At 30.4% G+C, this 115,343-nt stretch carries 85 protein-coding genes (1 of these 85 running past the window's edge); 37 read left to right on the top strand and 48 right to left on the bottom strand.

The window, feature by feature from the left end:
• The 5 genes in view from F7018_RS08255 to F7018_RS08235 are tightly spaced (at most 59 nt apart) and all read right to left on the bottom strand, a layout consistent with a single transcriptional unit that may run on beyond the window.
• Positions 1-2,707, bottom strand: the 5' portion of a protein-coding gene (locus F7018_RS08255) for an alpha-amylase family glycosyl hydrolase (protein WP_150899570.1). Its footprint begins 401 nt before the window's first position; 2,707 of the gene's 3,108 nt are visible here — the first part of the coding sequence; its start codon is at positions 2,705-2,707; its stop codon lies beyond the left edge, outside the window.
• 59 nt (positions 2,708-2,766) lie between these two features.
• A complete protein-coding gene (locus F7018_RS08250; RefSeq protein WP_150899569.1) occupies positions 2,767-4,440 on the bottom strand; it encodes a SusE domain-containing protein in 1,674 nt (557 codons plus the stop codon).
• A 30-nt stretch (positions 4,441-4,470) separates the two neighbouring features.
• The gene (locus tag F7018_RS08245) at positions 4,471-5,592 is read right to left on the bottom strand and encodes a SusE domain-containing protein (RefSeq protein ID WP_246175100.1); all 1,122 of its coding nucleotides are present in this window, start codon (positions 5,590-5,592) and stop codon (positions 4,471-4,473) included.
• Between the two features lie 18 nt (positions 5,593-5,610).
• Positions 5,611-7,221 (bottom strand): RagB/SusD family nutrient uptake outer membrane protein, encoded by a 1,611-nt coding sequence (locus F7018_RS08240; RefSeq protein ID WP_150899568.1) that lies wholly within the window; start codon positions 7,219-7,221, stop codon positions 5,611-5,613.
• Positions 7,222-7,231: 10 nt separating this feature from the next.
• On the bottom strand, positions 7,232-10,150 hold the full coding sequence (locus F7018_RS08235; RefSeq protein WP_150899567.1) for a SusC/RagA family TonB-linked outer membrane protein: 2,919 nt from the start codon (positions 10,148-10,150) through the stop codon (positions 7,232-7,234).
• A gap of 197 nt (positions 10,151-10,347) precedes the next feature.
• Here F7018_RS08235 and F7018_RS08230 point away from each other — a divergent pair, with 197 nt between their 5' ends.
• The 18 genes from F7018_RS08230 to F7018_RS08145 all read left to right on the top strand — a co-directional run bounded on the left by F7018_RS08230 (position 10,348) and on the right by F7018_RS08145 (position 38,891).
• On the top strand, positions 10,348-11,364 hold the full coding sequence (locus tag F7018_RS08230) for a LacI family DNA-binding transcriptional regulator (protein ID WP_150899566.1): 1,017 nt from the start codon (positions 10,348-10,350) through the stop codon (positions 11,362-11,364).
• 135 nt (positions 11,365-11,499) lie between these two features.
• Positions 11,500-12,876 carry an MFS transporter gene (locus tag F7018_RS08225; RefSeq protein WP_150899565.1) on the top strand — a complete coding sequence of 459 codons (1,377 nt, stop codon included), beginning with the start codon at positions 11,500-11,502 and terminating at the stop codon, positions 12,874-12,876.
• 2 nt (positions 12,877-12,878) lie between these two features.
• Positions 12,879-13,532, top strand: coding sequence for a beta-phosphoglucomutase (gene pgmB / locus F7018_RS08220; RefSeq protein ID WP_150899564.1), 654 nt, complete (start codon positions 12,879-12,881; stop codon positions 13,530-13,532).
• Between the two features lie 44 nt (positions 13,533-13,576).
• Positions 13,577-15,883: a glycoside hydrolase family 65 protein gene (locus F7018_RS08215; RefSeq protein ID WP_150899563.1), complete on the top strand. Its 2,307-nt coding sequence runs from the start codon at positions 13,577-13,579 to the stop codon at positions 15,881-15,883.
• 46 nt (positions 15,884-15,929) lie between these two features.
• Positions 15,930-17,861 carry a glycoside hydrolase family 13 protein gene (locus F7018_RS08210; RefSeq protein WP_150899562.1) on the top strand — a complete coding sequence of 644 codons (1,932 nt, stop codon included), beginning with the start codon at positions 15,930-15,932 and terminating at the stop codon, positions 17,859-17,861.
• Positions 17,862-17,867: 6 nt separating this feature from the next.
• The gene (locus F7018_RS08205; protein ID WP_246175098.1) at positions 17,868-21,350 is read left to right on the top strand and encodes a TIM-barrel domain-containing protein; all 3,483 of its coding nucleotides are present in this window, start codon (positions 17,868-17,870) and stop codon (positions 21,348-21,350) included.
• A 3-nt stretch (positions 21,351-21,353) separates the two neighbouring features.
• Positions 21,354-23,015 carry an alpha-amylase family glycosyl hydrolase gene (locus F7018_RS08200; RefSeq protein ID WP_150899561.1) on the top strand — a complete coding sequence of 554 codons (1,662 nt, stop codon included), beginning with the start codon at positions 21,354-21,356 and terminating at the stop codon, positions 23,013-23,015.
• A 2-nt stretch (positions 23,016-23,017) separates the two neighbouring features.
• A complete protein-coding gene (locus tag F7018_RS08195; protein WP_150899560.1) occupies positions 23,018-25,126 on the top strand; it encodes a glycoside hydrolase family 97 protein in 2,109 nt (702 codons plus the stop codon).
• A 3-nt stretch (positions 25,127-25,129) separates the two neighbouring features.
• Positions 25,130-26,566: an alpha-amylase family glycosyl hydrolase gene (locus F7018_RS08190; protein WP_150899559.1), complete on the top strand. Its 1,437-nt coding sequence runs from the start codon at positions 25,130-25,132 to the stop codon at positions 26,564-26,566.
• Between the two features lie 314 nt (positions 26,567-26,880).
• Positions 26,881-27,294, top strand: a complete 414-nt coding sequence (locus F7018_RS08185) for a response regulator (RefSeq protein ID WP_150899558.1) — start codon at positions 26,881-26,883, stop codon at positions 27,292-27,294.
• Positions 27,295-27,297: 3 nt separating this feature from the next.
• Positions 27,298-27,837, top strand: coding sequence for a heme NO-binding domain-containing protein (locus F7018_RS08180; RefSeq protein ID WP_150899557.1), 540 nt, complete (start codon positions 27,298-27,300; stop codon positions 27,835-27,837).
• A 279-nt stretch (positions 27,838-28,116) separates the two neighbouring features.
• Positions 28,117-30,213, top strand: coding sequence for a PAS domain S-box protein (locus F7018_RS08175; RefSeq protein ID WP_150899556.1), 2,097 nt, complete (start codon positions 28,117-28,119; stop codon positions 30,211-30,213).
• 6 nt (positions 30,214-30,219) lie between these two features.
• Positions 30,220-31,359 carry an FIST signal transduction protein gene (locus F7018_RS08170; protein ID WP_150899555.1) on the top strand — a complete coding sequence of 380 codons (1,140 nt, stop codon included), beginning with the start codon at positions 30,220-30,222 and terminating at the stop codon, positions 31,357-31,359.
• Positions 31,359-32,405 carry a sensor histidine kinase gene (locus tag F7018_RS08165; RefSeq protein ID WP_150899554.1) on the top strand — a complete coding sequence of 349 codons (1,047 nt, stop codon included), beginning with the start codon at positions 31,359-31,361 and terminating at the stop codon, positions 32,403-32,405. Before F7018_RS08170 ends, F7018_RS08165 begins: the two co-directional genes overlap by 1 nt.
• A 3-nt stretch (positions 32,406-32,408) precedes the next feature.
• Entirely contained in the window at positions 32,409-32,726 is a 318-nt protein-coding gene (locus tag F7018_RS08160; RefSeq protein ID WP_150899553.1) for an Hpt domain-containing protein, read from the top strand.
• Positions 32,727-32,731: 5 nt separating this feature from the next.
• On the top strand, positions 32,732-33,448 hold the full coding sequence (locus F7018_RS08155) for a LytR/AlgR family response regulator transcription factor (protein WP_150899552.1): 717 nt from the start codon (positions 32,732-32,734) through the stop codon (positions 33,446-33,448).
• 115 nt (positions 33,449-33,563) lie between these two features.
• Positions 33,564-36,152, top strand: a complete 2,589-nt coding sequence (locus F7018_RS08150) for a DUF6923 family protein (RefSeq protein ID WP_150899551.1) — start codon at positions 33,564-33,566, stop codon at positions 36,150-36,152.
• A 288-nt stretch (positions 36,153-36,440) separates the two neighbouring features.
• On the top strand, positions 36,441-38,891 hold the full coding sequence (locus tag F7018_RS08145; protein ID WP_150899550.1) for a DUF4114 domain-containing protein: 2,451 nt from the start codon (positions 36,441-36,443) through the stop codon (positions 38,889-38,891).
• Positions 38,892-38,938: 47 nt separating this feature from the next.
• Here the strand turns inward: F7018_RS08145 and F7018_RS08140 are convergent, their stop codons facing one another.
• Entirely contained in the window at positions 38,939-40,987 is a 2,049-nt protein-coding gene (locus F7018_RS08140; protein WP_246175096.1) for a tetratricopeptide repeat protein, read from the bottom strand.
• Between the two features lie 168 nt (positions 40,988-41,155).
• Between F7018_RS08140 and F7018_RS08135 the strand changes: the two genes are divergently transcribed.
• The 3 genes from F7018_RS08135 (at position 41,156) to F7018_RS08125 (ending at position 44,022) form a co-directional block, all read left to right on the top strand.
• On the top strand, positions 41,156-41,428 hold the full coding sequence (locus tag F7018_RS08135) for an STAS domain-containing protein (protein WP_150899548.1): 273 nt from the start codon (positions 41,156-41,158) through the stop codon (positions 41,426-41,428).
• Between the two features lie 19 nt (positions 41,429-41,447).
• Positions 41,448-42,713: an oligosaccharide flippase family protein gene (locus F7018_RS08130; RefSeq protein ID WP_150899547.1), complete on the top strand. Its 1,266-nt coding sequence runs from the start codon at positions 41,448-41,450 to the stop codon at positions 42,711-42,713.
• A gap of 103 nt (positions 42,714-42,816) precedes the next feature.
• Positions 42,817-44,022 (top strand): glycosyltransferase, encoded by a 1,206-nt coding sequence (locus F7018_RS08125; RefSeq protein WP_150899546.1) that lies wholly within the window; start codon positions 42,817-42,819, stop codon positions 44,020-44,022.
• A gap of 14 nt (positions 44,023-44,036) precedes the next feature.
• Here the strand turns inward: F7018_RS08125 and F7018_RS08120 are convergent, their stop codons facing one another.
• The 3 genes from F7018_RS08120 to F7018_RS08110 all read right to left on the bottom strand — a co-directional run bounded on the left by F7018_RS08120 (position 44,037) and on the right by F7018_RS08110 (position 49,848).
• Positions 44,037-45,551 (bottom strand): DUF4434 domain-containing protein, encoded by a 1,515-nt coding sequence (locus F7018_RS08120; protein ID WP_150899545.1) that lies wholly within the window; start codon positions 45,549-45,551, stop codon positions 44,037-44,039.
• The gene (locus tag F7018_RS08115; protein WP_246175094.1) at positions 45,545-46,687 is read right to left on the bottom strand and encodes a hypothetical protein; all 1,143 of its coding nucleotides are present in this window, start codon (positions 46,685-46,687) and stop codon (positions 45,545-45,547) included. Before F7018_RS08115 ends, F7018_RS08120 begins: the two co-directional genes overlap by 7 nt.
• 71 nt (positions 46,688-46,758) lie before the next feature.
• Entirely contained in the window at positions 46,759-49,848 is a 3,090-nt protein-coding gene (locus F7018_RS08110; RefSeq protein WP_150899544.1) for a hypothetical protein, read from the bottom strand.
• A 178-nt stretch (positions 49,849-50,026) separates the two neighbouring features.
• On the opposite strand from F7018_RS08110, the gene F7018_RS08105 reads away from it, so the two are divergent.
• From F7018_RS08105 to manA, 3 genes are read left to right on the top strand one after another with little or no spacing between them, the layout of a single operon-like run.
• A complete protein-coding gene (locus F7018_RS08105; protein ID WP_150899543.1) occupies positions 50,027-51,235 on the top strand; it encodes a response regulator in 1,209 nt (402 codons plus the stop codon).
• Between the two features lie 13 nt (positions 51,236-51,248).
• Positions 51,249-51,677, top strand: coding sequence for a glycosyltransferase (locus F7018_RS08100; RefSeq protein ID WP_150899542.1), 429 nt, complete (start codon positions 51,249-51,251; stop codon positions 51,675-51,677).
• A gap of 26 nt (positions 51,678-51,703) precedes the next feature.
• The gene (manA, locus tag F7018_RS08095; RefSeq protein WP_150899541.1) at positions 51,704-52,900 is read left to right on the top strand and encodes a mannose-6-phosphate isomerase, class I; all 1,197 of its coding nucleotides are present in this window, start codon (positions 51,704-51,706) and stop codon (positions 52,898-52,900) included.
• Between the two features lie 101 nt (positions 52,901-53,001).
• On the opposite strand, the gene F7018_RS08090 is transcribed toward manA, so the two are convergent.
• From F7018_RS08090 to F7018_RS08070, 5 genes are all read right to left on the bottom strand, one after another.
• On the bottom strand, positions 53,002-53,496 hold the full coding sequence (locus F7018_RS08090; RefSeq protein WP_150899540.1) for a hypothetical protein: 495 nt from the start codon (positions 53,494-53,496) through the stop codon (positions 53,002-53,004).
• A gap of 10 nt (positions 53,497-53,506) precedes the next feature.
• The gene (locus F7018_RS08085) at positions 53,507-54,493 is read right to left on the bottom strand and encodes a hypothetical protein (protein WP_150899539.1); all 987 of its coding nucleotides are present in this window, start codon (positions 54,491-54,493) and stop codon (positions 53,507-53,509) included.
• A 148-nt stretch (positions 54,494-54,641) separates the two neighbouring features.
• Positions 54,642-56,000, bottom strand: a complete 1,359-nt coding sequence (locus tag F7018_RS08080) for a di-heme oxidoreductase family protein (RefSeq protein ID WP_150899538.1) — start codon at positions 55,998-56,000, stop codon at positions 54,642-54,644.
• Between the two features lie 52 nt (positions 56,001-56,052).
• Positions 56,053-57,105 carry an imelysin family protein gene (locus F7018_RS08075; protein ID WP_150899537.1) on the bottom strand — a complete coding sequence of 351 codons (1,053 nt, stop codon included), beginning with the start codon at positions 57,103-57,105 and terminating at the stop codon, positions 56,053-56,055.
• An 18-nt stretch (positions 57,106-57,123) separates the two neighbouring features.
• Complete coding sequence (locus tag F7018_RS08070) at positions 57,124-58,458, bottom strand: porin (RefSeq protein WP_150899536.1); 1,335 nt, start codon at positions 58,456-58,458, stop codon at positions 57,124-57,126.
• 230 nt (positions 58,459-58,688) lie between these two features.
• On the opposite strand from F7018_RS08070, the gene F7018_RS08065 reads away from it, so the two are divergent.
• Positions 58,689-59,675 (top strand): sensor histidine kinase, encoded by a 987-nt coding sequence (locus F7018_RS08065; protein WP_150899535.1) that lies wholly within the window; start codon positions 58,689-58,691, stop codon positions 59,673-59,675.
• Complete coding sequence (locus tag F7018_RS08060) at positions 59,665-60,369, top strand: LytR/AlgR family response regulator transcription factor (RefSeq protein ID WP_150899534.1); 705 nt, start codon at positions 59,665-59,667, stop codon at positions 60,367-60,369. Before F7018_RS08065 ends, F7018_RS08060 begins: the two co-directional genes overlap by 11 nt.
• A 205-nt stretch (positions 60,370-60,574) precedes the next feature.
• On the opposite strand, the gene F7018_RS08055 is transcribed toward F7018_RS08060, so the two are convergent.
• From F7018_RS08055 to F7018_RS07930, 26 genes are all read right to left on the bottom strand, one after another.
• Complete coding sequence (locus tag F7018_RS08055) at positions 60,575-62,062, bottom strand: NACHT domain-containing protein (RefSeq protein WP_150899533.1); 1,488 nt, start codon at positions 62,060-62,062, stop codon at positions 60,575-60,577.
• Complete coding sequence (locus F7018_RS08050) at positions 62,059-62,922, bottom strand: pentapeptide repeat-containing protein (RefSeq protein ID WP_150899532.1); 864 nt, start codon at positions 62,920-62,922, stop codon at positions 62,059-62,061. Before F7018_RS08050 ends, F7018_RS08055 begins: the two co-directional genes overlap by 4 nt.
• A gap of 116 nt (positions 62,923-63,038) precedes the next feature.
• A complete protein-coding gene (locus tag F7018_RS08045; protein ID WP_150899531.1) occupies positions 63,039-63,695 on the bottom strand; it encodes an HNH endonuclease in 657 nt (218 codons plus the stop codon).
• Positions 63,688-65,031 (bottom strand): ATP-binding protein, encoded by a 1,344-nt coding sequence (locus F7018_RS08040; protein WP_150899530.1) that lies wholly within the window; start codon positions 65,029-65,031, stop codon positions 63,688-63,690. The genes F7018_RS08045 and F7018_RS08040 overlap by 8 nt, the downstream gene beginning before the upstream one ends.
• A gap of 556 nt (positions 65,032-65,587) precedes the next feature.
• On the bottom strand, positions 65,588-66,373 hold the full coding sequence (locus tag F7018_RS08035) for a DUF6882 domain-containing protein (protein ID WP_246175092.1): 786 nt from the start codon (positions 66,371-66,373) through the stop codon (positions 65,588-65,590).
• Between the two features lie 113 nt (positions 66,374-66,486).
• On the bottom strand, positions 66,487-67,242 hold the full coding sequence (locus F7018_RS08030; RefSeq protein ID WP_150899529.1) for a hypothetical protein: 756 nt from the start codon (positions 67,240-67,242) through the stop codon (positions 66,487-66,489).
• A 351-nt stretch (positions 67,243-67,593) separates the two neighbouring features.
• Positions 67,594-68,076, bottom strand: a complete 483-nt coding sequence (locus F7018_RS08025; protein ID WP_150899528.1) for an SMI1/KNR4 family protein — start codon at positions 68,074-68,076, stop codon at positions 67,594-67,596.
• An 80-nt stretch (positions 68,077-68,156) separates the two neighbouring features.
• Entirely contained in the window at positions 68,157-69,815 is a 1,659-nt protein-coding gene (locus F7018_RS08020; protein WP_150899527.1) for a HEAT repeat domain-containing protein, read from the bottom strand.
• A 274-nt stretch (positions 69,816-70,089) separates the two neighbouring features.
• Complete coding sequence (locus F7018_RS08015) at positions 70,090-70,758, bottom strand: hypothetical protein (protein WP_150899526.1); 669 nt, start codon at positions 70,756-70,758, stop codon at positions 70,090-70,092.
• A gap of 150 nt (positions 70,759-70,908) precedes the next feature.
• Positions 70,909-71,349: a hypothetical protein gene (locus tag F7018_RS08010; RefSeq protein ID WP_150899525.1), complete on the bottom strand. Its 441-nt coding sequence runs from the start codon at positions 71,347-71,349 to the stop codon at positions 70,909-70,911.
• A gap of 174 nt (positions 71,350-71,523) precedes the next feature.
• The gene (locus F7018_RS08005) at positions 71,524-72,000 is read right to left on the bottom strand and encodes an MlaD family protein (RefSeq protein WP_150899524.1); all 477 of its coding nucleotides are present in this window, start codon (positions 71,998-72,000) and stop codon (positions 71,524-71,526) included.
• Between the two features lie 40 nt (positions 72,001-72,040).
• Positions 72,041-72,988, bottom strand: coding sequence for a hypothetical protein (locus tag F7018_RS08000; RefSeq protein WP_150899523.1), 948 nt, complete (start codon positions 72,986-72,988; stop codon positions 72,041-72,043).
• 296 nt (positions 72,989-73,284) lie between these two features.
• Positions 73,285-73,749 (bottom strand): DUF7674 family protein, encoded by a 465-nt coding sequence (locus F7018_RS07995; RefSeq protein ID WP_150899522.1) that lies wholly within the window; start codon positions 73,747-73,749, stop codon positions 73,285-73,287.
• Positions 73,750-73,869: 120 nt separating this feature from the next.
• The gene (locus F7018_RS07990; RefSeq protein WP_150899521.1) at positions 73,870-74,499 is read right to left on the bottom strand and encodes a tetratricopeptide repeat protein; all 630 of its coding nucleotides are present in this window, start codon (positions 74,497-74,499) and stop codon (positions 73,870-73,872) included.
• A 158-nt stretch (positions 74,500-74,657) separates the two neighbouring features.
• Positions 74,658-75,845, bottom strand: coding sequence for an immunity 26/phosphotriesterase HocA family protein (locus F7018_RS07985; RefSeq protein ID WP_150899520.1), 1,188 nt, complete (start codon positions 75,843-75,845; stop codon positions 74,658-74,660).
• A 113-nt stretch (positions 75,846-75,958) separates the two neighbouring features.
• Positions 75,959-76,291 (bottom strand): hypothetical protein, encoded by a 333-nt coding sequence (locus tag F7018_RS07980; RefSeq protein WP_150899519.1) that lies wholly within the window; start codon positions 76,289-76,291, stop codon positions 75,959-75,961.
• A gap of 42 nt (positions 76,292-76,333) precedes the next feature.
• The gene (locus F7018_RS07975; protein ID WP_150899518.1) at positions 76,334-76,969 is read right to left on the bottom strand and encodes a hypothetical protein; all 636 of its coding nucleotides are present in this window, start codon (positions 76,967-76,969) and stop codon (positions 76,334-76,336) included.
• 801 nt (positions 76,970-77,770) lie between these two features.
• Positions 77,771-78,484: a tetratricopeptide repeat protein gene (locus F7018_RS07970; RefSeq protein WP_150899517.1), complete on the bottom strand. Its 714-nt coding sequence runs from the start codon at positions 78,482-78,484 to the stop codon at positions 77,771-77,773.
• Positions 78,485-78,805: 321 nt separating this feature from the next.
• Positions 78,806-79,219 (bottom strand): hypothetical protein, encoded by a 414-nt coding sequence (locus tag F7018_RS07965; RefSeq protein ID WP_150899516.1) that lies wholly within the window; start codon positions 79,217-79,219, stop codon positions 78,806-78,808.
• A 195-nt stretch (positions 79,220-79,414) separates the two neighbouring features.
• Positions 79,415-80,173 (bottom strand): DUF3667 domain-containing protein, encoded by a 759-nt coding sequence (locus F7018_RS07960; protein ID WP_150899515.1) that lies wholly within the window; start codon positions 80,171-80,173, stop codon positions 79,415-79,417.
• 74 nt (positions 80,174-80,247) lie between these two features.
• The gene (locus F7018_RS07955; protein ID WP_150899514.1) at positions 80,248-80,961 is read right to left on the bottom strand and encodes a DUF2927 domain-containing protein; all 714 of its coding nucleotides are present in this window, start codon (positions 80,959-80,961) and stop codon (positions 80,248-80,250) included.
• A gap of 387 nt (positions 80,962-81,348) precedes the next feature.
• Positions 81,349-81,597 carry a hypothetical protein gene (locus tag F7018_RS07950; RefSeq protein ID WP_150899513.1) on the bottom strand — a complete coding sequence of 83 codons (249 nt, stop codon included), beginning with the start codon at positions 81,595-81,597 and terminating at the stop codon, positions 81,349-81,351.
• Between the two features lie 38 nt (positions 81,598-81,635).
• A complete protein-coding gene (locus tag F7018_RS07945; protein WP_150899512.1) occupies positions 81,636-82,115 on the bottom strand; it encodes a hypothetical protein in 480 nt (159 codons plus the stop codon).
• A 367-nt stretch (positions 82,116-82,482) separates the two neighbouring features.
• Positions 82,483-82,785, bottom strand: coding sequence for a hypothetical protein (locus F7018_RS07940; protein WP_150899511.1), 303 nt, complete (start codon positions 82,783-82,785; stop codon positions 82,483-82,485).
• A 129-nt stretch (positions 82,786-82,914) separates the two neighbouring features.
• The gene (locus tag F7018_RS07935) at positions 82,915-85,107 is read right to left on the bottom strand and encodes an Ig-like domain-containing protein (protein WP_150899510.1); all 2,193 of its coding nucleotides are present in this window, start codon (positions 85,105-85,107) and stop codon (positions 82,915-82,917) included.
• Between the two features lie 120 nt (positions 85,108-85,227).
• Positions 85,228-86,034, bottom strand: coding sequence for a helix-turn-helix domain-containing protein (locus F7018_RS07930; protein ID WP_150899509.1), 807 nt, complete (start codon positions 86,032-86,034; stop codon positions 85,228-85,230).
• A gap of 331 nt (positions 86,035-86,365) precedes the next feature.
• On the opposite strand from F7018_RS07930, the gene F7018_RS07925 reads away from it, so the two are divergent.
• From F7018_RS07925 to F7018_RS07905, 5 genes are all read left to right on the top strand, one after another.
• Positions 86,366-87,406: a helix-turn-helix domain-containing protein gene (locus F7018_RS07925; RefSeq protein ID WP_150899508.1), complete on the top strand. Its 1,041-nt coding sequence runs from the start codon at positions 86,366-86,368 to the stop codon at positions 87,404-87,406.
• An 82-nt stretch (positions 87,407-87,488) separates the two neighbouring features.
• A complete protein-coding gene (locus F7018_RS07920; protein ID WP_150899507.1) occupies positions 87,489-89,867 on the top strand; it encodes a TonB-dependent receptor in 2,379 nt (792 codons plus the stop codon).
• 4 nt (positions 89,868-89,871) lie between these two features.
• Positions 89,872-90,696, top strand: coding sequence for a DUF4249 domain-containing protein (locus F7018_RS07915; protein ID WP_150899506.1), 825 nt, complete (start codon positions 89,872-89,874; stop codon positions 90,694-90,696).
• A gap of 8 nt (positions 90,697-90,704) precedes the next feature.
• Positions 90,705-91,910: a hypothetical protein gene (locus F7018_RS07910; protein ID WP_150899505.1), complete on the top strand. Its 1,206-nt coding sequence runs from the start codon at positions 90,705-90,707 to the stop codon at positions 91,908-91,910.
• 171 nt (positions 91,911-92,081) lie between these two features.
• Positions 92,082-94,001 (top strand): hypothetical protein, encoded by a 1,920-nt coding sequence (locus F7018_RS07905; protein ID WP_150899504.1) that lies wholly within the window; start codon positions 92,082-92,084, stop codon positions 93,999-94,001.
• Between the two features lie 60 nt (positions 94,002-94,061).
• Here the strand turns inward: F7018_RS07905 and F7018_RS07900 are convergent, their stop codons facing one another.
• The 3 genes from F7018_RS07900 to F7018_RS07890 form a co-directional block, all read right to left on the bottom strand.
• Positions 94,062-94,259, bottom strand: coding sequence for a tautomerase family protein (locus F7018_RS07900; protein WP_150899503.1), 198 nt, complete (start codon positions 94,257-94,259; stop codon positions 94,062-94,064).
• A 43-nt stretch (positions 94,260-94,302) separates the two neighbouring features.
• The gene (locus F7018_RS07895; RefSeq protein WP_150899502.1) at positions 94,303-94,719 is read right to left on the bottom strand and encodes a DoxX family protein; all 417 of its coding nucleotides are present in this window, start codon (positions 94,717-94,719) and stop codon (positions 94,303-94,305) included.
• 107 nt (positions 94,720-94,826) lie between these two features.
• Positions 94,827-95,387, bottom strand: a complete 561-nt coding sequence (locus tag F7018_RS07890; protein WP_150899501.1) for a Crp/Fnr family transcriptional regulator — start codon at positions 95,385-95,387, stop codon at positions 94,827-94,829.
• A gap of 211 nt (positions 95,388-95,598) precedes the next feature.
• Between F7018_RS07890 and F7018_RS07885 the strand changes: the two genes are divergently transcribed.
• Positions 95,599-97,581 carry a GTP-binding protein gene (locus tag F7018_RS07885; RefSeq protein ID WP_150899500.1) on the top strand — a complete coding sequence of 661 codons (1,983 nt, stop codon included), beginning with the start codon at positions 95,599-95,601 and terminating at the stop codon, positions 97,579-97,581.
• Between the two features lie 26 nt (positions 97,582-97,607).
• Here the strand turns inward: F7018_RS07885 and F7018_RS07880 are convergent, their stop codons facing one another.
• Together F7018_RS07880 and F7018_RS07875 are read right to left on the bottom strand one after the other, a co-directional pair.
• The gene (locus tag F7018_RS07880) at positions 97,608-98,297 is read right to left on the bottom strand and encodes a response regulator transcription factor (RefSeq protein ID WP_150899499.1); all 690 of its coding nucleotides are present in this window, start codon (positions 98,295-98,297) and stop codon (positions 97,608-97,610) included.
• Positions 98,290-99,552, bottom strand: coding sequence for a sensor histidine kinase (locus F7018_RS07875; RefSeq protein ID WP_150899498.1), 1,263 nt, complete (start codon positions 99,550-99,552; stop codon positions 98,290-98,292). Before F7018_RS07875 ends, F7018_RS07880 begins: the two co-directional genes overlap by 8 nt.
• A 163-nt stretch (positions 99,553-99,715) precedes the next feature.
• On the opposite strand from F7018_RS07875, the gene F7018_RS07870 reads away from it, so the two are divergent.
• The 3 genes from F7018_RS07870 (at position 99,716) to F7018_RS07860 (ending at position 102,672) form a co-directional block, all read left to right on the top strand.
• Complete coding sequence (locus tag F7018_RS07870; protein WP_150899497.1) at positions 99,716-100,237, top strand: hypothetical protein; 522 nt, start codon at positions 99,716-99,718, stop codon at positions 100,235-100,237.
• A gap of 92 nt (positions 100,238-100,329) precedes the next feature.
• Positions 100,330-101,349 carry a hypothetical protein gene (locus F7018_RS07865; protein WP_150899496.1) on the top strand — a complete coding sequence of 340 codons (1,020 nt, stop codon included), beginning with the start codon at positions 100,330-100,332 and terminating at the stop codon, positions 101,347-101,349.
• A gap of 99 nt (positions 101,350-101,448) precedes the next feature.
• The gene (locus tag F7018_RS07860; protein ID WP_150899495.1) at positions 101,449-102,672 is read left to right on the top strand and encodes a MalY/PatB family protein; all 1,224 of its coding nucleotides are present in this window, start codon (positions 101,449-101,451) and stop codon (positions 102,670-102,672) included.
• 76 nt (positions 102,673-102,748) lie between these two features.
• Here the strand turns inward: F7018_RS07860 and F7018_RS07855 are convergent, their stop codons facing one another.
• Genes F7018_RS07855 through F7018_RS07845 form a run of 3 tightly spaced genes read right to left on the bottom strand, consistent with a single transcriptional unit; the run spans position 102,749 to position 106,918 of the window.
• On the bottom strand, positions 102,749-105,418 hold the full coding sequence (locus F7018_RS07855; protein ID WP_150899494.1) for a TonB-dependent receptor: 2,670 nt from the start codon (positions 105,416-105,418) through the stop codon (positions 102,749-102,751).
• A 19-nt stretch (positions 105,419-105,437) separates the two neighbouring features.
• Positions 105,438-106,343, bottom strand: coding sequence for a FecR family protein (locus F7018_RS07850; RefSeq protein ID WP_150899493.1), 906 nt, complete (start codon positions 106,341-106,343; stop codon positions 105,438-105,440).
• Positions 106,344-106,396: 53 nt separating this feature from the next.
• Positions 106,397-106,918, bottom strand: a complete 522-nt coding sequence (locus F7018_RS07845) for an RNA polymerase sigma factor (protein WP_150899492.1) — start codon at positions 106,916-106,918, stop codon at positions 106,397-106,399.
• Positions 106,919-107,036: 118 nt separating this feature from the next.
• Between F7018_RS07845 and F7018_RS07840 the strand changes: the two genes are divergently transcribed.
• Together F7018_RS07840 and F7018_RS07835 are read left to right on the top strand one after the other, a co-directional pair.
• Positions 107,037-108,884 (top strand): tetratricopeptide repeat protein, encoded by a 1,848-nt coding sequence (locus tag F7018_RS07840; RefSeq protein ID WP_150899491.1) that lies wholly within the window; start codon positions 107,037-107,039, stop codon positions 108,882-108,884.
• A 978-nt stretch (positions 108,885-109,862) separates the two neighbouring features.
• Positions 109,863-115,343: choice-of-anchor tandem repeat GloVer-containing protein (locus tag F7018_RS07835; protein WP_175578688.1), on the top strand; the 5,481-nt coding region annotated here is incomplete at its 3' end.

Raw genomic sequence — 115,343 nt, 5'->3', positions numbered from 1 at the left:
CAACAGTATTACTTTCCTTTGCAATTTTAGAAACAACCGTAATATCTTCTGGTTCAGTAATAACTGAATTAAAACATATTTTATAATTAGGTTGCCCATCTACAGTAATGCAAACTTCATAAGTTGCAGCTGAAAGATTTTCAAAAGTATGTGTTGTAGTAAATGTTTTAGTTAAAGAAACTGAATTACCAGTAAGTGTTGCTGTGTAGTTTAAATTCTTCTGAGCAGAAATTATAATACTACCATTGTTACTAGTTCTACAGGTTTCACTTAAAACTTGTAAAGAAAAGTTGTTTGCAGGTAAGGTAAATATTTCACAACCAAAAACATCTACTTTAGCTCCTGCAGGAGTATTTGGACAGTTATCATCACTATTTAAAACACCATCACCATCAGTATCATTATTCGCAAATAAACTAGAAGGATTATTACCAAAGATTTTAAATTCTCCTGGCGCCAGTGAAATTAACCCATTAACATCAGTAATAGTTGTTTTTAAGTTGTTATTTAAAAACTCATACCAATCACCAGTTTCTTGAAATTTTGGATTTATTGATTGTGTTGTAACTCCAAAATTACCAATAATAGTAACATATTTAACTTCATTACCTGTAGCAGAACCTTGTGTTAAATGGATAGTTTTTAAACCTGTAGTTTCGGAAACGTCTAAAGTAAAATCTCCAGTTTTAAAAATAGGTTCTCCATTTTTTAATTTGATTAAATCTTTCCAAGTATCATAAATAGCTTTTCTATTAGGCTCGTTTTCATAATTCCAAAGAATAGGTTTGTTACCAGTTCTACCATTTTCTTCAATACTTATGTCATAACCTAATTCACCAAATTGCCAAATCATTTTAGGACCTGGTATGGTAAAATAAAACGCACCAGCTAATTTCATTCTTTCTAATGCTGTTGCTAAATTCTTAACACTATAACTTCCGTTCGAATTACCAAACTGTAAGTTTTTATACATTAAGCGTTCCTCATCATGACTTTCCATATAAGAAATGTTAGCAGGAGTAGTCCAGTTTCTTTTGCGGTAATCTATCCAAGAAAAATCTGATTTTCCACTATCATGATATCCTAATGTAGCTTCATTATATTGATGATTTAAATTGCTCCAAAACATAATACCTTTTCCTTCGTTTAAACGATAATTAACCCATTCGGTTTCTTCTTGATTTGTTCCTAAATGTTCGAAAATAACATAGAAATCAGCATCTTTTTCCCATTGGTAATCGGCATATTCTTTTAAGACAGCAACTCTGTCTGCTTGATATGCATTAGTACAAGAATCGTTACCATCTGAACAATTTTGAGTAAAACCTTTGGTCAAATCCCAACGGAATCCATCAATTTTAAATTCGTCAATCCAGTATTGAGAGGTTCTTTTTACATAATCTTTTGTAGCTTGTTTGCTATGATTAAAGTCATTGAAAACATTGAATGAATGTTTTGCAGAAACATTAAAGAAAGGACTATCTGCTGCTGGTTGACCTCCGTAACCACCGTTACTTGTATTCCACATTCTGAAATATGGGTTTTGCCCTGTAGCATGGTTATAAACTACATCTAAAATGACAGCAATTCCACGTTTATGACACTCATCAATAAATTGCTTAAACGCTTCTTTTGTTCCATAATATTTATCCAATGCCATATGAAAGGAAGGATTATATCCCCATGATTCATTTCCATCAAATTCACTAACAGGCATTAATTCGATTACATTAACTCCTAAATTTTGGATGTAATCTAAACGGTTTTTTACAGCATCAAAACTATGTAATTGATCAAAATCTCTTATTAGTAGTTCGTAGATTACTAAATCTGTTCTAGCTGGTTTTGTAAAGTTGGTAATTTGCCAATTATAAGCAGCTTCTCCTGTTTTGAATAAGGATACAGCATGTTCTGTTTTTCCTGTTGGATATGCTGGTAAATTCGGATAAGTTGTAGCATTTATACTAGAATCATTATTCTGATCTAATATTGTGGTAGAGTAGGGGTCAGCTATTCTTAAATCACCATCTACTAAGTATTGATAGGTGATATTTGTTTGAGGAGTTAAGTTTGTTACTTCAATCCAAAAACGGTCTTTAGCACTGTCTTTTTTTAATAGGTAGTTTACATCGTCTCTTTGCCAATTATTAAAGCTTCCAATAAGATTTACAAACTTTTTTTGCGGAGCATATAGTACAAAAGTAGCTTTAGTGTTGTCATTAGGATCTAAGTTTAGCCCATCTTTCATTCCACTAGGTAATGTTGCTTCAGTTACAGTTGGGTCTGGTGTTGCAGCACCAACTTCAGCATACATATCTTGCGATTTTTTATCTCCAGAACCATCTTTTGCTTTTACTAAAAAACCTATTTTACCAATACCAGTTCTGTTGTAAAATGTAGTTGGTTTTAATGTAATTGAATATGTTCCGTTGTTATTGTTTGTTAGTTTTTGAGCTTCATTAGAGTTTGTCCAAGTACCATTATTTGGAGCATCCATTGAATTTAAATCATTTGTATCGTATGACCAGCTCCATAAATATAAATCAGTAACACCCCATGTTGCAGGATTTATATTTGAAAAAGTAATTGTTATATCATCTGTTTCATTAAACGTATTTGGATTTATAGCAAAATCAATGTTTTGTTGTTGAGAAAACAAATTTATTGATGCTATAAATGTAAAAAGGGATAGTAGGATTTTTTTCATTGTAATTTGGTAGAAAAAGAAAAGGCTGGTTTAGTTTGTAAACCAGCCTTTTCAAAAAATTATTCAACAGTTACTGTACCTTTGTTAAAATCTACAGTAATTTTATATGTACCATTTCCTGGTGATTTAACATTGCTTTCACCATCTCTAACAATCATTCCTGGATATTTAGAGCTTTCACCCCAATCGTTATTCCAAGATCCTTGCATTGGTAAAAATTTAAATTCATCAGTAGCAGTTAATACTTGATTAATTTCAAAAACTCCTTCTGAAACTTTTGTAAATGGAGCAGCAGTAGTGTTATCCCATCCATTAATAGATCCTACTAAATGTAATGCGGCAGGAACAGTTACTAATGAATATGATAAGTCATTGAAATCTACAGTTACCATATAAGTACCAGCATCAGCAACTTTTATATTTTGTTCATCGTCTTGGATGATTTTTCCTGAAGAATTTTTGTTTTCTCCCCAATCACCATCCCAAGACCCTGAAGTTGGTAACATTTTAAATTCATCACCTGCAGAAAAAGTTTGGATTCTTGTGAATACTCCATTTCCTGAAGTGTTGAATTGCTGTGTAGCATCTGCATTATTCCATCCATTATGAGCTCCAACCATGTATAAGTTATCTATTTTAGAAAGCTTAAAACTTAATGTGTTAAAATCGATAATAACGATATAGTTTCCTGCATCAGTAACTTTAATGTTTTGTTCACCATCTTGTACTATTTTACCAGCATTAGTTGGGTCTTCTCCCCAGTCTCCATCCCAAGATCCTGAAGTTGGTAGCATTTTAAACTCATCATTTGCATTGAACATTTGTACTCTTGAAAATACACCGTTTCCATCATTATAAAACTTTTGAGTAGCATCAGCATTATTCCATCCATTGTGGGAACCTACCATAAATAAGTTATCTGGTACAGCACCTTTATATGGAGTTAATGAAATAGTAATCATTTCAGATGTTCTAGATAAATCTCCTGAAGCTGTTTTAGCAACTGCTTTTATTCTGAAATCAAAATTAGCAGCAGTATTAGCAACTCCACCAGCAGCAATTACAGCATCATTTAAAGCTTCATGAGAAATTTCAAAAGATTTATTTTCTGTTGATCCAATATTGCTAACGGTAGCAAAATTAGTTCCTCCAAGTGCCATTTCTACTTCATAAGTAATTTTAACACTACTATTATCAGCTGCTTCTGGGTCGTCCCAGTTAATTGTTAATGCAGTTAAACTAGGGTCCGCATCAGATAATACTTTAGTAAAAGAATTATCAGGACTAGTTATTACAGGAACTTTTACAGCAAATTTAGATACTTGTAATAAAATAGTATTAGAGGTTTCACTTCCTGCTTTTAATCTGATATAAACACCAGTTTCTGTAAATGATTTAATATTTGCGTTGCTTAAAACAGTATTGAATTCAGATACTGTCATTGAAAAACTATTTTTGTCTGTAGTTCCTAAAAGTACAGGACTAGCAAAAGTATCTTCTAAAGCCATTTCTACCATGTATTCTGAACTTCCTGTAACTTCATCAATCCAAGTAATAGTAAAGGCAGGGTTGTCAGGTAAAGAAAAGTTTAAAAACACATTTGAAATTCCAGGAGTGTTTAATACAAATTTAGCTTCTGGAGTAACAATATTTAAACTTTCTTCTGTATCACAAGAGCTGAATATTAGCGTAAAAGCTATTAATATCAGACTTAATTTATGTAAATATTTCATTTTTATTGTGATTATGTTAAAATCTATTTTTTATAAGTTTAATGGAACAAGGATGTATTCTCCTGTTAAATCATTAAACCAAACATCGTAATCATCTTCAACCACTACAGGAATATCTGCTCCTCCATTAGTGGCAGTTCCTGAAAATGAAGTATTACTTCCCCAAGAAGCTCCAGCTCCAGTTACAAATTTTAAATTACCAGGAGTTAAATGAACGTTGCTAACATTCCAAATATGTCCATCAAAAGTTAATGCAGTTAATGGAGTAGAGGCTGTTACAGCAGAACCTTGTAAAGCTAATGAAGCAGGGCTAGTTACTCCTGATGCATCATATGATTTAAAAGAATATTTCTTGCTAGCAAAGTTGATTGTAAACGTATAAAAACCAGCTGTTATACCATTGTTATTAGCAGGGAATGTACCTGGATCGGTACCTCCGCCTGGATTTACTTCAATTGTTCCAGAATATTCTCCACCTGCTAATACACCATCGTTTGTACCCCATTGAGGTTGCCATAAACCTTTTGTTTCAAGAATCTTAAATTCACCTGCTCCAAAATAAGCTGTATAAGTGTATTCGTTTTCATCGTTAGGGTTACGGAATAGTGCTGGATTATTATTATTGTTATTCCAATCTGCAGCAGTTGCATTTCCTACTAAATAATAATCTTTAAACACATAGTTAAAGTATGGATAAACCATTAAATTAATAGTGTTAGAATTTATAGGATTTCCATTTTGAGTTCCTAGTGAAGAAACGACTCTTACATATATAGTATTCCACTCAAAAGGATTTAAACCTGCATTTCCTGCAGCAGAATTTAATTCAGCCATAGAAAAAGTTACATCGTTTTTCCCCGTTAATGTTGTAGCAGTTACAGGAGATGTAAAAGCTTCATCACTAGAGAATTGTATGGCATAATTAATAGCTGTTTGTTGTCCATAATTGGCATTAGTCCAATTCAAAGTTAACGCTGGAGTAGTAGTGTTAACAGGATCTAATGTGATTTTATTTATACTAACATCGGCTAAAACTGATGCAGTTCCATCGGATACTGTAAATATATCTGAAGTATCATCACAAGCATTAAATACACTAAGTGTAACTAATGCAATGACTAAACTTGTTAGTTTTAAAAATTTATTTTTCATAATTAATGTTTTCAAATATTAGTATCCAGTATTTTGAGTTAAGTTAGGATTTGAAGCTAAACTACTGCTAGGAATAGGATACACATTCATGTGGTTAGGGATAGAAATACCATTACTAGCATTTCCTTTCCATGCCCAATTATAGTTTCCTCCTGTAAATTTTCCAAAACGAATTAAATCTTGTCTTCTGTGAGCTTCCCAATGTAATTCACGAGCTCTTTCGTCTAAAATAAAATCTAAAGTTAATTCAGCAGCGGTAATTGTTTGTGGGTTGTTTGCACGTGTTCTTAACTGATTAACATAGTTAACAGCATCTGTATTTGTACCTCCATTACCACCTCTTAATACCGCTTCTGCATACATTAAATATACATCTGCAAGTCTAAATAATGGGAAATCGGTATCTACAAACGTTTGATTACTACCTTGAACCCCAGTTGAAGTACGGTTAGAATATTTAGCAATAATATATCCTTGATCTTGATCTGATATATCATTAATATTTACATCTCTTTGTGCTGTAATTAATGTGTTTCTTGTATCGTTATTAAAAACACCACTGTTAAATAAGTCGGCAAATTGCTTTCTTACTCTTAAAGCACCTCCCCATCCGCCGGCACCAACACCTAACGAAACTCCGTTTGCTTCAATACTACCAACTTCTCCATTAACCATAACAGTTGTTGGACCAAAGTTTTGAGTTGTAATTCCATCAGAAATTAAAGGGAAAATAATTTCATTTCTTGCAGGATTAGTATTGTTATCTGCCATGAAATTGTTTAGGTAATTAGGAGCTAAGGTATAACCACCATTAATTAATTTATTAAGGTTTGTTAAACATTCAGTATATTTATTTTGAGCAATATATACTTCTGCATTTAAGTACATTTTAGCTAATATCATCCATGCGACACCTTTGTCAGCACGCCCATATTCGTTTGCCATTGGGTCCATTAAATCAGCTTCAATAGCATTTAATTCACTTTCTATAAAAGTAAAAAGAGTAGTTCTATCTGCTTGTGGTGGATTAAAATTAACAACAGGGTCAGTTTCAACTACCATTGGAGCCTTTCCAAATAAATCCATTAAATGATAGTAAGATAGTGCTCTTAATAATCTAGCCTCAGCACGAAAAGTTTTAATCTCTGCTCTTGTCGCAGTTGAAACATTTCTAGAATCTAATTTAGCATCCGTAGTTTCTCTTAAAAAACCATTAGCAAAAGAAACAGAAAGGGTAGCTCTACCAAAGAAACCAAGGAATAAAGGGTTTTGAGCTGTCCATATGTTACGTTGAATTTCTCTTGTACCAGGATCGTTTTCGTATGACCAAATCATTTGATCGGCAGATAAAGTTTGTAAGTATACTAATACACGACCATATTGACTTGTACCTGCATCTAAACCTTCTACATTAGAACTTCCAGCACCATCTACACCAGTTAAAGATAAGTTAGCATAAATACCTGCTAAAACTTCTTTATAGGCACTTTCGTTTTTAAATAATTCTTCACCTAATACAGTTTGATCGTCTTGTGGTGTAATATTTAAATCTTTAGTACACGAAGAAACAACCAAAGCTATACTTACTAAGAAAGCTATGAACTTTATTGATTGAATATATTTTTTCATTTTTTTAGTATTAAAATTTAATATTAGTACCGATAAGGAAGTTTCTAGGTCTTGGATAAATAGTATTATCAATTCCTCCAAATACTTCAGGGTCTAAACCACTATAGTTTGTAATGGTAAATACATTTTGCATTCCAGCCCAAATACGAATACTATTTTTAGAAAACTTTTTAATAGGTCTATCAAATGTATAACCAATAGTTATATTATCCATTCTTAAGAAGGATGCATTTTCTATGAAAATATCAGAGTTTAAAACATCTGAAGTATTTACAAAATCAGTTGCTAAAACTGAAGTAGGTATATTACCTAGTACTGCATTATCTTGTAAAAATGCATATTGAGCCCTTGCTGAATTTACGTTATTATAAACATAATTACCAATGCTAGCCCTTAAGTTAAAAGATAAATCAAAATTCTTATAGTTAAAATTAGATTGGAAACCTAAAAGTAAATCAGCATCTGGACTTTCTTTTAAATAACGATCGTTATCATTTATAATTCCATCACCATTTAGGTCAGCGTAAGCTCCTTCAATAGGTTTTCCAGCATTGTTATATAGTTGTTTAAACACGTAAAAAGAATTTGGAGCAAATCCTTCTCTTAAAAGTTGGATAGTATTTCCCGTTCCACCAGCAGTACCTCCAGTTCTAATATCACTATTATTAGCTAAAGCAGTAATTTTTCTATCAAGATATGTAACATTAGAAGTAAAATTCCAATTAATATCTTCAGTTTTTAAAATATCACCATTAAGAGTAAATTCGATACCTTTAATGTCTAAATCTCCAACATTTTGTACAACTCGATTACTAAAGTTGGTACCATCAGGTAAATTAGTTCTAAATAATAAATCCGTTGACTTTTTATTAAAATAGTTTAAGGAACCGTCAAATCTATTATTAAATAACCCATAATCAATACCAAATTCTAATGTAGCTGTTTCTTCCCATTTTAAGTTAGGGTTTATAACTGATGGAATTGTTGCTTTGATAACATTATTTCCAAATTGGAATTGAGAATTCTGGTTTCCGAAACGATATCTATTTAAATAAACATCATTTACTCCTGGTAAGTTTTGTTGTCCTGTTAAACCATAACTAACTCTTAATTTTAAGTTAGATAATATTTTTGAATTTTTTAAGAAGTTTTCTTCACTTACTTTCCAAGCTAAAGCAGCACCCCCAAAGTCTCCCCATCGATTATCATTACTAAAACGTGAAGTTCCATCTCTACGATAGTTTAAAGTAAGTAAATATTTATCTAAAAAGTCAACTTTCACCCTACCAAAGAAACCAATGTTTACAACATTAGGGTCAGCAAAAGTAGTGGCAAAAGAATCAGGGTTTGATGTGTTTCCAGAGTCACCACCAAAGTTTTTGAATTTTTGATAAGAATAACCTGCTGTAACGTCTAAGTTTACCTTTTCTAATTCTTTAGTATAATTTAAATAACCATCTAATAATTGGTTACTTCTTTCAGAGTACCCTGAAGAGTTAATACCAGCAAAACGTAATGTTTCATCGGCATTTCCAATATCATATGGGTTTGTATATGTTGTTTGCCCTTCAGCTTTATCAAAACCAACATTAATAACTGCTCTTAAATCAGGAAAAAAGTGAAGTTTATAATCAAGGTTTAAGTTTCCAAAGTGTCTAAATACTTTACCTCTACTATTAGCTAATAATAATGCAGCAACAGGGTTTTGAGTACCGTTTAAAACTAAGTTTCCGTTTCTGTGTTGGTAAAAACCACCAAAAGGAGAACTAGCATCATATACTGGTTGTGTAGGATCGTAACGCAATGCGGCTCCAATTTGACCAGCATCACCAAATCTACTATCCTCGAAGTTTCTGTTGTAATTTAAGTTAATTTTTAAGTGATCATCTAATAAAGAAGGATTCATCGATAACGATATAGTTTTTCTATCAAAATTAGAAGTTAGTATGTTACCTTCCTGACTAGCGAAACCTAGAGATAACCTTGTAGGGATAGCTCCAAAGATTTGACCTTTAGCTGTTAGGTTGGTTAAAGAAGAACCTGTAGTTCTAAAAATTTCGTTTTGCCAATTAGTATTAGCATTACCCAATAAACTAGCATCTTGAGGTCTTCTTTGTTGAATTAAGTTTCTAAATGCATCAGCAGAAAAAACATTAATTCTATCTCTAATTTCACCATAAGTAAATTGATAATCTAAATCTAAAGTGAAATCTCTCTTACCTTTTTTAGTTGTAATAATGATTACACCATTAGAGGCACGAGAACCATAAATAGCAGTAGCAGAAGCATCTTTTAATACAGAGAATGATTCAATATCATTTGGGTTTATATTCGCTAAAACACCACGAGAACCAGCTACGCTATTTTCTTCAATAGGTAAACCATCAATTACTATTAAAGGAGCATTAGAAGCTGAAATAGAAGAACCTCCACGAATGGTAATTTGAGAACCAGAACCTGGCGCACCACTTGTTTTAATTTCTACACCAGAAACACGTCCGCTTAATAAATTTTCTGGAGTTACAACATTACCTTTTGTAAAGTCTTTTGCTGTAATAGCTTCTACAGAACCTGTAGCATCTTTTACAGTAGTGGTACCGTAACCAACTACAACAACTTCATCTAAGTTTTGGTTGTCGTTTTCTAACGAAACATTGATTAAGGTTTGATCACCTACTAAAACTTCTTTTGTTTTTAAACCTATAAATGAATAGATTAGAACATCTGTAGGTTTAACATTTTGAATACTATAATTACCATCAAAGTCGGTTTCAATACCTTTAATTGTCCCCTTTATGATAATACTTACACCGGGTAAAGGTTCACCCGTGTCTTTTTCTGTAACTTTACCTGTAACAGTTTGTTGGGCAAACATTGTTATAGAGGAAAGTAGTAGAATTCCACTGAACAATAATTTTAAATTTTTCATGTATAAATTATTAAATAATAACTGTAAATTTGATTAATAAGCAATCAATAATTTAAATTCCACTCCGTGAAGGTAGTCATTAAAATGTCTTTCTAAGTACTATTAATGCTGCGAAAACGTTTTCGTGTTAATAACTTTTTTACTTTAACTTAACATATCGATAATATTAACCGAAAAATTTATCAGTTTTGTAAAATATGAAGCCAAAAATTACCATAAAGATAATAGCAAAAGAGTTAGGTGTATCAGTTTCAACAGTTTCTAAAGCTTTGAGAGACAGTTATGAAATTAGTAAAGAGACGAAAGATCGTATAAAAGCATATGCCGATTACTATAACTATAGACCTAATAATTTAGCATTACAATTAAGAAATCAGAAAACAAAAGTTATTGGTATTATATTACCCAAAATTGTACATCACTTCTTTTCAACAGTGATTAAAGGTATTGAAGACGAGGCGAATAAAAGAGGGTATAATATCATGGTTTGCTTTTCTAATAATAATGAGAAGAAAGAAGCAGAAACCATAGATGTTTTAACTAATGGAAGTGTTGATGGTTTATTAGTCTCAATAGCGAAAGAAACGCTAGAAAATAATACCTTTTCACATTTTAAAAGATTAACAGAAAATGAAGTTCCTTTAGTATTGTTTGATAGAACGCACGCGTCTATAAATTGTGATAAAGTAATAGTTGATGATATAGGGGCAGGATATAAAGCAACTAAACATTTATTAGATTTAGGTTGTAAAAAAATAGCAATTATAACTACTCCTGAGCATGTAACGGTAGGTTTGCATAGAGAGCAAGGTTATGAAAAAGCACTAAAGGAACAAGGAGAAGTTATTGATAGGGATTTAATTGTTGAAGTAGATGAAGAGAATGATATTTATACTCAAATTAAAGAATTGTTTAAGTATGAGGTAGATGCTGTATTTGCTGTAAACGAAATTTATGCAGCTATCGCTATACGAATAGCAAAAGAAAAAGGTTTGAGAGTTCCTGAAGATATTTCAATAGTCGGATTTACAGATGGTTTAATATCAGAATATTCATCACCATCTATTACTACAGTAGTTCAACATGGATTTACAATGGGGAAACAAGCAGCGGAAATGTTAATAGATAGGATAGAAAATGGAGATGATAAAAAAAGGTTTCAAACAAAAGTGATTTCCAGCAACTTGAAGATTAGAGAATCTACGAAATCGTAATAGTAACTTTTTTTCATAGTTAACAATCTAAGTTATATCTTTATCACGACAAAAAGACTTATCAATAATTTTTATTCCACAAATAAATAGATAAGTCATAGCGCTTATCGTAGTATAAACTAATTAATTACGATAATGAAAAAGCGTAAATTAAGTTTCTGGGAAATTTGGAACATGAGTTTCGGTTTCTTAGGGATTCAGTTCGGTTTTGCCTTACAAGGAGGCTTTATGTCTCGAATATTTCAAACTCTTGGTGCTGCTAAGGATGACATTCCTATGCTTTGGATTGCCGCTCCATTAACAGGACTATTAGTTCAACCAATTATTGGATATCTAAGTGATAGAACTTGGAGTATGAAATGGGGAAGAAGGCGTCCTTATTTTTTAATAGGAGCTATTTTAAGTTCCCTAGCATTATTTTTAGTGCCGCATTCTCCAGCTTTATGGATTGCTGCTGGTTTCTTATGGATTTTAGATGCTTCAATTAATGTATCTATGGAGCCATTTAGAGCTTTAGTGGCAGATAAGTTGCCAGAATCTCAGCGTTCTTATGGGTTTGTTGTACAAACATTAATTATAGGTATTGGAACTTGGGTAGCAAGTAATTTACCGTGGATGGTTTCACAATTTGGAGTAAGTGATTCTGCTGCTTCAGGAGTGGTGCCAATGTCGGTAAAAGTAGCCTTTGCAATTGGAGCTTTTGTTTTCTTAGTAAGTATTCTTTACACAGTTTTTACTACTTCAGAGTATCCTCCAGAGGATATGGAAGCTTTTGAAAAAGAAAAAGCTAAGAAGAATCAATTTATTCCAGATATTTTAAATAATGTTGGAAGTATGCCTTCAACGATGAAGAGGTTAGGTGTAATACAATTTTTTAGTTGGTTTGCTTTTTTTACTATGTGGAGTATGGCTAACCCTGCACTTACAGAGCACGTATTTAAAACGCCCGCACCAATTGAAACGAATTATGATATGGCTGTAGCAGCACAAGCAGAAGCATTTAATGTAGCAAATACAGCATTTCAAAAATCATCAAACTTGGTGGGGTCATATATGGGGACATATGGATTATCATCAATGGCTTTTGCATTATTATTAGTGTTATATACATCAAAAAGAAGAATTAATAGAAAGTATGTTCACATGGTTTCTTTAATCCTTGGGGGATTAGGTTTCTTAATGATGAAGTTTATACCATCGCCAGAATATTTAACAATCTCGTTTGTTTTAATAGGGTTTTCTTGGGGAAGTATCTTGTCAATGCCATATGCAATGTTGTCAAGTTCCGTTGATCCTAAAAAGATGGGAGTAATTATGGGGATATTCAATATGTTTATTGTAATACCTCAGATTGTTGCTGCTTTAGGAGGAGTTAATTTTATTTCTGGTTTATTAGGCGAAGAAGCTATTAATGCAATGACAGTAGCTGGGGTAAGTTTACTATTAGCTGGTTTAGCAAACTTCTTAATAACAAACCCTAAAGCAATTACTTACCAAACAGTAGAAGAATAAAAATGAAGAAAGGATTTATTTTCGATTTAGACGGTGTTATTGTTGACACCGCAAAATATCATTTTCTAGCTTGGAAAAAATTAGCAAATGATATAGGAATAGATTTTACCGAAACTCAAAACGAACAATTAAAAGGAGTAAGTAGAGTAAGATCTTTAGAAAAAATATTGTCTTGGGGAAATAAAACAATTCCAGAAGACGAATTTATGGAACTCATGGCAAAAAAAAATAATGATTATTTGAGTTATATAGCCAAGATGGATGAAAGTGAGATTTTGCCAGATGTTCCTAAAGTATTGAATTACTTAAAAAAAGAAGACCAGCCAATATCGCTGGGGTCAGCAAGTAAAAATGCTAGACAAATTTTAAAAAAGGTGAATTTAATTTCAGATTTCAATGCTATTGTTGATGGTAATGATGTATCAAAAGCAAAACCAGATCCAGAAGTATTTTTAAATGCTGCGAAATCGTTAGAAATGATTCCGCAAAACTGTATTGTTTTTGAAGATTCTTTAGCGGGAGTTCAAGCTGCTAACAATGCAAACATGATATCAATAGGTATTGGAGATAAAGATGTTTTAAAAGAAGCAGATTATGTTTTTAGTGATTTTACTGAGATAAGCATCGTCTTTTTAAAAGAGTTAATAGAGAAATAGAAAACAAAACTTAAGTAGAGTTTTAAAAAATAGAATGATTTAAAATGAATCAAGATTATATCAAATCCAACGAATGGAGTATTATAGAAGAGGGATTTAATGCAGAACGTGTAAAATCATCAGAAAGCCTTTTCAGTATTGGAAATGGGGCTATGGGGCAACGCGCCAATTTTGAAGAAACATATACAGGAGACACTTTTCAAGGAAGTTATATCGCAGGGGTTTATTACCCAGATAAAACAAGAGTTGGATGGTGGAAGAATGGTTATCCAGAGTATTTTGCAAAAGTTTTAAATGCTCCAAACTGGATAGGAATTAACGTAAAAGTAAATGACGAACAAGTAGATTTAAATACCTGTTCAAAAATTACAGAATTCAGAAGAGAGTTGAATATGAAGGAAGGTTGGTTATCAAGAACCTTCAAAGCGACTTTACAAAATGGAATAGAGATTTCTGTAGAAGCAAAACGTTTTTTAAGTTTAGAGTTAGATGAAGTAGGTGCTATTAAGTATACAATAACACCATTAAATTCTAATGCCACAATTAGTTTTGAGCCATATTTAGATAGTGGAATTACTAATGAAGATACAAACTGGGATGCGAAATTCTGGAACACTCTAAATGTATCAACAGAAGGAAATCAAGCATTTATAGAGGCGCATACAATGAAAACTGAGTTCCATACTTGTACATTCATGGAGTCTCAATTAGAATTGAATGGAAAACAACTAAGTATTCAGCCAGAAGTAGTAAAATCTGAAAAGAAAGTTTCTTTTAATTATACAGCAGAGGTTAAGGAGAAAGAAAGTTATACCATATTTAAGTTTGCTGGATACACTGCTGATAGAAATCATGATAAAAGCGAGTTAGTTTTAGCTGCAAAATCAGTTTTAATAAAAGCTACGTCATTAGGATTTAATGACTTGCTAGAACTACAGAAAAACTCTTGGGCAAAGATTTGGGAAACTGCAGATATAACGATCTCTGGTGATGTAAAAGCTCAACAAGGAATTAGATTTAATATTTTTCAATTAAATCAAACTTATTTAGGTACTGATCCTTTATTGAATATAGGACCTAAAGGATTTACAGGAGAAAAATATGGTGGAAGTACTTATTGGGATACCGAAGCATATTGTATACCATTTTACATGGCTACAAAAGATGAAAAAGTAGCAAGAAACTTGTTAGAATATCGTTACCATCATTTAGATAGAGCCATAGAAAATGCAGAAAAACTTGGATTTACCAATGGAGCTGCATTGTACCCAATGGTAACAATGAATGGAGAAGAATGTCATAACGAGTGGGAAATTACTTTTGAAGAGATTCATAGAAATGGAGCTATAGCATTTGCTATTTACAATTATTTCAGGTATACAGGAGATTATTCATATATACCAGAAAAAGGATTAGAAGTACTTATTGGAATTGCGCGTTTTTGGCAGCAAAGAGCTACATTCTCAACTGCAAAAGATAAGTATGTAATTCTTGGAGTAACAGGTCCAAATGAGTACGAAAACAATGTAAACAATAACTGGTATACAAATTATACTGCCAAATGGTGTATAGAATATGCTTTAGAAAGCATTGCTAAAGTAGCTAAGGACTATGCTAAAGATTACGAGCGAATTTTAGAAAAAACTCAAATAACTAATGAAGAGTTAGCAGCTTGGAAAAAAGTAGCAGAAAATATGTATTTCCCGTATTCGGAAAAGCATGACGTATTCTTACAACAAGATGGATTTTTAGATAAAGAATTGGTGTCAGTGGCAGATTTAGATAAGTCGCAAAGACCAATTAACCAAAAATGGAGTTGGGATCGAATATTAAGATCACCATATATTAAGCAAGCAGATATATTACAAGGTTTCTATTTCTTTGAAGATCATTTTTCAAAAGAACAATTAGAGAAACACTTCGATTTTTATGAACCATTTACAGTTCACGAAAGCTCATTGTCGCCTTGTGTACATAGTATTCAAGCAGCTAAATTAGATAGAATGGATCAAGCATATGAATTCTATTTACGTACTTCTCGTTTAGATTTAGATGACTATAACAAAGAAGTAGAAGAAGGACTACATATTACTTCAATGGCGGGAACTTGGATGAGTATTGTTGAAGGTTTTGGAGGAATGAGAATTAAAGAAAATAAACTTTCATTCGAACCAAAGATTCCTAAGCAATGGGATGGATACTCTTTTAAAGTTAACTTTAGAAATCAAATATTAAAAGTATCTGTAAATCACGAAAAGACTGAATTTGAATTAGAAGGAACTGAAGAATTAGAAGTTTTATTCGAATCAAAAAGCATAAAAATATCCCCTAATAGTATGATTACTGTGTAATCAAAATTAATCCCTCACAGATGAATTTCTGTGAGGTTTTATTCTTATGAAAAAAATAGGTTTATATATTATTTTATTAGTTTTTATTTCATGTAACTCTGAAAAAAAAGAAGGTGAAATAAAAGAAACTCAGGTAGCTGTTTCAAATACTTTTTTAGAACGTGTAGAGCCTCCAAACTGGTGGGTGGGTTTTACAAATGATACACTTCAGTTACTAGTGAAAGAAGAAAATATAGGAAATTCAAAACCTGCAATTTCTTACAAAGGAATAACTATAAACAAGATTCATAAGGCAAAAAGTAACAACTATTTATTCATCGATTTAACGATTAATAAAAACACTAAACCAGGAAAGTTTGATATCGTTTTTACTTTAAACGATAACTCAAAAAAAACACATACGTACGAATTAAAGCCAAGAAAAAAATCAGCAGATGAGTATATCGGTTTTAATAGTTCAGATGCAATTTACTTAATAACTCCCGATCGTTTTGCAAATGGAAACTCAAAGAATGATAGTTTTCAAAGTCTTAAAGAAACTGGTGTCGATAGAAATGATGATTATAAACGACATGGAGGAGATTTAGAAGGAATTATAAATCATTTAGATTATATAGAAAACTTAGGTTTTACGGCTATTTGGCCAACTCCAGTTTTAATAAATGATATGCCGAATGCTTCTTATCATGGTTATGCTATGACCGATTATTATAAAGTAGATCCTCGATTTGGAACTTTAGATGATTATAAAAAATTATCATCAGAATTGTCTAAAAGAGGAATGAAATTAATAATGGATCAGGTAGCTAATCATTGTGGATTAGAGCATTGGTGGATGAAAGACTTACCTTTTGATAATTGGGTTAATTATCAATCACACTATGAAAAAAATAAAGAAAATTGGTCATGGAAAACTGTAAAGCACTCAAATCATAAAAGAACAACAAATCAAGATTTATATGCTTCAGAAATAGATGCGAAAGAAAATACTGAAGGTTGGTTTGTTTCCGATATGCCAGATTTAAACCAACGAAATCCTTTTATGGCTAGCTATATTATCCAAAATTCAATTTGGTGGATAGAAACCTTAGGTTTAGGAGGAATTCGACAAGACACCTATCCTTATCCAGATAAAAAGTTTATGGCAAATTGGGTAAATGCTATTATGAATGAATATCCGAATTTTTCAATTGTAGGAGAAGAGTGGAGTTATAATCCATTGTTAATAGGATACTGGCAGAAAGGAAAAAAGAATAGAGATGGTTATCAATCAAATTTAAAGTCTACTATGGATTTTGCAATGCAAAAAAATGTTGTAGATGCATTAAATGAACCAGAAAAATGGAATAAAGGACTAGTTAAAATATATGAAGGTTTAGCCAACGACTTTCATTATAAAACACCAAAAGACATTTTAATTTTTCCAGATAACCATGATAAAAGTAGAATTTACACGCAGCTTAAAGAGGATGTTGTAAATACAAAAATGGCATTAGCTACTTATTCAGTTTTACCAAGAATATTACAAGTATATTACGGAACTGAGATTTTAATGGACGATACTGCTAAACCTGGAGATCATGGGTTAATTCGAACAGATTTTCCAGGAGGCTGGGAAGGCGATAAAATAAATGCATTTACAAAAAACGGTTTGTCTAAAGAGCAAATAGAAATGCAAAGTTTTGTTTCAAAACTATTAACTTATCGTAAGAAGAGTAAAGCAATTCAAGAAGGAAAAACAGTGCATTTTGCTCCAAAAGAAGGAGTATATGTCTTATTTAGAAAATATGAAGATGAAGTAGTAGTGTTGATTTTAAATAAGAACGATAAGCCTTATGTATTAGACTTGAATCGCTTTAAAGAAATGAATCTTAAAGGAAAAACGTTTAAAAATATAATTACAAACAAAACTACTGTATGGCAAGATAGTCTTCTTTTAAATAAAAAAGGAAGCTTGTTATTAACTACAAAACAATAAAACTAAGTGAAAAAACTTTTAAGTATATTATTTTTATTTATAGGTTACAATTTATTAGCACAGGTAACTATTACAATTGATGAATTACCAAGTGGAACTTCAAAAGATACTCCAATATTTATTTCTGGAAATTTTGAAGGTTGGTCTGGAGGAAAAAAAGAATATCAACTAGATAATAAAGAGGGAGTTTATAGCATAACACTTCCACATCAATCAAAAAATATTTTATTCAAGTTTACGCAAGGTTCATGGAAAACTGCAGAATCGGCAGCTGATGGAACAAGTATAGATAATAGATCATATAAGTTCAATAAAGCAAATGATACTTTAAAAATCAAAATAGCAGGTTGGTCTCATTTAACAAGTTCAGAGAAAAGTTCAACAGCTTCTAAAAACGTAACAGTTATATCAGAAGAATTTGAGATTCCAGAATTAAATAGAAAAAGAACAATCCGACTGTATTTACCACCAGGTTATACAAAATCGAAAAAATCTTATCCAGTAGTGTATATGCACGATGGACAAAATCTTTTTGATAAACAAACCTCTTTCTCAGGAGAATGGGAAGTTGACGAAGCGCTAAATAAATTGTATGAGGATAAAAATTTACAGCTTATAGTTGTAGGAATTGACAATGGAGGTTCTAAACGATTAGATGAATACTCGCCATGGAAGAATAATAGATATGGAGGAGGAGAAGGAGAGGCTTACTTAGAATTTATTGTAAACATATTAAAACCATATATAGATAGCAAGTACAGAACTTTAAAGAATAAATCAAATACAGGAATTATTGGTAGTTCTATGGGAGGATTAATTTCTCACTATGCAGGATTAAAATACCCAAAAGTATTTGGTAAAATAGGAGTGTATTCACCTTCTTTTTGGTTTGCTCCAGAAGTTGTAGGATTTTCAAAAAATCGAGGGAATCTATCAGATACAAAAATGTATTTTTTAGCAGGAGGAAAAGAAGGTGGAAATACAGCTTTTAATGAAATAAGTAAGACAGTAAGAGATATGAATTTGATGGTAGATGTTCTTAAAGAACAGAATTTTCCATCAGAAAATATAAAAGTAAAGGTTGTTCCAGAAGGAAAGCATAATGAAGAATTATGGAAAACTAATTTTGAAGAAACTATTCTATGGCTATTTAAAAATGAAATAGAAGAAAGAAAATTCGATTCTGTACAATTTGTAAAAGATGAATTAGAAATAAAGGTTTCTGATGGTTCGTATTTGATTAAATTTTTAAATTCTCAAATAGTAGAAACAACCTTTGTTCCTAAAGATCAAAAAGAAGCTAAAAAAGCATCACATGCAGTGGTTATTAATTCAGTATATAAAAATGTTAAGTTTAAAGAAGGTAAAGAAAAAATAGAGTTCAGTACAAAAGATGTTTCTGTAGTTATTCAAAAAAGACCATTTAATATTTCGTATTGGTACAAAGGAAAAGAGTTAGTTTCAGAGAAAAATGGTTATCAAAGAAATGACGATTTTGAAACGCTACAATTTAACTTACAACCAAGCGAAGTTTTATATGGAGGAGGAGCTAGAGCCTTAGGGATGAATAGAAGAGGGAATCGTTTACGTTTGTACAATAGAGCGCATTATGGTTATGAAGAGAAATCGAAACTAATGAACTATACGATGCCATTAGTATACTCTTCAAATCTGTATGCAATTCATTTTGATAATGCACCAATTGGTTATTTAGATTTAGATAGTAAGAAAAATAATACATTGACTTATGAAACTATTTCTGGACGAAAAACCTATCAGGTAATTGTAGGAGATTCTTGGTTGAATTTAATAGATAATTATACTGATTTAACGGGGAAACAACCAATGTTACCACGTTGGGCGCTAGGAAATTTTTCAAGTCGATTTGGATATCATTCACAAAAAGAAACAGAAAATACCATAGCGAAATTTAAATCAGAAAAAATACCTGTAGATGCAGTAATCCTTGATTTATATTGGTTTGGTAAAGATATTCAAGGAACAATGGGGAATTTAGAGGTTTATAAAGACTCTTTCCCAGACATGAAAAAGATGGTTTCAGATTTTAAAAAAGAAGGAGTTAAAACAGTTTTAATAACTGAGCCATTTATAGTGTCAACATCAAAAAAATGGAAAGATGCTGTAGCCAATAATGTATTAGCAAAAGATTCTATAGGAAATCCCGCTACTTACGATTTCTATTTTGGAAATACAGGAATAGTAGATATTTACAGTAAACAAGGAAAAGAATGGTTTTGGAATATTTATAAAGATATTAAATCATTAGGAATACAAGGTTTTTGGGGAGATTTAGGAGAACCAGAAGTACATCCAACTTGGGTACAACATGCAACAGGAAGTGCAGATGAAGTACATAATATTTACGGACATGATTGGGCACGATTAATCTTTGAGGGTTACCAAAAAGAATATCCAAATGAAAGACCATTTATATTAATGAGAGCAGGGTATTCAGGATCACAACGATTTGGAATGGTGCCATGGTCTGGAGATGTAAATAGAACTTGGGGAGGATTACATAGTCAGCCAGAAATAGCATTACAAATGGGAATGCAAGGTTTAGGGTATATGCATTCAGATTTAGGAGGTTTTGCAGGAGCAAATTTAAATGACGAATTATATACTAGGTGGTTACAATATGGAGTGTTTCAGCCAATATACAGACCACATGCCCAAGAAGAGGTGGCCAGTGAACCAGTATTTAGAGAACCAAAAACAAAAGCATTAGCAAAAAAATCGATAGAATTAAGATATCAGTTATTGCCTTATAACTATCACTTAGTTTTTGAAAATAACCAATATGGAAAACCATTAATGAGACCACTGTTTTTTGAAGAAAAAGAAAACAAAGTTTTACAAGGAAAATCAACTACCTATTTATGGGGGAATGATTTTTTAGTAACACCAATCATGAAATCAAAAATTAGAGAGCAAGAGGTGTATTTTCCAAAAAAGAATGTTTGGTTTGACTTTTATACAGATGAAAAAATTACAGGAGGTAAGGCACAAAAAGTGCAGGTAAAGGAAACATCAATACCTACCTATGTAAGAGCAGGAGCTTTTATTCCGATGACAGAAACAATTCAAAATACAGAAGAGTATAATCAGAATAAGATAAATGTTCATTATTATCATGATCCCTCAGTAGAAAAAAGTAAAAGAGAGCTATATAATGATGATGGAAGAACAGTAAAAGCTTTTGAAAAAGGAAAATTTGAATTGATCACTTTTGAAAGTCAATCAAACAAAAAAGGTTTAGAGATTAAATTAAGTTCAAAAAAAGGAAAAGAATATGCTATTTCTGAAAAAGAAATTAATTTAATAATTCACAATATTGATGCTAAGCCTACAAGAATTAAAGTAGGGAAAAAGAAAGAAAAAATAGACTGGAATGCTAAAACAAAAGTTTTAAGAATACCAGTTACTTGGAAAACAACAACTTCAAAAAACATAAAAATAAAGTTTTAAAAAATGAGGAAACTAGCAATTGTAATTCTTCTAGTGGTAAGTATGGTAGCTTGTAAAACAAAAGTGCAGGAACCAATAAAAAAAGAACAAAAAACACCTTTTGTATGGAATGGAGCAAACTTATATTTTTTATTAACCGATAGGTTTAATAATGGTGATACAGCCAATGACGTTAATTTTGATAGAACAAAAGAACCAGGGAAGTTAAGAGGTTTTGAAGGAGGAGACATCAAAGGAATTACCCAAAAAATAAAAGAAGGTTACTTTACCAAGTTAGGAATCAATGCTATTTGGATGACTCCAATAGTTGAGCAAATACATGGAGGAACAGATGAAGGAACAGGAGTAACTTATGGTTTTCATGGATATTGGACAAAAGATTGGACAAAAATAGACCCTAATTATGGAACCAAAGAAGATTTAAAAGAGTTAGTAGAAATAGCACATAAAAACGGAATTAGAATTTTGTTAGATGCTGTAATAAATCATACAGGTCCAGTAACGGAAAAAGATCCAGTATGGCCATCAGAATGGGTAAGAACAGAACCACAGTGTGTATATAATAATTATAAAAATACAGTAACATGTACATTAGTTAAGAATTTACCAGATATAAAAACAGAGAGCAATGAAAATGTAGAATTACCACCACAACTTCTAGAAAAATGGAAGCAAGAAGGTAGATATGAAGAAGAAGTAAAAGAATTAGATGAGTTTTTTGCTAGAACAGGTTACCCAAGAGCACCAAGATTTTATATTATAAAATGGTTAACAGACTATATTACAGAATATGGAATAGATGGGTATAGAGTAGATACAGTAAAGCATACAGAAGAAAATGTATGGCAAGAATTTAAAAAAGAATGTGATTATGCATTTGAAAAATGGAAAAAAGATCACCCAGAGAAAGTGTTAGATAAAACGCCATTTTATTTAGTAGGAGAAGTATATGGATATGGAATAAGTGGAGAAAAGAACTATGATTTTGGCGATAAAAAAGTAAACTATTTTGATAAAGCATTTAATAGTTTAATCAATTTTGAATTTAAATGGAATGCAAAACAATTGAGTTATGAAGACTCGAATGTGAAGTACGATAGTATTTTAAATAAAAAATTAAAAGGTTATGGAACTTTAAATTATGTTAGTTCACATGATGACGGTCAGCCATTTGATCCAAAGAGAGAAAAGCCATTTGAAACAGCAAATAGATTATTATTAGGATTAGGAACATCACAAGTTTATTATGGTGATGAGTCAGCACGTTCTTTAGTTATAGAAGGAACAGAAGGAGATGCAACGTTACGTTCATTTATGAATTGGGAGGAAATAACGAATAATAAACAAACGCAAAAAATATTAGAATACTGGCAAAAGTTAGGACAGTTTCGTAAAAATCATCCGGCAGTAGGAGCGGGAAAACATCAGATGATAACTAAAGAACCTTATGTTTTTTCTAGAGTTTATAAAGAAGGAGATTATACAGATAAAGTCGTGGTTGGATTAAACTTAGTTAATGAAACCAATGAGATTGTGGTTTCTCCAATATTTAAAGATGGAGATAAACTGAAAGATACTTTTTCAAATCTTACTTACGAAGTAAAAGAAGGGAAAATAGCGGTAAAAGGAAGTCAGCCAGTAGTTTTATTAGAAAAGATAAATTAAAGATGAAAAAACTAGCCTTATTAGCAGTTACAGCACTCTTATTTTCATGTAGTAAGAGTAAAAAAGATATAGAAATAACTTCACCAGATGCACAATTAAAAGTAGAGTTTGGTTTAGATAAGAGTAAATCTTCATACTATATCGTTAAAAGAAAAAACGAAATAGTAATAGATACATCGTATTTAGGATTTGAGTTTAAAAATGCAAAAGCATTAAAAGAAAACTTAAAAGTATTAAATACAATAACAAGTACTTTTAATGAAACTTGGCAAATGCCTTGGGGAGAGCAAGAAGAAGTTGTAAATAATTACAATGAATTAAAAGTAGATTTAGAAGAAGACGGTTCAAAACGTAAGTTCTCAGTAGTATTTAAAGTTTATAATGATGGAATAGGCTTCAGATACGAGTTCCCAAAACAAGAAGGATTATCAGAAGTTTTAATAACAGATGAACATACAGAATTTAATTTAACGGAAGATTATAAAACTTTTTGGATTCCAGGAGATTGGGATAGCTATGAGCATTTATACAATACAACACCATTGTCGAAAATAGATGCATTAGCAAAAGCAAACCACGGAAATTTAGCACAAACGCAAATACCACATAATGCTGTTAATACACCAGTAACTATGGTTGGTAAAAACGGATTACATTTAAGTTTTCATGAGGCTGCATTAGTAGACTACTCAGGGATGACATTAGGAGTAGATGAAAAAGAATTAAAGCTGAAGAGTATTTTGGTAGGTTCAAAAAACAATGATTATAAAGTAAAAAGAACACTACCGTTTAATACACCTTGGCGTACAATTCAAATAACAGATAATGCTCCAGATTTAATAGCATCTAATTTGATAGTTAATTTAAATGAACCAAATAAATTAGGAGATGTTTCTTGGTTTAAACCAATGAAGTATACAGGAGTTTGGTGGGAAATGCATTTAGGTAAATCGTCTTGGGATTACGGAATGACTAAAGATGAAAATGGAAAATGGGTAGATACAGGTAAAGCTCATGGACGACATGGAGCGACGACAGAAAATGTGAAGAGATTTATTGACTTTTCAGCAAAGAATAATATCAAAGGAGTATTAGTAGAAGGTTGGAATACAGGTTGGGAAAATTGGATAGGATTTGAAGATAGAGAAGGAGTTTTTGATTTTGTAACGCCATATCCAGATTATGATATTGAAGAAATAGTTCGTTATGGAAAAGAAAAAGGAGTAGATATTATAATGCACCATGAAACTTCAGCAGCAACAGCTACTTATACAAAGCAACAAGATACTGCTTTTGCATTAATGAAAAAGTACGGAATGCATGCAGTAAAAACAGGTTATGTAGGTAAAATATTACCAAAAGGAGAGTATCATCATGGACAAAAAATGGTAAATCATTACAATAATACTGTAGAGAAAGCGGCAAAATATCAAATAGCAATTAATGCACATGAGCCAATTAAAGCTACTGGATTAAGAAGAACATATCCAAATACAATATCGAGAGAAGGATTGAGAGGACAAGAGTTCAACGCTTGGGCTTCTGATGGTGGAAATCCACCAGAGCACTTACCAATAGTTGTATTTACAAGAATGTTAGCAGGACCAATAGATTTTACACCAGGGATTTTCAATATAAAGTTTGATGAGTTTAAAAAAGATAATCAGGTAAATACCACTTTAGCACAGCAATTGGCTTTATATGTTGTTATTTATAGTCCAGTACAAATGGCGGCAGATTTAGTAGAACATTATGAAGCAAATCCAAAAGCCTTACAATTTATAAAAGAGGTAGGAGTAGATTGGAAACAAACGAAAGTTTTAAATGGAGAGGTAGGAGAATATGTAACGATCGCAAGAGAGGAAAGAAATACCAATAATTGGTTTTTAGGAGCAATTACAAACGAAAAATCAAGAGAGATACCATTAGATTTTAATTTTTTAGAAGAAGGAACTTATAAAGTAACCATTTATAAAGATGGTAAAAATGCGCATTGGAACAACAATCCATTAGATTTAGAAATAGAAACAATAGAAGTAACCAATAAAACTAAAATGAACATAAAATTAGCTTCAGGTGGGGGTGTAGCTATGAGTATTATTAAACAATAAAGAATGAAAAAAACAATTAGTATTTTTTTAGTAGCAGCAATGTTGTTTGCTTGTAAAACAGAAAAAAAAGAAGTAGCTAAAAAAGAGGTAAAAGAAACAAAAGAAGTTTCAATAGCTCCAGTTACAAATGAAATGATGGAGAATGCTATTATATACGAGGCAAATATTCGTCAATATTCAAAAGAAGGGACATTTGAGCAGTTTACAAAAGACATTCCTCAGTTAAAGGAATTAGGAGTGAAAATTATTTGGTTAATGCCAGTTTTCCCAATTTCACAAACAAAAAGAAAGGCAACAGGAGGAGATTTTGCATCCAAATTAACCGATCCAAAAGAACAAGCAAAAGCATTAGGAAGTTATTATGCAGTATCAGATTTTACTAAGATAAATCCTGAGTTTGGAACTATAGAGGACTTTAGAAAATTAGTGAAAACAGCACACGATAATAATATGTATGTTATATTAGACTGGGTGCCAAATCATACAGGATGGGATCATACATGGTTGAAAACAAATCCAGAATTTTATACTAAAAATGATAAAGGAGAAATTACAGATCCTTTAAATGAAGATGGAACACCAGTAGGTTGGGCAGATGTAGCTGATTTAAATTACGATAACAAAGAGTTACGTAAAGAGATGGTAAAAGACATGCAATACTGGATTACAAAAGAAGGAGTAGATGGATTCCGTTGTGATGTTGCAGGATCAGTACCTACTGATTTTTGGCAAGAGGCAATTCCACAATTAAGAGCTAAAAAAGACATTTTTATGTTAGCAGAAGCTTGGGAACCAGAATTAATGAAAGAAGGTTTGTTTGATATGGGATATGGATGGGATACACACCATAGAATGAATCATATTGCAAAAGGAGAAGAAAGTGTAAAAGATTGGAATAAAAGAATGGTACAAATAGATACTTTGTATGAAAAAGATGATATTCTAATGAACTTTGTAACCAATCATGACGAAAACTCTTGGAATGGTACAATTAAAGAAAGAATGGGAGATGCTGCTGAACTTTTTACAGCATTAACCTATGTAGCTCCAGGAATGCCATTAATATACTCAGGTCAAGAATATGGATTAGACCACAGATTAAAGTTTTTTGAAAAAGATTCTATTCCACATACAAAAGGAAAAGAGTGGAGCTTATTAAAAAAGTTAGGAGAGCTTAAAACAACTAATGTAGCTTTAAATGGAGGAAAAGTTGCAGCGTCATATGAATTATTTGATACAACTAAAGAAGCTTTAATATTCTCAAGAAAAAAAGATAATAAAGAAGTGGTATTTATAGGAAACCTATCAAAGCAACCAATTAAAGAAAGTATTCAATATGAAGGGAGTTTTGTTGATTATATGTCGGGAGAAGAAGTTCAGTTAAGCGGAGAAGAAATCTCATTAGAACCATGGGAATACAAAATATTAATAAAGAAATAATAAACATAAAAAAACCAAGCTCAATGCTTGGTTTTTTATTTTATATCAAGAATAAGTTAATTTTTAATAATGTCGGTTAAATATTAAACTAACTAATTTTAGAAGTTATATTTTAACATTTAATAATGTATACACAAACTTAAGGTAATATTAATTCATTAAAATTTTTTTAAAGAACCGTTAAAGGAAACAGAATTTTGTTTACCGACACTTTTTTACCGTTTATCGACACTTATTTTAATTTAGACGCAATCTATCTTTAATTTTTGATAATTAAACTTAAATTGGACCCATAATTTATTTGTAATAATTCGATGGCAAAAATATTAGATGTACTATTAATTGAGGATAATATGATAGAAATAATGAAAATGAATAGAACAGTTTCATTATTAGAACTAAAACATAATATCACAGAAGCTAAAACGGCCGAGGAAGCTTTGGTCATTTTAGAAACAAAAAAGAATTTACCAGATCTAATCTTATTAGATTTAAATATGCCTAAAATAAATGGTATAGAATTTTTATCAATCTTAAAAAAAGATGAAGATCTAAGGCACATACCAACGGTGATTTTAACAACATCAGATAACCAAAAAGACATTCACGAATGTTATAGAATAGGTGTATCTGGTTATATGTTAAAGCCATTAAAGTATGATGATTATGTGGAAAAAATAAAAGCAACCCTAGCATATTGGTCAATAAACGAACTAAAGAATAGTTAACAATTGAAAGGGATAGTTTTTACAGAGTTTTTGGACCTTGTAGAAAGTAAGTTTGGATTAGAAATGGTTGATAAAATTATATCACAATCTGAATTGGAATCTGGAGGTGCCTATACTTCAATTGGAACATATCGTTTTTCAGAGATGCTTCAATTGTTAGGAAATCTGAGTAATAATACTGGGATTTCAACAGACAATTTACTTTTGGTATATGGAGAGCATTTTTTTAGCGTCTTAGAAGAAAGTTATCCAGGGCTTTTAAACACTTATACTGATCCAATAGAACTATTGGCATCAATTGAGAATCATATTCATGTAGAGGTGCGTAAAATATACCCAAAAGCAGAACTTCCTACATTTATTGTAGAAGAAAAAACGAAGAGCTCGTTAATTTTAATCTATAAGTCGAGTAGAGCAATGCATCACTTTGGCTTAGGTTTAATGAACAAAACGTTTGAATATTTTAACAGTACGGCTACTATTGTGTTAGAGAGAACAAAGAAAGATGGTAGTGAAGTAAAGTTTATTATTAATAAAAATTAAAGTTATTTCGAAAATAGAAGTAAATAAATAATCAGGTCGTTGGAGGTGTTTTAATACCTCGTAATTTAATTTAGAGCCATAAATGGTTGGTTTTGAGTGAAAAAACTTGTGTTAAAATTTTTAAAAATCAAAAAAAAATGTTAGATTTGGTACAGACGCTAATAAACTATACTGAATTTAATATCTGATAGAATGTAACATTTAGCACTTTTAAAAATACTTAGCTATTGTTTTTTTTAAAGGATAAAAATTAAGAAGGGTTTTTAAAAAGAAAAATAAATGAGTCCCCCAACGACAGATCTATTGCAGCGCGCTTTAACGAGAGAAAAAGCGGCCAGAAAAGCTGCAGAAAAAATCTTAGAAGACAAATCAAGAGAACTGTACTTGATGTCTGAAGAGTTAAAGGCCGCGAATGCTAAGCTCGAAAATTTACTGAACGAGAAATCTTCTCAATTAGAAGGGGTTTTCGAAAACTTCATCGATGCATACCTTATAATGGATTTAAAAGGAAATGTGCTTCGGATGAATGATGCTGCAGTTGATATTTTTGGATATGATATAGAAAAAGAAAAACTAAACGTAGTTAACTTAATATATCCAGAAGATGCAGTATATGCATTTAAATCTTTTACGGAGTTAAAGGATAAAGGTACTTTTTCAAATTACACTGCGAGAATTTTTAGTAAAGACAAGCAAGTAAAATGGGTGCAAATTAATGCAAGTTTAGTGTATGATAAAGATAATAAACCTGTTGCTGCACAAGGAATTATCAGAAACATAACAGAAACTAAACGTACTTCAGCATTAATAGAAGAACAAAAGAAGGAACTTGATATCATTGTAGAAAACTCACCGTTTGGAATTGTACTTACAGAAGGTACAAGTATTCTTAGAACCAATGAATCTTTTCAAAAAGCATTAGGATATACAAAAGAAGAATTCTCTAAACTTGTTGTAGCCGATATTTCTTTTAAAGAAGACTATCCAGAGTCTAAAAAATTAATAGATAAAATGAACTCTGGAGAGATTGATAATTTTGTATTAAACAAAAGATATAAAAGAAAAAACGGATCAGTTTTATGGGCGAAAACTAATGTAAATGCAGTTAGAAATAGTCAAGAGGAAATCAAATTTCAAGTTGCTATTATAGAAGATATTACTCATGAGAGAGAAAGAACGTTAATTATAGATATGATTAATGATTTGGCAAAATCTATCCTTGGGAAAAATAATATTTTTGAGATAGCATGGGAAATGACTCAGAAAATTGCGGAATATTTAGGTACAGACGATTGCGTTATTTATTTAGTAAATAGAGAAGACAATACGCTAGAAAAAATAGCATCCTATGGAGCAAAAGTAAGTGAGGCTAAAGAAATTATAGATAAATTTTCCTTACCTATTTGTAAAGGTATAGTAGGGCACGTAGCAAATTCAGGAAAAGCAGAGATTATCAAAGATACTTCTAAAGACGATCGCTATGTTATTGACGGACAAAAAAGATTTTCTGAAATATCAGTGCCAATTATTAGCGAAGGAAAGGTAATAGGAGTTATAGATTCTGAGCATCCTGATAAAAACTTTTTTAGAAAAGATCATCTTGATACTTTAGAACACATAGCAAGTTTAGTTTCAATGCAATTAAAGAGTGCTATGAATATTAGAGAGCGTGAAAAGGCTGAAAAGAAAAATATTCAATTACTTAATAAACTAGAAAAGAGTAATAATGAGTTAAACGAATATGCTCATATAGTTTCTCATGACTTAAAATCACCTCTAAGAAGTGTACATGCACTTACTTCTTGGATAAAAGCTGATAATGAAGGGAAATTAGACGAAATGACACTTCAAAATTTCGAATTAATAGAAAATACTCTTGAAAAAATGGAGGGTTTAATTTCAGATATCTTAAACTACTCAAGTGTAGATTCTGTTACTACAGAAACACAAGATGTAGATTTGAATGTGGTTTTAAGCGATTTAAAAGAAATGCTCTATATACCAGAAAATACTACTATAAACGTACAAAATGACTTGCCAACAGTAAAAGGAGATAAAACGAAATTTCAACAATTATTTCAGAATCTGATTAGTAACGCTATAAAGTTTGGAAATAAAGAAAAAGGAATTATAGATATTGGCTTTAAAGAAGAAACTTCATTTTATGAATTCTATGTAAAAGATAATGGAATAGGAATAGAGAAAAAATTCCATGATCGCATATTTAAAATTTTCCATTCATTAAATAAAAGTAAAGAATCTACAGGTATAGGGCTTTCGATAGTTAAGAAAATAGTTGACTTATATGAAGGAACAATCTGGTTAGATAGTGAAGTAGACAAAGGAACTACCTTTTATTTTACCATTAAAAAATAACAAGATATGAAGACTGTACAATTAAAAAAAACGAAGAATACTGATTGGGAATACATAAGTGAAAAAGTTTCGTTAAAAGAGCCTTTAGTATTGGTATTTGGAAATAGATATTTATTAGAAGATGAAAAAATTTATGATGAAGTAAAAGGATTATTTGACGATGGACATATTGTTTTTGGATCTACGTCGGGAGATATCACGTCAAAATATGTAGATGATGAAAGTGTAACAATTACTGCAATAGAATTTGAAAAAAGTACATATGTTATAAAAACGGCCAATGTATTAAATGACGATTCTAACAAGAAGAGTTTTGTAACAGGAGAAAACTTAATTAAACAGTTCTCAAGTGAAGGTTTAAAACATGTATTTATTGTTTCAGAAGGAAGCTTTATAAATGGAAGTCAGTTAGCAAGAGGAATGAATGCAGCTACAGATAATGAATTGCTAATTACAGGAGCTTTATGTGGAGATGCAGCACGTTTTGAAAAAACAATTGCTTCTTATAATGAACAGCCTAAAAAAGGTGAAATAGTAGCTATAGGATTATATGGAGAAACCTTAGATGTAAGTTTTTCAATTAATGGAGGTTGGACTCCTTTTGGTCCCGAACGAATTGTAACAAAATCTGATGCTAATATTTTATACGAATTAGATGATTTACCAGCCTTAGATTTATATAAAAAATACTTGGGAGATAAATCAAAAGAACTGCCAGGAGCAGCTTTATTATACCCCTTAAAAGTAAAATCGACAAACGATAAGCAATCAATAGTAAGAACTATTTTAAATATAGATGAAGAAAAGAACTCAATGATTTTAGCTGGAGATATTTTAGAAGGTTCAAGAGTTCAATTGATGATGACAAATGTAGATAGTATTGTAAATGCTTCTGAAAAAGCAGCTTCAGATGCTTTAAAATTAAGAAAAACCGATCCAGAATTAGCCATTTTGGTGAGTTGTATTGGAAGAAAATTAGTTTTAGATCAAAGAGTAGAGGAGGAAGTAGAAGAAGTGTTAGAAGTAGTAGGAAAAGACACAACTATTTGTGGCCTGTATTCATATGGAGAAATTGCTCCTTTTAGAAATGAAACGAACTGCCAATTGCATAATCAAACAATGACAATTACGTTAATTAGTGAATAATGAACCCGTTAATAAAAAGACAGTTGCGAAAATACCTAAGCCCTTCTTTACAAGAGAATGAAGAGGTAAAGAGTCTTGTTGAAGCGGTAAGTAAATCCTATAATACTTCTGAAGAGCAGTTTAGTATGTTGCAACGAGCAACAGCCATAAGTTCCGAAGAACTTTATCAAGCAAATGAGCGACTTAGAAAAGAGTCGAAATCTCAAAAAGAAGTTATTGAAAAACTGAAAAATGTGATAAGTACATTAAACTCTTATGATTTAACAGAAGAGAATGATGAAATATCTGAATTAGATTCTTCAAAATTAGTAGATGTTATTGATAATCAGACTAAAGAAATACTTCAGATAAATAAACAACGAGATAGGTTGTTAGAAAACTTAGAACGTAGAAATAAAGAACTAAATGAGTATACACATTTAGTAACGCACGATTTAAAATCGCCATTACAAAGTATAGATGCTCTTACATTTTGGTTACGAGATGATTATAAAGAAGCGTTAGGAGAAGATGGAAGAGAAAAAATTAATTTAATTAGAGAAAATGTAGAAAAAATGGATGAGTTGGTTAAAGGAATAGCCAAATATTCAACCATTGGAAAACTAATTAAAGATACCTATGAAGTAGACCTGAATAAAATTGTAAATAAAGTATTAAAGAAAGTATCAATACCTCAAAATATTACAGTAAGTATCCCTGAAATATTACCAATAGTAAAGGGAGACAATTTTAGACTTGAAGAATTGTTTTATAGTATTATAGATAATGCAGTTAAGTTTAACGATAAGGAAGAAGGGGAGATAATAATTAATTTTACAGATACAAAAGATTTTTGGGAATTTAGTATTAAGGATAATGGAAAAGGAATGGAAGAGCAATACTTTGAAAAAATATTCTTAGCCTTTCAAAAACTAGAGAACGATTATAAATCGGCAGGGATAGGATTATCCATAGTGAAAAAAATTATTGAACAGTACGAGGGTGAAATATGGATTGAGTCCGAACTAACAAAAGGAACAACATTTTATTTTACATTAAAAAAATAGATTATGGAACAACCAAACTTATCATACATAGATCAATTAGCTCGAGGAGATGAGTCTGTAAAAAATACATTGATAGATGTTATTAAATCAGAGTTTCCTGGAGAAAAGCAAGAATATATAGAAAGCTTCGAAAAAAAAGAATATAAAAAGATTGAAGAAAATGTTCATAAAATTAAACATAAAATTAGTATTTTAGGATTAACTAAGAGTTATGAAGAAGCTAATAAGTATGAACATAATCTTAGAGAGGATAATATAGAAGGAGCTGAAGGATTTGATAAAATTTTACAAACAATTTCTGAATATTTGAAAACTATTTAAACTTTATGAACAGTATTATTATTGATGATGAAAAACTAGCAAGGTCAATTATAAAAGCACTTTGTAATGAAAAGGAAGGTATAACCGTTGTTGAGGAATTTCCTAATGCAATTCAAGCCATTAAGTATTTAAATGAGAATAAAGTGGACCTTATCTTTTTAGATATTCATATGCCTGATTTTACGGGATTTGATTTTGTAAAAACATTAAAGAATCCTCCTTTAATTATTCTGTCTACTTCAGATCCACAATTTGCAATTGAAGCTTTTCAATATGATTGTATTGTAGATTATTTATTAAAACCTATTGATGCAGAACGTTTTGATAAAGCTATAGAAAAAGCAAAGAGTAAAAAGAGTATAGAAGCAGCCCAAGTCAAAGAATCTTCTTCTTCAAAAGAGCAAGAAATCAATAATGATTTTTATGTAAATATTGATAGACGTTTAATAAAAATTGATTTACCAAGTATTTATCTTGTTGAAGCAAAAGGAGATTATATCAATATAAAAACAGAAGAAAAAGATTATGTAGTGCATTCTACTCTTAAAAAAATAGAAGAAAAACTCCCAGAATCATTGTTCTTAAAAATACACAGGTCGTACATCATCAATGTTAAAAAGATAATTGATATAGAGGATAATAGTGTTTTAATAAAGAAAAACGTTATTCCTGTTAGTCGATCAAAAAGACCTGAATTAATGAAGCGTTTAGATTTATTATAGTTTTTTATCTAAGGAATTTTGCATTTCGTCTACACTTAAGCTACAACTTAACGAGCTTTTAAAGAGGAGAGTTAATAGTTAATTATTTTTAATAGAGATTTTACACTATTATATTATGATTAAAACTATTACTCTTTTAAAAAAGCTATTGTGCATATTTATTGCATTTTTTAGTTTAAGTATTGTTTCCCAAAACACGCCATTCAATTGTGTTTACAATGCTTACTTATTTCAATTTAATGACGTCTATTCAATAGATTTAGCATCAGGGAATTCTTACCTAGTAGCTGAAGATGTTACTCCAGGTAGTATTAATGCAGCGGCTTACAATCCGCAAGATGGATTTATATGGGGATCATTAAGTACACCTTCAAAAACAATTGTTCGAATTGGGAATGATTTTAAAGTAACTACCTATTACATCGATGAATTACCTACAAGTGGAAGATACATTGGAGGAATTAATCCAGACGGTGTATATTATCTTAAAGGAGGTGGAACAACTTATTATAAAATAGATTTAGATCCAGATTCAGCCAACTATGGACAACATTTAGCAACAGAAACTTTATCGGCAAACATCAATATCCATGATTGGGCTTTTAATGCAGTAGATGGTAACTTATATACTGTAGAAAAAAAGACAAACAAATTATATAGAGTAGATCCTTCTAATGGTGTTGTACAATCTTTAGGAGAAGTACCAATTATGTCAGGATTGAATTATACGTATGGAGCAGTATATTTTGATGCTTCTGGTCGATTTTATGTGTCTGCAAACCAAACAGGTACTATTTACGTAATACAAGCAGTTCAAGATTTAACTGGTTCTAATGCAATAGATTCTAATTTATTCGCTTTTGGACCTTCTAGTTCAAGTAATGATGGAGCACGATGTCCAACAGCACCAGTGCCACAAGAAATTTGTGATAATGGAATTGATGATGATGGAGATGGTTTAGTTGATTGTGATGATCCATCATGTTCTGGTTATGGAAATTGTAGTGTAATATTGGCTCCAACTTCAGGAGGGAACGAAGGAGGTTTGGAAAGTAATAATAGATTATCAGAACAAATTAACAAACGTAATTACAATAGAGCAAAAGTTAATTACAAGTTTGATAGAAGCAAAGCAGCAAGAGTAACTAAATCTTTAGATTACAAAAAGAAAGGTGGAGCAATAGAATTAAAAGACTTTATTCCTTTAGATGTAATTAAGGAAGATGAAGTAGTAGAATCATCACCAACAGATTTAATAGCTATTACCAATGCAACGGATATCTACGCTGTTGATTATGTAGAACAAGGAACCCCAGTAGCTTCAATACTAGCTTTAAAAACAGAGAACGGAGTATATGAACATACAAAATATATTTGCGATCGTTTACTAGGAGCAGAGTTAATATCAGTATCAACCATAGAAATCGAAGGACATCAGTTTATAAAATCATTAATTAAAAACGCAGACAATACTATAGAATTCTCATTAAGTTTATCTGCAAAAATGGTTAATAACGATGCCAATTTTGAAATAGAAAGTCATTGGAATTTAGATAAGTATGAAAGCAATGTAGGATTTTATAATTTCCAAATATGGTCAAATTCACTAGATGACTTATATCTTTTAGCAAATGAAGTAGTTAGTTTATTAAATGCAGAGAAACCTATATCTGGTTATAAAACATCAAAACCACCTACAGTATTTGTAAGAAAAGGAAAGTATAATAACGGGTCTTTAGATTTACAAATCATAAACAGAAATAGAAGTGGTGAAGTAGAATTTGATGCAGGGTATAGAGAAACAGAAACAAGTAGTTTGAAAAAATCAAATTCAACTATAAATCTAGAGCAAAATTATATAACCAATTTAAAAGTAGCTACAGGAAATTTATTTGACATAGGTTTCAGACTTGGAGACGGTATTGCTACACCAGATGATTTATTTATGTCAGATGGACCATGGGGTGTAGATGCTTCAGGAGCAAATACAGTAGTGTCAAATTATGCAATAGCACCAAATGATTATACTTTTGAAGCAAAAGATTTTCCAGTTGAAAGAAATGTAGCATTAACAGCAACAACAAGTACATTTATAGCAGCATATAGAGCATTAACTCCACGTTTTATGCCAGTTGATTTATCGGACTACAACGGATTTAAACTAAAAGCAAAAGGAACAGGAAAGTTAGAAATTACTTTTGTTAAGAAAAGTATTACTTCTTTTGAAGACCAATATAAAACTACTATAGCGTTATCTGATTCTTTTAAAGATTACGTGATACCTTTTACAAGTTTTGTTTCTAAAAAAGGAGGAGAGTTAGTATTAGATGATATTGCAACTATAGTTTTTAAAATGGTTTCAGAAGACGGTTCAGTAACAACCAAAGAAATGAATTTAACCAATATTCGTTTTTCTAAAATAGATTTTACTGAATTAATTGAATATGAAGGCGGATTAGTAACTGCTGTACCAAATCCAGTAACATTAAGTACAAGCTTATATTTTAAAGCACAAGAACAAGAAGATCTAGAATTTGTAGTGTATAATCAATTAGGGAAGCTAGTGTATAAAGCTAATTACAAAGCAGAAGTTGGAATTAATAAAATTGATTTCAATCGTCAATCTTTACATACAGGATTGTATTTCTGCAAAATAATAGGCAAAAAAAATACATTTAAGCCAGTTAAATTATTAGTGCATTAGAAATGGTGCACTAATAATTTTAAGATGTTTAACACTCGTTAAAATTATAAACATACTAAATAAAATATCCGCTTAACTAAGCGGATATTTTTTTATAGAAATTTTTTAGAAAAGTATACATAATGATAATTGACTTAAAAAGTAATTTAGTATCGACGAATGGTATTAAAAAGCCCTAATCTATAGTAATTTGTATTTAAACTACTCTTAAGTTCTACATAGCGAAGATTTAAAAAAACAGCCTAATAAGTGCCTAATTTTACAGTATAACATTAAAACTTAAGCACTATGAAGAAAATATTACTTACATTATTAATACTAATAACGACGGCAAATATCTACGCACAAAACTACCAATACTTAGGTGAGTTTACATCAAATGGAACACCTCTTTACTTAGAGAGTCCAGGAGATAATGTATCAGTAGAAACATTAGAAATGATTAGTAACTCAATTCCTGAAAGTTACCCAGTACCAGATTACAATCCACATTATATTTCTTCTGGTTATGATACAGATTTAAAATTAACTGAAGAGGCTGATATTTATGTAACTTTTGTTAGTGAAGGAGCAGGATACAGAAATGTGTTAGGGTTTTATACATATGATGTAAACAATCCATCACCAACACCACCAGCTGCAGAAGATATCACGATCATTTTTCCAAATGCATCTGCATTAGGTAGTGGAGGTGGACTTCAAGTAGGAGACAAAGTAAAAATAGGAACATTTCCAGCAGGAACAGGTATTGGTTGGGTATTATTAGCAAATGCATGGAGTGCTAACTACAGTACAGTTATGAACGGACATTGGAAAGTATATTCTAATCCAGATTATAACCCTGAAGCAGATGAAAATTTAAGACACCATAACGTATTATTAAATGATCCAGATAATGAAAGAATCATCTTAGGTTTTGAAGATATTAGAAGAGATTATGGTTCTTGTGATAACGATTTTAACGATGCAGTTTTTTATGTAACAGCAAATCCATATTCAGCAATTACGTCAACAAATTTTGCAGACGTATCTAGTGCAACAGATGTAACATCAGCACATGATGGAGGATTAGAAAGTAATGGAAAGTTAGCAAGTTTAATTGCTAAAAGAAACTTCAAACGTGAAAAAAATGGTAATCTTTTAAACAAAAAAGCATTACAAAAAAGATATAAAAAGAAACAATTGTTACTTGCAAAAGGAGCAAATCCATCAAGTATTGAGGCTTTCTTACCAGAAACTGGAATGTATGGATCTGAAAAAGCATATGTGTCAACTCCAACAGATTTATTAGGAATTACTAATGCTAAAGAAGTATTTTCAGTAGACTTATATACAGGAGAGGAAAGAATATCAGCAGTATTAGCTACAGCAACAAAAGGAAAAGTATATGATCACTCAAAAGAAATATGTGATAGATTAAATAACTCGGTTTTAGAAGATATTAGAACAGTAAAAGTTAGAGGTCATCAAATAATAAGTTCAAAAATAAAAAGGGCTACAGGTGAAGTAGAGTATACATTAGGATTTTCTGTGAAGTTAGGAGATGCAGCGAATGAATTATATAGTTTTTGGAATATTGAACAGTATCCTAATGGCGATTATTATAATTTTCAAGTATGGGGTAGCTCTTTTTCACAAGTATTTACATTGAGTAACCATATCTTAGATACATTCACAAATATTAAGCCTTTAGTTAGTACATCGTTAGAAGATGTTGTACCACCAGTATTTGTTAGTTCTGGATACTATAAAAATGGAAACTTACATTTAAACATAGTTAACAAAGTTAAAGCAAGTTCTATGAATTTTGAAGCAGTATTATCTAAAACAGAAGTGGCAGATAAAACAAACATGTCAGAAGTAATTAGCTTGAAAGGTACTTGGAAAGATGAAGTAGTTATTCCTACAGGTCAATTATTTGATGTTGGATTTTCATTAAGTACAAACTTATCACAGCAGCAAGATGCTTTATATTTAGCAGACGGTCCTTGGGGAATTGATTATTTAGAAGAAAATGTAAATGTAAGCTCTTTCATTGTAGAAAATAATGATGAAGATTACGACGAAAATATTTATCAAATAGAAAGAGAGCCTTCAGTAAGCGGGCAAGTAAAAGGAACCATTAACTTGTTTAGACATGTGTTACCAGGAGATCAAACATTAGATGTATCAGAGTATGAGTCTATTCAATTTAAAATCCAAAATACAAAGTCAGTTGAAGTAATCTTAGTACAAGAAGGATTAACAGATTGGGATAACCGTTTAAGAATTAAAATTCCAGCAAACGAATTTGAAAAAGAATACAGCATTTCATTTAATGATTTTCTTGACAAAAGCGGAAAGTCAGGAGATATTACAGATGTAAAAACAATTGTATTCTCATTACAAGGAGATTATAGTACTTATGTTCCATTTGAAATGAATGTAAATGATGTAGCGTTCGGATTAAAAGCCGAGCAAATAGTAGAAGAAGTAGTTGAATTTAATAACAAGGTTTTAGCATTACCAAATCCAATAAACAATTCAGGTAATATCTATTTCACATCAGAAATTAATGAAGAAGTAAAGTTAAATATATATAATTACTTAGGCCAATTGGTTTATAAAACAAATTACACTACAAAAGTAGGAGAGAATTTAATTCCAATAGGAAGAAAAGATTTAATGTCAGGAATGTATATCTGTAGAATTGAAAGCGATTCTAAAAAGTATAGCACATTAAAATTACTCATTAATTAAAAATGAGATATTAGTTCCAAAGTAGTTTAAGTTTTGAAGAGCAAAAGTTAATTCTTTTGCTCTTTTTTCTTGAATATAGGTTTCTTTAAGAGTAACCATTTAAAACGAACTCCAATTTCTGTAAAACGAAATCCCGAAGCAGTTGCAGAGGCAATATTACTTTGAGAAGCAAATATATTTACCAAACTACGATCTGATATTTTGTAACCCAGTTTAGCCTGAACTCTATAAGTACTTTGTTTTGCATCATTTTCTATAAACTGAAAACCGGTAGCAGCTGTTAACTCATAAAACCATTCCTCACTTTTAATAGCAACTTCATTTCGTATAATGTTTACAAAAACTTCATAAGCATTAAACTTACTTGGACTAAAATATATAGCAGGAACTTGATTCTTGAACGATATATTTTGAAAATTGAAACCAGCTTTTATAGAAGGTTTATTCATAATATTATAATACAAAGAGGCAAAAAGTAAATTCCTAGCATTGTCATCGCTTTGAGTTGTGTAAAAGTACTGAGAGAATAATCCAACATTAAAGTTTGTGTTTAAACTATAGTTAGCATAAAAATTATTTAGAACAATTTCTCTATTGATAAGCTCCGCATTAAAATTTTGAATTTCTCTTTTATAACCTACTTTTAAGTTTTGAAGTTTAAAAGGTTTATAGTTAAAAGAAACATCACTTAAAATCTGATTAAAGCTCTTTGTTTCTGCTTTTGAAGAAGTAATCCCTACACTTCCGCTAAAATTTAAATTACCTAATAAATCATAAGAAATCCCTACTAAAAAGTTATTTGAAGTAGCTTTAATATTACTAACGGTATTTTTTGTGGTTCTAAAGTTATAGTTCCCCAAAACTTTGAACCTTGTAGACAAAGGAAATTCAATTTTTGCAGTGTATGAATAGGCCTCATTATCACCATTATCAAAAGAATAAGAAGCTTTGTTGTCTATAAAAGGAGTAAAACTTTCATCTAACTTTTTAATAAAATTACTAGCATCTTTTTGATTTTTATAAAAAACTAAAGTATTCTCTGCACTTTTATAAGCGTTGTCGTAATTACCTAGTGCTTTTAAAGCATTAGCTTTTCCTAGGTTTCCATCAAAAGAAGAGCTATCATTCTCTAAAATCAGATTGTAATCAGCAACACTTTTTTTAAAATCGCTTCTATAAATATTAAGAGTTGCTCTTAAAGATAGTACCCAGTTTTCATTAGGATATTCTTTGACTAGATTATTGATTAAGCTTTCAGCATCTTTAAATTTTTTGTTCCAAATTAAAGCTTGAACATAACGCTCTTTTGTTTGTTGAATTATAGTAGGAGAAGAGGAATCTGATAATAAATCATAAGCTTTTTTACTAGTATTTAAAGCATCAGGCTCTTTTCCATTTAAGTGAGAAACTAATGCCAAACCATTTAAAGCAGCTAGTTTACTTTCTTCTTTTTTTTCTAAGAGAGTATAAATTTCTTCTGCTTTATCTAATTCATTTGCAATTAGGTAAAGGTTTGCTAGGTTGAATAAAGTTTGTTGATCGTTATTAAAAAAAGTTAAGTTTTTCTTTAAAATACTTTCAGCTTTAGGATAGTCTTGTAATTGTTGTTGCTGATAAGCATATCCTAAGTAAATAAACTTTTTAGAAGTTAAAGCATTCGGATTCCCTGGAGAAACCTCTAAAGCTTTATTTATGTATACAATAGCATCTTCATATTCTTTTAAGTTGGATAAGGTATTTGCATAACCTAGTAATGCAGAAAAGCTTTTAGAATCTTCATCAATTAATTTTTTATAATAGGATTTTGCATCTGAAAAACTTTTGTCCCAAAGTAAAGATTCAGCATAATTTAACTTTACTTCAAAATCATTTTCATAATCTTTTAATAAGTTGATAAATATGTTTTTAGCTTTTTTAGCATCGCCATTTAAACCAACGGCTCTACCATAACAAAGTCTTGCGGTTTTATTGGTAGGATAGTCTTCTAAAATTTCTTTAAAAAAAGTTTCGGCTTGTTTATATTTTCCAGTTTCTAAGTAAGTAAAACCTTCTTTCATATTTTGTGAAACCACAGAAATACTGATTAAAAGAAGCATGATGTAGGGGACTTTTTTTAAAATCATAACCTTTTTTTAATAAATGCGCTTTAAGCATTTGTTATTGACCATTCATCGAAAGGAAATTGCCTTTCAACGATAATTACATTTTTTTTTAAATATAAGAAAGATATTTGTTTCACTATTAACCAATTAAACTTTTTTATTATGGCTTTACAAATTTTAGAAAGAAAAGGGGTTTATTACTTAAATGGAAGAATTAACTGTTCTACCGTTAGATCTTTTATAATTTATTTCGAACATTACATATCGAAGAGTAAAAGCGTAACCATAAACATGGATAAAGTAAAAGAGATTGATATGGCTGGTATGGATGCAATAAAAACATTAATGGCTATTGCATTAAAAAAGCGAAAAAAATTCCTAACAGTTGGATACAAAGGTGCATTCAAACATCTTAACAATTTTGGTATATCATAGTAATATAAATTGAAAAAGAATGTTGATTGTATTATCAAAAAAAGTAAAAATAAAAATTTCCCAAGAGCATTTATTTATGATAAGTGCTCTTTTTGTAAATGGAGGAAATTATCTATATAATTTATTATTAGGTAGAATATTAGGCCCTGAAATGTTTGCAGATGCAGCAATTATGATCACTTTTTTACTAGTGCTTTCATTTATAGCTATGACATTTCAATTGGTAACAGCCAAGTTTGCTATCGTTTTTGAAGGAGATGCTTTTAATACATTTATATCAAATGTTTATAAGAGTGCCTGTTTTACAGGGATCATTTTTGGAGCACTCATCGTGATTTTTTCACCAGAATTACAAGCTTTTTTCAAAACTAAAACAAGCAATATGTTTGTTGTGTTTGGAATAGGAGTGCCTTTTTATTTTATGATGAGTATAAATAGGGGAGTTTTTCAAGGAAAAAAATTATTCAATTCTTTAGCAATAACTTATCAATCAGAAATGATAAGTAGGTTGTTAATTACTCTAGGGTTATTATATATACTCAATATAGAATCGTCTATCATAATTGCATTAGGAATTTTATGTTCGTTTGTTTTTGGATTATTTCCTTATAAATTAAAGAATATATCTTTTTTCAAATCTGTAAGTTTAGATGATTCACAGAAGAAGTTAGTACGTAACTTTTTTATTATCACAGCTTTTTATGAACTAACACAAATCATTATTAACAATAGCGATATATTACTCGTTAAACATTATTTTGAAGCTTATGAAGCAGGTTTATATGCATCGTTAGCATTAATTGGTAGAGTAGTATATTTTATTGCTTGGATGTTTGTAATGATGTTATTACCAACGGTAGTTCAATTAAAAAAAGAAGGAAAGTCTACTCATACAGTTTTATTAAAATATGTGGGATATATTTCAGTAATTTCTGCAGCAATAATATTTGCTTGTTTTTTATTCCCAACTGCAATTATTCAGATATTATTTGGGGGTGATTATTTAAGTGTAACACCACTATTATGGAAGTATGCACTAGCCACGGGTATTTTTGCATTGTCCAATATATTTGCGTACTACTATTTATCGTTAGAAAAATATATTCCAGTAGTATTGTCAGGTATTTTTGGAATGCTACAAATAGTATTAGTAGTCCTTTTTCATAAAGACTTAGCCCAGGTGGTACATGTACAGATTATAGCTATGTTTTTACTACTATTTGTACAGCTATTTTTCTTCTTTTTGGAGAATAGAAAAGGATTCCTAAATCAACAGAATATCTAAGCTTTTATTCCTTTTATCTACACTTAATGGTATTTAAACTGGTTATGCCATTATTTCTAATATTTAAAAGCCAAATTTATATAATAACTTAAAACTAAATTAGATGAAATTAGCCATTGTAACTTCGTACCCGCCAAGTAAAGTAACTTTAAATGAGTATGCTTATCATTTAGTTAAAAGTTTTCGTCAGAAAGAGAAAATAACAGAGTTGATTTTATTGGTAGATGAGACTCCGAAAGAGAAAGATTTAAATTTTACAGAAAAAGGATGTAAAATAACAGTAAAAGAATGCTGGAAATTTAATAGTTATAGAAATATATTCTCGGTTGTAAAAGCAATTAACAAGACAAAGCCAGATGCTATTTTATTCAATCTTCAGTTTATGAAGTTTGGAGATAAAAAAGTAGCAGCAGCTTTAGGATTAATGTTACCTTGGATATGTAAAATGAAGAAAATACCAACTATAGTTTTGTTGCATAATATTTTGGAACAAGTAGATTTGGAAAGTGCTGGTTTTACTTCAAACAAAATTTTACAAAAAACCTATAATCTTATAGGTAAAACGCTAACAAAATTAATTTTGAAGGCCGATACAGTTGCAGTTACGATGAAAAAATATGTAGATATTTTAGACTCAAAATATGGAACTAACAATGTGATGAATATACCACATGGAACTTTTGAAGTAGCTAAAAAACCTTCTTATGAATTACCAGAAGGGCCTATGAAAATTATGAGTTTTGGAAAATTCGGAACTTATAAAAAAGTAGAGAATATGATAGAAGCAGTGGTGAAAGTAAGAAAAGCTACAGGTTTAGACTTAGAAATAGTAATAGCAGGAACAGATAATCCTAATGTACCAGGTTATTTAGACGGAGTAAAGGAACAATATAAACATATACCACAGTTAACTTTTACAGGTTATGTAGAAGAAGAAGATGTTGAAGGTATTTTTAATGATAGTGCCGTGGTAGTATTCCCATATACATCTACTACGGGAAGTTCTGGAGTGTTACACCAAGCAGGTAGTTATGGTAAAGCTGTTGTAATGCCAGATTTGGGAGATTTAGCTTCTTTAGTAAAAGATGAAGGTTATTTGGGAGAGTTTTTTGCTCCTGAAAGTGTTGTGAGTTTAGCCGATGCAATCAAAACAATAGTTACCAATGATTTATACAGAGTTGCTTTAGGAAAAGCTAATTACAAAGCAGCTACTGCTTTTCCTATGGAAAGGATAACAGACATGTATATGAAAGAATTTGAGTCTATTATGGCTAAAAAAGAAGTATACGTTAGAGATTTAATTGTTTAAAAGGATAACATATGTTATTCTGATATATGCGCGAAAGATGGCTTTTTTTGGCCATCTTTATTTATGAAACCAAATTTCTTTTGAGGATATACTCTCCAAGGACGCCTTCCAACTACCGAAGCAGGGATTTTATTAAAGTCATACAAAGTCCATGAAATAAACGGAATTTTATATTTTTTCAAGACCTCTTGCATTTTTTTATAATATAGTGCTTGTTTCTTTTCAGAGCCTGCAAATGGTCTCCAAAATCCACCGTAAGAAGAAACTCCAAACTCTCCAAGTACTATAGGTTTGTTCTTGATTTTTTCTTTTAAGTTTAAAAACTCATTTTCAAAGTTATTCAACTCTTTGTAATAATGAAACGAAATAAAATCGATTTTGTCTTGTAAAATAGGAGCACTATCGGCATCAGACCACCCAATGGTAATCGGATGTTTTGTATCTATAGATTTTATAAGTGTAATCATGCTTTTAAGCCACGCAATCACATTTTCCTTACCTCTGGACTTAAAATCTAAATTAGGCTCGTTTTTAACGTCCCAAGCCATAATTGCTTTATGGTCTTTAAATGTTGAAACAATCTTTTCGGCATGTCTATGGTTTAAAGTCCAATCTAAAGTACTGTAGTCTCCATAAAAATCAAATAAGGTAACTATGACATCAATACCAGCTTTTTCAGCATTGTCCAATACTTGTTTCAGTTTATCGAGCTTTTCATATTTAACTTTTGCCTTGCCAAAATCGTCATACTGAACAAAAATTCTAATAGTGTTTAACCCAGCATCCTTTATAATTTTAAAATCCTTTTTTATGATTTCAATGTCAAACTTTTTACCGAACATATCCCAAGGTGTTGCTTGTGGGTAATAGTTAATACCTTTTATGTTAGCATATTTTAAAGACGTATCACTTTTAGGTTCGTTATAGGTACTTGTATTTTCTTTTACCAAATGACGAATCCTCCAAAAACCATCTTCTAACAATAAAATCATTTTATAACTTGATACTTCTGTAATTTCAGAAATCAACTTTTTATTATGGTAAATTTTCTTGTACTCAACTACATTTTCATCTTTTAAAACAATTAATTGTCCGTCTTCACTAAAAAACAGAATATCAGGATGATGTTCAACTGTAGTAGATTCTATTGAAATATTATTCTTTGTGTTTTGTTCAATAAAACTGAATAAGTTCTTTCTAGCATTATCAGTATAATAATCGTCAATACCAACTGTTTTATTCGATTTATAAGCTACATGTCGTACATACCAGGCATCTAAATAATCATTTTCAACTTCACCAAGTGTTTGAGGATCTACATAACGTCCCTCATTTCCATCAGACTTCCATATGGTTTTAGGTAAATATTGATCTAGTTTTCTTACTTCGGTATGTAGAAGTTTACTTCTATCAGCACCCGTATTTAGATAAGTAAAAGCCGAACTGATAAGAAATATCAAAACAGAAACACTAAGTGTATACGATAATACAATAATGCCTCTCATAATATTTTTGTCAATTTTTACCATAGCTTTTTATCTTTAAAATTTTGAGTAATACCTGCCGACTTTATCTTTAAGTTATAGGTTCCATTTTTAAATATATTTTCGTTTAAATGGAAGCGAACATAACCTTCTCGAGATTCCTTTAAATATTCGTCTAGAATTGTATCACCTCTGTAAATTTCTAAACGTACTTCTAAACCATCTGGAATCATTTGGTTCATAAAGCTTTTTATAGGGCCAATTGTTATGGTTCTATTATTTTCAGAAAAGACAACATCAAAATCGTGTATAATTTTTTTATACCTAATTTTTAATACATTGCTTTCAGAAATACCAATTACATAGGCTTTTATCGACCAACTTTCTTCATGATCTGGATGAATCATTTGAGCGGTAGCAATTCCTCTAATTGTAGTTCCTGTTGTTTTTAAAATATTTCCTTCAGAATTGGTTATAAAAAATTCAACAAAGCTACCATCACTAACAACATTACCATGTTTGTCTTTTAAAATAGAAGTAGTAAAAGTGGTAATTTGATTCCCATCGGCATATTCATGATGTCTTTCTGCAAAAATTTCAAAGTTTACAGATATAGCTGGCATAATGCTTAAATTATATTCTTTTGAATCTAAGTTTAAGCAGTTTGAAGATAATAACATTCTCCCACTTTTTATAGGAGAATAAATGTTTTTATAAGCGATTAAGTTTTTAGTATAAACTTGTTCTTTTCTTTCCGAAGCTAAAAATTGATGCTGTATAGTTACTTTAGTGTTGTTTTTAATAGGATTGTCTAAAACATCGGTAGGAATGGTAACCATCATAGCGTAATCTTTTCCTCCAGCTTCAATACTTGGAGGACCAAGGTAAGTTTCTAAACTTACAGGTTGTTGCTTACGAGTTATCATAAACTTTCCTGAAAGCTTTGTACTATCAGTTAAAAGTTTCCAGTTAACAGTGCCAATTTTATTGCTAATATATTCAGGAAAGATATATTGGGTTTGATTATTTTCTGTTTTAGAAGACGTTAATAGAGTACTACCATAACTATTAGAACAGTATAACTTAATAGAATCATTTTCAATACCAGAAAAACTTAAAGAAACTTTACTACCTGCTTTAAATTCTTTTGAAGTAGTTAATAATGTTATTGGCCCATTCACTTTTTTTACACTTTCGTTAAAGGAAAGTATAAGAATACTGAGTAGTAAAAAGTATATGTTTTTTATAGGCATCATTTAGGAGCTCCAATATAAATATTCATTTCAATTTTAACAAAACTAAAAACAGGATGATCAATTTTTTGAAGTTCCTTAACTGTATGTTTTTCAATTCTATTAGGTACTATTTCGTCAGAAATACTATTGTTTGGTAATCCATTTACATAACAAAAGTCCATATCGGTACTAATGATATCAACTTCAGAATCATCAACTAAATTATATTTAAAATATTGTTTTCGTTGTTGTCTAATACCAGCGTCTACAAACATTTGATCTACCCATACAATGTCTTTGTTTTCATTGTAGTAAGTAATAATGAGCTGAGGTATTGTTATCTCTTGGATACCACTGTTAAATAAACTTCCACTAACTTTTTGACCTTCAATAAAAAGATCACTTAGCACCACATTTTTAAATAAATCAGAACCCGAAACATTTCCAGCAGCTTGTATGTTAAACTTAGTAGGTTGTTCTTCCAATTCAATAGGAGTAAACTCGTCTGGATTAAATGTTTTAGGAATAGAATCCTGTATTTTTGTCCAAGCAATTCCTTCAAAATCTATTCTAAATGAAGTAATTTCTTTAGGCATCAATTTATGTTTCATATGATATTTAGCATCATATATAGCAAGCTCTTTATTATCATCGTTATATAAAGTTCCTTTTAAAACAACATCGGCAGGAACATTATCAATGTTTTGTACTTCACCAATTATTGAATACTGATCTTTATACTTCACCAATTTAGCTTCAATAATTTCTAATACAGGTTGTTTTAAAACATCTTCGTGATGTGTTTGTTCTGTAGTAATCCTTTTTCTTCCCTGATTAAAATAAGCAGTTTTATTATTAGAATATAATTGATCAGGAGGTAAGTCTAAATCTATAGGTTCAGGTTTTAAATACCATTTCCCATTTTCTTTTACCGCGGTTTTGTAATCAGTCAGGCTAACCTTTTCCAAAGGAGTAATCCATTTGGTGTCTACTTTTAAGGTAGCTAAGCTGTCAGTACTTTTAATAACAGTAGATTCTAAGGCATCTAATTTAGCATAAGAACTTAATAAACCATCAGTAACAGAAATTTCTAACATGTATTGGTCTAGAGCTACATTACTTTTAGGACTAATAAGTTTATGTGCTTTTATAAATCGTTTAAAGTCTAAATGATCATAATAGGCAGCAACGACATTTTGAGGAGAACGTTGCGAATCGTTTTTCATATGAAATATATAATAACCATAAACGAATATGATTATTAAAATAACTGCCCAAACGTGGGATACTCGTAGAAGATTGTTTGAAAATTTAGTATAATCATTTTTAAATTTTAAATAGTCAGAACGAATGTACTTTCTTGGATTTATATACCTAGAAAAAAACAATCTAGTATTAAGAAATAGCGCTATAATAAAGGTTAAAAAAGGCACAGTACCCCATAATATTTTTTGCCAAGTACCTACGTCTTCTTTAGGAAGTATAGACGACATTGGTGGAATGTTTAAACGCTCCCAAACCATAATACCGTTTTCTAACTGAGGTAAACGTTGCCAACCGCAGAAATATAAAATAGGGTCGTAAAATTTATCGTTAGAAAAAATGTATTTCAAGTTATATTTAGCAGGAGTTGTTAAGAACTGTTGTAAAGATCCAATCCCAGCGACTCCTTTAAATTTTGAGTTTTCTAAACGTTCAATTGGTCTAGTAGTCAATTCGGGTAAACGTCTTGCAGAATGGTAATTCCCATCTACAGTCAAGGCTTTAGTTTGTGCGCCAAGCCAAGCCATTTGATCGCCAAAACCTAAGGTTAAATAACGCCATTGATCGTGCTGATCTTGCGTTAAAAAGTTAACAATAGGTAGCATTTTAATCTTTTGCGGTTGTGAAGGTCTAAAGTAACCTAAACTCATGGTGAAAACTACAGTTCCTATAAATAAACTGGCTAGAAATCCGCCAATGACTCTATGATAAAGAGGACCGTATTTTTTTTGAATGAGTTCTTTTAAATCACCTTCAACAAATCGGTATGTAAACTCTCCAAGAAGCGGTATAGACATTATAGATGCCCATAAAGTAAATCTATCTAGCGTAAGAATATTAAAAGCATTATCACCTAACATCATTTTAGGAAGTGGGGTAGTTCCTCCAGTACCTAATATCGTTAGCATGGTAATTGAAATTCCAAAGAATAAATATCGCTTACTGTAATAACGATAAAATATATAAGGCAAAATAAAAAGTAATATTCCCCAAGGAATGGTAAAAAATACTAGTCCAGAAGAAGTTACTTCTAAAAAGTTATCTCTTGAACCATGTGGAATTGGCACTTGAGTTATTGGATTTTTCTTAGAGTTAATCCAATAAGGTAATAAACAACAAATAATAGTCATTAACGAAAGAAAACCAAAACCAATAATTCGTTTAAAGAGTTTTAAAAATACTTGTAAAAAGAGTTTAAAGGTTATCTCTTTTGAGGTTTCTACTTGTTCTCTACACGCATCCATTACGACCATACCTATCAAAGGAAAAATGAAAAAAACCATTCCGAAAATAGGGGTAACATGATGCGAAGTAACCGTAACTGAAATTAAAGATAAACAAGTAAATAAATATTTATATCGACCCGTTTTTAACCACTGGTAAATTTCGGGCATTGCATGCATTAGAATGGAAATTCCCATAATGCTGGGCAACTGTCCGAAAATATGAAGTGTTTCCACAAAAGAAGATGAAAACATGGCTAAAATACAAGCGTATCCAGCTGCTTTTTTGCTTGAAGTAATTAAGTAAGAAAATCGATAGGTTCCTGTAGCAAATAATATAACTCCAATGATGGCGAGTGTAAAAAGCCCAAACTTTAATCCACCAATATAGGATAAGGCAGCCATGGTTTGATGAACCAAAGGAGGGTAACTCATTACAGTAAAACCAGTATACCATTTATAGTTCCAAGGTTCAAACCAACTATTGGCATAATGTTCAGCAAAAAATAAATGAATTAGAGCATCGTAAGTAGTTTCTAAAGTAAAGAAAATAGCAGTACCATGGAACGCTACTCCAAGCAGTATGGCGATAATTAAAAATTTATTAGAAGTACCTCTCATTTAGCGGGTTAATCATTTGCAATTATGTAAATATAAATGAATTAAATAAGCTTTATTTTTTATTCATCTATAGTAAAGAACCATTCATCTAAGGAAAACGTCCTTTTAAGTAAAAATAAACTTTTTTTATTGCAATCAAAGCTATTTTTGACTATAACCATCAAACAACCTATTATATATGAAGATTTTAGCTATAGATGATCAAAGATTAGTACTAATTCCTTTAGAAAATAGATTAAAGGAACTAGGATATGAAATTCAAACAGAAACTAGCGCAGTAAGGGGGATAGAATTATTTGATTCATTTAAGCCAGATTTAGTAATTGTTGATATGAACATGCCTACTATTTCTGGATTGGGAGTTATAAAACATATTAGAAAGAGTAAAGAGTCTGACGTTCCAGTAATGGTATTATCTGGAAATACTGATGATGATGTAATAACAGAAGGTTTTGATTTAGGAATTAACGATTACATGAAAAAGCCTTTAAGTTTAAATGAGGTTTGTGCAAGAGTTAAAAGATTAATAGGAGTACCAGAAAAAGGAGCTGATAAAAAAGTATTTAACGATACCATTATTCAGCAAAGATGTGTAGGGGTAGTAATTCCTTGTTATAACGAAGAAGAAAGATTATTAAGTAAAGAGTTTATCAACTTTATAGATAAACATACGGGATACTTATTATGTTTTGTCAATGATGGTAGTACCGACAAAACATTAGATGTATTAAATAATCTTAGAAAAGGAAGAGAAGATTTTATTAGCGTTTACGACTGTGAAAAGAATGGGGGGAAAGCAGAAGCTGTACGATTGGGAATGTTGCATTTGGCAGAAGATGAAGGTTTAGATTATATAGGTTTCTTAGATGCAGATTTATCTACAGACTTATCTGATTTTGACGATTTAGTAACCACGATAGAAAATTCAGACTTTAAAATTGTTAGCGGTTCTAGAATTAGTAGAATGGGAGCTAACATCACAAAGCAATCAGCAAGACAAATTATAAGTTTAACGATAAACTACATTATAAGAAAGATATTATCAATGAACTTTAAAGATACTCAGTGTGGAGCAAAAATATTTCACAGAGATGTAATCAATATAGCGTTCGATAAAAAATTTATTACCAAATGGTTATTTGATGTAGAAATCTTTTTAAGAGTAAAGAGGTACTACAAAATAGATAAAGCCAGAGAAATGATGTGTGAGCAACCATTAAAAAGATGGGTACATGCAGATGGTTCTAAATTATCAATGAGAGATTCAATTAGAATTATAGGGCAATTAGGGCAAATAGCTTGGTCCTATAGAAAAAAAAACATAAAAAATACGAAAAACGTCACGCAGCCTAAGTTTAGCATTAAGTCGTTTTTCTTTAATCCATAAATCCGTAGAATATATGAAAGTAGGAATCCTGATATTATTTTGTAATAGCGAAAAAGAAATTATTGAGTATGAAATGGCAAAGTTATTTAATGTAAAAAGTGATTCCGAAATATGTTTTATAAACAATGGAAGTAAAGACAATACGCTAAAAGCCTTAAAGGTAATTAGAGATGATGCGAAAATTGACATATCAATTTTAGATATTAAAAAGAATAAAGGTATCAATGCAGCTGTTAAAGCTGGTGCTAGGTATTTATTTAGCAGAACAGATATTGATTATATAGTTTATATGAGACCTAACATGCTAAGCTATTTTAAAGCATTGAAAACTCAAATTAAACTAGGAACTGATTTATTTAAGAATAGAAAGAAAAGTAGAATTTTAAGAGACATCTTCTCAATAGATGAAATTCTGAGCTTTAAAAAGCATATAGTGTTATGATAAGTAATACATCACAATCGTTTAACATGTTTGCCCTTAAGGGAAAAGTACAAAACTATGCATGGGGAGGAAAAAAGTATATTTCAACATTATTGAATAATAAAATCTCCAATGTAAAAACCGCTGAATATTGGCTAGGCGCTCATATCAAAGCACCTTCGGTAATTAAAACATCGCAAGGAAACTTATCATTAAGGGAGTATTTAAAAGCAAACTTAAAAAAGTGCTTGAGCAAAAAAACGGTGGATACCTATGGGAAACTACCTTTCTTATTCAAAGTATTGGATGTAAATAAGATGTTGTCAATTCAGGTACATCCTAGTAAAATTGAAGCAGAAAAAGGATTTAAATACGAAAATGAATTAGGCATACCATTAACGGCGCCTCATAGAAATTATAAAGACGATAACCATAAGCCAGAAATTATGGTTGCATTAAGCGAATTTTGGTTGTTGCACGGTTTTTTATCAGAAGAAAAACTGATGAAAGTTTTAAAAGCAACACCTGAGTTTACCGATTTAGTTAGCATTTTTGAAAATCAAGGATATTTTGGTTTGTATAAGAATGTGATGGAAAAGTCAAAAGAGGAAACAAATACAATGTTAGCTCCTTTAATTGACAGGATAATGCCTTTGTATAAGGAAAACAAATTAGAAAAAAGTTCGCCAGATTATTGGGCTGCTAAGGCAGTAGCGACTTCGACTGATAAGAACGATTTAGACAGAGGGATTTTTTCAATCTATTTTTTCAACATTGTTAAGGCAAATGAAGGAGAAGCGATTTATCAGAAAGCAGGAATGCCGCATGCCTATTTAGAAGGGCAAAACATTGAACTGATGGCAAACTCTGATAATGTTTTAAGAGGTGGATTGACCCAAAAACACGTGGATGTTCCAGAACTTTTAAAGCATGTACTTTTTGAAGAAACAATTCCAAATATATTATTGGGAGACTTGCAGGAAGATGGTTTAGAGCGTGTGTATACTACAGAAGCAAAAGATTTTGAACTGAGTAAGATCAATCTTTCTAAGGGAGAGATTTATAAGTCGGAAGCTAAAACAGTAGAGATTTTAATTGTGATTGGTGGAGAAGTGGATGTTTTAGAAGAAAAATCGTCATTATATCTTAAAAAAGGAGAGTCTGTATTTTTTAAAGCAGGCAGTAAATACAAAATAAAAACAACAGACACTGCGGTAATTTACAAAGCAAAAGTACCTCAGTAAAAATACTATTACAGTTGAATTTAATTAGAAAACAAAAGAAGCAGCAGTAGTAAAAAAGACAGTGAACGAATGATCACTGTCTTTTGATTTTTAACAAACTATTATTCTTTTCTAATAGGAGAAAGTCTGTGTGTTGGAATTTGAACGGTGAAAGAAGGTTTCCTTTCAGCCATATGACAACTGGTACAATTGGTACGCATCATTTCAAAGTTTTTATTAAACGTTTCTTTATTCTTAGCAGTAATTGATTTTTTAACTTCAGGAATTACATAGTTTAAAAAGTTCTCAGCTGAAGCAGCTCGTTTGGGTCTGCGTATAAGACCTAGTTTTATAGCTTTATTAATTTTGTTTAGCTGGTAGTTGGCATAGTCCCAATTTTCATCCTGACCTGCCCAGTACAATTCTTGATATCGGTATCCGACTTCAACCATAGCCTTGTCGAAGCCTCTAAATTGCGATTCAATGGTTTTTAGTTTTTCTTGATCAGTACCTTTAATCCACTGACCTTGCACTGGTTTATAAGTTTCTTTAGTATTACAAGAGGTCAAAACCGACGTTGTAACTAGGAATAAAAAGATTTTTAATAAATGTTTCATTAGTTGTTGTTTATAAGCTGTTTAAGTATTGTTTTACGACATCGTATCCTTCAACATCTAAGGTATTTGTACCAATCCAAGGCATTTCACCAGAAGCAATTACACCGCTGATTTTTCCTTTTTTTGAAGGAATTCTCGTTTGAGAAAGGGGAGTAGTATACCTGAAATCATATCCTTTTTTTGCTGCTTTTGGAAAACCTGCTGGATTATGACAGTGGGCACAGTTCATTTCAAAATAAGCTCTTCCTCTTTCTGCAATAGTATATGACGGATTAAAATAATCGGGTAATGTTGGTATTTGCGTATGATTGAAATTATCCATTAACCCTGCATCCTGAAAATGTTGTAATTGATTTATAGCTGTATTGTTTCTGGTAACCTCAATATTCATATTACTTAATGTAGGTCCTAAAGGTGCTACTGTTGAGGTTTTTTGGTGACAAGTAGTACAGTTCTGCTCTGTGGGTACTTGATATTTTACTGTTTTACTATTACCATTTGCATCAATCCACGATACGTTTTTACTTACTCCATTAAGGTTTAAAACAGCTTCCGTTTGAGCATCATTCCAAACATAGGTGGCAACATTCCACATGTCAGCTTCTTTGATTAAAAGTCTGGTTTCTATTACTTTTTTTCCTAAGCTAGGCTTACGTTTGTCTTTGTAGTAATAGAATGTTTTAACTAAGATGGTACCGTTAGGAAAATTAGGAATTCCATTGTCTACTTTAGTAATTTTAGTTCCTGCAGGAAGCTTTATCAAGCGTTGCTTTTCTGAGTAGTTAACAAATAATGAAGAAGACAATTCGATTAAATGATAATCTGTAGTAGGAGTTAAATCTACTATAGTACCTTGGTAGATATTATAATCGGATAGTTTCTGACCAAAGGTTACTGTATCAGGAGCTGGAATATATCCAGGATCACTTGAACAGGATGTCACCAATGAGATAAGACTGAAAAAAACGAATACTTTTACAAATAGATACTTTAACATGGTTTTTATTTTTTAGCTAAATACCTACTTGAGTTTTGGGATTTCAAAAAAAATCAATGAGTTGCTTTAATTTTTCAGTAAATAAAAGAAAGAGGCCACAAATAAACGTGAACCTCTTCCAAATCTAAATAAAAATAAAAAGTTACGATTAAAGCGAGTTAATGAATGCTAATAACTCATCTCTATCTTTTTTAGTTAATTGTTTAAATGCTTCTTTTGACTGTTTTGCTTCTCCATCATGCCAAAGTATGGCTTCGGTAATGTTTCGAGCTCTACCGTCATGTAAAAAGTTCGTATGTCCGTTAACTACTTGAGTTAAACCAATTCCCCATAAAGGGCGTGTTTTCCATTCTTTTCCGTTTGCCAAGAAATCCCCACGGTTATCAGCCAAACCATCACCCATATCGTGTAACAACATATCTGTATATGGCCATATAGTTTGATTTGCCAAGGCACTTATGGATGCTGTTTGTGTTTGCTGTTTAGGCGTATGACACGAAGCACAGTTGATTTGATTAAAAATAGTAGCACCTCTTTGTACCTTTTCGTCGGTTATATTTCTAGCGGCTGGTACTGCTAAAGTTTGACAATACACAGTAACTTGATTTAAAACTTCTGGAGTTATTTCAGGATCATCGGCAAAGCCATCTTTTGGAATGTCTTTTGAAAAGATTTCATTGGTAATTCCCATATCTTCATGATAAGCTGCTGCCGATTGTATTCTTAGGTTAGAAGTATTGGCTTTCCAACCAAATCGCCCTAATTCTTTAGCGCCTGTTTCTGGATTGATCACATAGTTTGCTTTTCCAGATATACCATCACCATCCACATCATTTTCATCGGCTAAGGCTAGTATGTCGTTTTCAGGTATGGCTTCTAAGAGTCCTAAACCAAATACAGGAGGCGCAATACGAGCAGAAATTTTAATTCCTGATGGTATAGGCATGTACGGGTTTTCGTAGCTAAATGTAGGCTTTCTCAGCGTTACTACAGTTCCGTCTGCTAAAACTTCGTTGTGTTCTTGCCAAGTTACTTTATAATCCATTTCAGGTACAAAACCAATCACACTTTGGTTTTGAGCTTGTGTTCCATAGTTAGGAACGGCTATAGGTCCCGTTGCAGGATCGTTGCCTAAAGAGATTCTGTAAAGTAATCCGCTAACTGCATTTACGTTTGTTGGAAAAGCAGCACGACCGTCTCTTGGGTGACAAGCAACACAATTGGTATTGTTGAATCGAGGTCCTAAACCAGGGTTTATTGGCGAACCAGCGGTAACAAATGTATTTTCAAATTCTGCATCTCCAGCTAGGTGTAAATCTAAATTTAACCCAGTAAGATTGGCTGCTGGATTCTCAAAAGCGAAGGATGTTGAAGAAAAGATTGTTGTTTCTCCTCCTGCCAATTCCCTCTCAGTCAAATCCGTTAAAGGAGTATATTCATTAGTAGCGGGTTCATCAGAACAGCTAATAATAAGCGTTATACATGTAATTAATAATAATTTTTTCACTTGTTTTTGTTAGTTTTTGTGAAAAGAGGAGCAATGAATCTCCTCTTTTTTATTAATTCAATGAATTCATAAAAGGCTTTAACTCATTTTCAGTTGTATTGAATAATGTGTTTACCTTCATTTGTGCATTTTGTACTGCCGATCTGTTGTTGATTATAGCATCTGTAAAAGTTCCAGGAATGGCGTTGATGGCATCAATTGCATCTGTTATTTGTGTTTTAATCGTAGTGTCTAAAGCGCTATTAGAAGCAGCAACTACAGTAGATAAACCTCCTAAGTAGATGTTTTGAATACTTTTCATATTGTTTACAAAATCTGCCTTAGAGTTGTGCGCAAAACGCGACTCTTCTTGGTCTGGAGCAGCATTACCTGAGTTTCCGTTTAATGGAACTTCAATTTTTGCATTCGCAACTTCATCAGCAATAATAGAAACCCCGTCTGTAATTTCTTGTAATACATTTTTTTGTGATGCATAGTTAGTTGATGGTAAGCTTAAGAATTGTGCTGAAAAATTACCAGAAGTAGCAATCCATCCGTCGTATAAAGCTTGGGTATTGTTCTGTAAGTCTTTAGTAGCTGCTTTTAAGTATTCAATTTCTCTCGTTGTAAAGTCTGCTGCAGTTTTATTTCCATCTATTCCCCATAATAAGTATTCAATGGTATGAAAACCTTTGGCGTTGTTATTCTGACTCGCTAAAAATGCATCAGTAATAGGATCGGTACCTCCTAAAACAGTATTTAAAAATGTTAAATCTAATGGCCAAGAATCTATAGCTGGGTCAATTCCTTCCGTATCTACTGGACCGTATAAGAAACCTTCCGATTGCTCCCAAGGCTCTCTTGCATCTCTCCACGATTGTCTTAAACTTTCTAAACCAGTAGCATTTGCAACGGTAAATGTTTGTGCTAACGTTACCATGGCTTGCGCTTTATTGTTTAAATTGTTATACGTAGTAATAATTACATTGTTAGTAATGTTTGTTATTTCCGTAGCATAGTCTTTTTGATTGTTAAAAGCATTACTCGTATTATCGCTGCTACATGAGGCAAATAGCCCAAGTGCGATTAATAAAATGGATGTTTTTTTTACAAATTGTGTGTTCATTTCGCGTTTTTTTAATGTTTAAAAAGTGAATCCAATACCTGTTGAAAATATTTTGTCTATTTGGTTGTTGGATAGTTGATTCCCCGTAACAGGATCAATATTTTTAGCCCCCAGTTTTCTTTCTGAATAATGTGCTTTGATAATAATCTTAGGATGTACAAACCAGTTGAATCCTCCTGTAATTACATTTCGTTCCCATCTTGGATTGTCAGTAATTCCGTTGGCAACTGTTTGCATAGTATCGTAGTAGTCATATCGTACAAATGGGTATAACATCATTTGACTGGTTTGTTTGGTAAAAAATGGTAAGATGTCGTATCCAACTTCAGCAGCAAATCCTAAAGCATTTTTTCCTACTGGAGTTCTTCTAACGCCAAGGTTGTTGGATAGGTTTGAGTTAAAAAAACTTACAATTTCTGAGTTTCCTAAGTTCCCCCAAATAGCAGTAGTAGCAATTCGTAGCGGATGTTCGTTATACGAGAAATGTCCTTCTAGCATGGTTAAGAAAGCATCAACATCAATGTCGGTTTTAGGTCTGTTACCACTGGTGTTTCCGTAATAGGTAGAAAAACCAACAAAGGTATTTTTGTGTTTTCCAAACTTATAGTCTAAACGAGTAGAGATGGCAAAGTTCTCGGCATTCATCATTTCAAAACGTGTTTGGTGACCGTCTCTAATAAAGTTTTGTGAGTTGAATCCAGTACCGTCCAATCCGTTTACCAAGGCAACATGGTATCGTAGTTTTCCTTTAAAGAAAGAACCGTATACATCTATACCAGTTTCGTACCACCCTAAAGGCAATAACTGATTTTCCATTTCGGGTCTGTACGATGTAAAGTATTCGTCTGGAGTATCTAAGTTTTGTGCCAATCCGAACTGTACTTTAAAGCGTCCGACCTTAACGTTTAGGTTTTCGTTGATGTTGAAGTTGATATACACCTGTTCTAGCTTGACTTCACCACCTGATTCTACTTCGTGTTCAAATTCTCCACCTTCTTCAAAGGTTTCTAGTTCTAAAGTGCTACCCGTTCCTCCGTGTTCAAACTCTATCTCAGTTTTTAAAGCAATTTTTGGTGTAAAATGATAATCTAAGTATACGTTTAAACGCTCTGGATCTACTTTGTTCTTTTCATTGGGATTGGTATCGAAGTTATTGTTGTAGTAGTTAATTGCTCCATAACCGCGTAGCTTAAAGTTCTGCCATCGTAACAAACTTTTTGAGCTTTTAGTAATTCCTTCTTCTCTTAATTCTTTTTTTATTTGTTGTTTTAAACTGTCAATGTTTATCTCTTGTGCATTTGCGGATAGTGTAAGTGCTAACGACACAAAAAGGATGTTTTTTAGAAACCTCATTTAGTTTTTATTTAGACTTGTTTTAATTAAGTGCAAATAACGAGAGGTTGAAAAGACTGAGAAAAAAGATTCAATAACTGTGAGCGCTAATTCTGTAGAACTCGGTTTTTTATCAGTAAAGTGATGAATAGCTGCTTAATTTAAGTTAACTTTAATTTCGCTGAATTTTTCGGCTGTTTCGCTGAAATTAGAATGTAGACTGATGGTTTTAAAGTACTTTTGATAAAGAAATGAGGTTTTTTACTAAAAATATGTTGGCATGGGCAGGTTATAGTTTGTTACTATACCTTTTGTTTTCTTTTATAATAGAAACTGAAAACCCTTTAAAGCATACGGCTATTTTCTTTACAATTCAGTTAGCTGCTTTTTGTATGAATACCAAGCTGTTGTTTCCTTTTTTACTAGATGTTAAAGAGTATGTGCTTTTTATACTGTCTAATCTAGTTTTAATCATTTTAGCAGCCTTTATCAATACGCTTTTAGAGGAAGGAGCGGAGGAAGTTTTTGGTGGTGGTTACGATATTTTTGAAACCCTCATGGCACATTCTGTACCTGCTTTTATAGGTGTTTTTGTGGCGTTAATCCTCCATAACTATCATCAGGAGTTGAAAAGAGAAGAGAAAGAGAAGAAGAGAATTTTAGCGGAAAAGAATTTCTTAATACAGCAAATCAATCCACACTTTTTGTTCAATACCTTGAATAATATCTATTCGTTAACTATAGATAACAATCCTAAAGGACCTGAAGCCATTTTGCAATTGTCGAAAATGTTAGATTATTCTTTGTATGGTAACAAGGATGAGTATGTGTCTTTAAGGAGTGAGGTAACTTATATTACCAACTTTATCGATTTATTTAAGTTAAAAGACGATCGTATTCACAGGATTACATTTATACACGATCAAGTTGATGAGCGAAGTAGCATTGCACCCATGTTATTATTGCCTTTTGTTGAAAATGCCTTTAAGCATGGGAATATTGAAGATGTAGACAAGGGGTATGTACATATTGAAGTTTCGTCTAACGAAAGTGAAATTAATTTTAGCTGTGTGAGTTCTTTTGTTGAAGGAAAAACAGTGGATAAAGTAGGAGGGATTGGTATTAAGAATGTAACGAGGCGATTGATGTTATTGTATCCTCAAAAACATTCATTACAAATAACCAACGAGAACCAAGTGTATAAAGTGAGTTTAAAAATACAAACAGATGGTATTTAATTGTGTCATAATAGATGATGAGCAGCCTGCAAGGAGATTGCTCGAAAATTATTGTACTAAAATTAAAGGGATGCAGGTAGTAGGAAGTTATAAATCTCCTTTGGAAGCCCTTGATACGTTAAACGAGAATAGAATTGATATTTTATTCTTAGATATTCAGATGCCCGATATTTCTGGAATCGATTTTATAAAACTCTTAAAACCCAATCATACCAAAGTTATTTTTACCACTGCCTATAGAGACTATGCTTTGGAAGGTTTTGAATTAAACGCGATTGATTATTTACTAAAACCCATAGAGTTCCATCGCTTTGTACGTGCTGTTGAAAAGGTAAAAGAACTGTATCAGAAAAGAGAAGTGCTGGAAACAAACGCTCAAACTACTGATGAAACCTTATTGATTCGCTCTGGTAAAAAACAATATAGAGTGCCTATTGCTGAGATACTGTATATTAAATCTGAAAGTGAATATGTAAAGTATGTAACTCAAAACCATGGGAAGTTATTGGTACATGGGGCCTTAAAAGATGTGTTAAACGATTTGTCTCCCACCACTTTTTATAGAATTCATAGATCCTATATTGTAAACCTAGCGCATATAACTTATGTAGAGGGCAGCAGAGTACATATTAACGGGGAACTGTTTCCGATAAGCGAAACCTATAAATTAGACTTTTTAAAGGTTTGGAAGTAGGGATAGGATATGAATAAAAAAATAAAAAGGCAGCTGTTGGGCTGCCTTTTATAGTTTTTCTTGTTTATGTATAATGAGGTTGTATATGAAAAGTAACGGGTTTTTTAAGCACTAACTTTTTCTGTTTATAACTGACTTTTTATATTATTTATTCTTTTTTTAGTACTTAAACCGTTATTTTTTATTACGCTGTTAGGCATAGTTTTTACATTGAAAATAGTTCTCCTAACTCATTATCATCTTCCATTTTTACCATTCGGTAAAATTCATTCAATAGAGAATTTCGACTGATAGACTTATTATTGGTTTTAAAATTAAACTTAATAAATTCATCAACAATCATTTCCAAATGCCCATTAGAGTAACTAAAATTGTAGTCTTCCATTACAGGTATTAAAAAGCCTTTGAGAAACGCTTGTTTATCCAATTCATAAAGAAAATTTAATAAACTTGGGCTCAATTGAATTTGATTATTTTTTAATATTTTTCCATAAAACGATTGCTTTGTGTTATTGGGTAACCTTGAGATAAAAAGAGATGCTAAATATTCTAAAAGTAATATGTGAGGAAATGAATAATAATCAGTACTAAGAACCAATATATTTACTGTGATGGTCAAATCATAAATTAGTTTTTCATTCTCAAATTCAATTTTCTGATTTCTTTTAATTAATTCTAATTCAGTTATTAAATTGTCCTTAGTGAACATATGTTTAGATGTAATCAAAGCCCTAAATGCAAGCAATATAGAAACATACTCTAACTCATCTTTATTAAGACCAGATAATTTATTTCGTACATAACCCAATTTGCTTATTGAATCATGTTTCGAAAACAAGGTATCAATGATATTCCTAAAAAATATTGATTTGTTTTTAGGAATATTTAACTCATTTTGACTAACAATATAGTTGATATATATAGAAAGAAATAATGGTGTACTAAGATACTGTTCGAAATTTGAATCTTGCCTTATGGAATTATAAAAAATTTCTTTTTTATGATTTGAGAGTTCTAGTCTCTCGATGTAAAGAGAAACATCATTAACATTCAAAGGTGCTATTTCATAAATTCGAAATTGATCAAGACTTTCCACATTTGTTCCTGGTCTGGATGTAATAATAAATTTGTTCTTACTGTATTTAGTAATGAATTTTTGAATTTGTTCTATTGTATCTCTTCCTTGTGTATAATTTATCTCGTCAAAACCGTCAAATAGGAAAAGAAATTTACCGCTATTAAAGAGTTTTTTTATTTCATTACTATAGTTTTCACTAAGTATGTCACAGACAAATTTTTCGAAATTGTTTTTTTCAGAGACAAAATTTCGTAATTCTAAGTATATAGGAATTATATTACTGTTATCAATTGATTTTAGTAGAATATATTTTAATAAAGTTGTTTTTCCACTTCCAGCTTTGCCTAAGATTACAGTTTTGTGAAAATTATCAATTATTTCAATAGGGTTCTTTATTCTTATAAAATTATTGTCACCTTTTAAAGTTAGAGGAAGATAATTGGAATAAAAATCTATTGGTTCATTTCTAAATAATAAATTTTTAGTCAGCCTAAATCTTTCATAAGAATTGACTAGGTGTATTTTTATATCTTGTTCGAGTGCTCTTTTTGAAGAACTGTCTAAATAATTCGAGAATACTCGTTCGATTATTTTATTTAAAGTATAATCTATCATTCTTGTGGTACTTCTGGATTATTATTAAGAAAACCTTCTGGGATATTTCTAGGTGCTAAGAAACTGTCATTTGTCTTGTTTATAAGTTCTTGCCAATTTTTTATGTTTTTGATATCACATCTTTCAAATATTGAATTTGTGATATTAGTTGAGTGAACATCTGTTCTCAGTAGCACACATTCTATAAACTTTGTTCTTGATAAATTAGAGATTTTAAAATTCACATCTTCAAATTTACATTTGTTGAATTGCGAATCTATTATCTCTGCAAGCTCTAGATTGGAATTCATAAAATCTGTATCATCGATATTAGTTTTATTTAATATAGCAGAATACAAATTCGCACTTTGAAGTTTAGCATTACTTAACTCAGAATTCTCTAGATTCAATTTTAAGGATTTTGTGTTGTTTAGATTAGCATTATTTAATTTGCAATTGCTAAAATTTGCGTTACTCAAATCAGCGTTCTCGAGATTGACACCAGTTAAATTAGAACCACTTAGATTTAAGTTAGATAAATTTGCATTATTTAAATCAGCATTAATTAGTGTTCCATCTTGAAGCCAGCCTTTTTCACGTAACTCTTTGACAGCTCTGGAACTTAATCCTTTTTCCTCACTACCCAATTCTCTTATTAAACGTAGTTTTAAACTTTTTTCTTCTTTTTGTTCATATAGGTAGTTTATGAGCAATATTGTTACAGAAATACTTATAAATTCAGCGCTTAAGTTTGCATAGAAATTCTTTACTAAGAGAGAAAAAGGCCAAGTATCCGGATATTTATGAAAAAAGACAAAGGATAATCCTAAAATAAGGAATACGTATCCTATAATCTTAATAGTGTCTATTTTTTTTAACATTCATTGATGGTTTTATGTCGTATTCAAATTATGCCTAACGGCTCTGTATAAAGTTTGTTGTGTGTTTTCAAGCTAAAAGCTAGCAATAAGGTTTATACTTTGTAGTAAGGCGTTTTTTAACCTGTACTAATAAAGTATTGTCTTAACTTAGTCATTAACATCATTTGTTTTGTATAATTCTTTTCAGCCATTATCGCATTCATCAGGTCAAATAGTTCGGATTGAGATAGCAATATAGGTTCTATTCCAAATTTATGAGATTTACGATTTAATTTACATACTAGCATAGTTTGACTTCCTTTAGAAGATAAATCAATGTAAAAATCTCCACATTTAAATATATGCTCTTCATAATTATCAAAATGGGGATGAACGATTATAAATGCATTCGATGAGCGAGGATAATGTTTGTACTCCTCTTTTCTTTTAATTGGATTAATTTCTGTATTCCCAACCTCTTGTTCTCTCTTTATAGTATTGCAATCAACACAAATTGTACAAAGGTTCTTCGGCTCAAAAATAAAGTTTCTGACTTTTGACTTTGGAACTATATGTTCAACATTTGCATTATTTGCTGATTGAATAGATACATCACTTTTGCAATATGAACATTTTCCATCTAAATCTCTGTAATGGTTTCGAATATGTGAGCGTAAGTCTAATAGACTTTCATCAGCCCAGTCCTTATGAGTAAATTTATCATCCTCTAATTTTGACCGTATTAATTTAGTTTGCTCTGAATTGAATACGACTGGTGCATTAATATCAGGCATATTTAACTTTTAGTTCAGTTATTAAATCATATAGTGAAAATAATGGGTCAGTCTTCTCTAAATTTTTCATTTGATTATGAATAATATTATAATTACTAATATCTTCTTCATCAAATTTCTTTGATTTACCTACTTTAGAAATTATTGAAAAAGCTAAACGACTCAAATATTCATTTTTAAAACCAGGTGAATTAAAAATCTTTGCAAGTTGATAATCTGCAGAGTGGTCTATGAATTCGGATGCATTTTTTGTAATTCCAGTTTCCATATCAATTATGAAGCTATTAACTTCGGAAAGTTTTGAAATAATTTGAGGTGAATGAGTTGCAATTATAAAATGACAGTTTCTATAAGTGCTAAATGTTTTTGTCAAAATTTGAATATATCTTTCTTGCCATTGTGGATGAAGACATAGCTCAGGTTCGTCAATACATATAAGTGAGTTGTCTTTAATTTTACTTGCTATACCTAAAATTCCAATTATTATACTTTGTTCCCCTGAACTTGCATTTTTCATCGAGAATGTACGTCCACCTTCTTTTGATTGCAAACGAACATTTCTAAGTCGCAAAAATCCAGATAGTATCAAAAATAAAACATCATCATTTAAGTAATCGTATCTAAAATTTTTATCTAATCCATCCTTATCGATAGTTATAAAAAAATAGGTTTTAAGGTCATCTTTTTTAATTCTTTCGGCTACAATTTTTAAATGTCTTAATTTGTCATAATTTAGAGTTTCATCATCGTTAAAAAAATAACTTTTATTAAATCTTCTATACGAAGAAAACCTTCTGGTCTCAAAAATTTCTTCTAAGTTTTCGGTTGTCAAAATTTCATCAAGCATTTTGTGAAGAGTATTTGAATGAAATCTTATTTCAATTGTATCGTTATAACCTAAATAATCTAAGACTTTCGAAATTTCTATAGCTTGTTTTGGTTCGTTAAGAATACTATTTATTAATGAAGCAATAATTTTTGACAAATATGCAATTCCAAAATTAGCACTTGGTAAATCTCTTAAACCTAAATAGGTATAACCATTAATATTTTGATGTAATTTTGATAGAGGAAACTTATCAAAAGGACTTGTAGAAACAGCAATAACTTCGCGTGGAAAAAATGATTTTATAGATTTTCTATTGAAATCAAACAGTCTATCATTTCTCATATTCTCATATTGATGATAGAATTCATTTGTCAATGCTTCTAAGAAAGAGCTTTTGCCAGTTCCGTTTTTGCCAACAAGAATGCTAAAGACATTTTCATTCGGCTCTATGACTTGTTGATTTATAAGTTGGTAAGTTTTTCCCTTAAAATAATATTTTTCTATCATTGTTTGCTTTAAATGCCTTACAACTTGTTAATATGCAAAACATTGTTCCTATTATTTATCCAATTTGGCTGGCTATCCGGAACTTTTGTTCCTTTTATCCAGCTCAAAATATTTACTAAATTTTTTGAGTTTTCGAATGTAACCTAAAAAAAGAAGCTGACTTTACGGAAAACCTTACTTTAAGTAGGGTTTTTCCTTATTTTTTTATCAGGAGAAATCCTTAGTAAATGTTTGGTAAGAATGTAGTGTGTTGTAAATGAGGTTTTTTATTTTTTTCTATCAGCGAAGCTCGCTGAAGGTTCTGCAAAGTTTTTATTGTATCAGCGAAGCTCGCTGAAGGTTTCGCAGAGTTTTTATTGCGTCAGCGAAGCTCGCTGGAGGTTTCGTAAAGTTTTTATTGCATCAGCGAAGCTCGCTGAAGGTTTCGCAGAGTTTCTATTGTGTCAGCGAAGCTCGCTGATGATTTAGCAAGAATTATAAGTGGTATTGTTAAAGAATAGGTGAGTAGTGGGCGAGAATAAGCAATTACTTATAGTTATTGTTGTAGTTTATGTTTTTATTCACCTAAATTAAATTCCTTTATTTCAAAATAGCACTTTTCACAGACCAATTTAATCTTTGAAAATTCCATTGATTCATCATTCCAACCGTTTGTTCTAAGTCGTTCTTTTTCGCATTCAGAACACCAAGCTTGAAAATCATCTTCCTCATCCAATTCCATTCCACGAAAAGTTTCAAAAGCTTCTTCAAATCCAGTTTTGATTTTAGTGTTCAGATGTTGGCAGATAAATGCCTTTCGTAATTTTCCGTGAATTCCACAGTTAATTAATTCGTTATCTATTTTCTCAACCTCTTCTTTTGAGATTTGGTCTGTGAGTAAAAAGTATATTTCTAAATGGTCTGAAATTACTCGATAAGCTCCAATCCCACCAAGTATGTCAAAAGCAATAGAAGTCAATTCCCAACCTGTATATTTATCTCCGTCAAAATGAGCATTGGTCAGATTTTTATATTTCTTCTTTTCTCCGTACGCCTTAACTTTTAAAGTTTTGAATTTTTTTGGTTCAACAGAATGTTCATTTGCCCAAGCCCACATCCAAGTATTTGTCTTTTGAGAAAAAGTTCCAACAGGAATGTATTTGAAATAAATTTCTTTGTTGTCTGAATACAGTTTTAACGTTTCGCTAGCTTGATTATAGAACCAATTAGCATAATTGTCAAGGTCATATTCAGCTTTGAATTCGTTTTGAAATTCAGTTAGCTTTTGACAAATTTTGTTCGCATATTTTTCGTATTTCAGAGTTCTAAATATCAATTCTGTTCGTTTTTTTATATTAATCACAACGGTTTCTTATAGCCGTCAGTTAAAGTTTTAAAATTACTTATTTTCGGTTTGGTACAGACTTTAGTAATTCCGAGTGGATTCCGACGTGGTTGATTCTGCCTTAATTGTGGTTATATATTGTTGTGAGTACGTGCATTTTTTTCAAATTGATTCAATATTTCAATGCTCTTATTTAATCTATTTAAATCAAATTCTGGAAAAAAGCGGTTGAAATCCAATAATCTCTGTTTTGACAATTTATCTCTGTTTAAAGCACAGGTCAACAATATTTCCTGCAATGACCATAAACTACTTTCATAGTCCGATTTATTCTTTTTTAGTTCAAGAGTTTCGTTAAAATACTCATTTGCTCTAATCAGTGCTTTGTCATTTATGAATGGCGCTTCTAAAACAAATTCTTTTTCTGTTATTTTGATTATGTCGTTTTCAACATAAATTACCTCTTTATAAACAGAGTAATATTGTTGCGTCCAATTATTTTCATCGTATTGAGTATCCCAGTAAAAGAACATTTTAATAGGCTCAATAATTAATTTTCCTTGATTATATGATTTATAGTATGGACCAAACTCATTTCGAATAATTTTTCCTGTCTTAAGGTCATAAATCTGTTCTGAACCACTACCAGATTTTTTCTTACTTAGATATTCAATTCTATTTCTATAAGTGGCTAAAATTTCATATTTCTCATGACTATCTGATACAACATTGACCCTAGTGGTGTCACAAAATATAATACTGTCATTCCTAGAGTAGATTCCAAAATCAGGCCAGTTTTGATCAGGGCAATTAAAAAATGGTTTGATTTCCTTTTTACAAGAATAAATTAAAGCAACTATTAATAAAAGTAAGATTGTCTTTTTCATTTTCGGTATTATCCACAACTTGTTTATATGCGGAACTTTTAGGTGTTTTTATAAAACTCAAAATATTCACAATTTTTTTAGTTTTCGAATATAGTATAAAAAAAGAATATGGTTTTCCTAAGTTTTTTCTATTAGCGAAGTTCGCTGGAGGTTTCGCAGAGCTTTTATTGTATCAGCGAAGCTCGCTGGTGGTTTCGTAGAGTTTTTATTGCATCAGCGAAGCTCGCTGATGATTTCGCAAGAATTATAAGTGGTATTGTTAAAGAATAGGAGAGCATTAGGTTTAAAATAGCCTAAGAAGAGTTAAGGAAGAAGTTTGTTTAGGTACTTTGGTTGGTTGTTGTTAGTGTTTTATTCTTCTAATGGATAACATTTGTCAAGAAATTCATCTAAAGAATTAGCTAATAGACAAAATCCAAAGTCACCATTATCCACGTGAAAAATTTTGCCATTGTGAAATCCTCCTATTGATACATATATTTGACTTCCACTATAAGTTTCTATTAAAGGAAATAATTTATCAGATTCCACATAGTCGGTATTTACTTCAAAATCATTTTGAAATTGCTCTAAGTAATTTCGGTACTCCCATCTTTCTTTAATTGAATTTAATGATTCTACTTTTTGAAGTCCATCATCGGTTTTCCATCCATCGTTATAAGTTAAATCAAAAAAACATTCAGCTTGATTCTCAAATTGTATTTCTGAATCAGCATAATTCTTGAAGAAAATCTTGATATCATTTGGTAAATTAAATCCAGTAAATTTCTCAATATCTGCTATATCAGAATCCGTAAATGGTTTTGGGTTTTTAAATTCTATTTTAGTTTTCATTTAATTTCTGGTTCAGTAGGTTGTTAACGTCAACGGTAACATATAAGATAGTAATGGATTTTATACACTGTTAGGAGATGTTATTTATCCCATTCTTTTAATAATTCATCCACTAATACTCTGACATTTTCTTCATCACTATTTTTATAAGATTCAATGTATTTTTTTGCTTTATTTCCTTTTATTTTTGATAAAACTATTAAATACGTTTGAGCATTATAATCGCTATTGATTCTTTCTTTTTCACAAACTTCAATGATTTTATCTATGGAAGATTTATCTTTTAGATTCGCTAAACCCATAGCGGCATCTCTTTTAACTGCAAAATCTGTTTTTTCGTTTAATAATAGTTTCAAGAATATTTCTTTATGTTCTTCTTTTGGAAAATTTGATAAATATTTAATAGAGCTTCTTTCCCAATGTAGACTTTGTTCGGTTTTATATATCTCATTATATATTGTTTGAAGTGTGTCTATTTTGTTTTCAATAAGTATTTCAGTTATGGAAACCACTCTTTGCTCTGGTTTAGCTAACATACTTATTAGTTTATCCAAAATTATTTTTGTGTTATTTCCCTTTAAGGCATCTACAGTCCAATATCTAACGGAAGAATCAGAATTATCTAAATAAGTAGTGAGAATTTCTTCAGATATTTTATCATTTCTACCCGTTAGAACTTTAATTAAATATTTTTGAATTTCAATATTTTCTGTTTCTAATAAAGCTTTTTGAACATCTTTAAGTATTTCATCTGAAAATAAAAGTGGCTGTTTATTAATGTTAAAATAATAATTTTTGGGAATTTTATTTAAAGTAACTAATTCTAGCCAATATTTAACATTTGCTATATTTTTTGATTCAAAAAAAGCATCTAAAAAATCTTCAGATACAGGGTTCTCATTTTGTGATATTTCTTTTAAATAATTTACATCTTCAATTGTTGGACTATTTGCCAATGCTTGAATTGCAATACTTCTAGTTTTCGTGCTATCTAATAGAGGAATAAATGTTTCTTTTAGATTTCCTATTTGAAGCTCTTTTACAGAATATATTGCGTAACCTTTAATGTTGTAATTCCAATTTTTTACTGCATCAAGAAGTAACTCTTCTGTTTTTTTGTTCTTTCCAGTTATTGATAGTATTTGTGCCGATAAAATTTTTGATTTAAAATCATCACTATTGATTCTTGCATAAGCTGTATTTTTTAAAGAATCCTTATCTAGTTTAAAGTATAATGGAATCATATGGCTGTTTCCAAAATTTTCATTTTCAATAAGAAAATCAAAAAGTTCGGTAGTGTGCTTTGTTTTTAAATGCATTAGTGCCATTCCAGACCAAATTAGATTGCCTTTTTTTTTCTCCGTTTTTATTTTTTCTAAAAGACTTTTCTCATAATTTACGTCTCCTGCACCTGCAATTACTAAATATGAAAGTAATCTTTGATTTGGGTTTTCAGAATTAAACAATGTCTGAATATTGTTTTTATAAACATTAGTTTCCTTAAACTTCGTAAGAGGATATTGTAATATGCTTTGATTCTTTAAACTTGCAGTTAGTTGAGTTATATCACTGTGAGGTGTTAGCAAAGTCGAGTACTTTCTAAACATATCATTCAATTCAGTTTCACTAAAATTAGTTTTGGTTGCATTCTGGAAGTCTTTTTTGAAATCATCAATATTTTGACCAAGTGACATTACTGATGTAAAAAAAGTAACTAATATTATTATGTATTTCTTCATTTCGTTTTAATGTGTTATAACTCGTTTATATACGGAATTTTGTTCCTGTTATTAACCTAATATGTCTGGCTATACATAATTTTTAGGTGTTTTAATAAAACTCAAAATATTTACAATTTTTTTAGTTTTCGAATATAGCATAAAAAAGAATATGGTTTTCTTAAGTTCATTCTATCAGCGAAGCTCGTTGAAGGTTTCGCAAGAATTATAACTAGTATTGTTAAAGAATAGGCGAGAATAAGCAATTACTTGTAGTTATTGTTAGCCATAGTTTTTATTTTCCGATAATTAACTTTCCTTCGTCAAACCAACAATAATAACCCATTTTCCAAATTTCAAAATAAGGAGCAAATAAATCAAATTCCAACTTGTCTTGATAGCTCGGATACTGAAAATAATGTGAAAGGTTATAGTCACAATTAATTGAATAATATGCTTCATCCAATATTTTAATAATTGAATCAAAATCAGTATTGTCTATAAACCAGTCTGATATTGAATCATAAATTATTGCATTAGTATCATTTTCATTAGTTCTTTTGTCAGATTCAGTTATTTCAATAGTTTTTATTTCCGCCATTGTATCGATAAACTCCTGGTCGGTAACTATTTCAGAGAATAGTTTTAAATTCTCTATATATTTTTCTCCGTTTAATATTAGTAATTCCTTATTTTCACTCGGATTTGGGCAAAAATAACCTGGTGATTTTCCCTCTTTCGATAATTCGTTAAATCTTTCTTCAGTTGCACTATATATTTTAATTAATCTCTCAAAATATAAATTCCCGTTTATGATAGGTCTAAAAACTTTTTCAAGCCCATTTCCATCAGGCATAAAATATTGAAAATACCCATAAAATTGACAACTCAAATCATTTGAGTCAATATCAATATCTTCATTAATAATTTGTCCTAAATACTTTGCATATTCTTGCTTTGTCATTTTTCGTTTTTCAATATTATGGTTAATGTTGATGTATAAGATTAGCTGCTTGTTTAAAGCACTAAAATAAGTAAATAGATCATAGACATAAGGTTAGTTTAGAGTTTTGTAAGTATGCCAAAACCAGCAATTAATTTTATACGGTGTTAGCTACAATTGTTTTGTTAATCCAATTTTACCTAAATGACCTTTTCTGTTTTTTTCGTCAAACCCAAATATAAAATTTACTTTGTTTTCAAGTTGTATTGAAATTTGGTCTGAAAAAGTTAATTCTTGATTGAATTCCCATTTTATTTTTTCCTTAAATAAAATTTTAAGAAACTGATTGAATTTTATTCCGTTAAGTTTCCTTTTAGTTTTATCAAAAAACAAGAATGATTTGTAAGGAGAAATAGTCCACATATAAAAAAGATTCTCTTTAAAATGAAGTTGAAAATCTCCTTCAGATACAATTGTGGAGTCATTGTTTTTTTGAGAAATAAAAAGTGTTGATTTTATTTTAGTTTCTATTTCCTTAAAACTATTTCCAATAAAAATTTTATATCCATTTATCTCAATATAATCTTGGGTTAGTATATGATTAACATTCATTTTTTTAAATTGTAGCTAACTTGTTTATATGAGGAACTTTGTTCCTAGTATGTATCTAATTTGGTTTGCTATGTGGAATTTTTAATAAAATAGGTCCGTTTATTTTTAGCAATTTTATAACATGCAATATAAATAAAGAAGATGTTATAGTTCCTTAAAAACTCCTTTTACTTTTTATTTATGCTGTTTTTCAAGATTATCATTAAGTCTGCGTAACTCAATCAAAATTGAATCTTGTTTTTGTTTGCTTGTTAAACTCTTTAGGAAATCTCCAACTTTAATTGCTAAAGAATCTTCTAAGTTTGTTGGTTCAATTTTTGAAAGTTTGATATTGTCTCCATTTTTCAAGTTCTCAGAACTTTCTCCTAATTTGACGAAGATTCCTTTAGAGCCAAGTAAATTGATGCTTTCAATTGCAAATTTAGAATCAACTGGAATTTTAATGTCAGATTTTAATTTACATTTTATATCAATTGTTCCTTCTGAGGTTAAATTCAAGTCTTCTACTTTTCCAATTTCAAATCCGTTTAGGGTTATGTTTGCTTCAGTAGTTAGTCCATCAACATTTTCTGCATTCAATATTATTTCAGTTCGCTTATTTGTACAAGACATAAGGAAAATGAGGATTGCTACAATTGAGTAATATTTCATTTTGTTATTTATAAATACTTATGACCATTTTTGTTGGTAGTTATTTTATTACGTTCATATTAGTTAAATAGATTTTGTTCTCTTTTAGAAAACCGATATTAGAGCCAAAACTGGTAATGTAATTTCGTTTGTTCAACTCTTGGTTTTCCTCGTTTTTGAACTCAACCTTATTTATTTTCTTTAATTTATTTCCTTTTACCTCAAATAAAATAAAATTATCCTCATAATATCCATCTGCCATAAGCACTTTATTACCAGAAATATTTAAAGAACTTGAACCTCGAATATCAGTATTCCAAAACTTAATTTGTTTTGAGTTATTAAGTTTGACAAGAGGAAATTCTGCGTAATAGTAAAACCAAGTGTTGTTATCAGAATCTATATTCATAGCATAACAATCTGCCATATAGTCAAGTCCATTAGTTGGTTTGAATTCCCAAATTTTTTGTCCGTTTTTATTCCAACATATTAGTCCAGGTGTTCCAATTGGCTCGTTCCATCCGTAATTTCCAAATATTCCCTCATCAAAATACGAAGCCCATATATTTCCATCGTTATCAATTTGGATATCTTGAATTCCGTCTCCAGCAATAAAGTCTCTTAATAATTTTCCTTTAAGGTTATAAACCCGAGCATTTTTGTCTATTTCATTTTCATTTTTGAATCTGCTGCGTCCACAGACAAGCAGAATCTCTTTCGTTGGCAAGAAATTCACATAATGAAAATTGTAATATTCATCTTTTATTAAAGTTTTAAAAATTTCATTTCCTTTTAAATCAAAACGAATAAATGTATAGTTTTTAGGTTTGTCAGATTTTATAAATGCAAACATTCCATTTTCAGTTTTGTATTGAGATACAGAATGAATTATTAAGACATTTATTCCTTTCTGATCGACTGAAACAGACATAATCTCATCTTCATTCTCAAGTTTTTCTGAAAGGCTAATTATCGGTTGAATTTTAAGTGTTTTTGTTCCAAATATCATCTGGCTATTTTCAGCTTTTTTATTTTTTTTATTTTGGCAAGAAACCAAAATGATTAGAATCAATATTGATTTGATGAATCTTATACTTTTCGATCTTTTAATAAAACTCAGAATATTCACAATTTTTTTAGTTCTCGAATATAGTATAAAAAAGAATAAGTTTTTCTATCAGCGAAGCTCGCTGATGATTTCATAAGAATTATAAGTAGTATCGTTAAAGAATAGGTGAGAATAAGCAATTATTTATAATTATTGTTGTAGGGAGTTTATTTACTTTTAATTAAAATCTTTTGGTTTTAATTAGTCTTTTTCCAGTCCAAACCTTCCCAGCTATCTATCAAGTTCTTCCAAGCTTTTAATGAGTTTGTTTTTAACCATTTATCAAAGGATTTATAATAGTCAATTTCAGAACCTCCTATGTTTTGAATTCCTTCAAATAACCCAACTACAATCAAATTCTTAACATAATCGTCTCCAAAAATCATTAATTCTTCAACATTCTTGAAGAAGGTCTCAAAATTTTCAGTTTGCCCTAATTTTTTCTTATCAACGATAAATCTGGAAATGTCTGCAATGTCAATGTAAGCCAATCGATCACTAGGATCTTCATAGTCAAACTTCACTTCCTTATTATAGAAATCAGTCAATTCATTCCAATCAGATATAAGTTTTTGGAAGACCTGTTCGACTTCCGATTCTTGAAATATGATATCTATTTTTTTTATTTTCATATTGCACACAATGTTCAGGCTAAGGAACATTTTTGGTTTTTTAAGCGTAAGTTAGTTAAAAAGGACAAGTTTTAGTTTGTCTATGTGATTTAGACCCTTGGAAAAATCCGCCAACAATGTTTTTTTGCTCAGTTCTTTGTTGATACCAGTTTATTTTCTTTTTACTAACCTGTCAAGCCAATTAATTCGTTTATTTACAAGTCCAAGATGTTGATGATATCTCAATCCTGATGTTTCTTTATTCGCATTTTGTTCTGCAATTTCAGCATATTTTGTAGATGATTCTTTCAGTCCTTTTTTTTCATATACTATTGAAAGTATTGAAGCAGTTTTATACTTCTCAATTGGAAAAATTATATCATCAAATCTTTCTAAAATTATTGTTTCAACAAAATCAAACTCCTCAAGCTTATTGTTCTTTATAATTAGTTCAGAGTATTCTAAATATGATTGAGTTTTTACATTCGGAAAATTTTTTTCAAAATCAATTGATTTTCTGTAAAATTCTATAGCCTTTTCAATTTCATTCTGTTTAAGATAAATATCTCCTAATGAATTTAGTGCAGAGCTTATTTGAGATTTTTCTTCAGAATATTCATTCAACATTTTATTCAATAAAGACTCGGCAATATCCAATAGTTTAAGATTATTAGTTTCAATTAATTCGATAGCTTGAATTTTTAAATATTGAGCTCTATTGTATTTTCTGGCTCTTTTAAGTCTATTAAAAAACTCTTCCTTATCTTTTTCACTCCAAGATTTTTTTCTGTACCACTCCATTAAGATTGGTTTTTTATTGTTGCCAATAGTTTTGTGTATGGTTTGTTGCGTGTTTAAATGTACAAAATTAGAGTTAAAGACTAGCTTTATAGAAAGATCACTTATCTTTAGTTTAGTAAGAAATAGCAATTAACTATACACTTTGTTACTACACGTTTTTATTTTTTTAAATTTTCATAATATGTTCCATTCGGATCTAGATTGAAGAATTCAAAAATGTCTTTTTTAGCGTTTTCGTTTTTTGGATTTCTCAAGTCAGCTTCTAATTCATAAAATTCAGCCTCCCAATATGGTTGATTAGAATTTGTTTTGATACAATTATCTAATGTTTCTTTGTTAAAATTTACAGTTGCCCCAATCGATTCCATTCTATAAGGATTTGACTTTAATATTTTCTCCCAACTTTTGGCATTTTTATCTGGATTTTCAATCGCTAAATACTTATTGTATTTCTTTGATGTGGTTTCTTTATATATAAGTCCATATTGTAAATAAATAGTGTCAAAATCTCCATAATGAATGCTTTTGGAATAAGAAATAGGAAAATCATATTCTAATTCTGATAAAGGTAGGTTTCCAATTACCTCATAATCTCCATAAAACAAAACATTGTCCATAATATATTGAGCAGGAATTGATTTTTTTGTTTTCAGTTGTTCTAAATCGATTTCTTTAGTTGGGGCTATAAAATGGTAAACTTTAATGACAAGAGGTTGAGTCATAAGGTTCATTATTCCATAATTTTTATTAGCCTTAAACTTTGAATCCTTTCTTAAGGGTCTCAAATCGTAAATCAGTCGTCCAAATCCATAATTTCTTCTATCAACTTTGAAAGCAAAGAAATCACCTTCTTTTAGTTTTATCCTTTTTCTTTTTTTTGAAGAGAATTGTTCAATTGATTTCAAATCTTCAGGGGTAGAGTCTTTAATATAATCAGCAAGCCAACTTTTTAAGTCCTCAATATTTTTAAACTTTATGTTCTCAAAATGGGTTGAATAAAATGTATTTTGAGTGGTGTGATTTCCAATCGTTATTCCATTAATTCCAAAATTAAAATAAGTACCTATTGGTGTTTTTGACTCTAATGTTGAGGAAGTAAGTTTTTTGGGTTTCCCTTTATGAGTTTTTGGAAGTAGAAATTCTCTGTTTTTAGTTTCCTCATTGTATTGAATTTCGGAGTATATTAATTCAGTTGAAATTACTTGCTTTTTAATTGTGTTTTTGTCAAAGTATAAAATTGAACTCGGTCGACTTGAATCTCCTTTAAGGATGACTTTTTCCCAATTGTTTGCAACTAATTCTAAGCCTAAGTATTTACGTTGTTTATTGTTTAATTCAAAAGTCATATGGTTTTCTCGAATGTGTGATAACTTGTTTATATGCGAAACTTTTATGTGTCTTGAGTGTTTGTTGTTGAATACGTTTTAATATACTTTTATATAGAGGGCAGGATATTTTCTTAAGCTAAAGGTTTATATTTATTAAAAATAGAGTCAAATTGTTCTGTGTCAATTAGATGGTTTATTAGTTTTTCAATTTCAAATCTGTTGATTCGTTCGACAAGAACCATATCACTTGCCCAAAAATATTGACCATGTAAACATTCTCCAGTCTTTTTATGTTTCTGTCTTAGAAACTCTATGTTTTCGTAGGTAAATAATGTAGCAACATACCTACTGTTATCATTAAATGTAACAATTACGTCAGAGATGTCATTCGTTTCTTTAACTCCACCGATGATTGGTTCTTTTTCTTCACTTTCAATCCATATGTTTTTTATTGGTATCTGCATTTAATTGAGTATAACGTTTAGTGTAATTGTGGTTATACATTATTACCACAGGTTTTTTTCTTTCGGTGTTGATTGATATTCTCTATTCGCACTTTCTAATATTTTTTTCTCAAATAATTTAGGAAAATACTTCATAAGTATTTTTGATTTAAGCTGTGTAAATTTACTAGCTTTTTGATCTGATATTTTCCATAAGTTTTGAGCATCTTTCTCAGTTAGAATTTTTTCAATCCCTTTTTTAGAATCAATTTTTATAAATGGAAATTCAGGTTGATTTTCTCCACAAAGTGTTATTTGTTTTCCTAATTTCGTACTGATTACAGTCATAAAATCCGTTACCTTTTTCAGTTCTATTTCTGAGTGTATATCGCACGGGTTAATATCAAACTCAATTTGGTCGATAAGAAAGAAGTAGCACTTGACAATAATTTCATCCAAATCAATTGTTGCAGATTTGGTTTCCAGTTCGCCAGTTTCGTCCGCAAACATTATTTTCACATATTCAAAATCAATTTTGTCTGTCAAATTATCTTCATAAACTCCAAAAGTCAATTTGTAATCAGAGTTTAATAAGTCAACCACTTTTTTCCAATCCGAAATTGTTGCGTTTTGAACATAGATATCCCTTAAGGCTCCATCCTTTTCAAATATCCATTCTATGTTTTTCCAGTTTCTCAATGTAGCTTCTAAATGTATGGTAACTTATGTATGTGTGCAATTTTTAAGAGTTTTCGAATATAGCAAAAAAAGATTATGGTTTTCTTAAGTTTTTCTTTCAGTAAAGCTCACTGATGATTTTACAAGGGGTATAACTAGTATTGTTAAAGAATAAGTGAGTAATGGGACTAAAATAACCTAAAAAAAGGTAGATAAGGAGTTTGTAGAGGCGCTTTGGATGTTTGTATAAGATTAGTTGTGTGGTTTAAGCGTTTAATTTAGTAAATATAAACTGAATAGAAAATCCGAGTGGATTTTCGTAAGTAGGCTAGTACTAGTAATGAATTATACACGTTGTTGTAGCCAGTTATAAACTTGTTATAAATGTTAAAATGAAAATAAAATTATACTCCTAATTGTCAAAATTAATAGAAGAATATTCAGGAGAAAATATATAGTTAAAGTAGAATGAATTAATCTTTCTAAATATTTCAGTTTTTTGTTTGGTATAAAAGCAATTATTAATCCTAGAATTACACTTATAAAAATAAATCCGATATAAAAATTAATCAATTGTGATATTAAGGATGGACCTTCCGTATTTCCAGGATATTTAATATTTGTGTTTCCTGCAACGATATAAAGTACTATATTCAGAATTGTTATTCCGATAGATAAGACTAATTTTATCTTGTTCTTTTGTGGTTTTCCTTCGTTTTGGGGTGCAAGAATATCTGCCATAAGTTTATTTTATTTGGAGTGAGTAATTTTCAGAAGTAGTAGAGAACAAGCAATTGCTTGTAGTCATTGTTGCCAGTAGTTTTATCCCTTAATTGTTATATTGTTTTCTTTAGCTTTTCTTTCAATCAATTCTGATTTTCCTAATTCTTCCAATTTAGCACTTATAAATTCAAATAACTTTTGACTGTCTTTTTGAAATTCAGAATCGGTTTCTATATATATTTTATGAGCTATGAATAAATTGTCCAATGCATTTTCATAATCTTCATTAATCAATTGCATTTTTGCCAAACCAAAGTAGCCTTCTGGGTCATTTGGATAAAGAAATTTTAATTCAGCATAATTTTTTATAGAGTTTTCGTCATCTTTTAGATTAGAATAACAAACAGCTATGTTTAATAAAGCTACATTACCTTCAGGGAATATTTCTAGTGATTTTTTATAATATTTTATAGCACTTTTGTAATCTTCCTGCCTTCTATATGAAATTGCTAGATGGTCAATTGCGTAAACAAAATTTGGGTCGAATTTAATAGAAGATTTAAATTCTTTTATTGCTTTCTTAAATTTTCCAGATTCTAAATATTCATTTCCTTTATCGAAGTATTTATTAGCTTCCAAATTACCCGATAAACCGTAAAATTTAGTTTTCTTATTTTCAATTATCAACCTCCTTACATTATAACAATAGCTTGGAAGTATGTCATATGCCGCTTTTATTGTTCCCCTGATGCCTTGTACCGTTGCTATTTGCTTTCTTTCCTCTAAAGTTCCCTTCATCATTACATCTGCCATTGATTTTACAATACTTCCCCTGATACTATCCTGAAGAATTTTTATATCGTCTATAGCATCTAGGTATTTACAAGTATTTATAGCAATCTTTTCAGGTATAGTTTGTCCTTGAAGTGTAGAAAAAATTAAAATATTAATATTAATGTTTTGTTCATTTAGTCTTTTTATAAATTAGTAGCAACGGTCTCGTATAGCCGTAGCCGTCAGTTATGGATTTTAAATTATTGTTTTTTGGTTAAGGACTGTATTTAATAATTCCGAGAGGATTCGAACATAGTTGATTCCGTCGTAATTACGTTTATACGTTTTTGCAAACAGTTTTTATTCTGTTTTTTTCATTTCCATTTTAATTCCACTTTCGTCTAAGTGAAATATTATTTTACCATTAATTTCTTTGATTAATATGCCCATTATAGAATACCTATCCTTTTCATTTCCGATTTTTAGGTATTGACTTTTTTGTTCAAGTTTCCATTTAGTTCCATCAGTCATTTCTGTTATCATTCCAAATAATTGAGATTTTGATGTTGTGGTAAGTTTAAAATTTCCGTTTTGCTTAAAAGCAAAAGTTGCGTTTTCAAATCCATTTATCAAAGGAACAAATTGAGGGTTTGTTGGTTTTTTAATCAGTTTTGCTACTTTCCATTTTCCATATACGTCTTTTTCAGTTAAAGTCTGTCCGAATACAGATGAACTTAAAGAAACTAAAAATAATAAAGTCAAAAATTTTCTCATAGGTGATTTTAATTGTTTGCAATTTGTTTATAAGCGGAATTTTTAGGTGTTTTAATAAAACTTAAAATATTCACAATTTTTTAGTTTTCGAATATAGTATAAAAAAGAATATGGTTTTCTTAAGTTTTTTATCTGCGAATCTAGCTGAAGGTTTCGCGAGAAGTATAATTTGTATTGTAATAGGAGGGGAGCATTTTATTCTCTAATAATAATTTCAATAATTCCAAATATCAAAAAGAAAAACGTAGTTCCAATAACATATAAAATATAAGTAATAGAAGTAAACAGTATTTTCGAAAATGTTTTTTTGGTTTCAAAAAATTGATTAAAAGTCCAAAACACAAATAATATTGCAATAAAAAACGGAACAGCTTGCGTGTAATATCCGTCAATTTTAAGTATAAAAAAGATTATCTCAAAAGCTAAATAAATTAGTGTTTGTTGTCCAGTTATGTAACAGTTTAAAATTAAATGCTCAAAGAAGTTATATTTTTGATTGATAAAAGAAATATATGATGCAAATGAAAAAAAGGGTAGAAGGAATAAAGAAGAATATCCAAAATTATTAGACAACCAATTTAAAATATTAGCGGTTATTGATTTTTCTAAATTATTATCACTTAATGCTCTTGTTGCTCCTGAAAATGCATTTCCTAAAAATGTTTTTTCATCTATTAAGAATGTTGTCAGTACATATAATGTAGACGTTAATAAAATAAAGGCTATCGGTTTAAAATGTTTTTTTCTTTTTCCATTTAAAAATTCTCTAATACTATATCCTGGTCTAATTGATAATTCTTTAATTGAGAAAAGTATTCCATGATTTACTTGAAAAACAGTGTTCAATATTTCATTAATTAAGTAGTTGTAATTAATTCTATCGGTACTAGATTTTTGCCCACAGTTATTGCAGAAGTTACCACTAAATTCTTGATCACAATTCTTACAAATCATTCAAGTCTTTTTTAATTTTGAGAGAGTTTTTTATATTACTGAAGCTTATGTGTATACGGAACTTTTAAGTGTTTTTATTCATTTCTTAAGATTTCCTTTAAAACTTTATCAACTTGAGTTTCAGTAAGTCCAACGCTCATGTCTGGATGATACAATAATCTGATTAAATCTCTATCGATTAAAGCATATTTATTTGTAGTTGTCCATTCTGATTGAAAAATGCTCTCTGGATACTTTTTTGAATCTCTAGCTAATCCAAGTGATTGTGTTAACTCTTCACGTAAAAGATGTTTCTGTTCAACTAGATTAGCTCTATAAATATCGACATACATTTTTCCTTTTATTAATTGATTTTGACTATTCCTAGAAACAGAAAATAGTCCCCAATTAGATTCAACCAAATTAACCTGACTTGGATATAACTGAGCATATTCATACCCACTTCCAAAGAAAATATAATAATTAGATTGAGAAGAATCGTTTACAATATTTATTTTAAAACCATCAGTAACCAATTCATTGATTTCTTTTATTATTTTTTCTAATTCAGTTATTAACTCCTTGTTTTTTTCTCCTCCAATAAATATATTAAGATCTGAATTCCACTTTCGAGTTATTTTACTTGCATTCCCAAATTCAAAACCTAAAGCCACCTCTTTAAAATACTCAATAACATTAATTTCGTGTTCGCTAAATTCTGATTCAGGTAATACTATATTTTCATCATTTATAGAGCATGATGCTAAAGTTATTAGTATAAAAAGAAGTAATAATAGTTTGTTTTTCATAACATAATTGATTTTAAATTGCACTTAGTTTAAGTATATGCTTAACTTTTTTGTGTTTTATAAAACTTAAAATATTCACTAAATTTTTGAGATTTCGAATATAGTATAAAAATGGATATGATTTTCTCAAGCTTTTTATGTCAGAGAAGTTTACTGATGATTTTTGGAAGTAGTATTACCCGTATTTTTAAAGGATAGGAAAGTGCAGGATGATTGGGGTAAATGGATTAAGAAAAGACAGGTAATAAATTTGTGCAGTAGCTTTCGTTGTTTTTAAATATTGCTAAAGGAATGGATAGTTTATGAGTAGTAGCATTTTTTTTATTCATGAACCTTATGTTTTTAACTGAAATTACTATTACTTATTAATCTTATTGTATATTGTTTTTATAATCCCAATAATTTAGGAGAAGATGCATCAGTTTTTAATTTTTCTAAAATCAGCTTTTCTAATAGTAGGAACGAATTGATATACTCGTTTTTATATTGACTTACGTAGTTATCGTTTCCTGCCCATCTTGAATTTTCAATACTTTCTTCTTCAATATCGATTCCTTCTAATACCTGTAATTTTTGAATTCTTGGAAATTGTTTTTCTAGAGATTTGTAGAATTCAATAGCTGTTTGTTTTTTCATTTTTTTAATAGTGATTAGTATATCTTTATAAATTGTAGCTATTGTTGTGCATAGTTCTTTATTTCTTCAATCTGTTTTTGGAACTCTTTTAACTCAATAATTCTCTCTTCTATTTCTACTTGTTTAGTTGTTTTTTTCCAAAATGGATAAAACAAAAAAGTAGAAGTTCCTAAAGTTTTATATTTCCCTGTATCTATTTCAATTTCAGTTTTAATACTAAAACAAGTATTTCCTTTGTAAAGTTTAGTAACTCTTTTACGTTTAGTGAGTACATCAAAGAATTCAGAAATCCCTTTATAAATATCATCATACTCGGGATTCAAATGCTTATGGTTTGCCCCATGTCCTAAAATTATTTCTTTGTCATCACAAGATATCCATATGTCATACTCAGAAACAGAAAGGTGTGTTTCAGTATATCCATCAGCACAATTATCAACATGAATACTTAATTTATCTCCGAAACATTTTTGTAGTAAAGAATGAGTTTTTTCAAAAATTATTTGATGATTTTTCATTTTTGAATTGTCTACGTTTTATTATTATTGAATTCGTATCAATAAAAACTTACCTAATCCAAGTTTTAAAGTAAGTTCATTTTTTATATTGTTAGTACCTAGATTATATTCCTTATAATTTATTCATATTTTAATCCTCTTGTAACCTTGTAATAAAACGCATTTTTGTTCCTATATCTTTCGTATTCAGATTGACTTACTAAAAACTTAAACTTTCCTTGTGAATAGATTTTGCCTTTATATTTAATTGATTTCATGAGCATTTTTATTCCTTCTTTTACGATTAATTTATTGGGTAAAGCTTGATACTTATAGCGTACTATACTATCATCATCATTTATAATTAACTCACCAGTACTTCCATTTATTACTTCGTATTTCCCTTTTTTAAGAACAAGATAAGTTTTTGTCCAGTCTTGTATTTTAAAGGTCTAGTATCACACATCCATTGTTTCCATTTATTTACGATGATTGTATTATCATCCTTTCCTTTAATAAAATCTGATATTCCAAAGTGATATTTTCCGTAATTAATTTCATCTATTTGTCCTTCAACAATTAAATCTGCTTTTGAAGTAACAATTGAATATGGCAAAACCTTTTTGTCAAATTCATTATTATTTGTGAGTGATGTAAATAATAATAAAGTGATAAGTATTCTCATAATCATAGCTAATTTGTTTTAAACATCCAATTTAGCAAATACAAATTGAATAGGAAAGATGAAAGTTTAAATTTAGCAGATTAGGTGAAGTACTAATAAAAAAGGCAGCTAAATACTAGCTGCCTTCTCTGTTGCTTAATTGAATAAGTCTTTTAAATATACGGGGTACTCTTTATAATTAATTACATGATATACAGATTCTACAAAATCTGAAGATTTATAATAAGGATTGTTGTTTTTAATAACCTTGCTTACATAGTCTTCATAAGTAGCAATGTTATCATAACGAGTCAGCTCTACTTGTTTTATTTGCCAAAATGTGTTTTCACTATAGTTATAAAAATCTAAGTTCTTTAAGGCTTCTGGTAACGTAGGTATGATAACTTCATTACTGTTTTTTTGACTATCGTATACAAAAGTCCAACTATAATCGTAGGTAGCACCTATAGAGGTTTTGTTTTTTAACCACAGTCTACCAACATTATGTGAGGCTCCATTGCTAGTAATTTTAACTGTATTTCCAGTAATAGTGTTGTATTTTACATTCCAATTAGGCTTTTCAAAATTAGCTAAGGGAGTTCCTTTTCTTTCTGTAATATAATTTCTAGAAACCAAACGGTGTCTGTACATGTCAAAGTCGGTATTTAAAGGATAGTTGTTTGGTTTATTTGTTCCCAAAGTGCTACTCCCTAGTTTGGCGTTAAATATTTGGTGATACACATTGTTTGTATAATCATTCTGATTTTCAAAGCCTTGGATGGTTAATACAGGTCTAAGGTCTGCACCCGGTAAATAATCCTTTAAAGTAAATTGTTTTACACTTATGTTTTGGTTATCAAAATCGGTACTATTTACTTTAAATCCGTTGTTTACAGGACTGTTTACAAACTGATAAGTATAACTGTTTGCAGGATCAGCAATATTATACGAATAGAAATACATACGGTTTGTTTTATTAGGAGCTAAATAGTCTACCTTAAACTGCGTATTTCCTAGTTTTCTACCTTTATAATCGATTCCTTCAGAATAAATATTGTGATTTGCTGTAAAATTCTTCAATTCATAAGTTTCTTCAGAATCTTTTGTATATGGATTTTTAGAAGGTACTTCCATAATACCAGGAGCATTTATAGTTAAATTCTGAATGGTAGAAATTCTGTTAGCTCCATTAGTTAACACATCGAAAAAAGTTAGCATAAACTCATCTGTTGCACTAAATGCTTCTGTAGAGTTTAAGGTTACTTCTGTAGTACCAGCTTCTATTTTAACTGTGTTGATAGGGCTTCCGTCAGGTTTTGAAGCAAACACCCAAGACTTTGCAATATTTGAAGCAAAATAATCCGCAGGTATTTTAAGAGTTATGAGTGCCTGAATGTGTTCTATCTTGGTATTGATAACGAGTTCACTTGTATTATCTAAAGCGTCTTTTGCTATAAATTTAAAGACTCCATTTCCTGTAGCATAAGTATTTGGATCAAAATCAAAAGAGTTGATAGTTCCGTTGTCAAAATATTGAATACGTTTGTTGTTGTACAGTACTTCAAAGGATGCGATTTGAGAAAATTCATCGACAACTTTCGGCGAAAATTGAATAACCTCAGAGATTACTTTTCCTTCGTTAATTGCTGTAATGGTAATCTTAGGCCCTGAATTATCAGAGGTAAAATTAATTAGTTTTTTAGATACATTGTTATTAGAATCGGTCGCAATAATTTCTATAGTATGCTTACCATCGGTTACATTGGTAGTATGTAAGTTAACTTTATACTTTCCATCTGTTATGTTGGCAATCGGTGTATTGTCAAAAAGCACTGCTACATTATTAATACCGTTATCATCACTTACTTTAAAGGTTAGCGTATTTGTACCCTTAATAATAGATGCTTCTTTAATAGAAACTTCTGTAATAGAAGGTAAATCATTGTCTATAATAAACGGAATAGCATCTGAAATAGCTGTATTTCCAGCGGCATCATGAGCTTTGATTTTTAATGTATGATCTCCCGATTCGTAATTTGAAACATTAATATCAAACTCAAAAGGTGCTTTGGTAGTATTGGTAACTTTAATATCGTCGATAAAAATTTCTACATTGCTTACTTCTACATTATCGGTAATCGTGGCATCAATTTCAATAGTATTACTAATAACTATTGGGTTCTTAATTTTATCATTACTAATATCATTTACTGTAAATGATTTGATTACAGGGGGCGTGGTGTCATTCTCAACTAAATTCCCCGTACTATCGCTACTACACGATTGTATTATTAGGAACAAAACGAATGAACAAATAATAGCGGTAAGCTTTTTCTTTTTACTAATCATAGATGTTTAACTTTTTTTTGTTTTTACTTAGTTAAATAGGGGGAATGCTATCCTTTTACTTAAATTTTTGTCCAGCAAAATTCTAAAAAAAAGAAAATGAAAAATTGTATAAAACGGACATTATTTAAAAATGTATGGGAATTTTTTATCGCCAACTTTTGATAGTTTATTGAAGAATGATGTTGGGTTTGTATTAGTAAGTTCTTGGAATTCATGGTTAAAATGAGCAGAATCATAATATTCATTTAATAGAGAAACTTCTGTTAATGAATTGTCCTTGTTTTTCATAGCGATGGCATTTCTAAAGCGTTGTATTTTTTTGAATGCTGAAGGAGAACATCCCAAGTAAGTATGAAATAAACGATTAACTGTTCTTTGCGATACATGTGCTTTAGCCGCCAAGTCTTTGATTTTAATAGACAAATCACTTTTTAAAATGCTAATTATTTGCTCAATAGTGCTTAAATCCTTCTTCTGCAATTGCGATAAGAGAAAGTCTTCGAGCACTTTAATTCTTTTTTCTTTAGGGTGACTGTACAGTTTTAGAGAAAAGCGAGTCCAAATGTTATTGTCCACAAATTGGAAAGGTTTTCCTGCAATTTGTTCAAAGTTTTGTTTGAAAAAATAGTTCAATCCAGTGGGCGTGAAATTGATACAAATTTCATCCACAGCATCTAAATAAAATAAATGGACAGGATGTAAATATTTTCCTAGTGCAACGACAGATTGTACGTTATTTGGATCTTGACTTACCGTTATTTTATAATCATTGTAGCTTACGGTTGCTTTTGATAGAAAAACAATAGCACTATTGTTGTGGGGGAACGCAAGGTAATTTATAGGTTTAAAATTTTCTTTTTTAAGGAGCGTGAACTCAGAAATATATTTTTTTAGAATTTCTGATTCTGGTTTACAAACATTATACATGTTTAATTCTTTTATAGCTTAGGTGAATATGGTATACACCATAATTTGTTTTTTGTAGAAGGGAAAAAACGAAAGCTAAATAGAATTAATCATCCTTAAAATTGATAAACCTTTCAATATATTTTTTGAAAGAATGCATAGCAATTGGGGGTTAATATAAAAGAAAACAAAGGTGATTTTTAAAATATTGATAAAATGTTAAGCTTAGTATAAAAGTTGGTTTTTAACAGTTAAAATTTAGAAATAAACCTAGATGGAAAGAGTAGTTATCTGTGGGATAATCTCTTTTAAATTTATGCAAGAATATTTTTTTAAAACGTAAATTGCGCCAATGGGAAGTTTTAGTACACTAATAAATACGATAACTATAGGAGCATCATTTATGATAGGACTACTATTTTTATCGGCACATTTTAAAAATAAAAAAGGAAACATATTTCTTGGGTTGTTTTTATGGAGCTTGTCTTATATGCAACTAACAGAGATTGAAGGTGATAATTTTTTGAGTAAGCTCGAAACAACTTTCGAAGTGGTATTATTTATCCTAGTGTTTTTATTTCTCTATCTAATTAAAACCGTTAATAAGCCATTTAAAAAATGGTATTGGCTTTTATTTGTTCCCGGTATTTTAATGAATATATTATTGCTCTTTGGAAATTATGATAAAGAGAATAATGAAATGGAAGTATTTAAGATCTTTTATGTATTCAATTTAGCATTGGTAATCTACGTATTTAAGATATTGAAAGATCATAAGAAAAAGGTAAATAATTATTATTCTAATATTGAACAAAAAACACTTACATGGTTAAAGAGTTTAATCTACTTTATACTATTGTTGCATGCTACTTTTATTTTAGAAAACTTAATTCCAATAAATAATAGCATTCCTTCAATTATCATATTTGCTATGGTATATTGGATTGGATACAATGGTTTTTCTCAACCAGAAATACTTAATGATGTTGTAGATATTACCAAGGATAAAGTAAAAGAGATTAAACAAGAAGATACTTTAGTTGAAAGTCAAAAGGAATACGATTATTTAAAAGAAACCATCCAAGAAAAAAGATTGTATGCAAAGCAAAATATCACTTTAAGAGATTTGGCATTGAGTTTAGAAATGAAGGAAAATAGAATCTCTACACTCATCAAATTGCATTCAAAAACTACTTTTTATCACTTTATAAACCATTTTAGAGTGGAAGAGTTTAAAAAAAGCATGAAATCTACCAAATCCAAGCAATTATCGGTTTTTGGACTAGCTCAAGAGGTTGGATTCTCTTCAAAGTCAACTTTTTATAGTGCTTTTAAAGCTGTAGAAGGCATGACTCCTAAGCAGTACGAACAAACACTAAAAGAGTTCGATTAAGCTTAAACGAACCCATACGAACCCCGTTTTAAGAATATATTAAGACATCACTGCGTTCTTTTGCAAAATAAAATGAACGTACATGAAACACACTTTTTTAAACTTAATAATCCTTCTTTATTTGTCGGTGGGATATGCTCAAGAAAAGTTTACCGTAAGCGGTACTCTTAAAGATCATGCAAATGGAGAAACACTATTAGGAGCAACCGTATTATTACAAGGAACTAGTATAGGAACCATAACCAATGAGTATGGGTTTTACTCGATAACAGCTCCCAAAGGAACCTATGTATTAGAAGTATCTTATTTAGGATATAAAACAGTCTCTAAAAAAATAGTATTGAATCAGAATATTAAATTCAATACAGAACTAGAAGAAGATGCAGGACAATTAGATGAAGTTGTTATCAACTCAGGAGAAACAAAACGTGTTAATTTAAGAACACCACAAATGAGTGTGGCAAAATTATCGGCAAAAGCCATCAAAAAAATACCAGCTGTATTAGGAGAAGTAGACGTTATTAAATCTATACAGTTATTACCAGGTGTAACCAATTCGGGAGAAGGAGCCTCTGGTTTTAATGTAAGAGGAGGAGCTGAAGATCAAAATTTGGTATTGTTAGATGAAGCAATCATTTATAATTCATCGCATTTATTTGGCTTTTTTTCAGTTTTTAATGCCGATGCTGTAAAAGATATCAAGTTATACAAAGGAGGAATTCCTGCTCGATTTGGAGGAAGAGTATCTTCTGTGTTAGATATTCGTCAGAAAGACGGTAATAGTAAAAATATAAAACTGTCTGGGGGAATCGGTTTTATATCGAGCAGATTAACTGTTGAAGGACCTACTATTAAAGATAGAGGGTCGTTTTTAATATCAGGTAGAGGATCATATGCACACTTGTTTTTAAAACTTTCTGAAGAGTTTAAAAACAACACGACTAAGTTTTACGATATCAACTTTAAAACTAATTATAAGATTAACGATAATAACAAGCTGTATTTATCAGGATATTTTGGAAATGATGATATTGGTTTCGGAAGCTCTTTTAAAAACTCTTATGGAAATTTAACTGGAAACTTACGTTGGAATCATTTATTTAACGATAAGCTATTTTCTAACCTATCATTAATCTACAGTAAGTACAACTATAATTTACAAATAAACGCATCAGGAATAGATTGGAAGTCGGATATTAAAAATTACAATCTAAAGTATGATGTCGGATATTATTTGAACAATAACTATAAATTCAAGTTTGGTGTCAGTGGTATTTACTACGATTTCAATCCAGGACGATTGAATCCATTAACACCGTCATCGGGAGTAAATCCGCGAAAATTAGACAATAAGTTTGCTTTAGAAACGGGTGTTTATGCGAGTTTAGAACATAAGATTTCGGATAAGTTAACTGCTCAATATGGAATACGATATAGTAATTTTATGAGACTAGGAGATCAAACTTTACGTGAATATGCAAACAATACACCAGTAGTTTATAATCAAGCCTTAGGAATTTATGAAAGAGCCAATAGTATAGGAGAAATTGCTTACAAAAAAGGTCAAGTAATTGAATCATTTGGAAACTTCGAACCTAGGTTAGCATTGTCGTATAAATTAAATGAAAAATCGTCGGTAAAAGCGAGCTATAATAAAACAGCACAGTATTTACATTTAATATCCAACACAACATCAGCAACTCCGTTAGATGTTTGGGCGCCAAGTGGAAAGTTTTTAAAGCCACAATTGGCAGATCAATACGCAGTAGGATACTTTAGAAATATTAATGATAATGAGTATTCACTAGAAGCTGAGGCCTATTATAAAACTGTAAAAAATAGAGTAGACTATATCAATGGAGCTGATTTAATTGCTCAAAATAATATAGAAACTGAAATCTTAACAGGTAAATCTAGATCGTATGGTTTGGAATTATTGTTCAGAAAAAACAAAGGAAATTTTACAGGTTGGGTAGCTTATACACTGTCAAAAGCTGAACAAAAAACAGAAGGTGGAAAAGCTGGAGGCTTAGGAATTAATAATGGAAACTGGTATAAGACTGCTTACGATAGAACGCATGATGTGTCAATAACAGGAAACTACAAGCTTAATGATAAATGGAGCTTTGGTGCTAATTTTGCTTTCCAAACGGGGCGTCCTGTAACATATCCTAACGGACAATTCATTTATAACGGAATTTCAACAGCAACCTATTCAAGTAGAAATGCGAGCAGATTACCAGCTTACCATAGATTAGATATTTCAGCAACATTAACTCCAAGAAAAAATAAAAATAGAAGATGGAAAGGAGAATGGGTATTCGGTATCTATAATTTATACAATCGTAGAAACGCTGCATCAATAGCTTTTGGTCAAAACTTAGATACAGGAGCAAATGAGGCGACTCGAACTTCTATTTTCGGAATTATGCCAGCGGTGAGTTATAACTTTAAATTTTAAGAAAATGAAAAAAATATATAAGCAAATAAGCATGTTTCTAATTCTAATATGCTTTCATGTATCCTGTACTGAAGTTATAAACGTTACAGTACCCAATGCAGGACCAAGATTAGTGGTAGAAGCTTCTATAAATTGGACCAAAGGAACTTTAGGTGAAAATCAAACCATAATATTAAGAACATCAACAGCCTTTTTTGATACAAATAAGGATGTGCCAGCAACAGGAGCTCAGGTAAAAGTAATTAATACCAACAGTAATGCTGAGTTTGTGTTTAGTGATCAAGGAAATGGAAGGTATACTACGAATTCTTTTGTACCAGTAGTTAATGATACTTATAAATTAGAAATTATCTATAATTCTAAGACTTATGAAGCTACAGAAACGTTAATGTCAGTTGTTGATATTAAAAAGGTAGAGCAGACAACAGACAAGGGAGATAGTACCACAGATAAAGAAGTAACTATTTATTTTGATGATCCTGAAAATGAAGAGAATCATTATTTGGGAGAATTTTTAACAGCTACTGAGCCTGTACCCGTATTGGATCCTATTAGCGATAGTTTTACTAATGGGAATCAAAACTTTATGGAATATGAGAATAAAGATTTTGTTGTTGGAAGCACCTTAAATATAAGTTTATACGGAATATCTAAGCAGTATTATAATTATATAAACCTTTTAGTACAACAGTCTAGTTCTGGAGGACCATTTACATCTACACCAGCACAGTTAAAAGGAAATTGTAAAAATATCACCGATTCAAATGAGGAAGTACTAGGATATTTTAGGTTAGGAGAAGTAGCAAAAGTAAATTATGTAATACAATAAAAATAGTAATGAAAAATTCAATAAAAATAAGTCAGTTGTTATTGTTCGTAGCAATACTGATACAAAGTTGTGCGATTAATAAAGAAAAAGAAGTATCGAAAAACGAACCGATAAAAAGAGTTTTTAATACTGAGTTAGGTATAGAAGTAATTCCTAGTAGTTTAGGGAAAGCCTATCAAAAACACTTTGACAGATATACCAAGGTAATGGCACCTAATGGAAAACCAATTCATATTGTAATTCAAGATGATGTAACCGATGAGCAAGCGGTGAGATGTAGAGGTATTTTAGAGCATTATTTAAAAGACTATCCTGGTTCTAAATTTGGAGAAAATAAAGGTGAAATAGCTAATAAGATGACTGAAAATAACGCGGTATTAGCTTTAATGAATGGACAAGATGATGGAACAAATGATGTAAAAGTAAATGCGCAACCATTGTATAAAAACGAAATACAAGTAGAAGGACATCCATGGTATGTAAATCAGAATTATAAGCACAGGGATGCTGCTTATGAAGAGATATTACACTTTGTACATGATAATGGAATTGGGGTAGACGGAAAGAATAATACATTGCCAGGTGCTGCCCCAGAATTTCAAAAGGAAATTAGAGCTGCTCAAGTAAATGGATTAGAGAAGAAACTATGGGCAAATGACGAAAGAATGAAAGGATGGTTAGAAGAAATTAGTGCAGAAAATAGTTTGTCGCAAGAGTATTTAGCATCAGTAATTGATACTTATTATGGTTTATGGGGAGCGTTTAAGAAAAGAGAAGGAGGAATGTGGGGATTCTATGCTCCAAAAGAAAGAAAGGATTTAAAAGAGAAAGACCCTGTAGCCTATGAGTTGATGAAAAATAGCTTCTTCCATCCATATTTAACCTATAATGCAAGAATAGATAAGGGATTTGAAGGGAACTTTTCTCTAAAATTTAATGAAGGAATACCTTATACACATCATTCACAGTATTTGAAAGATATTACGCTATTAGGTACTAATAATACTAATGTTGTGGTAAATGAATTAGATAATGACATCACAGGAAATAAAGGAATTAATACAGTTCTGTTTTCAGGTAATTATGAAGATTATGAGGTAATTGATGAAGATGGAGAAATTACAGTGATTGATATAACATCATCAAGAGATGGTAAAAATACCTTAAGAAGTGTTGAGAAATTGCAGTTTTTAAATAAGACAATAAAACTTTAAAAGCTTTAAAAGAAATATAAGTATAGGATTTTATAAAGTTCTATAGCAACAATTAATTTTTTTAGTTTCATTAATTATAAAAGTGTTGTTAACTGCTAATTATATGTATTTTTAATGCGCAGTTAGTAGTAGTTGGCAGTTTAACAGCACAAAATATTCAGTTTATATAATATGAAAAAAGTAATTATTCTCTTATTTATTTTTAGTATCCAATCTTCTATAGCTCAGGAAGTAATAACTACGAAAGCTAAAATAAAAGGAAAAGTAATCAACTCTAATACTGGGATGCTGATAGTAAAAACAAAGAAAGAAGTTTTAGCAGTCAATCCTGAAAGTAAGAAAGTAGCATGGGAAAATAAGGAGTTGAAGAAGGTAGATATGGATTCGTATAAAGAAATTCCTTTTACACCTATCATTATTTTTGAAAAAGATCCTTTAATAAGCTCTAAACTATTATCCAATGCATTTGGAACAAAAGGTGTTTCTAGAATTATCTTAAATAGTATCAATGGTAAAATACTTTTTAACTCAGAAAAACACGGATTTAAAGCAGTAAATAAAACATTATTAATACCAGAGCAGGATGCTATTTTGGTTAATGGATTAAAAAAGAAGAAAGTAGTATTGGCTCTTTACAATTACGATAATGGAAAACTTATTTGGGAAAATGATTTAACTAAAAGTGGTTTTTTCAAGGCAGTTAAAGAAGCTTTTCTAGACACTGAAAAAATAATGTTAGATAAGCATGGTGATATTTTTTGGTTACATAATAAACAGCTCCTAAAAATAAATAAGCTTACTGGAGAAATAGTATTTCACCAAAAGGATGTGAATACTATAGAGATGAATAGAGAAAAAGATGGAGTCTTTGTGTTTACAGATAAGATAGCTTTAAAAAAGCTAAACGAAGAAACTGCAATTTTTGCTAAACATACCAATTCTATGGAACCTGTATGGGAAACCCCTATAAAAGTTGTAGGTAACATAAAGAATACGATTGTTGATAATGAAAAAATGGTGGTTATTACATCTAAAGGATTTAATGTAATAGATAGTTTAGGCCAAAAGCAATGGGAAAAACCTGAGCTATTACCCTTAATAAGAAAGATAGTTCCAATAGAAAAAGGATATTTAGTAGTTCAAGAAAAGGAATTGAATTTTGTTAACACAAAAGGGAAAAAGCAGTGGAAAAAGTCTGTAAGAATTTCATTAATGCCTAATGAAAATCCAATACATTTATTTAATGAAGGAGAAAAAGTGTTATACATAACACCTTCTAAGGCAAATATTATTGATTTATTTACTGGGAAAGCTTTGGATAAAGAAATCGCCTTAAACGATGAAGGATTTATTGTAAGAAACTTAAGGTTGAAAAAGCATTTTTTTAGAATTTGGTACGACCAAAAAAAGCAACAGTTTCCTGTGTATAACGAAAATGAGTTGTACGTGTTTAATATCAATGATTCTTTACCAAAATCATCATTCAAGTTTAATTTTAAAGGACAAATTCCAGATTTAGATATTCGTGAAAAAGGATATTTTATGCATTGCGATAATAAGTTTTACCTGTTCGATTTTAAAGGGAACTTAATTTACGAAAGAGAATATCCATCAAATCAGCACCGATCATTTTTTGAAAAAGCTTTTGGATTTGTACAAGATGGTCTAGGTGTGTATACAGCAGCTATTGGTTTTGTTGGAAGTCAATTAAACCAAACATTTAAAAACGTATTAGTTACAAAAGACCTAGGTTTTTTGAGTACGATGGCTTCTGATGTATATGGAACCTATCAATCTTACGAAGGAACATTAGGAAAATTAACGAAATTGAATGTTATGGACTTCAATTCGAGTTTAATGCAAATATTTAGTCGTTATAAAAAAGGGCAAGAGAATAACAACAGTTTATTGGTAACTGTAGCTAATGATAAGGATGATACCAAAAAAATAATACGATTGTTTGTTGATAGTGGAGATGAAAAACTAGTAACCAAGTTAAACGAAGATCAGGATGATTTTATCATAGATCAGATTGAAAATAGAATCTTCTTCTTTACTAAAAAAACAATAACCATAGAAAAGCTAAACTAAGAAGTAGAGGAAGTAATGTGTTAGTATAATCATAGCTCAAGCCATTACTTCCTACTAACTTTACTCCTTTTTACTACCTAAGTACTGTTTCCCATTATAGCCCCAATTCCCCATAGGAACTTCATCAATAACTATATGAGTGGTTTCTGGTTTCTTATTTAAAATATCTACAACCAATTGGGTAGCTCCTTCAATTAAAAGTCTTTTTTGTTTTTGAGTTACATTTTCGTCGGTGATTCTAAAATTAATATATGGCATGTTTTTATGAATTAAGATTAATATGTTGTAATTGAAATAATAATTAGTCCCATTTAGAACTTGTAGAAATAGCGTGTTTACCAGCTCCTAAGAATATAATAGAGGTAGCTCCAAATAGAAATAAGGCTTGTAGTTCTATAGCCCAACCACCATATTTATTCAGAGCAAAAATATCAGAAGCATGTGCCATTAAAATGGCAATAAGCATATTGAAAGCTAGAATAAAACTAGCAAGTCTAGCTCTAAAACCAATAAGAATAAGAATGGGGGCAACGATTTCTCCAATAAAAACTAAATAAGCAATGAATTCAGGTAATCCTATTCCACTTAATAAACTTTTGATAAAAGAATAGTTAGTACTCGTGTTGGCGATACCATGAAAAAGAATAAGTAATCCTATACTAAGTCTTTGAATGAAAATACCTATTTCCTTGTTTTGAATTTTTTCTAAGATGTTCATGTTTTAAAATTTTGTGAATTAATATCAGTACAAAATTCAATGAAAACAGAGATGTCTAATAGGAGGTAAATCACGATTAATGAGTGATAAACATCACATTAAAACAATTATGATTTTAACCTACTTAAGGTTTCTCTTGAAACACCTAGATAGGCAGCGATTAGTTTTTTAGGAACTCGTTGAAAAAGTTTAGGGTATTGTTTTAAAAGTAATTCGTAACGTTCTTTAGTCGAGTTTTTTAAGAGAGATAATATTCTATTTTGTAAAGCAATACGACCATATTTGCTTTTTTTAGCCCAAAATCGCTCCATTTTATGCATAGATTGGGTTAGTTTCTCTCTATTTTCATAAGTAATATATAAGAGTTCAGAATCTTCAATACAATCAATAGAAAGTTTGGTAGGACTTTGTTTAATAAATGATTCATAATCAGTAATCCACCAGTTTTCCATACCAAATTGTAAGATATGCTCTTTACCATTGTCATCAAAAAAACAACTTTTTAAACATCCCTTAAGCACCCAATATTCCTTATTAGCAATTTCGCCTTCTTGTAAAATATATTGATTTTTACGCTTCTTTGTATGTTCGAAATGACTTAAAACAAAGTCAAACTCATCATCAGAAAGAGAAATAATTTCTTCTATATGTTGTCTAAGTGGATGCATTACAAATAGTATTAAAAAACAAAAATGAGGAATTAAGAATAAAAAAGAAGTGATCTACATCACTTTTAAAATTAATTTAAAATACAGCTTGAAATAAAAGATAGTCATTATTACAAAGAAGTATTAAATATAGTAAGTTTGTAGAGTAGATAGTAGTAATTACTTCAAGTGAACCTATTTAATTAAAAAGGTTGATAAAACACTCCAAATAATGACAAAACCAACAATCAATATAGGGATATTGGCTCATGTAGATGCAGGAAAAACAACGCTTACTGAACATTTTTTATACAATTCAGGAGCCATTAGAACTTTGGGGAGTGTAGATAAAGGTTCGACAAGTACTGATAGTTTAGAGCTTGAAAAAGAACGTGGCATTTCTATAAAAGCAGCAACTACTTCTTTTGAGTGGAAAGGAACAAAAATCAATTTAATTGATACACCAGGCCACGTAGATTTTTCTAGTGAAGTAGAACGAGCATTATGTGTAGTAGATGCCGCAGTACTAGTAGTATCGGCAGTTGAAGGAGTACAAGCGCATACACTAAACATTTGGGATTCTTTGCAAGAATTGAAAATACCGACTATTATTTTTATTAATAAAATTGATCGTCAAGGAGCAGATACCGAAGCTACCCTAGCGCAATTAGAGCAGGATTTAAAAATTAAACCAGTTGTATTGTATGCTTCAGAAAACGATGGACTGACAAATGCTACAACCGTTCCTGTTTTTAATACGGATGCTCACACAACAGTTAAAGAAAAATCGATAGAACATATTTTAGAAGGAGAAGAAGATTTATTAGAGCGCTTTTTAAATTCAGAAGCTATAACAGATGAAGAATATTTAAATAGTATTTCTAAACTAACGAAAGAGCAAAAAATAGTTCCAGTATTTACAGGAATAGCCAAAAATAACATAGGAGTAACTGATTTATTAGATGGAATTATAACTTATTGTCCTACTTCAAAAGTAGTAGCAAAAGAAGAGTTGTCAGCCTTTGTTTTTAAGTTAGAACATCATAAGGTGTATGGTACCATGGCACATGTAAAAGTTTTTTCGGGAGAATTATCTTCAAAAACAACAATTTACAACCATACACAGCAATTAGAAACCAAAATTAATCAAACCAAACAACTACATCACACGAAGTATATTGATAATGTAGTTTTAAAATCGGGAGATATAGGAGTAATTACTGGAGTTTTAGGAACAAAGTCGGGAGATATTTTAGGTAGTCCAGAAGGTATTCCTAAGCTTCCACAATTACATATTCCTGTACTAAGTGTTCAAGTAGTTCCAGAAAATAAAGCCGATTACAATAGTTTAGCTGAAGCACTTCAACAAATAGATAAAGAAGATCCTTCTTTAAATTTTAAATGGTTTAAAGCAGAAAAAGAATTACAGTTGTTGTTAATGGGACAAATGCAGATTGAAATTTTAGAACATGTTTTAAAAGACAGGTTTTCAATCAAAGCAAGTTTTACAGAGCCACAAGTAGTATATAAAGAAACAATTAGTACAAAAGCAGAAGGCTATATTAGGTATTGGATGCCAAAACCTTGTTGGGCAATCATGACTTTTTTAATTGAGCCAGCACCTTTAAATTCAGGAGTGAGTTATAGTTCTATTGTATCTCAAAACGATGTGCATATTAAGTATCAAAATGAAGTAGAACGAACAATACCAAAAGCATTAGCACAAGGAATATTGGGGTGGGAGGTAACCGATGTAAAGATTACCTTAATAAAAGGAGAGGATCATAATGTACATTCAAGACCGGGTGATTTTAATTTAGCGACTCCTATGGGAATTATGAAGGGATTACAGGCAGGAGGAACTCATTTATTAGAACCCATCTTAAGTTTTGAAATCAAAGCAAAAGAAGCTTTATTAGGAAAAATAGTTTCAGAATTAAGTACTCGAAGAGCTATTTTTGATTCTCCAGAGTTTAAAGACGATATTTTTAGTTTAAAAGGAACCATTCCTGTAGCAACTTCCTTAGATTTAAGCATTAAACTTAATGCTATAACAGGAGGTAAATTAAGGCTACGATTACAATTTTATGGCTACGATACTTGTCCAGAAGGAGAAGGAGTGATTAGAGAATATAAAGGAGTAAATCCTTTAGATGAAGCTCAATGGATATTACATCGTCGTGGAGCTTATAAAGCAGATGAGCGTGTGATTTAGTAGTTAATTAAAGAAAGAGAATTTTTTTATTCAACTTTAAGAATCAATCCAACATTTGGTATTGATTCTATAGATATAGAAGGGTCTTCTTTAAAATATTTACGCAGTTTACTAATAAAAACATCCAAACTTCGTCCTGTAAAATAATCGTCTTCTCCCCAAACATTGTTTAGTATTTCAGACCTTTCAACAATTTCGTTTTTTGAGTTAGATAATAAAGCTAAAATCTGCCCCTCTTTTTTGGTAAGTCTTTTAGAGTCGTTAAAACCATTTAAACTTAGATTAGCTCTGTTAAAAACAAACTGACCAATAGTATATTCTTTTACAAACTGCGATTTATTTATTTCATACCTACTAAGTATTGCATTAATTCTACATACAAGTTCCTCTTCATTAAAGGGCTTGGTTACATAATCGTCAATACCAATTTTAAAACCTTTTAATTTATCTTCATTCATTGATCTAGACGTAAGCATTAAAATAGGAGTTTTAATTTTATGTTTTCTTATCTTTTTTGCTAGTGTAAAACCATCCATTTTTGGAAGCATTAGATCAAGAATACAAAAGTCATAATAACCATTTGTATATGCATTATAGCCAGATTCTCCATCTCTATACAACTTAACATTAAAACCATTTTCTTCTAGGTATTCCAATAACATAAAGCCAAGGTTTACATCATCTTCTACTAACAAAATTCTTTTTTTATTACTCATATGCTAAAGGAAGTTTAATTATAAAAGTTGTTCCTACATTTACTTTACTTTGTAATTCAATAGTGCCATTCATTTGTTCAACGACCATTTTTACGTAGGATAATCCTAGTCCAAAACCTTTTACATCGTGTAAGTTTCCAGTAGAAATACGATAAAATTTTTCAAAAATTAGATCGATTTCCTTTTTAGGAATCCCAATCCCATTATCTTTAATAGAAATAATTAATTGCTTCTCTTTATTTATTGTTAAAATACTAATATTAGGTTGCTGTTTGCAGTATTTGATAGCATTGTCTAGAATATTTGATAAAGCATTTTGAATAAAGGATTCTTTTCCTCTGATAATAAAGTTTTCTGCTGTTAAATTCAGAGATATATTTATGTTCTGATTAGAAGAGTTAAAGCTTTTTTGAAGGTTAAAAATGATTTTATGAATATCAACAGAGTTCAATTTTAGTTTTGAAAAATTATATTCTTGTTTCGCTAATTCAAGAATATCTTCACTGCTAATCATGATTTTTTTGCTTTCAAAATCAATAATTTCAGTATATTTTCTAATATTTTCAGGACTTATGTTTTCAGATTTACGCTTTAAAAAATTATTAGCAAAAGCAATATTAGCAATAGGAGTTTTAAACTCATGAGTCATGTTATTTAAAAATTCCTTAGTTTTTTCAGCATTTCTTTTTTCTTTTTTATAATGATGAAAAAGGTAAACAATAACCACACTAATAAATAAGATAATTAAAACAGAAGAGATAAATACAGGACTGATTTGTTTAAATAAAAAATTTGATTTGGAAGGAAACTCCAATTGCATTGCCAAACCAGATCTATTAATAGTTTGGTCTAGTTTTTTAGTGTAGGTGTTTTTATTATTGGGGGGTGTAGAAATCTGACAAAAATCAAATTTATAATTTAAGTCTAAATTATTAGCGATTAATTCAGTTTTAATAATAGAGTCTACACTATGCCATTCTTTTTTAGATTTAAACTCTCTACTGCAATGGCTATTTGAAGTTTTAAAGCAAGACTCTTTATCGTTGGTGTTAAAAGCTTCTTTAACAGTTTTACATACATCGTAATCGTCAGAAACTTTGGAAACGATGCTATCTAAAATAATTTCTGCTTTTTGATTAAAATATTCTTGTTGTGTTATAGCTGCGTTATAAACATAAAGTAATTGGTTGATTAATAGACTAATCAAAAGAATAAAAGCAACAGCTATAAACCAATATAATTTTTTGTTTTTCACAGTAACAAATGTATATATAATTTTTTCTGAGTCTTAAATTTTAACCTCGTCTTAACCTGATATAACCTCGCTATAACTCAAATAGGGCGAGTTCTTCTTTTACTTTGTACATCATTTATAAACAAGATCTCTTAAGGAATGAGAGATAATTAAAACTAAAATTATGAGACTAAGAATTAAATCAATTATGTTGTTTTCCTTATTTGTAATAGGAATGTTATTTAGTACCAATGCTATAGCTCAATCTTCATGTTGTGGAGAAAAGAAGAGCGATGAAGTTACTTGTACTAAAGATAATACAAAGAATAAAAAAACTTCTTGTAAAGAAGTAAAAGGAACAGCTGCTACTTCTGGTTGTACTCCTTCAGCTTGCAGAGGAGCAAAAACAAAGTTTGGAGAAGCTAAAGTAATAACTAATTTACGTAAAGAATTAATTGGTTTAAAGGCCAATATGGAAAAGTCTACGAAACCTAAGTTTGATTCAAGATCTTATGATATACATGGAATTGTAGGGAAATCTGATGAAGAAAGCTTACAAATTATAGTGAAAGAAGTAAATATTGTTGAAAGAGCATTTTCAGAAAAGTTAAATTATAAAATGAAAGGTTTTACCTTACCTAAAAATAAGGCACAACAAATCGTTTATTTAAGAGAAAGAATAGCATCATTAAACAAACTTTTATAATCTTCATTTTAAGCTCTTATCAATGCTTTTTTGAGATAAAGAATCTTCAATAAGAGAAGGTTCTTTATTTATTAATTTCCATATCAATTTTCATGACTTTTAGAAAAATCATCAGTTTATCAATTGGGCTAAGCTTTATTGTATTATTAATTACAGGTGTTTTATCATATTTCAATGCGTATTCTAGAGTAGTAGCAACATTACATACAGGATTTGGATTGTTATTTACAATTGGTGCGATATTTCATTTAAAAAACAACTTTCGTTCACTTAAAATGTATAGTAAAGGAAGAGTGTTTTTAGTAGTGTCTATTGTTTCTTTCATTTTTGTATTAACAGCATACTTTCAAATGTTTCCTTTTAGTTCTATGATGGATTTTGGTGCAAAGCAAAAGGCAACATCACAACAAGAAATGAATTTGTCTGAGTATGAAATCATTGAAATGAATATGGATAGAGATGTTAAATTATCTATTGATTTATTAAAATCAAAGCATTATTGGCATCCGCAAATGGCAATATGGTTAGAAGATAAAAATGGCAATTATTTAGAAACTTTATTTGTTTCTAAAGCAACAGCTAAAGGGCTTTTCTTTGGAGGAAGAAGTAAAGATAATTTTAAAAGTTTTGATGAAACTAAGGATGTAGTAGGAAACTATAGAAGGGTGAATGCATTACCAGTTTGGTCTCATAAAAGAGGAGTTCAGTATTCCGATGGTATGTACGTTCCTTCGAGTAATGACACATTTCCAGATGCAATAACTGGAGAAACAATTACCGATAATTTTAAATTAATAACTTCAATAAACAAGTTTTCTAGTTTAAAACTAAAAATAGAATTGAATGTAGCTTTTGATGATAATGAGTTTTATTCTGAGTTTGATTTTCCAAACGATAAAACATATCATAGTGGTACAGGGCAGTTGGGGCAACCATCAATAGTATTTGAAACTCTTTTAAACTTTAATAAGGAACAGTATTATTTGATGAAGCTAATAGGACGTGGTCATCATTCTGGTCAAACAGGAGAATTATTTAAAGATTTATCAACATTAACTACTGCAAAACAAATAGTTGAACGTATTGTTGTTGGAGTTCATAATAAGCAATAGTTTTTATATTTTTAAGAACTTAATAGTATAAATATTAACTCTAATTAAACGCATCATTTTTGATTAATACGTTTAGCAAAGTATAAAAAATAAAAATGAATGAATCAATTTGATACAGTACACACAGTAGAAAATAACTTTGCAAAGAGTAATTCAAGTTATTTAAAAGCAATGTTTGGAGCAACAGGTGTTATGCCTTTATGGATAGCAGATATGGATTTTGAAGTAGCAAAACCCATCCAAGAAGCTTTGAAAAAATTAATGAATAGAAATGTATATGCATACGAATTCAATACAGGAGAAGTTTTTAAAGCTATTTCAGATTGGAATCTTAAACGCAATAACCTGAAGTTACATCCAAAATCATTTGTACAAGTTTCTGGTGTACTAACGGGAATTGGAGTTCTAATTAGAGAATTATCTGAAAAGGGCGATAGTATTATGGTTCAAACACCTGTATACCATCAATTTTTTAAGCTAATAGAATCGGCAGCTAGAAAAGTAATTCAGAACAAATTAAAACTTGTAAACGGGCGTTATGAAATGGATTTTGAAGACCTTGAACGCAAGTTTAAAACGCTAAATGTAAAATCATTTATACTTTGTAATCCGCATAATCCAGTGGGAAGAGTATGGACTAAGGAAGAATTACAAAATTTGGTAAACCTTGCAAATGAACATAATGTAACTATTATTAGTGATGAAATCCATTCAGATATTGTGTATTCAAATTCCCAGTTTAATAGTATTGCATCTGTAGAAAAGAGTGAAAAACATATCGCAGTTATAGGATCTCCAGCCAAAACATTTGGAATGCAAAGTATTTCTAATGGTTATTTATATATTCCTAATGAGAATTTTAAAGAACAGGTAAAAGCAAGTGTAGCATCGTTGTATTTAGATCATGGAAATATCCTCTCAGCACACGCTACTATTGCAGCTTATAAAGAAGGAGAGGAGTGGTTAAATGATTTATTAGTTTATTTAGAGAAAACATTAAATTGGGTAGAAAGTTATATTCAAAAAGAATTGCCTGAAGTTACTCTATACAAACCAGAAGGAACTTATCAAATTTGGTTAGATTTTAGCAAGTTGAAGTTGTCAGATAAAGCATTGAAACATTTAGTTGTAAATCAAGCAAAACTAGCTTTAACTCCAGGTGATTGGTTTGAAAAAGGACATACACAATTTATGAGAATGAATATAGCTTCGCCATTTTCAACAATTCAAAAGGCATTTCAACAATTAAAAAGTGCTATTGACAATAGAGTAGATGCTTCTTTTAAAGAAACTACAGCATCAGATAATTGCTGCTCTTGTTAAAGAAACAAAACTTTTAGAAAATAAAAAAGCTTAGAATTCTATTCTAAGCTTTTGTGTTTGTATATAGTCGTAAAAATTAAAAGTAAATTCTAAAAACGGCATTAGGAGTAAAACCTAAAGAGAATCGTTGAATAACTTGTTCTAAAATAACCTCTAATTCCTCTGGAGTACTACCTGTAGTTCCTTCAACAGCAATACCACCATCGTCTAAAGGTTTACGTTCAGCTTTGTAAATTAGGTTTAAAGGCTTAACTCTATTGTATATATTTAAGAAGGAAATACCTAATTGAGCTTTTAATTTCTTATTTCTAGTATTGATACTAAAATCATGTAAAATTGAAGCATCTAAACGATGAAAATCAGGCAAGCGCTCACTATTTATAGCACCAAAATTAACAACACCAGCAGGTTCACCATCGGCATCTATTTTTATAACATAGCTGTTTACAGGTGTAATAGGTTTTCCTGATCTAAACTGCCATCCAAGAGAAAACTGCCAGTTTTTAAGCTGTAGGGTATTAGAGATTCTAAAATGATGTGTTATGTCGTTATTTCCAGGGAAATTATCAGAAGTATCTTTTAGGTTAGGAAACTTAAAAGTAATATCATTAAAAGTATAACCAGCCCATATTTTATAATGATCCCACTTATATTTTAAAAGAAGATCTAAACCTTTAATATTACTTTCACCTTTTTCAAGATTTTCTAACGGATTACTAAATCCACTAGTAAACGTAGTTAAACCATCTAGTTCTTTATAATAAGTATCAATATCGATGTTTAAATTCTTATGATGATATAATAATCCACCCGATATTTGATTACTACTTAATAAAGGAAACTGCTCCCCGTCAGATAATCGCCATAATTCATTTTCTAAACGAAGTTCTGTATGGTTAAACTCAACCAATTGAGAAATAGGCTGATTTCTTTTTTCTAGAGCGGTTTTAAATCGTAAACTACTAGTTATAGGATATTCTAAATTAATCCGTGGTTCGACTAAGAATTTATTTAAAGAACTGTAGTGTACAAATCTAAGTCCACCATTTACAAATCCTTTATTTTTAAAACTAAAAGTATATTCTCCAAATAAAGCATTTTTTAAGTTGGTATCGTCTTGTATTGATTGTTCTAATTTATTTTCTACAGGATTTTCCTTGCTTATCAATACATTTAGATCAGTATAAGAGAGTTGATAACCTAAAGTTAGTTGTTGAAAATCTTTTATTTGAGTTGTAGAAGTGAAGTTTAAGCCAAAATCGATGATATCATTTTTACGAATATTAATCTCAGCTAAGTCTAAAATACCGTTACCAGTTTCATCTTTGATTTCGTTATTTTGATACAATGAATTGTATTCAGAATAGTAAGCTGTAAGCTTTTCTTTTTGTTTTTCATTAGAAATATGTGTCCAATTAAAACTTAAGCCTTTATTTTGAGTTTTAAGTGAATCTATGAGCTTTTCATTACCTCCAGTAAAGTTAAAATCCAAACGATTTCTAGTATATAAACCACTTAAAGAAATAGTGTTTTTTTCATTAGGCTTATAAATTATTTTAGAATTGAAGTCGGCAAAAGAAAAATCATTTGTGCTGGTTTCAGGGCTATAGTCATCATCAGTTTCCAGAACTAAAGGAGTACCGTTTATATCTTTTACAACACCAAAATTGGTAAAGATTTTATCTTCATAACTATTGTAAGTTGGAGTTTTTACAATGTCGTTATAAGATCTTCTAGCAAAAGCATATACAGCTAACTTATCGGAAAGAGCAGTTTTTACATATCCGTTAACAGATAAGCCGTCAATTTCAAAACCTCCTTCAGTTTTTTTAGGAATATCAGTACCGCTTGAAATATCTATAATTCCAGATATTCTATCACCATAACTGGCACTTGTTCCCGATCTAAAAATGGTTGCTTTTTCGGTAGCAAAAGGATTAAAAAGTGAAAACATTCCATAGAAATACCCTGTATTGTATAACTTTATATCATCATATAAAATTAGATTTTGATCAGGAGAACCTCCTCTAATTTGTATTCCAGTAGCAGATTCATCTAAAGTAGAGATACCAGGTATTAATTGAATACTTTGTGAAATATCTGGACTTACTAATCCTGGAAGAATTCCTAACTTCTTTGAGTCTACAGAAATAGAACCGTCTTTGTTTCTATCAATACCAGAAGTAATATATCCTAAAACGACAACTTCATCAAGTTGAGAAGATTGCGGATGAAGGTGTAGTGTTTTACAATCATCATTAGTACTTAAAGTAACTTCTTTGTTTTGGTAACCTAATAAAGTAAGTGAAATTTTTTCCGAATTTTTCTGAGGGTTTTCAAAACTAAAAAAACCACTTTCATCAGTGGTAGTATATAGTTTACTGTTTATAATTACATTGGTATACGCTAAAGCTTCGTTAGTGTTAGCATCAATAACGTAACCACATATTCTTCTAGGTTTACTAATAATGATTTGCTTATTGCTAAGGACTTCAAAAAGTAAACCTGTTTGTTGTGTTAATTCAGGAAGAATATTTTTAATAGTTACTTTTTCTTTAGTAAACGTAATTTCCTTTTTATGAATTACTTCTTTAGAATATGAAAAAATGAAAGTTGTTTTAGCTTCTAAATCGGCAATAACTTGTTGAAGAGAAGTTTGTTTGTAAGAAACATCAAACTTTTCTTGAGAAAAAGTATAATTAACGAGAAATAAAAATACTATAGTTAGTATTGATTTTTTAATCATTTTAAGGGAAAAAAATTAATTATTGTAAAGATACAATTGTTTTATCTTCTGATAATGTGTAAACTATCCCCATTGGAGTAAGAGTAGTTTTTAACGCATTTTCTAAATTGTTATGAGTAAAACTTCCTGAAAAACGTTGTGTTGTATCAATTTTATCAGTTTTAAAAGAAATTTTATACATACTACTCAATTCATTTAAAACATCTTGTAAAGGACGGTCTTTAAATAGACTAATTCCTTCCATCCAGTTTGGTTTGTTAAATTGAGTTTTTAGTTCAGAAATTACTTCTTTTTCAATAATAATTTTATCGTTAGCAGTTAAAATTTTTTGATTTTCGCTGTCTTTTTGATGAAACCTAACTTTACCTTCATAACAGTTCAATTCAAAAACATGAGTTCTAGATTTTACATTGAATTTAGTTCCTAATACAGTTACATTACCATAATTGGTAATTACTTTAAAATCACTTCCTTTTTCTACTTCAAAGTATGCTTCTCCTTTTAAGTTTAATTGGCGGTTGTTGGTCCAAAAAAAGCGCTTGTATTTTAAGCTTGAGTTTGCATTTAATTGTACTTCACTACCATCAGGTAAAACAATAGCTAATTGCTCTCCAATACCTGTAACATAGTTTTTAGTAGAATTTATTAAAAAGTAACCAGAAATAAGAATAGCAATAGAGGCTGCTACAGAAAACCAAAAGCTTTTATTGAGCGTTTTTACTTTTCCTCTTTTCATTTTAGCTTTTGTACTTAACAAAGCAGCTTCTTTGTCAATTTTAGGCCCTTTAAACTGTTGAGCAAATTCATTAATACGATTAAAATCTTTGTATGCGTCAGTTTGCATGAATTCAGCAAGTTCATCTTCACTCAATTCATTTGCAGCCCAACGTGCTAAAAAAGATTTATCTGTTTCGTATTTTTTCATGTCTTTTATTTAGTGCTCTTATCTATTGTACCGTTATATATTTAATTACCCTATTAAAATTTTAAATCTTTTCCTAAAGTTTTTCTTAAATTAATAAAAGCATTACTCATTCTTCTTTCAACAGCTTTCACTGTAATATTGGTAATTTCAGCAATTTCTTTATAGGTTTTCTTTTCAATTCGACTCAATAAAAAAACTTCTCTTTCCTTATCTGATAAGTTTGAAATAGCGTTTTCCAGTTTATTTCTAAACTCTTCAGTTTCTAAAATAAAATCGGGACTTTCATGATCTTTATCGCTTTTAGGTATTGCTTCATGACGTAAAACTACTTTTTTATGAGCAAACTCATTGCGTAAAGCATTATTGCAAATGGTGTATAAAAAAGCTCTTGCTGTTTCATAAATTACTTCTGCACATTTTTTCCAAATTTTTACAAAAGCATCTTGTACAATGTCTTCTGCCTGCTGTAAATTACCACATTTGTAATAAATGTACTTTGTGGCAGTTTCGTAGTAGGTGTTAAATAAAGAATCGAAATTCTTTTCTTCACAAACAGATTTTTGTTGTTCAGACATTGACAAAATTATTGTTTGACAAATCTAAAAAAAAAATGAAAAAATGAATAGGGTTCAATAGATGATTACTGTACAATATATAGAGTATAATCCTTTTTTTTAATATATTGTAATGTATATGAGTAAGTTATCTTTTTTTGTGTTGTTGTTTAATATGGTTTTAATTGCAAGTATTCAAGGGCAAAGTAAGATTGATTCCCTGGAACAAATTGTTAAAATTACTATTAATAAAAATGAAAAGCTTGAAAGTTTAGGTAAACTAACTAGAGAGATGACTAAGAAGAACCATGAAGAATTAATTCCAAGACTTAAAGATTATATGACTTTAGCTAAGGAATTAAAAGAATATGATTTAATGGCTTCCAAATCAAGATTCTTAATTCAACAGCATTTAATTAAGGGAGAAAACAAAGAAGCAATGAGTTTAATAGACTCTATGTTGACCTACAAACCATATTTTAAAAAAGTAAACTCAGAAGCACATCTTTTGTTAAAAAGAGGAGGAGTAAATTTTTCAGAACTAAACTATAAGAAAGCCATAAAAGATTATCAAAAATCAGCAAATCTATTTTTGATATCTAAAGATTCTATTTTTGCTGCAGATGCATATTTTTTCACTGGTCAAGCATATTCTAACACAGGAAATTTTATTAAAGCAATTGACGAATTAGAAAAAGCAGTAACACTCTATGAAACATTGAAAGATCACTATTATATGTTTTTGGTGAATAAAGAGCTAGATTTAATTTATAGAAGAAACGGACTTTCTGATCTTGCAAATAAGAGGCTTTTGAAATTAGTTGATAAAAGTAAAGCATATAAATCATTTTCAAATTTGACTTTTTTTTATCTGTCTTTAGCAAATAAGAAAATAGATGATAAAAAATTAAAATTAGCTGAAGAGTATTTAGATTCAGCAAAATATTATGAAAAGTATATAAATGATATTTCGATGAAGAGTTATGATAAAATAACTATAAAAAACGTGGAATTACGTTTAAAAACAGAACAAAATGATTTAAATGCTGCTGATAAAATATATGATTCAGTTTTACAATTTGAAGAGAAGAACAAGCATGTAAAACTTATAGAGTCGTTTAAACTGTATAAAGCTAATTATTTATTAAAAAAAGGAAAAATAAAGGAAGCTTTAAGTTTATTGAAAAATGCTAAAGAATTTGCTGAAAAGAACTCCAAAAAAAATAATAATTTATTAAATGTAGAAAAATTATTAGGAACTGTGTATGAGGAATTTGGGAAAGAAAAAGAAGCATTGATACATAAAAATAATTATATAACTTTAAAAGATTCTATAAACAAATTATCGCTAACCAATGCATTGGCTTTTCATCAAACAAGATTTGAAACGGCACAAAAAGAAAAAGAGATTTTAAAACAAGAAAGTGAAATACAACAGTTAGAAGCAGAGAAAAAAATTGCAGCGGAGAAGAGAAATACATTAATAGCAATTCTGTTTTCACTAATTTTAATAGGATTTGGAATTTTGTGGAAAGGGAAACAAAAAAGAAAACAATTACAAGAAAAAATAGAAAAAAATAAAGAAGAACTCACTGAGTTTACACATCAATTACTTCAAAAACGTAAAGAACAGGATGAGTTAAAATCACAGCTAGCAGAGTTAAAAGAAAAAGTAACAGAAAAAGAAGCAGTGTCTTCTATTCAAGATTTAATAGCAACAAAAATTTTAACCAAAGAAGATTGGTATACATTCAAGAAAAAGTTTACCAGTGTATATCCTAACTTCTTCATAGATATAAAGAATAAAGGTTACAAATTAACTAAAGCAGAAGAACGATTAGTATCTCTTGAAAAACTAGGTTTAGATAATTCTGAAATAGCAAATATGTTAGGTGTTTCTTTAGACACAATTTTTATGAGTAGATATAGATTACGTAAAAAGATAACTGCTCCTAAAGAAGTTTCTATTATAGAGTATTTAAGCTAATTGGTTAGTTTTTGTATAGTAAATTGTATAGTTTGTTTTAATAGTTTAACAATGCAAACGTATATTTTTGCTGTAAACTGTGTACATTTTTAAATAGTAACTATTGTTTATTGTTTTAAATAATAGCTTTTGGTTAAATATTGATTTTCTCAAAAAAAAAATGATATACTTTCAAATATAGTTGAGTGTAAAATAAAAGTATTAATAGCTATACTTAACTATGCGCTTTTATAAAATGTAGAATGTATTTTAAAAAAGAAAACCAAAAGCAAGAAATAGTACAGAAATACTTATAATAAATCAAACCATTATATATTATTGGCTATAATTTTAAAGTGAATTATGGTTAACAATCTTGCATAATTTCCTAATAAAAAAAATATATAAATAAAAATTTATTTTTTTCATTAAGAAATTACGCTTAATTAAGTCGTCAAAAACTTGTCGTCTAGTTAATGAGCGTAAAATATTTTTTCAGAGCTAATAAGTGAATTAAAAATTTACATGATATAACAGCTAAAAAAAATACTTATTAAAAAAAGCTTGTATAGTTTTCAAAGAAAAATTTAATCAAGTTTCCTTTCTACTTTTTAGATCAATTTAATAGCAAAATATTCATTTCATAAAATGAAAATATTTGATTGCTTAAGGAAAATTAGATTTAAATACTACTCCAATAGTAAATGTTTTTGAAACCTCATTAAATAGTGTTTTTGCAGATTGTTATCATTTACGCCAAAAAATTACAACTGTAAAGAATATTTAAATTGTAGATTTTTTCACATTGCATTTAAGTACTTGTTTTTTAGTTGGTTAGATTGTTTTTTGTGTGTTTTTGTATAGGGTTTTGTATAGGTAAAAAACACTGTTTTTGATTGTTTATCGGGTAGTTTTGAACAGTAGTTAATAGGGTAATTTATAGGTTGCCTTTACAAAAAATACAATACAAATAGAAGTTATAATTTTAATGAATCCCTTATGGAACAGAATTACAAAAACCTCGTAAATAAAAGCATATATTATGTGTTGCTTTTATACTTTATGATGGTATCCTCTGTTTTTGCACAAACAGAAGTAGAACCAAATAATGAAGCAAATCAAACTGGTACACAACGCGTTTGGAATGGTCCAACTACTATTTCAGGAACAGTAACAAATACAGATCCAGATTATTGGAATGTATCTAAACTTCCTGGGTTTGATCCACAAAATATCATAGAACTTTTCATTAGTAGTGGCTATGATCCCGCTACAATTAAGGTTGAATATGAAACAAGAACTGGTGGTTATAATGGTGTTGTAAATACATCATTTCGTACGCCTTCATTACTAAGTCAAGCTACAGCTAATTTTTATAATGGAGTTGGTTATCCATCTGCTCGGGCTGGTTGGTATATAATGTCTAATGGAGGTTTGGGGTCAGCAGATAATTATATGGTGTTAAAAATTACTACTGTTTCAGTAACACCAGTAAGTTACTCTTTAACATTACAAAGCGAAGATTTTCCAACTTGTACAACTCCAGCAGATGTTACAGGCTTAAATGTTACAACTACAGGAGGAGATAGTTTGCAATTTGATGCTTTTTCAGCAGTAAACGGTATTACAGGAGGGTACGTGATAGAGATTAGCGATAGTCCAACATTTACTCCATTACCAAGTCCACAGTTTGATAAACTCACTGATACTACACCATCAACCGTTTATTCTGGATCAGGACAACAGGTTATTTATGCTTCTCCAAAACCTAATAGGTTGGCAACAGGTTTTGAAGTGCCAACAGTGCCAGGAAATCTATCTATTACTGGTTTAGCGCCTAACGTTACATATTATTTTAGAGTCACTACTGCAAATGAATGTAATGGGAATTTTAGTTTTGGTAATGGGGTTACTGTGAGTGGAGCTACATTTGCTTGTGATCCAGCTTTAATTACACCTAATCAAGTTTCGAATATTGCTACGGTAAATAATACCATAGATAGTTTCGGTATTACATCTTTTACAGCTCCAAATGGAGGTGCAAATGGATATGTAATAAAAGTGAATACAAACAATAGTTTTACTGCTCCAACAGATGCAGATTTAACAAGCGCAAGTACGACATATAACGCAGGAGTAGGAGAACAAGTAGTATATGCAGGTACTTCCATTAACCCTAACATAACTATTAATGGAACCGGAGTTACGGCTGGAGCAAACTTCTTTGTAAAAATATATGCCTACAATACTTGTTTAGGAGGAAGCTTTTTCGAAAATATAGGAACTACTAGGACACAAGCTATTTGTAATGGTGCACCAACAGTGGTGCCTTCAGCTTTATCTATAGACCAGATAAGTCATAGTTCTATGAGAGTAAACTCTACTTCAGGAGCAGGTGGAGCTATAGGACAAGTAATCTTAATAAATACTGTAGATTCTTTTACACCTCCAATACCAGGAGCATTACCTACAGCAAATACTGTATATTCAGGAACAGGACAACAAGTAATTTATAGAGGTAGCGATGTAAATCCCGCTGTAACTGTAAGTAATTTGACAAATTCTAATGGAGGTACACAATACTTTTTTAAATCGTATGCATACAATCCATGTGGAAGTAATTTTTATTTTGAAGCTACTGGGGTAAAAGCAAATGCTACAACTTGTGGTGCTGTACAAAACGTTGCAAGTAATGCTGTTTTTTTTGAAGTAGGAAATTCTTTTATGGATTTCAAATCTTTTTCACCTGCTGCAGGTGTAACAGGATATGTAGTAAAAATGAATACTGTTAATACATTTTCAGCACCAATAGATGGAAGTAATACGTTACCAGTCTCGAATACTAATTATACTGGTGGAGAACAAATAATTTATGCAGGAACATCCACAAATCCAGATATTCGTATTACTGGATTAAGTGCTGCAACTACGTATTATTTTACCATTTATTCTTATACCGATTGTAATGGCTCTTTATTTTATGAACAAACCGGATATAGTTTTTCAAGACAAAATGTGAACACACCTTCAAATTTAACATTTAATGACTTTAGTGTTACTTTTGGAGCTGCTGCATTTGATTTAAATAATCTTACATCATCACTTTCTCCTGGAGCAAGAAGCTATACTATTATACCAGGAGGTACATCTACTGGAGGAAATGCATTATCTGGAACAGGTAATAATATAATGATAGCAGGTAACGTAGGTACAGTTTTAGTACGTGTAGATCAAGAAGCTGCAGCTAATTTTAACTCAGGAACAGCGCAAGCCACAATTACAATTAATAAAGCCAATCCAACGATTACATTTAATAATCAAACAGTTCCTTTTGGAAGTAGTGCTGTTACATTAGGAGCAACATCCAATTCAACTGGAACTATTTCTTATAGTTTTGTTGGAAGTGCAAATGGTAATGTACTTTCTGGAACTAATAATGAGATTTTAACACCTGGAAATGCAGGAACGGTAACTGTACGTGCTACGGTTGCAGCTGATGCAAATTTTAATGAAGCAACTAAAGACATTTTCTTTTCTGTTTCTGCACCTTCGGAAATAATAAGTATCAATGCAAATGGAGTATATAAAGTTGTAAATGAAAGTACCATATCAACATTGGTAGATTTTACAGCAAATGCTATAGCAACTGGTTCTGATGGTAAAGGAGAATTACTCCAAGCAAGCGGTAAATTATGGGGAGTAACCAATGCAGGAGGAGCTAATGGTAAAGGAACTATTTTTAATTTAAATACTGATGGTACTGGTTTTACCAAAGTTCATGATTTCAATGCTACAACAGAAGGAAGCGATCCTTCAGGTTTTTTAACTTTTAGTAATGGTAAAATCTGGGGAGTATTGTCTACTGGAGGACCAGGGTCAGGTAGTGGGTCAGCAGGTGGAAGTATTTTTTCCATCAATACAGATGGAACCAATTTTACCGTGGTACGAGGTTTTTCTTTTACAGATTTTACACTTTCAGAGTTAGCTGCACCTATTGGAGGACTTACTGAAGCAAACGGAAAACTTTGGGGAGTAACACAATTTGGAGGACACACCTTTGCAGGAGGTGTTTATAGCATCAATTCAGATGGAACAGGGTATACAGAGGTTTACTTATTTCCAAGTAGTGGATCGCCAGGACAACCAAGGGTTAAGTTAACATTAGCAAATAACAAATTATGGGGAACAGCAAGCTCTAATGGAGGAGGAATATTTACCATAGATCCAACAACTATAACACAAGCAGGTACAGGCTATAGCTTAGTACATCGTTTTGGCTTTAGTGGAGGAGAATCATTAAGTACTTTAACAACTGTTGGAAATCAACTTTTTGGTGTTTGGAGAGAAGGAGGTGCCAATAGTGCTGGTGTTCTTTTTAGAATTAATGATAACGGAACTAATTATACTACATTGCATGATTGGCCTTTTAGTGGAGGTGCTAGATTACCTTTTTCTTCTTTAACAATTGATGGAGGAACTCTTTTTGGAAGCACGACTACCGGTGGCACAAACAATTTTGGAACAATTTATAAGATTAAAACGGATGGTACAGGTTATCAAGAGATTTTAGCAAATACTGTCACTCCAAGTGAAGGAGCTTTTATAATAGTTAAAGATCGATTGATACCAACGATTAATTTTAATAATCAAATAGTTGATCATTTGAGTGTCAGTACTTTGTCGGCTACTACAAATTCTACTAGTTCAGTAACATATGCATTAATTGGAGATACGACCGCATCTGCGTTAAATGGGAATGAGTTTACAGCAGGTAATGCAGGTACTGTAACGGTTAGAGCTTCAATCACTCAAGACGAGAATTTTGAAGCAGCAACCAAAGATGCTATAATTACGATTAATAAAACCAATCCATCATTTACGATTGCTGATATAAGTACAACATTTGGAAGCCCAGACATTACCTTGGCACCAAGTGCAACTAATTATAAAGGAGGATCGGTAACGTATCAATTTGTAGATCCAACAAATACCAATAACCTTGCAACTACAGGATTCAATACCAGTAGTACTATTTCTGGAGAAATATTAGCGTTGGGAACACTAGGAACAGAAACAATACGAGCTACATTAGCGGGGACTTCTAATTTTAATACTGCTACTTTTGATTTTCAATTGAATATAGGTAATGGAGTTGCAGATTTATCTGGATTTACTGACTTTGTAGTAACTCTTTTACAGTCAGATGTAACTTTAAGTGTTTCTTCTGCTCCTGGAGTAGCTGTTAATTATCAATTGTTAACTTCAAATACTGGAACAAGTTTAAGCGGAACAAATAATGAAGTGCTTTCTATTGGAAGTACTTCAGGAACAGAAACAATAAGAGTAACAGTATCAGAACCAAATTATGTAGCTGCTAGTAAAGATATTACCCTTACAGTGAATAAAGTTAATCCTATAATCACTTGGGGTACACCAGCTGATGTTGAAGTGGCATCAGTACTAGATGGAACCCAATTGAATGCAACAGCAGATGTACTAGGAAGCTTTAAGTATTATTTTGACGCATCTTTACTAAATGAAATTACTTCTGGAGTCTCTGCAGTAACAACTCTTGGAGCTAATACAATTTATTGTCAATTTACACCCGACAATCAAACAACTTATAATACAAGAATAGCTAATGTAACATTTAATGTAACACCAACAATACTAGAAATTACGGCAGACGATATTACAATTCAAGTAGGAGACGCGGAGCCAACTTTAACTTATAAGATTACAAAAGGACAAATTGCACCAGGAGAATTAATTTTTGTTCCATTAATAAGAGCTTCAGGTACTACTGTTGGTGATTATGCTATTACAATAGATGCTACAGCTCTTCCTAATCCTAATCCAACGGACCTTTTTGGATCTGGTTTTCCAGCATGTAGTGGAGGAACATGTGTTTATACATCGCAAGCTTTTGGAGGTGGTATTTTTAACGGACAAGGAAGAACAGGAAATTATACTATTCAATTTGTTCCAGGAAAACTTTCTATTATTAATAAAACAGCTATTACAGGAACAGATATTGCTTTTAATGCACCTACAAATTTAGAGTATGATGGGGCACCAAAAAGTTATACTGTAACTCCAAATGTAAGTTTAAGCCCAGCACTTTCAGCAGGAGATATAGATATAACATATGAAGGTCGAAATGGAACTACATATGCAAGTAGTACAACCGCACCAACAAATGCTGGAGATTATACAGTAATAGCATCTGTAAAAGGGACCAATGCAGATTATACAGGTAATGTAAGAACTGATTTTACTATTGGTAAAAAGACAATAGAAGTAACAGCAGATACTAAGTCAAAATTATATGGAGACTCGGATCCAATATTGACTTATAGAATTACAAATGGAAGTTTAGTAGGAAGCGATTCATTTACAGGGTCATTAACAAGAGTTTCAGGGGAAACTGTGGGAACTTATACTATTAACCAAGGAACATTAGCATTAAATAGTAATTAC

The sequence above is a fragment of the Tenacibaculum aiptasiae genome, assembly GCF_008806755.1.
GTDB lineage: Bacteria > Bacteroidota > Bacteroidia > Flavobacteriales > Flavobacteriaceae > Polaribacter > Polaribacter aiptasiae.
This window is presented reverse-complemented; position numbering and strand designations above follow the sequence as displayed.

Bases quoted from the DNA above. Each gene is read 5' to 3' on its own strand.
- F7018_RS07845 (WP_150899492.1), bottom strand. From the start codon at position 106,918: ATGTCTGAACAACAAAAATCTGTTTGTGAAGAAAAGAATTTCGATTCT.
- F7018_RS07970 (WP_150899517.1), bottom strand. From the start codon at position 78,484: ATGGCAGATGTAATGATGAAGGGAACTTTAGAGGAAAGAAAGCAAATA.
- F7018_RS08165 (WP_150899554.1), top strand. From the start codon at position 31,359: ATGAACCCGTTAATAAAAAGACAGTTGCGAAAATACCTAAGCCCTTCT.
- F7018_RS08175 (WP_150899556.1), top strand. From the start codon at position 28,117: ATGAGTCCCCCAACGACAGATCTATTGCAGCGCGCTTTAACGAGAGAA.
- F7018_RS07915 (WP_150899506.1), top strand. From the start codon at position 89,872: ATGAAAAAAATATATAAGCAAATAAGCATGTTTCTAATTCTAATATGC.
- F7018_RS08070 (WP_150899536.1), bottom strand. From the start codon at position 58,458: ATGAGGTTTCTAAAAAACATCCTTTTTGTGTCGTTAGCACTTACACTA.
- F7018_RS08060 (WP_150899534.1), top strand. From the start codon at position 59,665: ATGGTATTTAATTGTGTCATAATAGATGATGAGCAGCCTGCAAGGAGA.
- F7018_RS08015 (WP_150899526.1), bottom strand. From the start codon at position 70,758: ATGACAAAGCAAGAATATGCAAAGTATTTAGGACAAATTATTAATGAA.
- F7018_RS07985 (WP_150899520.1), bottom strand. From the start codon at position 75,845: ATGACTTTTGAATTAAACAATAAACAACGTAAATACTTAGGCTTAGAA.
- F7018_RS07850 (WP_150899493.1), bottom strand. From the start codon at position 106,343: ATGAAAAAATACGAAACAGATAAATCTTTTTTAGCACGTTGGGCTGCA.
- F7018_RS07950 (WP_150899513.1), bottom strand. From the start codon at position 81,597: ATGAAAAAACAAACAGCTATTGAATTCTACAAATCTCTAGAAAAACAA.
- F7018_RS07860 (WP_150899495.1), top strand. From the start codon at position 101,449: ATGAATCAATTTGATACAGTACACACAGTAGAAAATAACTTTGCAAAG.
- F7018_RS08170 (WP_150899555.1), top strand. From the start codon at position 30,220: ATGAAGACTGTACAATTAAAAAAAACGAAGAATACTGATTGGGAATAC.
- F7018_RS07885 (WP_150899500.1), top strand. From the start codon at position 95,599: ATGACAAAACCAACAATCAATATAGGGATATTGGCTCATGTAGATGCA.
- F7018_RS07840 (WP_150899491.1), top strand. From the start codon at position 107,037: ATGAGTAAGTTATCTTTTTTTGTGTTGTTGTTTAATATGGTTTTAATT.
- F7018_RS07960 (WP_150899515.1), bottom strand. From the start codon at position 80,173: ATGATTTGTAAGAATTGTGATCAAGAATTTAGTGGTAACTTCTGCAAT.
- F7018_RS08160 (WP_150899553.1), top strand. From the start codon at position 32,409: ATGGAACAACCAAACTTATCATACATAGATCAATTAGCTCGAGGAGAT.
- F7018_RS08135 (WP_150899548.1), top strand. From the start codon at position 41,156: ATGGCTTTACAAATTTTAGAAAGAAAAGGGGTTTATTACTTAAATGGA.
- F7018_RS08120 (WP_150899545.1), bottom strand. From the start codon at position 45,551: ATGGTAAAAATTGACAAAAATATTATGAGAGGCATTATTGTATTATCG.
- F7018_RS08040 (WP_150899530.1), bottom strand. From the start codon at position 65,031: ATGATAGAAAAATATTATTTTAAGGGAAAAACTTACCAACTTATAAAT.
- F7018_RS08100 (WP_150899542.1), top strand. From the start codon at position 51,249: ATGAAAGTAGGAATCCTGATATTATTTTGTAATAGCGAAAAAGAAATT.
- F7018_RS08000 (WP_150899523.1), bottom strand. From the start codon at position 72,988: ATGATATTTGGAACAAAAACACTTAAAATTCAACCGATAATTAGCCTT.
- F7018_RS07955 (WP_150899514.1), bottom strand. From the start codon at position 80,961: ATGAAAAACAAACTATTATTACTTCTTTTTATACTAATAACTTTAGCA.
- F7018_RS07870 (WP_150899497.1), top strand. From the start codon at position 99,716: ATGAGACTAAGAATTAAATCAATTATGTTGTTTTCCTTATTTGTAATA.
- F7018_RS07935 (WP_150899510.1), bottom strand. From the start codon at position 85,107: ATGATTAGTAAAAAGAAAAAGCTTACCGCTATTATTTGTTCATTCGTT.
- F7018_RS08140 (WP_246175096.1), bottom strand. From the start codon at position 40,987: ATGCTTCTTTTAATCAGTATTTCTGTGGTTTCACAAAATATGAAAGAA.
- F7018_RS08190 (WP_150899559.1), top strand. From the start codon at position 25,130: ATGAAAAAAACAATTAGTATTTTTTTAGTAGCAGCAATGTTGTTTGCT.
- F7018_RS08250 (WP_150899569.1), bottom strand. From the start codon at position 4,440: ATGAAATATTTACATAAATTAAGTCTGATATTAATAGCTTTTACGCTA.
- F7018_RS08230 (WP_150899566.1), top strand. From the start codon at position 10,348: ATGAAGCCAAAAATTACCATAAAGATAATAGCAAAAGAGTTAGGTGTA.
- F7018_RS08010 (WP_150899525.1), bottom strand. From the start codon at position 71,349: ATGAATGTTAATCATATACTAACCCAAGATTATATTGAGATAAATGGA.
- pgmB (WP_150899564.1), top strand. From the start codon at position 12,879: ATGAAGAAAGGATTTATTTTCGATTTAGACGGTGTTATTGTTGACACC.
- F7018_RS08030 (WP_150899529.1), bottom strand. From the start codon at position 67,242: ATGAAAAAGACAATCTTACTTTTATTAATAGTTGCTTTAATTTATTCT.
- F7018_RS07930 (WP_150899509.1), bottom strand. From the start codon at position 86,034: ATGTATAATGTTTGTAAACCAGAATCAGAAATTCTAAAAAAATATATT.
- F7018_RS07965 (WP_150899516.1), bottom strand. From the start codon at position 79,219: ATGAGAAAATTTTTGACTTTATTATTTTTAGTTTCTTTAAGTTCATCT.
- F7018_RS08195 (WP_150899560.1), top strand. From the start codon at position 23,018: ATGAAAAAACTAGCCTTATTAGCAGTTACAGCACTCTTATTTTCATGT.
- F7018_RS07940 (WP_150899511.1), bottom strand. From the start codon at position 82,785: ATGATTATGAGAATACTTATCACTTTATTATTATTTACATCACTCACA.
- F7018_RS07865 (WP_150899496.1), top strand. From the start codon at position 100,330: ATGACTTTTAGAAAAATCATCAGTTTATCAATTGGGCTAAGCTTTATT.
- F7018_RS08245 (WP_246175100.1), bottom strand. From the start codon at position 5,592: ATGAAAAATAAATTTTTAAAACTAACAAGTTTAGTCATTGCATTAGTT.
- F7018_RS08240 (WP_150899568.1), bottom strand. From the start codon at position 7,221: ATGAAAAAATATATTCAATCAATAAAGTTCATAGCTTTCTTAGTAAGT.
- F7018_RS08090 (WP_150899540.1), bottom strand. From the start codon at position 53,496: ATGAAACATTTATTAAAAATCTTTTTATTCCTAGTTACAACGTCGGTT.
- F7018_RS07880 (WP_150899499.1), bottom strand. From the start codon at position 98,297: ATGAGTAATAAAAAAAGAATTTTGTTAGTAGAAGATGATGTAAACCTT.
- F7018_RS08200 (WP_150899561.1), top strand. From the start codon at position 21,354: ATGAGGAAACTAGCAATTGTAATTCTTCTAGTGGTAAGTATGGTAGCT.
- F7018_RS08105 (WP_150899543.1), top strand. From the start codon at position 50,027: ATGAAGATTTTAGCTATAGATGATCAAAGATTAGTACTAATTCCTTTA.
- F7018_RS08215 (WP_150899563.1), top strand. From the start codon at position 13,577: ATGAATCAAGATTATATCAAATCCAACGAATGGAGTATTATAGAAGAG.
- F7018_RS07890 (WP_150899501.1), bottom strand. From the start codon at position 95,387: ATGCATCCACTTAGACAACATATAGAAGAAATTATTTCTCTTTCTGAT.
- F7018_RS08235 (WP_150899567.1), bottom strand. From the start codon at position 10,150: ATGAAAAATTTAAAATTATTGTTCAGTGGAATTCTACTACTTTCCTCT.
- F7018_RS07920 (WP_150899507.1), top strand. From the start codon at position 87,489: ATGAAACACACTTTTTTAAACTTAATAATCCTTCTTTATTTGTCGGTG.
- F7018_RS07945 (WP_150899512.1), bottom strand. From the start codon at position 82,115: ATGAAAAATCATCAAATAATTTTTGAAAAAACTCATTCTTTACTACAA.
- F7018_RS08210 (WP_150899562.1), top strand. From the start codon at position 15,930: ATGAAAAAAATAGGTTTATATATTATTTTATTAGTTTTTATTTCATGT.
- F7018_RS07910 (WP_150899505.1), top strand. From the start codon at position 90,705: ATGAAAAATTCAATAAAAATAAGTCAGTTGTTATTGTTCGTAGCAATA.
- F7018_RS08055 (WP_150899533.1), bottom strand. From the start codon at position 62,062: ATGATAGATTATACTTTAAATAAAATAATCGAACGAGTATTCTCGAAT.
- F7018_RS08145 (WP_150899550.1), top strand. From the start codon at position 36,441: ATGAAGAAAATATTACTTACATTATTAATACTAATAACGACGGCAAAT.
- F7018_RS07990 (WP_150899521.1), bottom strand. From the start codon at position 74,499: ATGGAGTGGTACAGAAAAAAATCTTGGAGTGAAAAAGATAAGGAAGAG.
- F7018_RS08085 (WP_150899539.1), bottom strand. From the start codon at position 54,493: ATGTTAAAGTATCTATTTGTAAAAGTATTCGTTTTTTTCAGTCTTATC.
- F7018_RS08130 (WP_150899547.1), top strand. From the start codon at position 41,448: ATGTTGATTGTATTATCAAAAAAAGTAAAAATAAAAATTTCCCAAGAG.
- F7018_RS07905 (WP_150899504.1), top strand. From the start codon at position 92,082: ATGAAAAAAGTAATTATTCTCTTATTTATTTTTAGTATCCAATCTTCT.
- F7018_RS08020 (WP_150899527.1), bottom strand. From the start codon at position 69,815: ATGAAGAAATACATAATAATATTAGTTACTTTTTTTACATCAGTAATG.
- manA (WP_150899541.1), top strand. From the start codon at position 51,704: ATGTTTGCCCTTAAGGGAAAAGTACAAAACTATGCATGGGGAGGAAAA.
- F7018_RS07925 (WP_150899508.1), top strand. From the start codon at position 86,366: ATGGGAAGTTTTAGTACACTAATAAATACGATAACTATAGGAGCATCA.
- F7018_RS08050 (WP_150899532.1), bottom strand. From the start codon at position 62,922: ATGTTAAAAAAAATAGACACTATTAAGATTATAGGATACGTATTCCTT.
- F7018_RS07895 (WP_150899502.1), bottom strand. From the start codon at position 94,719: ATGAACATCTTAGAAAAAATTCAAAACAAGGAAATAGGTATTTTCATT.
- F7018_RS07995 (WP_150899522.1), bottom strand. From the start codon at position 73,749: ATGTTCCTTAGCCTGAACATTGTGTGCAATATGAAAATAAAAAAAATA.
- F7018_RS08075 (WP_150899537.1), bottom strand. From the start codon at position 57,105: ATGAACACACAATTTGTAAAAAAAACATCCATTTTATTAATCGCACTT.
- F7018_RS08065 (WP_150899535.1), top strand. From the start codon at position 58,689: ATGAGGTTTTTTACTAAAAATATGTTGGCATGGGCAGGTTATAGTTTG.
- F7018_RS08005 (WP_150899524.1), bottom strand. From the start codon at position 72,000: ATGAAATATTACTCAATTGTAGCAATCCTCATTTTCCTTATGTCTTGT.
- F7018_RS08225 (WP_150899565.1), top strand. From the start codon at position 11,500: ATGAAAAAGCGTAAATTAAGTTTCTGGGAAATTTGGAACATGAGTTTC.
- F7018_RS07980 (WP_150899519.1), bottom strand. From the start codon at position 76,291: ATGCAGATACCAATAAAAAACATATGGATTGAAAGTGAAGAAAAAGAA.
- F7018_RS08110 (WP_150899544.1), bottom strand. From the start codon at position 49,848: ATGAGAGGTACTTCTAATAAATTTTTAATTATCGCCATACTGCTTGGA.
- F7018_RS08125 (WP_150899546.1), top strand. From the start codon at position 42,817: ATGAAATTAGCCATTGTAACTTCGTACCCGCCAAGTAAAGTAACTTTA.
- F7018_RS08150 (WP_150899551.1), top strand. From the start codon at position 33,564: ATGATTAAAACTATTACTCTTTTAAAAAAGCTATTGTGCATATTTATT.
- F7018_RS08185 (WP_150899558.1), top strand. From the start codon at position 26,881: ATGGCAAAAATATTAGATGTACTATTAATTGAGGATAATATGATAGAA.
- F7018_RS07855 (WP_150899494.1), bottom strand. From the start codon at position 105,418: ATGATTAAAAAATCAATACTAACTATAGTATTTTTATTTCTCGTTAAT.
- F7018_RS07900 (WP_150899503.1), bottom strand. From the start codon at position 94,259: ATGCCATATATTAATTTTAGAATCACCGACGAAAATGTAACTCAAAAA.
- F7018_RS08045 (WP_150899531.1), bottom strand. From the start codon at position 63,695: ATGCCTGATATTAATGCACCAGTCGTATTCAATTCAGAGCAAACTAAA.
- F7018_RS08155 (WP_150899552.1), top strand. From the start codon at position 32,732: ATGAACAGTATTATTATTGATGATGAAAAACTAGCAAGGTCAATTATA.
- F7018_RS08025 (WP_150899528.1), bottom strand. From the start codon at position 68,076: ATGAAAACTAAAATAGAATTTAAAAACCCAAAACCATTTACGGATTCT.